Below are 112224 nucleotides of genomic sequence, written 5' to 3' on the forward strand. Positions count from 1 at the left end.
CAGGCGAACCACCAGGCTGCGACGACGGCCCATGACCACGTCGGCGCCGCTGACGGTGCCTTCGATCACCGCATCCTGCCCCGGGCGCAAATGGCCGATGGGCACCACGCGGGTGCGGTCCTGGTAACGCAGCGGCAAGTGAAACAGCACGTCCTGGAGGTTTTCCAGGCCGACCTTGGCCAGTTTCTCGGCCATGGCTTCACCGACACCCTTGAGTGCCGTGACCGGCACTTTCGACAGCTCAGTCATGACTGCGGCTTACTTGCCAGCGGGCGGCTTGGCCACGGAGCACAGGCGGATCGAGTCGGCGAGGATCTCGATGGCCTTGGGCCGCGGGAAACTGGCGCGCCAGGCGATGGCGACGGTGCGGAACGGCACGGGTGGCGTCAGTGGGCGGACTTCGATCACGCCTGGGGAGTAATGATGGCTGTCCACCGCCGACAGCGGCAGGATCGAAATACCCAGGCCCGACGCGACCATATGGCGGATGGTTTCCAGGGAGCTGGACTCCACCGTGGTGTGCTTGGCGCCTTCGCTGCCCTTGGTCAGGGTCGGGCAGGCTTCGAGCACCTGGTCACGGAAGCAGTGGCCTTCGCCAAGCAACAGCAGGCTCTTGTCGTTGAGCAGGGCGGTGTCGATGGTTTTTTTCTGGGTCCAGGGGTGCTGGGCCGGCATCAGGACGTAGAACGGTTCGTCGTAGAGCGGCAGGGTCAGGACGTCGGCTTCGTTGAACGGCAGGGCGATGATGATCGCGTCCAGCTCGCCGTTGCGCAGCTTGTCGCGCAGCACATGGGTGAAGTTTTCTTCGATGTACAACGGCATCTGCGGGGCGACCCGGTGCAGTTGCGGAATCAGGTGCGGGAACAGGTACGGGCCGACGGTGTAGATCGCGCCGACTTTCAGCGGGGCGGTCAGTTGGTTCTTGCCGGCCTGGGCCAGTTCGCGAATGCCCTGGGCCTGTTCCAGGACCTTTTGTGCCTGGGCCACGATGCCTTCGCCCACGGGGGTCAGACGCACGGCGCTTTTACTGCGCTCGAAAATCAGCACACCGAGTTCGTCTTCAAGCTTTTTCACGCCCACCGACAGCGTCGGCTGGCTGACGTGGCAGCGCTCGGCCGCATGGCCGAAATGCTGCTCTTGGGCGAGGGTCACGATGTAGCGTAATTCTGTGAGGGTCATGGCGAGCGTCCGTGAAGTTGCGAGCCAAGCATACCGGCTGCAATCGATAGACGCACGTTATCAGACTGGGGGGGCGGTGTGACACTGTCCAATGTCTGTCGGGTCGTTGCCGGATATGAAAAAGGCATCTTTCGATGCCTTTCTGCCGGTTGTACTCATTGTGGCGAGGGAGCTTGCTCCCGCTGGGCTTGTGTAGGAGCTGCCGAAGGCTGCGATCTTTTGATCTTTCCCCTGACGCTTGAGACTCAAGCGCCAGGGGAAAGATCGCAGCCTCGCTCCGCTCGGCAGCTCCTACAGGCCCAGCGGGAGCAAGATTCACCATGCCATCGAGGTGCCAGGTCTGGATCAACGCCGGCGCTTGTCGATGGAGTACACGAACGGTGCCGTCAGTTCGATGGTGCCGTTGGTCAGCAGCTCCGCCGGCGGCTTGGGCAGCGGTTGGGCGCGGCGGATCATTTCCAGGGTGGCCTTGTCCAGCGACTCCGTGCCGGAGCGGCCCACCAGTTCGAATGACAGCACGTTGCCTTCGGCATCCACCACGAAACGCAGGCGGTTGGTGCCTTCCTTGTTCATCTGCTGGGCCCTGCGCGGGTATTTCTTGTACTTGCCCAGGTGCGCCAGCAGCGTGCCCTGCCAATTGGCTTTGGCAGCCGATTGCGCAGGCGACGGGCCAGGAGCCGGTTGCGCGGACTTCTCGGCCACTGACTGGGTTGGCGGGGTGTCGCTGGGCTTCTGCTCCGACGGTTTTTCCTTCGGTGGCTCGGGCTTTTTCTCCACCGGTTTGGGCTTGGGCGGTTGAGGCTTTGGCTTTGGCTTTGGCTTTGGCACGGAGATCTCCGGCTTCGGCGCTTCGGCAAGCTTGGGCAGCGGCAATTCTTCGACCGGCTCGGGAGGTTGCGGCGGTGTGACGACTTTTGGCGGTGCCGGTGGCGGCGGGGCTGGTACCGGCGCCAGCTCGACCATCATTGCCTGGGGAGGCAATTCGATGGGCGGGCGCGATGTCCAGTTCAGCGCCAGGGCGATGGCGAGCGCATGCACGCCCAGCACCACCACCAGGCTACCGCTGTAACGCGTCAGCTTTTGGCGCGTCGTGATCATTTCTGCCGCGCCGTCTCGAGTCCGACCAGGCCGACCTTCAGGTAGCCGGCGCCCCGCAGCGCGTCCATCACGCTCATCAGGTCGCCGTAGTCCACGCCTTTGTCGGCCTGGAAGAAGATCGTCGTGTCTTTCTTGCCCTGGGTCTTGGCGTCGAGGGTCACGCCGAGGTTCTCGGCCTTGACCTCGTCTTCGCCCAGGAACAGGCGCTGGTCGGCCTTGACGCTGAGGAACACCGGTTTCTCCGGCCGTGGCGAGGGCTTGGCCGTTGACGCCGGCAGGTCAACCTTGATGTCCACGGTGGCGAGCGGGGCGGCCACCATGAAGATGATCAACAGCACCAGCATCACGTCGATGAACGGCGTGACGTTGATTTCGTGGTTCTCGGCCAGATCGTCGTCTGCGCCTTCTTTCAAATGCAGGCCCATGGCCGATTACCCCACTTTCACCATGTGCGGTTGCGAGCCACGCTCGGGCGGCAGGTGGTCGAGGTCGCGGCTGACCAGCAGCAGGACTTCGGCCGAAGCGTCGGAGACCTGGGCCTTGTAGCCGGCAATGGAGCGGGCGAAGACGTTGTAGATCACGACGGCCGGGATTGCTGCGACCAGGCCCAAGGCCGTTGCCAGCAGGGCTTCGGCGATGCCAGGTGCGACGACGGCGAGGTTGGTTGTCTGAGTCTTGGCGATGCCGATGAAGCTGTTCATGATGCCCCACACGGTGCCGAACAGGCCGACGAACGGTGCGGTCGAACCGATGGTGGCGAGCACGCCGGTGCCGCTGCTCATGCTGCGACCGCAGGCGGCGACCAGGCGCTCGAGGCGGAAGCTCACGCGCTCCTTGATGCCTTCTTTCTCGCGGCTGTTGGCCGACAGGCGCATCTCTTCGAGTGCGTCATGCACCAGCAGGTTGGCGAGGGTGCCTGCCTTCGCGGCGCTGGCGCTGGCTTCTTTGAGGGTGGTGGCTTTTTTCAGGGCGGCGATTTCACCGCGCAAGCGACGCTTGGCGCCCAGCAGCTCGAAGCCTTTGGCAATCCAGATGGTCCAGGTGATGATCGAGGCGATGGCTAGGCCGATCATCACGATTTTCACGATGATGTCGGCGTTCTTGTACATGCCCCATGGCGACAGGTCGTGGGCCATGCCCAGGGAGTTGTCGGCTTCGAGCACTTCTGGTGCGTCGGCCTCGATGGCTTGGGCCGGGTCGGTGGCGATGGGCGTTGCAACGGGAACGGCCGGGTCGGCCGGTGCCTGGGCAGCAGCCGGTGCGGTGGCCGGGGGCGTGGCGGGCGTCTGTGCATCAGCGAATGCGGCGGCAGGTGCCAGCAGCAGGCTGAACAGCAGGGCGGCTACCGTGCTCCAGGCACGAGGTCGATTGGTTGGCGAAGCGGGGGATAGAGAGCGTTTCATGCTGGCCGGACCTGAGAGAAAAAAGAAGGTTGATGTTCTTCCGGGCCTCGTGGGCCGAGAACAAAAGTGGCGGGCATTATTGCAATTAATTCTTGTTAACAAAAGTAATACAGTAACTTTTTTCTCACATGGCTAGCCGCTCGTCCCCCACGAAGGCTAGTCTGCGGCTTTGCCAGAGGAGTTCTTGATGTCCGCGCCTTCTGTTTTGATCGCCGGCTGCGGTGATATTGGTGGCCGCCTGGCCAGCCAGTTAGTGGCCGAGCATTGGCAAGTCTATGGCCTGCGGCGCACGGTTTCGAACCTGCCGGCGGGCGTCATTGGGGTCGCGGGGGATTTGTTCAGTGAGCAATGCCCGGCCGACTGGCCCACCGGGTCGCTGGATTACCTGGTGTACAGCGCTGCCGCTACCGACCATGACGAGGCGGGCTATCGCACGGCTTATGTCGAAGGGTTGCAGCATGTGTTGAGCTGGTTGAAGCAGCATGGCCAGCGACCCAAGCGCCTGCTTTTTGTGTCCAGCAGCAGTGTTTATGGGCAGCAGCAGGGCGAATGGGTGGATGAAACCTCGCCAGCCGTGGCCGGCGGCTATTCCGGTCGGCTGATGCTTGAAGCCGAACAAGTGGCCTTGGACAGTGGCATTGCGGCCAGTCGCGTGCGCCTGACCGGCATCTATGGGCCGGGTCGGGAGTGGCTGCTGAGCCAGGTGCGCCAAGGTTATCGCGTGGTGATAGACCCGCCGCTGTACGCCAATCGCATTCACGCCGACGATGCGGCCGGCTTGCTGGCGTTCCTGCTGGAAGCTGATCGTCAGGGGCAGGTGCTGGACGATTGCTACATTGGCGTCGACGACGCGCCTGCGCCGCTGGCCGAAGTGGTGGGCTGGTTGCGGGAGTACATGGGCGTTACCGAGTGGGCCGAAGATGCCAGCGTGCGCCGTGCCGGCAGCAAGCGCTGCAGCAATGCCCGGGCGAAGGCCTTGGGCTGGACGCCGCGGTATCCTAGTTTTCGCGAGGGCTATGCGGCGATCCTGGAAGGGCGCTGCTGATTCGCCTGACACCCCAAAACAAACTGTGGGAGCAAGCTTTGCTCCCACAGGCTCCCTCCCACGGGGATCCGCGTTACTGCTTTTCTAGCACCCACTTCCGATCACCCGGCGTGAGCGAAGGTATTTCATCGGCCAGCGACGCGTTGATCGTCTGGAAAATTTCCAGCCTCTTACCGTCTCGGGCAAAGATCCAGGTGTTGCCCAGCCCGTTCTGTTGCAGCCAGATGTTGTCGTAGCCGTCACTCATGGACGCGCAACTGCCCGCCAGGCACAAGGCGTACCGATCGACGCCGGGCAGGCCGCTGATCTGGCCGTCGGGCTGGAATTGCACGGTGGCGCCCTGGCCGGGGCCGCTGGCGATGTTCCAGGTGCCGCCAAGGTAGGCGGCATACAGCGCGCGCTCGAAACTGGCGCCGATGGGCGCGCCTTCCGGGACTTGGACTTGCGCGCGGTCGAACACCTGCTGTGGTTCGTTCTCGGTGGCGGCCTGGCTCAACTGGTCGCCGTCGCGCTGCAGTTCACTGGCGGAGCTGCCGTAAAAATCGACTTTCCACGCACCGTCTTCTTCGCCCAGCAATTTGCCTTCGACGTTTTCATAGCCGTTGGTGTAGCGCGCCTGACCGGCCCGGGTGTTGACGTCCCATTCCAGGTTCGGGCCATAGCCCTGCAGCGCTTCGCGAAGCGGGCCGCCCCTGGCGGCAGCGTCGATGGCCGCCTGGTTGATCCAGGTGCCGCTGATGTCACGGTCGGCAGGGTCGCTGGCGCAGCCGCCCAGAAGCAGGGCTGCCAGCGAGAGAGCAAGCGCTTTGCGCATGGTGGAATCCTTTCAAGACGAAAACGGCGCAGCGGGGGAGGCTGCGCCGACCTTATTACTCGATGACCAGGATGGCATCCATCTCAACCTGCGAGCCCTTTGGCAGGGCTGCCACGCCAATGGCGGCGCGGGCTGGGTAAGGCTGGTCGAAGTACTTGCCCATGATCTCGTTGACCTTGGCGAAGTGGCTCAGGTCGGTGAGGAAGATGTTCAGCTTGACGATGTCCTTGAACGAACCACCGGCGGCCTCGGCCACGGCCTTGAGGTTTTCGAACACCTGCACGGTCTGGGCTTCGAAGCCTTCCACTAGCTCCATGGTCTTGGGGTCCAGTGGAATCTGGCCCGACATGTACACGGTATTGCCGGCCTTGATCGCTTGGGAATAAGTACCGATGGCGGCCGGGGCCTTGTCGCTGGTGATAACAGTCTTAGTCATTGAAGACTCCTGATAATGAGGTGGCTATTTGAGGCGCTATGCGCGCATCCGGGTGATGCGGATAACGCCGGTCAGGGCGCGCAGTTTCTTGATCACGCGGGCCAGGTGCACACGGTCGTGCACGCTGACCACCAATTGAACGACGCTGATGCGGCCATCGCGTTCGTCCATGCTGATTTTTTCGATATTGCCGTCGGCGGCATTGACGCTGCTGGCCAGCAGGGCGATCAGGCCGCGCTGGTGTTCCAGTTCGACCCGCAGCTCGACGTTGAATTCGCCGGTGACATCCTTGGCCCATGAGAGCTGGATGCATTTTTCCGGGTTATGCCGGATCTCGCTGATGTTGCGGCAGTTGTCCAGGTGCACCACCATCCCTTTGCCGGCGGACAGATGGCCGACAATCGGGTCGCCCGGGATCGGCGTACAGCACTTGGCATAGCTGAGCACCAGGCCTTCGGTGCCGCGAATCGCCAGTGGGCCTTCGGGACTTGGCAGCTGTTCGCCTTCGCCGAGCAGGCGGCGGGCGACGACGTAGGCCATGCGATTGCCCAGGCCGATGTCTTCGAGCAGGTCTTCGATCAATTCGAGACGGTATTCGTTGAGCATCAACTGCACGCGCTCGGCCGGGATCTTGTCCAGTGAGCTGTCGAAACCGTTCAGCACCTTGTTCAGCAAGCGTTCGCCGAGGCTGATGGATTCGGAGCGGCGTTGCAGCTTCAGGGCGTGACGGATATGGGTGCGGGCCTTGCCGGTGACCACGAAATTGAGCCATGCCGGGTTGGGGCGTGCGCCCGGGGCGCTGACGATTTCCACCGTGGAACCGCTTTGCAGTGGTTCGGACAACGGTGCCAGGCGGCGGTTGATCCGGCACGCGATGCAACTGTTGCCGACATCGGTGTGCACCGCATAGGCAAAGTCCACGGCCGTGGAGCCCTTGGGCAGCTCCATGATCCGGCCCTTGGGCGTGAAGACGTAAACCTCGTCCGGGAACAGGTCGATCTTGACGCTCTCGATGAATTCCAGGGAGTTGCCGGCACGCTGCTGCATTTCCAGCACACCCTTGACCCATTGTCGGGCGCGGGCGTGGGTGCTCTTGGGCTGTTCGTCACCGCTGGATTTGTACAGCCAGTGGGCGGCGATGCCGTTGTTGGCCATCTCTTCCATTTCGCGGGTGCGGATCTGGATCTCGATCGGTACGCCGTGCATGCCGAACAGCGTGGTGTGCAGCGACTGATAGCCGTTGGCCTTGGGGATCGCGATGTAATCCTTGAAGCGCCCTGGCAACGGTTTGTACAAATTATGTACAGCGCCCAGCACGCGGTAGCAGGTATCGACCTTGTCGACGATGATCCGGAACGCGTAGACGTCCATGATTTCGTTGAAGGCGCGACGCTTGCCGCGCATTTTCTTGTAGATGCCGTAGAGGTGTTTCTGCCGCCCGCTGACTTCGCCTTCGATGCCGTCGATGACCAGGCAGTGGCTCAGGGACTCTTCGATCTTGTTGACGATTTCCTTGCGGTTGCCCCGGGCGCGCTTGACGGCCTGGTTGATCCGCGCTGAACGCATCGGGTGCATGGCCTTGAAGCCGAGGTCTTCGAACTCGATGCGGATCGCGTGCATGCCCAGGCGATTGGCGATGGGCGCGTAGATTTCCAGGGTTTCCTTGGCGATGCGCCGGCGTTTTTCGCCGGACAGCACTTCAAGGGTGCGCATGTTGTGCAGGCGGTCGGCGAGCTTGACCAGGATCACGCGAATGTCGCGGGCCATGGCCATGGCCATTTTCTGGAAGTTTTCGGCCTGGGCCTCGGCCTTGGTCTCGAAGTTCATCTGGGTCAGTTTGCTGACCCCGTCGACCAGTTCGGCCACGGTTTCGCCGAACTGCGCTTGCAGCGCTTCCTTGGCAATGCCGGTGTCTTCGATCACGTCATGCAGCATCGCCGCCATCAGGCTCTGATGGTCCATGTGCATGTCGGCAAGAATATTCGCCACCGCAAGTGGATGCGTGACGTACGCCTCGCCGCTGCGCCGGCGTTGGCCGTCGTGGGCTTGTTCAGCGTAGAAATAGGCTCGGCGGACCAGGTTGACCTGGTCCGTGCCGAGGTAGGCCGATAAGCGATCGGCGAGGGCGTCTATGCTCGGCATGATGATGACTCCTGCCGTTTGCTGTGACCCCGCGCCGTGCTACGTCGACCAGGCATAGGCTTAGACCGCCTCGTTGGACTCGTCCTCGAACGCTGCGAACAGCGGTTCGTCTTCGACGATTTCAGCGTTGGCGATGAACTCGTAGCTCATCAGGCCTTCGGCGATTTCACGCAGCGCTACTACGGTAGGCTTGTCGTTTTCCCACTGGACCAACGGCTCTTTGCCTCCGGTGGCCAGTTGACGGGCACGCTTGGTAGAGAGCATGACCAGCTCAAAGCGGTTTTCCACGTGTTCTAGGCAGTCTTCAACGGTTACGCGGGCCATGGTATTCCTCGGAGCGAATGCAATATGCGCGCTGCCCGGTTGGGCGAGCGGACTCGACAGTTTAAAAAAACACCAGCGTTTAGGGAAGCGCTGATTTTTTAACCAAACCCCTCGGCGCGCTGCGACTACCAATGTAAAGCCGTCACAGCGGTTTTGGGAAGAGCTGTTCAGCCCAACAATTCGGCCAATAATTTGCCGAAACGTTGCTGCTGGCGTTTTTGCTGCAGCTGGCTGGCGCGGAAAATCGCCTTCAGGTCGTCCAGCGCGTGGGCGAAATCGTCGTTGATGATCAGGTAGTCATAGTCGACGTAGTGGCTCATCTCGCTGACCGCTTCGCGCATCCGGCCCTCGATGATTTCGTCACTGTCCTGGCCACGGTTGGTCAGGCGCTGGCGCAGGGCCTGCTGGCTCGGCGGCAGGATAAAGATCGAACGGGCCTGGGGCATCAGCTTGCGCACTTGCTCGGCACCTTGCCAGTCGATTTCCAGGATCAGGTCGTGGCCTTCATCGAGGGTCTGCTGCAGATAACTTTGCGAAGTGCCGTAGAGGTTGCCGAAAACTTCGGCGCGCTCCAGGAAGTCGCCGTGCTCAGCCATCTTCACGAACTCTTCGCGGTCGACGAAGTGATAGTTCACGCCGTTCACTTCGCCCGGGCGCATGGCGCGGGTGGTGTGCGAGACCGAGACGCGGATCTGCGGCTCGGCGTCGATCAGGGCCTTGACCAAGCTGGTCTTGCCGGCGCCCGAGGGCGCGGAAATGATGTAGAGAGTGCCGGTGCTGTGGGTCATGTCGGGTTAGCCTTACTCAATGTTCTGCACTTGTTCGCGCATTTGCTCGATCAACACCTTGAGGTTGACCGCCGCCTGGGTGCTGCGCGGGTCGAAGGCCTTGGAGCCCAGTGTGTTGGCTTCGCGGTTGAGTTCCTGCATCAGGAAGTCCAGGCGGCGACCGGCCGCACCACCGGAATTGAGCACCCGGCGAACTTCAATGATGTGGGTGCTCAGGCGATCCAGTTCTTCGGCCACGTCGCTCTTTTGCGCGAGCATGACCATTTCCTGCTCCAGGCGTTGCGGGTCCAGCTCGACCTTCATATCGGTGAAACGGTCGAGGACTCTCTGGCGCTGGGTGGCGAGCATCTGCGGGACCAGTTCACGCAGGGTGCTGACGTCTTCTTCAATGGAGGTCAGGCGCTCGTTGATCAGTCGGGCCAACTCCGCGCCTTCGCGCTCGCGGCCGGCCTTGAGTTCCTTCAAGCCTTGGTTGAACAACGCCAGCGCCTCGGCGTTCAGCGCCTGTGGGTCGCTCGCGTCGCCCACCAGCACGCCGGGCCAGGCCAGGACCTCCAGTGGATTCAGGGCCGCGGGGTTCTTGATCAGGCTGGCAACGGTTTCGGCTGCGGCGACCAATTGCGCGGCGCGCTCGCGGTCCACTTGCAAGGTTTTGCCGGTGCTTTCTTCGGTGAAACGCAGGGTGCATTCCAGCTTGCCCCGGGACAGGCCCTGGCGCAGTGCTTCGCGCACGCCCCCTTCCAGCTCGCGGAAAGACTCGGGCAGGCGCAGGTGCGGCTCCAGGTAGCGGCTGTTGACCGAGCGCAGTTCCCAGCTCAGCGTGCCTTGGGCCCCGGCTTTTTCGACGCGGGCGAAGGCGGTCATGCTGTGCACCATGGAGGTTCCTCGCAATGCAGGCCGGCACGACGGTGGTCGTGGGCCTGGAATCTGTAAATTAAAAGCCCAAGGGCAGCAAAGGCGCAGGATTGTAGCGCAGTGAAGCGCATGCCCCCAACCGCGCTTGCGACAAAGCGCAGCAACCCGTCGGGCGGGTCTTTGCGAGGCTTCGCTTGCGCCGGCTTTTTAGAACTGCGCTACGTTTAACTGCCCTATGACGGTTCACGGCTCTATAATGCTCGGCAGTTTTCCGTCCTCTGTACAGGTATTCCCTATGAAACGTCCAAGTGGTCGCGCTGCCGATCAGCTTCGCTCGATCCGCATTACCCGCAACTACACCAAACACGCCGAGGGATCTGTACTGGTCGAATTCGGTGATACCAAGGTCATCTGCACCGTCAGTGTCGAAAACGGCGTGCCACGGTTCCTCAAGGGTCAGGGTCAAGGCTGGCTGACAGCCGAGTACGGCATGCTGCCGCGCGCCACCGGTGAGCGGAACCAGCGTGAGGCCAGCCGTGGCAAGCAGGGCGGCCGTACCCTGGAAATCCAACGCTTGATCGGCCGCTCGCTGCGTGCTGCGCTGGACATGTCCAAGCTGGGCGACGTGACGCTGTATGTCGATTGCGACGTGATCCAGGCCGACGGCGGCACGCGTACTGCGTCCATTACCGGGGCCATGGTCGCCCTGGTCGATGCTTTGAAAGTGATCAAGAAGCGCGGCGGCCTCAAGGGCGGCGACCCGCTCAAGCAAATGATCGCCGCTGTATCCGTGGGCATGTACCAGGGCGAGCCGGTGCTGGACCTGGATTACCTGGAAGACTCCGCCGCCGAGACTGACCTGAACGTGGTCATGACCAGTGCCGGCGGTTTCATCGAAGTCCAGGGCACTGCCGAGGGCGCGCCGTTCCAGCCGGAAGAATTGAACGCTATGCTGGAGTTGGCGAAGAAAGGCATGAACGAGATATTCGAACTGCAAAAGGCCGCCTTGGCTGACTGATCGATCCCCGATTCAAGACAAGGAGAGCGTCATGAGTGATGAGCCAATCCTACTGCCCCAGCCGAGTAAAGAGGCGCGTCAATGGGCAATGTTTTGTCACCTGTCCGCCTTGTTGGGGATCTGGATCCCGTTCGGCACGCTGATCGGGCCGCTGGTGCTCTGGCAGCTCAAACGTGAATCCGACCCGTTCATCGATGCCCAGGGCAAGGAAGCGCTGAACTTCCAGATCACCGTGGCGATTGCCTCGGCGATCTGCCTGCTGCTGATGGTCGTGGTGATCGGCTTCTTCTTGTTCGGGCTGGTGGCCATTGGCGCGTTGGTGTTGACCATCATCGGTGGCGTGAAGGCCAATGAAGGGCAGCCGTATCGGTATCCGTTTACTTGGCGGTTGGTCAAATAACGATCAGTGCTGCGATTCAGGAACAATGCCCCGGCTTATCGGGGCATTGTCTTTTTTGAAGTCATAATTGTTTCTCTTTATGTGCGGTGCTCCGTTGCGTAGAGCGTTATCGTGCGCATATATCGCTCATACACTTCTAGTCACAACTGCACGCTTTCAGTGTGGCCTCTAAGCTTGGCAACAAGACATCTCGATTGATAAAGTTGCGCCAAGTTATATTCCCTCAGAAATATTTCGATATATTCAGACCATTGAAGGTCCTTGAAATCAAAGATAATCAGTGTTGAGGCTATCAACCTGTTCAAGAGGCGTGTCCAGGTAAAAAGTTCGCCTCTGAATATATATTCAAAGAATAAACACTCATGTTTCAGCTCGATTTCTATGGAACACTTGTCGCGGCCTCTCTAGTGCTTTTGCTGGGGCGCGGACTTGTTACACGTGTTGGTTTTCTACGCACCTACAATATCCCTGAGCCTGTGGCGGGCGGGCTGGTAGTTGCCCTGGTTCTCCTGGTTTTACGGGGGCTTGAAGTTGAAGTTCTATTTGATACTTCACTGCAAACACCGTTAATGCTGGCATTTTTTGCCACGATTGGCCTGAGCGCAGACTTCGCCAGCCTGAAGAAAGGCGGTCGCGTCGTTGGGATTTTCCTGCTGGCGGTCGTCGGCCTGTTGGTGGTCCAGAATGCCATGGGTATTGGGCTCGCAAAAGCGCTGGGGCTCGATCCGTTGATGGGGTTGCTGACGGGCTCGATCACCTTGGCGGGCGGTCACGGCACGGGCGCGGCGTGGGGGACAGTGTTCGGTGAGAAGTTCGGTCTGGCTTCCGCCTCCGAACTTGCAATGGCTTCCGCGACGTTTGGCTTGGTGTTGGGTGGCTTGATCGGAGGACCGGTTGCGCGCCTGCTCATCAAGCGTGTCCAGTCACCCGCTGGCCTTGAGTCAGAAAAGCCCCGGGTGCCCAAGGGTTTCGAACAGCCGAACAAAGAGCGCTCGATTACGCCGTTTTCGTTTATCGAAACGCTCGCCCTGATCGCGGTCAGCCTGTTGGCTGGTACGCTCTTGAACGGGCAGCTCCACGACACCGCATTCGAGTTGCCGACGTTTGTTTGCGTCTTGTTCGTGGGGGTGGTCCTGCGCAATGGGCTTTCGGCGCTTGGCTTGTATCAAGTATTTGAGCGAGAAGTGTCCGTACTCGGCAATGTCAGTCTGTCACTGTTTCTGGCGATCGCCTTGATGTCACTCAAATTGTGGGATTTGGCGTCGTTGGCCTTGCCGATCTTCATCATTCTGGCGGCTCAGACATTGGTCATGGCGCTATTTGCGATTTTTGTGACGTTCAGAATCATGGGCAGTCATTACGATGCAGCCGTCTTGGCGGCAGGGCATTGCGGTTTTGGGTTGGGTGCCACGCCGACGGCCATTGCCAATATGCAGGCAGTGACGCAGCGTTATGGGCCTTCACAGATAGCGTTTCTGGTGGTGCCAATGGTGGGGGCGTTCTTCATCGATATCATTAACGTCATCGTCATCAAGCTGTACCTTGCTCTGCCGTTTTTTGCCGTGGCTTGATATTCCGAGCGGTGGCGCGCGCCATAAAAAATGCCCGTATCTTGCGATGCGGGCATTTTCTTTGGTCGGTCGACCTGGGGATGTCGTCGATACGCTTAGATGGTCAGCGTCCAGTCGTAATCCACGATCAGCGGCGCATGCTGCGAGAACCGTGGCTGGCGCGGCAGGCGGGCGCTGCGTACGAAGCGGCGCAACCCAGGTGTCAGCAACTGGTAGTCGAAGCGCCAGCCGAGGTTGAGCATCTCGGCCTGTTCGTTGTCCGGCCACCAACTGTACTGGTCGCCTTCACGGCTGACTTCACGCAGTGCGTCGACATAACCCATGTTGCCAATGATCTCGTCCATCCAGGCCCGTTCCGGCGCCAGGAAGCCAGGAGATTGTTGGCTGTCGCGCCAGTTCTTGATATCCAGCTTCTGTTGCGCCACGTACAGCGAGCCACAATAGATGTACTCGCGACGTTTGCGTCGCTGTTTATCCAGATAACGGGCGAAGTCGTCCATCAACTTGAATTTCTGATTCAAATCTTCATCGCCGTTCTGCCCTGAAGGGAGCAGTAAGGTCGCGATGCTGACCTTGTCGAAATCGGCTTGCAGGTAGCGCCCGTAGCGGTCCGCCGTCTCGAAACCGAGACCGTTGATGACAGCCTTCGGTTGCAGCCGCGAGTACAAAGCCACGCCACCCTGGGCGGGGACTTCGGCATCGCAGGCATAAAGGAAGTAACCATCCAGTTGGAAGGCTGCATCGTCCAGTTCAAAGGCGGAGGCGCGGGTGTCCTGCAGGCAGATGACGTCGGCATTCTGTGCTTGCAGCCAACTGAGCAAACCTCGCTCCACTGCAGCCTGAATACCATTGACGTTCACACTGATGATCCGCATAAATGGCCCCAAAAATCACGTGCGTGTATGATACACGCCGTCTACCTATTTAGCTAAATCCGCGGTATTTGAGGCTTTTTTCATGCAGGCGTATCAGCGCGATTTCATTCGCTTTGCCATCGATCGCGGCGTTTTGCGCTTCGGTGAGTTCACCCTCAAGTCCGGGCGCACCAGCCCGTACTTCTTCAATGCCGGCCTGTTCAACAGCGGTTCCGCCCTGGCGCAACTGGGGCGTTTCTATGCGGCAGCCATCGTCGAGAGCGGTATCCCGTTCGACGTGCTGTTCGGCCCGGCCTACAAAGGCATCCCGCTGGCCGCCACCACTGCCGTCGCCCTGGCCGAACACCACGGTCGCGACTTGCCTTGGTGCTTCAACCGCAAGGAAGCCAAGGCCCATGGCGAAGGCGGTAGCCTGGTGGGTGCGCCGCTGACTGGCGACGTGTTGATCATCGACGACGTCATCACTGCCGGTACGGCCATTCGTGAAGTGATGCAGATCATCGGTTCCCAGGAAGGCGCCAAGGCCGCTGGCGTGCTGATCGCTCTGAACCGCCAGGAACGCGGCAACGGTGAGCTGTCGGCGATCCAGGAAGTGGAGCGTGACTTTGGCATTCCGGTGATCAGCATTGTTTCACTGAGCCAGGTGCTGGAGTTTTTGGCCGACGATCCGCAGCTCAAGCAGCACCTGCCGGCGGTTGAGGCTTATCGGGCGCAGTTCGGCGTCTGAAAACCAGGGCCCTGGAAACAGGGCCTTGGTTTTTCAGTGGATCTTCACTCCCATAAATGAAAGGCGCGCAGTACGGCATCCACTTGCCCGAAAACCCAGATATTTTCTTGCCCGCAAAAAAATCGCGAGCCCTGTCAGCGCAAAGTGGACTTCATGTTTCGAATCCACTTGAAACTGTCAAAGATCGCGATTTTGGTGCTTCAGCTATCAGGGACGCTTGCGATTGCTGATTAACGTACCCACACCGGTGTCGGTGAAAATCTCCAGCAGGATCGCATTCGGTACCCGACCGTCGATGATCAGCGAGCTGCCGACGCCGCCCTGTACCGCTTCTAGCGCGCAACGAATTTTCGGCAGCATGCCGCCGTAGATGGTGCCGTCGGCGATCAGGTCATCGACCTGCTGGGTCGACAGCCCGGTCAGGACTTTGCCCGACTTGTCCATCAGGCCGGCGATGTTGGTCAGCAGCATCAGCTTTTCAGCTTTCAGTGCCTCGGCCACCTTGCCCGCCACCAAGTCGGCGTTGATGTTGTACGACTCACCGTTGGCGCCCACGCCGATGGGGGCGATGACCGGAATGAAGTCGCTCTTGACCAGCAGGTTCAGCAGGTCGGTGTTGATGCCGACCACTTCGCCCACATGACCGATGTCGATGATTTCCGGCTGGGTCATCTCCGGTGTCTGGCGGGTGACGGTGAGTTTCTTCGCCCGGATCAGCTCGGCGTCCTTGCCTGTCAGGCCGATGGCGCTGCCGCCATGACGGTTGATCAGGTTGACGATGTCCTTGTTGACCTGGCCGCCCAGGACCATTTCCACCACGTCCATGGTCTGCGCGTCGGTCACGCGCATGCCATCGATGAAGTGGCTTTCGATCGACAGGCGCTTGAGCAGGTCACCGATTTGCGGGCCACCACCGTGTACGACCACCGGGTTGATGCCCACGGCCTTCATCAGCACGATGTCGCGGGCGAAGCCGGTCTTGAGCTCCTCGCTTTCCATCGCGTTGCCGCCGTATTTGATCACCAGGGTCTTGCCGACGTAGCGTCGGATATAAGGCAACGCTTCGGACAGGACCTTGGCGGTGTTGGCGGCGGCTTCGCGTTCGAGGGTCATTCAGGGCTCCGGTAGTGCTTGAAAAAATCAAAACGGTAGTTGGAGATCAGGTGCAACACGTTTGAGTTGGGTGTGGAACACATCCTTGATGCGCTGCAGTTCGGCCTCGTTGTCGGCCTCGAAACGCAGTACCAGCACCGGTGTGGTGTTGGATGCGCGAACCAGGCCCCAGCCGTGGGGATAGTCGACCCGCACACCATCGATGGTGGTCAGTTCGGCGCCGTCGCCCCATTGAGCGTCGTGCAGTGCATCAATGATGCTGAATTTGCTCTCTTCGGTCACATGGATATTGATTTCTGGCGTAGAAATATCGTTCGGGAAGGTTGCAAACAGCTCTTCGGCGGTGGATTTCTCCTTGCTGAGGATTTCCAGCAGGCGCGCGGCGCTGTAGATGCCGTCGTCAAAACCGAACCAGCGTTCCTTGAAGAAGATGTGGCCGCTCATTTCGCCGGCCAGCAGGGCGCCGCTTTGTTTCATTTTTTTCTTGATCAACGAATGACCGGTTTTCCACATCAGCGGGCGACCGCCATATTCCTTGATCAGCGGCACCAGGCGACGGGTGCACTTGACGTCAAAAATGATCTCGGCATCCGGGTTGCGCGCCACCACATCCTTGGCGAACAGCATCAGCAGGCGGTCCGGGAACACCACGCTGCCGGTGTTGGTCACCACGCCCACGCGGTCGCCGTCGCCATCGAAGGCCAGGCCCAGGTCGGCGTTGGTTTCCTTGACCTTGGCGATCAGGTCTTCGAGGTTTTCCAGCTTGCCCGGGTCCGGGTGGTGGTTGGGGAAGTTGCCGTCCACGTCGCAGAACAGCGGGATGACTTCGCAGTTCAGGGCTTCGATCAGTTGCGGGGCGATCACGCCAGCCGCGCCGTTGCCGCAATCGACCACCACTTTCAGGCGACGTTCGAGTTTCACGTCCTTGACGATCTCGTCGTTGTAGCGCTCGAGGATATCGACCTTGGTCACGCTGCCCTGGCCGCTGCTCAGGTCGTTGGTCTTGAGGCGGGTGTGCAGGGCCTGGATCTGCTCGTTGGCGAGGGTATCGCCGGCGATGACGATCTTGAAGCCGTTGTAGTTCGACGGGTTGTGGCTGCCGGTGAGCATTACCCCGGATTTGCCGGCCAGCACGTTGGCGGCGTAGTACAGCGCCGGGGTCGGCACCAGGCCCACGTCGCTGACGTGGCAGCCACTGTCGGCAACGCCTTTGATCAACTGTGCGACCAGCTCAGGACCCGACAAGCGGCCATCACGGCCGACGCACACATTCGGTTCGCCCTGGGCCAGGCTTTGGGAGCCGATGGCGCGGCCGATCCAGTAGGCGGTTTCGGCGGTGAGGGTTTCCGGTACCACGCCACGGATGTCGTAGGCGCGGAAGATGCTGTCAGGGAAGATCGGGGCGATTGCGGCTGGGGTGTTCATGGGCGGGGCGCTCTATCAGGAAAGTGACTGGACAGGCCGACGGTTAGCATCGGCGGGCTCAAGCTGAAGGGTATGACGGCGTTTTTGACAGAGAGTTCGTGGTGGGAAAGTGCCATGAGACAGCGTTACCCCGGCCGCGCTCGCCTAATACACTGATTCCGGGTGGGAAACCTAGCAGAAAGCCATCGCGCATTTTTTGTCCTGAAACACACGCTTCACAAACAGGCCGGGCAGCGCGCCCGGCCCGAAAACCACCGGTCAATGGCTGCCGGAATGCCCGAAACCACCCGCGCCGCGCTGGCTTTCGTCGAACGTTTCGACCAGTTCGAAGTGGGCCTGGACCACCGGCACCAGCACCAACTGCGCGATGCGGTCGCCCACGGCAATTTTGAAGGCCGTTTGGCTGCGGTTCCAGCACGACACCATCAGTTCGCCCTGGTAGTCGGAGTCGATCAGGCCCACCAGGTTGCCCAGCACGATGCCGTGCTTGTGACCCAGGCCCGAGCGCGGCAGGATCAGCGCCGCCAGGCCCGGATCGCCGATGTACACCGACAGACCGGTAGGAATCAGCAGGGTCTGGCACGGCTCCAGGATTGTGTCCTGCTTGAGCATTGCCCGCAGGTCGAGGCCGGCGGAGCCCGTTGTGGCGTATTGCGGCAGCGGAAATTCGTTACCGATGCGTGGATCGAGGATCTTGGCTTGTAGGGCGTGCATGACATTAAACCTGGTTCAGACGTTCGGCGATAAAAGTGATCAGCTGGCGGGCAATCTTGCTCTTGCTGGTCTGGGCAAAAAGTGTGGCGTGCAACTGGCGGTCGATCACACTGCAGGCGTTTTCTTCGCTGTTGAAGCCGATGCTCGGGTTGGCCACGTCGTTGGCGACGATCAAGTCGAGGTTTTTGTCCTTGAGCTTGCGCGCGGCGTAATCGAGCAGGTGTTCGGTCTCGGCGGCAAAGCCGACACTGAACGGGCGGTCGGGACGGGTGGCAATGCTGGCCAGGATGTCCGGGTTGCGCACCATTTGCAGTAGCAGGCCGTCGCCGCTTGTAGGGTCTTTCTTCAATTTTTGCGGGGCGACGACTTCGGGGCGGTAGTCCGCCACCGCCGCCGAGGCGATGAACAGGTCGCAGGGGATCGCCGCTTCGCAGGCTGCGAGCATGTCCCGGGCGCTGACCACGTCGATGCGCGTGACCCTGTCCGGTGTCGGCAAGTGCACGGGACCGGTGATCAGCGTCACCCGGGCGCCGGCTTCCACGGCGGCTTCGGCCAGGGCGAAGCCCATTTTCCCGGAGCTGTGGTTGGTGATGTAGCGCACCGGGTCGATGTTTTCCTGGGTCGGTCCGGCGGTGATCAGCACGTGCTTGCCGGTCAGGGCTTGGCGCTGGAAGCAGTCGGCGGCGCACTGGGCCAGGTCGGTTGCTTCGAGCATGCGGCCCATGCCGACATCGCCGCAGGCCTGGCTGCCGGAGGCCGGGCCGAAGACTTTCAGGGCGCGGCTCTCCAGCAATTGCAGGTTGGCCTGGGTGGCCGGGTCGCGCCACATGGCCTGGTTCATGGCTGGCGCCACGGCGACCACCGCGTCGGTGGCGAGCACCAGGGTGGTCAGCAGGTCGTCGGCGATGCCTTGGGCCAAGCGGGCGATCAAGTCGGCAGTGGCTGGGGCGATCAGCACCAGATCGGCCCACTTGGCCAGTTCGATATGGCCCATCGCGGCTTCGGCCGCCGGGTCGAGCAAATCCAGGTGGACCGGGTGTCCGGACAGGGCTTGCATGGTCAGCGGGGTAATGAACTCGCTGCCACCGCGGGTCATGACGACCCGTACTTCCGCGCCCTGGTCGATAAGCCTGCGAACCAGCTCGGCGCTCTTGTAGGCGGCAATGCCGCCGCCGACGCCCAGAACGATGCGTTTCCGATACAGCCGCTGCATAGGCCTGCCTTTCGATTTCAGTGGTCAGTGCAGGGCGAACCCCTTGGCAGCAGCCTGCCAGGGTGCAAATCGCCTGCAAAAAAGATGGGCTACGATATCACAGCGACCGCTACGGAACAGCGGCGCCCACAATCAGGGAGATGTCATGAGTATTCGCGATTGGCCCGCGGCCGAGCGGCCACGGGAGCGGTTATTGGCGCTAGGGGCGGGGAGTCTATCGGACGCCGAGCTGCTGGCGATTTTTTTACGAACCGGCGTGTCGGGCAAAAGCGCGGTGGATCTGGCGCGACAACTATTGATGCAATTTGGCAGCCTGCGCGCGCTGCTTGAAGCTGATCAGATCACATTCAGTAATCATATGGGGCTCGGGCCGGCGAAGTTTGCCCAGTTGCAAGCGGTTCAGGAAATGAGCCGTCGGCACTTGGCTGAACGGGCACGGGAAAAACCCGCGCTGGAAAACCCGCTGGCGGTTCGTGAGTACCTGAAATCGATGCTGCGTCACGAGCCCCACGAGGTGTTCGGTTGCCTGTTTCTCAATTCCAAGCACCAGGTACTGACCTTCGAGGCGCTGTTTCGCGGCTCCATCGACAGCGCCAGTGTTCATCCCCGGCAGGTGGTCAAAAGGGCCTTGGCCCACAACGCCGCCGCGCTGATCCTGTGCCACAACCACCCCTCCGGCAACACCGAGCCCAGCCAGGCCGACCGGGTGCTCACTGAGCGGCTTCAGGAGGCGCTGGAGTTGATCGATGTGCGGGTGCTCGATCATTTCATCGTTGGCGATGGGGAGCCGTTGTCGATGGCGGAGCGTGGGTGGATGTAGGCAAAGTCAGGCTGAAATAATTCTGCGGGAGCAAACGTTGCTCCCGCAGGGGAGGCTCTGTGGGGCTGGGGTTATTTGAGGCTGACTTTGGAGTAATCCTGGCGCCCAAACGGGCTGACCGAGTAACCCTGCACCTCCTTGCGGGTCAGGGCGAACGCGGTCGGGTGGGCCAGGGGCAGCCACAGGGCCTGTTGCTGGATCTGGGCCTGGGCCTGTTCATAGAGCTTGGTACGCACACCTTGTTCGCCAGTGGTCTTGCCGGCGGTGATCAGTTTGTCCAGGTCGGGGCTGCAGTAGCGGGCGAAGTTGGTGCCGGACTTGACCGCCGCGCAGGAAAACTGTGGCGTGAGGAAGTTGTCCGGGTCGCCGTTGTCGCCGGCCCAGCCCATGAACAGCAAATCATGTTCGCCGGCCTTGGCGCGACGGATCAGTTCGCCCCATTCGATCACCCGGATCTCGGCCTGGATGCCGAGTTGCGCCAGGTCGGACTGCAGCAGTTGTGCGCCGAGGCTGGGGTTGGGGTTCAGCAGGCTGCCGGAGGGGCGGGTCCAGATGGTGGTCTGGAAGCCTTCCTTCAAGCCGGCCTTGGCCAGCAGGTCGCGGGCTTTGGCCAAGTCATGGGCGTAGCCGGGCAGACTTTTGGCGTAGCTCCAGGTGTTGGGCGGGTAGGGGCCATTGGCGGCTTCGGCGGTGCCTTCGAAGACAGCCTTCAGGTAGCTGGCCTTGTCGAAGGCCAGGTTGATGGCTTGGCGCACCTCAGGCTTGTCCAGCGGCGGATGCTGGCTGTTGATCGCCACGAACGCGGTCATGAAGGCGTCGGTCTGCTCGACCTTCAACCTAGGTTCTTGCTTGGCGGCTTGTACGTCCTGCGGCTTGGGCGACAGGGCGATCTGGCATTCGTTGCGACGCAGCTTCTGCAGGCGCACGTTGGCGTCCGGCGTGATGGCGAAGATCAAGGGATCCACTTGGGGCTTGCCGTCAAAATAATCAGCGTTGGCCTTGTAGCGAATCGAAGCATCTTTCTGGAATCTGTTGAAAATGAACGGACCGGTGCCGATTGGCAGGCTGTTGAGTTTTCCCGGCGTGCCGGCCTTGAGCAACTGATCGGCGTATTCGGCCGAATAAATGGAGGCAAAGCCCATGCTCAACGTCGCCAGGAAGGTCGAGTCGGCGTGATCGAGGGTGAAACGCACGGTCAGCGGGTCCAGCGCGTCGATTTTTTTGATCAGCGCTGGCAATTGCATGGATTGGGCGTGGGGAAAGCCGCTTTGTGCAACCTTGTGCCATGGGTTCGCGGGGTCGAGCATGCGTTCGAAGCTGAACTTCACGTCCTCGGCAGTCAGGTCGCGGCGCGGCGTGAAGTAGTCGGTGTGGTGAAACTTGACCTGTGGCCGCAGTTTGAACACGTAGGCCAGGCCATCGGTGGAGACTTCCCAGTGCTCGGCCAGGCTGGGCACCACTTTGCCGCTGGTGGTGTTGAAGTCCACCAGGCGGTTCATCAGCACGTCGGCGGAGGCGTTGGTGGTCGTCAGGGAGTTGTATTGGACGACATCGAACCCTTCCGGGCTGGCTTCGGTACAGACGCTCAGAGCGGCGGCCAAGGCCTGTGGGGTGATCAGCAGAGGGGCGAGCAACAATGGTAGGGCAGCGAGGCGCATGGTCGGTTTCCTGTGCAAGTCGAAGGCCCATCTGCGAGTGCAGTCTGGAAAAGGCCTACCCTAGTGGGCTCGCCGCTAAATGACTATCCCCTTTTTGCATTTTCCGGCACTCTGCGACGGCGCGTGGATGGGCTAAAAGTCGCCGCGGGCAAAAAAAAACTGCGTGCAGCGACGAGCGGTAAGGGGCTGTGCCAGCCTTTGCGCCCGCCGTCCGGGGCGGCTGGTCGGTGATTCGCCCTGAAGGCAAATCACATCTGCTGTTGTTGCACTGTGGTCTTTCTGGTATAAAGCAGCGCTCTTTTCTAGGGGCCCGGTTCCTTCACTGTAGGTGTAGCCGGTAAGACCCTTAAAGAAACGCGGCGCCTAGCGCCAAATGACTGAGAGATTAAGCGGCCAACCCATGCCGGGTTGGGCATGTGGTTTTAGAGGGCTGAGGCATGTCGAGAGTCTGTCAAGTTACCGGTAAGGGTCCGGTGACTGGGAATAACATTTCCCACGCAAACAACAAAACCCGTCGTCGTTTCCTGCCGAACCTGCAGCATCACCGCTTCTGGGTTGAAGAAGAGAAACGTTTTGTGCGTCTGCGCGTATCTGCCAAGGGCATGCGTATCATCGACAAGCGTGGCATCAGTGTCGTGCTGGCCGAACTTCGTCGCGATGGCAAGGTTTAAGGGAGCTAATCATGCGTGAATTGATTCGTTTGATCTCGAGCGCCGGTACTGGTCACTTCTACACTACCGACAAGAACAAGCGTACTACCCCGGACAAAATCGAGATCAAGAAATATGATCCGGTTGTTCGCAAGCACGTGATCTACAAGGAAGGCAAAATCAAGTAATTGATTTTCCCTCTTACAAAAAAGGGCCCGTATCGTGAGATACGGGCCCTTTTTTGTTTGCGTTTGTCTTGTGGATCAACCGCATTTAACGCCGACGATAATTCCATTGTCATCGGTTAGAAGGTTGATGCGTCGCGGGCGCAGGTCGTAGGTTGTAGGGTGTTTTGGGCCTGCGGCGCGAACCTGGGCCCCGTTGGCCAGGGCGCGAACTTCTTCACGCAGCTCGGGGGTGTATTTTTGGCCAATGGTGTACTGGGCGACAGCGATGTCGCATTGATCGTGTGGCGTGGGCACGACAACGGTGTTGTTTTGGTTCGGCATTTTTAGCCTCCTTGCTGATATCTATTGAAGTTCAGGCACTCACCGGTCGGGTTGGTCGCGCATCCTGCGCGTGCCGCGGCGACGATAAATTGCGTGGTGCCTGTGAAGCGTTTTAATCGTTGCCGCAGCCGTTGACCAACGATTAAGTGTCACTGTCTTTTACGGTGCAGCTCAGGCTCGCGCTTCAAACACCACGTAAATCTTGCGGCACGGCTCCAGCACTTCCCAGGTGCCCTGGAACCCGGCCGGGATCACAAAGCGGTCGCCGGTCCGCAGGGTCTTGGCATTGCCATCGTTGTCCCGCAGCACGGAAACGCCCTGAACGATCTCGCAGTATTCATGCTCGGTGTAGTTGACCGTCCACTGGCCGACGGCGCCTTCCCATACGCCAGCATTCATTTGCCCGCAGGGGCTGCTGTAGTGGTTGAACACAGTTTGTTCGGGGTCGCCCTTGAACACCTTGGCCGGGTCCGGGCGATAGCGTTCGGCGGTGGTGTTGGTCTGGCTGAAATCGACAATGTCCTGAATGCTCATGCGGGTGATCCCCAGTAATCGCTTGGAAGGTTTCGAGTCTATGTTTATTAAAACGAACATCGCAAGGCCGTTTGCCGGCGTTGTGTCAAATATATTGAAACTTGCCCGGCCGCTGGTTTAGGGTGGCGGGTGCCCGTGTCGAAAATAGCGTCGCAAACAGACTGGCCGGGCAGAATTCTTTTGAGCGCTGCGCATTGCGCGGCGCTCGTACTCAATAAGAGGAGGACACACGCATGACCACCCTGACTCGTGCTGACTGGGAACAACGCGCCCGCGACCTGAAGATCGAAGGCCGCGCCTTCATCAACGGCGAGTACACCGATGCGGTGTCCGGCGAAACCTTCGATTGCCTCAGTCCGGTCGATGGCCGCCTGCTGGGCAAGGTCGCCAGCTGTGACGTCGCCGACGCCCAGCGTGCGGTCGAAAACGCTCGCGCCATCTTCAATTCTGGCGTTTGGTCACGCCTGGCACCCAGCAAGCGCAAAGCCACCATGATTCGTTTTGCCGGCCTGCTCAAGGAGCACGCCGAAGAACTGGCCCTGCTTGAAACCCTGGACATGGGCAAGCCGATCAGTGATTCCCTGAACATTGACGTTCCCGGCGCGGCCCAAGCCTTGAGCTGGAGCGGCGAAGCCATCGACAAACTCTACGACGAAGTGGCGGCCACCCCCCACGACCAGTTGGGCCTGGTGACCCGCGAGCCGGTGGGTGTCGTGGGCGCTATCGTGCCCTGGAACTTCCCGTTGATGATGGCCTGCTGGAAGCTCGGCCCGGCGCTGTCCACCGGTAACTCGGTGGTGCTCAAGCCGTCGGAAAAATCTCCGCTGACGGCCATCCGTATCGCCGCACTGGCGATCGAGGCTGGCATTCCCAAAGGCGTGCTGAACGTGCTGCCAGGCTACGGCCACACTGTCGGCAAGGCCCTGGCCCTGCATATGGACGTCGATACGCTGGTGTTCACCGGTTCTACCAAAATCGCCAAGCAACTGATGATTTACTCCGGCGAATCCAACATGAAGCGTATCTGGCTGGAAGCTGGCGGCAAGAGCCCGAACATCGTGTTCGCCGATGCCCCGGACCTGCAAGCCGCCGCCGAATCCGCCGCCAGCGCCATTGCCTTCAACCAAGGCGAAGTCTGCACCGCCGGCTCGCGGTTGTTGGTGGAGCGCTCTATCAAGGACACGTTCCTGCCACTGGTGATCGAAGCCCTAAAGGGTTGGAAACCTGGCAACCCCCTGGACCCGGCCAGCAATGTCGGCGCTCTGGTCGATACCCAGCAGATGAACACCGTGCTGTCCTACATCGAGGCCGGGCACAGCGACGGCGCCAAACTGGTGGCCGGCGGCAAGCGCATCCTTGAGGAAACAGGCGGTACGTACGTCGAGCCGACGATTTTCGATGGCGTGAGCAACGCGATGAAAATTGCCCAGGAAGAGATTTTCGGCCCGGTGTTATCAGTCATCGCTTTCGACACTGCCGAGCAGGCTATCGAGATCGCCAATGACACACCGTACGGCCTGGCTGCAGCGGTATGGACCAAGGACATCTCCAAGGCCCACCTGACCGCCAAGGCGCTACGTGCCGGCAGCGTATGGGTCAACCAGTACGACGGCGGCGACATGACCGCGCCGTTCGGTGGCTTCAAGCAATCGGGCAATGGTCGCGACAAGTCGTTGCATGCGTTCGACAAATACACCGAGCTGAAGTCGACCTGGATCAAGCTCTGATCCCTTTTGTGGGAGCGGGCTTGCTCGCGAAGGCGGTTAACATTCAACGGCTAGGTTGACTGACACTCCGCTTTCGCGAGCAAGTTCGCTCCCACAGTGTTTTGTGGGATGGCTGAGATTGATAGCCCTCCACAGGAGCGTGGAAATGCGTTGGGCGACCTATTTCGCCGTGTTGGCGTCTGTCCTGAGTGTCGGCCTGGCCTTGGGCGTGAGTATGCCGCTGGTGTCGCTGCGCCTGGAGGGTTGGGGCTATGGCTCGTTCGCCATTGGCGTGATGGCCGCCATGCCGGCCGTGGGGGTGTTGCTCGGAGCCAAGGTGTCGAGCCGGTTGGCGGCGCGGTTCGGCACGGCGGCGTTGATGCGCCTGTGCCTGTGGGGTGGCGCAGTGTCCATCGGGTTGCTGGCGCTGTTGCCCAGCTATCCTGTCTGGTTGCTGCTGCGCCTGGTCATTGGTGTGGTCCTGACCTTGGTGTTCATTCTCGGTGAAAGCTGGATCAATCAGTTGGTCATTGAGAAATGGCGTGGCCGACTGGTGGCGCTGTACGGCAGCAGTTACGCCCTGAGCCAGTTGTCCGGCCCGCTGCTGCTGGGCGCGCTGGGGACTGATCATGACTATGGATTCTGGGTCGGCGTCGGCCTGCTGCTGATCGCACCCCTGCTGTTGCTGGGCCGTAGCGGTGCGCCGAGCAGCGAGGCCGGCAGCGTCACGTTCGGCGATTTGTGGACGTTTTGCCGAGGTTTGCCGGCGATTGCCTGGGCGGTTTCGTTGTTCGCCGCGTTTGAGGCCATGATTCTCACGCTGCTGCCGGTGTATTGCCTGCGTCAGGGTTTCACTGCCGACATAGCGCTGGCGATGGTCAGCACCGTGGTGGTCGGTGATGCCTTGTTGCAGTTGCCCATCGGCGCTCTGGCTGATCGCGTGTCTCGCCGGGCGCTGTTGACGGGCTGTGCGGTGGCGCTGATGTTATCGAGCCTGGCGGTTGCGCTGTTGATCGATACCCTGTTGATCTGGCCGCTGTGGGTGCTGTTCGGTGCCAGTGCCGGCGGTTTGTTCACGTTGTCGTTGATCCTGATCGGCGAGCGTTACCGCGACGATGCGCTGGTGCGGGCCAACGCCCATGTCGCGCAACTGTGGGGCCTTGGTTGCCTGATCGGCCCGCTGGCGGCGGGAGCGGGCAGCCAGTGGATCAGCGGGCATGCGTTGCCTTTGTTCATGGCCGCAGGGGCGTTTGGTCTAGTGATCCTGCTGTTGCGCCAAGGGGCGTTCGGAGCGACACAAACAGCCTGAGCCCGCGACGGTTTGTGCAGGCTTACAACATTTGCTCCAGCCCGATCATCGTGCTGAACCAGGCATTGAACCGGCGCCACCAACTGCCCGGCTCGCGGTCTAGATCGTGCGTCTGCCCGTTGTCTTCGGTGGTCCATACAAGCGTTCCATCCTCCAGTCTGGCCTGATAGCTCAGGGCCGGCGCCATACCCTGTAAGGCCAGTTCGCGCACTTGGCTGGCGAGTTCGGGGCTGTCCACCAGCACGCCGACTTCGGTGTTCCACAGCACCGAGCGTGGGTCGAAATTGAACGAGCCGATGAACGATTTCTGCTGGTCGAAGATGATCGCCTTGCTGTGCAGGCTGGAGTCCGATTCGCCGTAGGACTTACTGTAGAACAGGTGAGGGCTGCTGCCGGTGTCGCCCGGTTGTCGGCGAAGTTCGAACAGCCGTACACCATGTTGCAGCAGGGCCTTGCGGTACGGCGCATAGCCGCCATGCACGGCGGGCACGTCGGTGGCTTCCAGGGAGTTGGTCAGCAGGCTCACCGACACACCGGCATCGGCGCGACTGGTCAGGTACACCAAACCTGGTTGGCCGGGGACGAAGTAGGCGGAAATCATGATCAGCTCTTTGCTGACGCCCGTCAGCTCGGGGGCCAGTTGTGTAGTCAGCAACAGCTGCGGGTCCGGCTCATCCTTGGCCAGGACTTTGCTGGGCGCGTCCCACAGCGCCTTGTTCCAGGCCCAGATCAACTGATCGCGCCAAGTGTCCAGGCGCGGTTGGGTCTTGTAGGTGGTCAACTGCTGGTAGAGCGCGTGATTCTCCTTTTGGGTCTGCTCCAGGGACTCTTGCAGGCGCTGGCGGTTGTTGGCCAGGTCCTTGGGTGTGGGGCGATGGGACAGGAACTGTTCGATGGGTTTGCTCAGAGCGCTGTTCCAATATTGGTCGAAGCTGTGCCCCAATTGTTCGGCCACCGGGCCGACACCGAGCAGGTCGATGTCGGTGAAGTTCAGGTTGGGTTCGGCGTCGAAATACTCGTCGCCCAGGTTACGGCCGCCGACGATGGCCATGCTGTTGTCCGCCAGCCACAACTTGTTGTGCATCCGGCGGTGTTGCTGTGACAGGTTGAGCAGGCGCCCGAGGCTGCGGGTCACGCCAGTGGCGCGTCCCAGGTGCAGCGGGTTGAACAGGCGAATCTGGATCTGCGGATGAGCGGCGAGGGTCGCGATGATCTGATCCTGGCCATCGCTGGTGGTGTCGTCCAGCAGGATGCGCACGCGCACGCCCCGGTCGGCGGCCTTGAGCAATTCATCCACCAGCATCCGCGTGCTGATGCCGTCGTGGACGATGTAGTACTGCAAGTCCAGGCTGCCTTGGGCGTGGCGGATCAACTCGGCCCGGGCAATGAACGCGTCGGTGCTGTCCGACAGCAGCCGAAAGCCCGAGCGCCCTTCATGGGCGGCAGCTTGAGCCTGGACCGAGCGGCCGAACGAAGATTCGGCGGCCGGTAAGGCTTGGGAGGGCTCGCGAGTGACATCAAGACTGGCGCAGCCGCTCAGCAGTGAGATGACTAACAGCAGCGCAGGCAGGATCGGTCTGGATCTCACGTAGAATCGTTCCGCTTGTTCACGTTGATCGGCTGTTGGGTGCTGCTTCCCTGGGTAAAGTTCAGACGACGTCGCGCTGGGTTTCGTTCAACAATGCCATAGCGGCGGTTCCGACCTTGCGTACGGCCTCTTCGATCTGGGGCGTTGGCTTGGCAGCGTAGTTCATTCGCAGGCAGTTGCGGTACTTGCCCGATGCCGAAAAGATGCTGCCAACGGCGACCTGCACGCCTTGGTCGAGCAGGGCCCGATTGAGCTTCAGCGTGTCGAAGCCTTCTGGCAACTCGACCCACAACATGAAGCTGCCCCGCGGGCGACTGGCTCGGGTGCCCGGCGGAAAATAGCGGCTGACCCAATCAATCATTACGTCGCGATTGCGCTGGTATTGCGTACGCATCCGGCGCAAATGGGGTTCGAAATGCCCGCCCTTGAGAAATTCGGCAATGGCGATCTGTGGTTGTGGCGCGGTGGAGCCGGTGCTGATGTATTTCATGTGCAGCACCCGCTCCAGATACCGGCCTGGCGCGACCCAGCCAATGCGCAGGCCGGGAGCCAGGGTCTTGGAAAATGAACTGCAGAGCAGGACACGGCCGTCTTCATCGAAGGACTTGATGGTGCGCGGGCGAGGGTACGTGTAGGCCAACTCGCCATACACATCATCTTCGATGATCGCCACGTCGAAGCGTTGTGCCAGGTTCAGCAGGGCGCGTTTATTGGCGTCGGGCATGATGTAGCCCAGCGGGTTATTGCAGCTGGGGGTCAGCTGTATGGCCTTGATGGGCCATTGCTCCAGCGCCAGTTCCAGTGCATCCAGACTGATGCCGGTGAGCGGGTCGGTGGGGATTTCCAACGCCTTCATGCCCAGGCCCTTGAGGGTTTGCATGGCCCCGTGAAAACTGGGTGAGTCCACCGCGACGATATCGCCTTGTTCGCAGGTGGCGCGGATGCTGACCGAGAGGGCCTCGTGACAGCCGGTGGTGACGATCAAATCGTTGGAGCCCAGTTGACAGCCGGAGTCCAGCGACAGCCGGGCGATCTGCTCACGCAGCGCGAGGTTGCCGTAGATGTTGTCGTAATACAGACCGGGCATGTCTTGTCGGCGGCTGATCTGCGCCAGGCTGCGCAGTAGCGGTTTCATGGTCGGCGAATGGATATCGGGCATGCCGCGTCCCAGTTGCACCACGTCCGGGCGCGGTACCGCGCGGATCAGCTCCAGCACCTGGTCCCACTGGGAAATATCCACTGGGCGCTGGGCCGGACGGCCTACCACCGGCAGGTCGGGCAATGCTCGGCTCACGGGTACGAAATAGCCGGACTTGGGTCTCGGCATCGCCAGCCCGCTGTCTTCCAGCACGCGATAGGCCTGCTGCACCGTACTCAGGCTGACCCCATGTTCCGTGCTCAATGCCCGCACTGATGGCAGCCGGTCGCCGGGGCGGTAGAAGCCCTGTTCGATGCGGGTGCCGAGCAATTCGGCGAGGTTCACGTAGAGGGTCATGGTGCGCTCCCGATGAGATGGACCACTGCAACCGATACAGTTGGGGTGGAAAATGACGATTCAGTCGCGGAAATACCGAATCTGTATGCTTATAAAATGAATTAGTTGAATCTGTATTGCTTTTGGCCGTCCGCGCATCATGAAACCTCTGGCTACCCAAGTAAACAGGAGCGATCAAAATGAACGGCTTGAGCGATGTGCGGCTGACGTTACACAGTCAGGAACTGGCGGCAGGGCAGGAGAAGGGGCTGCGCAGCGCGATGTTGCGCAATCCGCCATCCGGCCTGAGCCGTTGGGCCCTGTTCTGGCTTCGTCTGCATACACGCCAAGCCTTGTTGGACCTTACACCCGAACAGTTGCGTGATATTGGGCTGAGTCGGGAGCAGGCGCGGGAGGAGGGGCTCAAGCCGTTCTGGCGGCTTTGAAACGGTGTGGTTCCTGAGGCTGCGGTTGCGGGCAAGCCTTGCTCCCACAGATTGAAGGTGACCTGTGGGAGCAAGGCTTGCCCGCGATCGTGTTGTCAGTGGTGTTGAAGCTCTTTAGACCAACTCTTTCAAGCGATGCCACAACATTCCCAGCGCCAATAGCGGCGAGCGCAGGTGCTTGCCGCCAGGGAACGTCATGTGCGGAACCTGGGCGAACAGATCGAAACCGCTGCTGTGCTGCCCGCTGATCGCTTCGGCCAACAATTTGCCGGCCAGGTGCGTGGCGTTCACCCCATGGCCGGAATAGGCTTGGGCGTAATAGACGTTGGGCTGATCCTTGAGCCGGCCGATCTGCGGCAAACGGTTGGCGCCAATGCCAATCATCCCGCCCCACTGATAATCGATTTTCACATCCGCCAACTGCGGGAAGACCTTGAGCATCTTTGGACGCATGTAGGCGCCGATGTCCTGTGGGTCACGGCCGGAATAGTGACAGGCCCCGCCAAACAGCAAGCGTCGATCCGCCGAAAGCCGGTAGTAATCCAGGGCCACGCGTTGATCGCAGACCGCCATGTTCTGCGGCAACAGCGCCTGTGCCTGGGCCTGGCTCAAAGGTTCGGTGGCGATGATGTAGCTGCCGGCGGGCAACACTTTGCCGCCCAGTTGCGGATTGAGTCCATTGAGGTAGGCGTTGCAGCCCAGCACCAGCGTCTTGGCACGGACCGAGCCCTGTTGGGTGTGCACCTTCACTTCAGGACCGTAGTCGATACGTGTGACCGCCGATTGCTCGAATAGCCTGACCCCCAGTTGCTGCGCGGCGGCAGCTTCGCCCACGGCCAGGTTCAGTGGATGCAGATGGCCCGAGCCCATGTCGATCAACCCACCGACGTAACGGTCCGAACCCACGACGCTGTGCATTTCGTTGGCTTGCAGCAGTCGGGTCGGGTGGCGATAACCCAGGCTGCGCAGTTCTTCGGCGTCTTCGGCGAAGCCTTCCAGGTCGCTGGGCTTGTTGGCGAGGTCGCAGTAACCCCAGGTGAGGTCGCACGGGATCTGAAAGCGTTCGACGCGCTGTCGGACGATTTCCACGGCCTCGAGGCCCATGAGCTTCATCTGGCGCACGCCGTCGGCGCCGATGATCGGTGCAAACTGGTCGAGGCCATGACCGACGCCACGAATCAATTGGCCGCCGTTGCGGCCGCTTGCGCCCCAGCCGATCCGGTGCGCTTCCAGCAGCACCACACTCATGCCGCGCTCGGCCAGTTCGATCGCCGTGTTCAACCCGGAGAACCCGCCGCCGACCACGCAGACATCCGCCAGCAATTCACCCTGCAGCAGCGGATGGTCCGGTTGCGGCAGGCTGCTGGCGGCGTAATAAGAGGCGGCGTGCGCGTGGCTCGGGACAGGTTGCTGAACACGGGCGTTCATGTGCGTAATCCTGATTCTTGTGTTTGAGAAATCTTACGGAGCATAAGCCGGGGATTCCCCGCTGGGCAACACCGGTCGGCGAGTGCTGTCTGGTGCGCGGCTTTTAAGGCAGAATCCTGGGCCGTCTCCTTCGGTAATCGCCCCAATGAGTTGCAACAGTCAAACAATCCGCACGCTACGCCAGCAGATTCCCTCGTTCGAGTGCGTGCCGGGCTGCCATGACTGCTGCGGTCCGGTGACCACCTCGCCCGAGGAAATGGCCCGCTTGCCCCGCAAGACCCGCGCCGAACAGGACGCGGCCATGGACGCGCTCGACTGCGTGCACCTGGGGCCCAACGGTTGCACCGTCTACGACGAGCGCCCGCTGATCTGCCGGCTGTTCGGCACCACCGCGACGTTACCGTGTCCCAATGGACGGCGGCCGGTGGAACTGATTCATCCGCGGGTCGAGAAGCAGATTCATGAGTACATGGCCAGCACTCGGCAGGTGTTGGTCTAGCAGATAGGGATACCGAGTCGCGGCCTTCGCGAGCAAGCTCGCGCACAATGGATCTCTGCTTGTTCAAGGAAGGTGGATCCAGGCTCAGTCTGGAATCGGCAGGTTCAAGCTCTCCTTCACCTCTTCCATCACGATATAGCTCTTGGATTCGCGCACATGGGGCAGTTTGAGCAGGATGTCCCCCAGCAGCTTGCGGTATGACGCCATCTCGGAAATCCGTGCTTTCACCAGGTAGTCGAAGTCCCCTGACACCAGGTGACATTCCAACACGTGAGGCAGTTTCAGCACGGCGCGTCGGAACTCTTCGAATGTGTCGCCGGATTTGTAGTCGAGGCTGATCTCGACAAACACCAGCAGGCTCCCCTTCAGGTGCTGCGGATTGAGCCGGGCGTTGTAGCCCATGATGATGCCCTCGCGCTCCAGGCGCCGCACCCGCTCGGTGCAGGGCGTCGTGGAGAGTCCAACCTTTTCCCCCAGTTCCGTGAAGGAAATCCGCCCATCCGCTTGGAGAATGCGCAGGATGTTGCGGTCGATCTTGTCCAGCTCACGTTTGGTCTGAGTGTTGGTACGCACAGGTGATGCGCCTCCGTGAAAAGGGTTTTTGCCGAGAATTCTCGCCAAATATAGGTGTTTATATAGTGAAAAGCACTGGCTAATCTTTTTTACACTGCCCCCATCAAAGCTATGTACAACAAACGTCAGCGGTTATCCGCGATGAGGGCAACAACATGCGCGTTCTGGTCTTGGGTAGCGGCGTCATCGGTACCGTCAGTGCTTATTATCTGGCCCGTGCCGGGTTTGAAGTGGTGGTGGTCGACCGTCAGCCGGCGCCTGCCATGGAAACCAGTTTCGCCAACGCCGGCCAGGTGTCGCCGGGTTATGCCTCGCCGTGGGCGGCACCGGGCGTACCGCTCAAGGCCATCAAGTGGCTGCTGCAGCGGCATGCGCCGCTGGCGATCAAGGCCACTGCCGACATTGACCAATACCTGTGGATGGCACAGATGCTGCGCAACTGCACCGCCAGCCGCTATGCCATCAACAAGGAGCGCATGGTGCGCCTGTCCGAGTACAGCCGTGACTGCCTCGACGAGCTGCGCGCCGAAACCGGCATTGCCTACGAGGGCCGTAGCCTGGGGACCACCCAACTGTTCCGCACCCAGGCCCAGCTCGATGGCGCGGCAAAAGACATCGCGGTGTTGAAAGAGTCGGGTGTGCCGTTCGAAGTGCTCGACCGCGAGGGCATTGCCCGGGTTGAACCAGCCTTGGCCAATGTCACCGACATTCTGGCTGGCGCCTTGCGCCTGCCCAACGACCAGACTGGTGACTGCCAGATGTTTACCACGCGCCTGGCGGAAATGGCCGAGAAGCTCGGTGTGCAATTCCGCTTCGGCCAGGATATCCAGCGCCTGGACTTCGCCGGTGACCGCATCAACGGTGTCTGGATCGACGGTAAGCTGGAAACCGCCGACCGCTACGTCCTCGCCCTGGGCAGCTATTCGCCGCAACTGCTCAAGCCCCTCGGGATTCGTGCACCGGTGTATCCGCTCAAGGGCTACTCCCTGACCGTGCCGATCACCAACCCGGCGATGGCGCCGACTTCGACCATTCTCGACGAAACCTACAAGGTCGCGATCACCCGGTTCGACAACCGCATTCGGGTGGGCGGCATGGCGGAAATCGCCGGTTTTGACCTGTCCCTCAATCCGCGTCGGCGCGAAACCCTGGAGATGATCGTCAACGACCTTTATCCTCAGGGCGGCGACCTGGCCCAGGCCAGCTTCTGGACCGGCTTGCGCCCGACCACCCCGGACGGCACGCCAATCGTGGGGGCCACGCCCTTCAAGAATCTGTTCCTGAACACCGGCCACGGCACCCTCGGATGGACCATGGCTTGTGGTTCCGGTCGCCTGTTGGCCGATCTGATGGCGAAGAAAAAACCCCAGATCAGCGCCGAAGGCCTCGATATTTCCCGTTATGGCAGCAAACACCAGGAGTCCGCAAAACATGTCAATCCAGCGCCAGCTCACCAATGACCGCATGAGCCAGGTTGTCGTGCACAACGGCACCGTTTACTTGGCCGGGCAGGTCGGCGACGACATGACCGCCGGCATTGAGCAGCAGACCCGCGAAAGCCTGGTCAATATCGAGCGATTGCTGGACATGGCCGGAACCGACAAGAATCGTTTGCTGTCGGTGACGATCTACCTGAAGGACATCGAGGCCCACTTCGAAGGCATGAACGCTGTCTGGGACAACTGGTTGCCCATGGGCGTCGCCCCGGCCCGTGCCACAGTGCAAGCCAAGCTGTGCGAGCCGGAGATCCTGGTGGAGCTGTCCGTCGTGGCCGCGCTGCCTTAAATATCGGCCCAAACGATCCCTCTCCCGGTGCTGTTGGTGGTTCATGCTGTCAGCCAGCACCGGTTTTTTATTCATGACCGCCTAGAAGTCCGCCGCCATGCGTCCTGCCCGTGCCCTGATCGATCTCCAAGCCCTGCGTCACAACTACCAATTGGCCCGCGAAGTCACGGGGGCCAAGGCCCTTGCGGTGATCAAGGCCGACGCCTATGGGCACGGCGCAGTGCGTTGCGCCGAGGCGCTGCAGGACGCGGCGGACGGGTTCGCCGTTGCCTGCATCGAAGAGGCCTTGGAACTGCGGGCCGCCGGGATCCGTGGGCCGATCCTGCTGCTGGAGGGTTTTTTCGAGGTCAGTGAGCTGCCGTTGATCGTCGAGCATGATTTCTGGTGCGTGGTGCATTCGTTGTGGCAGCTCGAAGCGATTGAAAAAGCCGCGCTGAGCCAGCCGATCACTGTCTGGCTCAAGCTCGATTCCGGCATGCACCGGGTCGGCCTGCATCCGGCGGATTACCAGGCGGCCTACCGTCGCCTGCTTGCCAGCGGCAAGGTGGCGAAGATCGTCTTGATGAGCCACTTCGCCCGTGCCGATGAACTGCACGATCCCAGCAGCACTGAGCAACTGGCGATATTCGACAAGGCCCGCCAGGGCCTGGTGGCGCAGATCAGCCTGCGCAACTCACCCGCCGTGCTGGGGTGGCCGCAGATACCCAGCGACTGGGTACGCCCTGGCATCATGCTCTACGGGGCCACGCCCTTTGATGAGCCCAACGCCGCCGCCTCGCGCCTGCAAGCGGTGATGACCCTGGAGTCGAAGATCATCAGCGTGCGCGAATTGCCCGCCGGCGAACCGGTGGGCTACGGTGCCCGTTTTATGACCACGCAACCGACCCGGGTCGGCGTGGTCGCCATGGGGTATGCCGACGGCTACCCACGCCAGGCGCCCACCGGTACACCGGTGCTGGTGGATGGGCAGCGCAGCCAACTGGTCGGACGCGTGTCGATGGACATGCTGTGTGTCGACTTGACCGATGTCCCCCAGGCCGGGCTCGGCTCGACCGTTGAGTTGTGGGGCAAGCACATCCTTGCCAGCGACGTTGCCAAGGCCGCCGACACGATCCCCTATCAGATTTTCTGCAACCTGCGGCGGGTGCCACGGCTCTATTCCGGGCATTGATGCACGGCGCCAACGACCGAAAGTCGCTTCACCGCACAGGATTCGGGTCAAAGTGTTGTAAATACTGAACGCTGTCGCCATGATAACGGTCACTTTCCTCACAACCTGATTCCCTGGAGGCTCCAGCATTGGACGTCGGTGAACGACTGCAATCCATTCGTAAACTCAAAGGCCTTTCCCAGCGTGAACTCGCCAAGCGCGCGGGCGTCACCAACAGCACTATTTCGATGATCGAGAAGAACAGCGTCAGCCCCTCGATCAGCTCGCTGCGCAAGGTCCTTGGCGGGATTCCCATGTCCATGGTCGAGTTTTTCTCCGAGGAAATTCTTCAGGAGAAACCGACCCAGATCGTCTACAAAGCCAACGAACTGATCGACATCTCCGACGGTGCCGTGACCATGAAGCTGGTGGGCCGGGCGCATCCGAGCCGGGCGATCGCCTTCCTCAACGAGATCTATCCGCCGGGTGCCGATACCGGTGAAGAGATGCTCACCCATGAGGGCGAGGAAACCGGAATCCTGGTGGAAGGGCGGCTGGAATTGGTAGTTGGCGTCGAAACCTTCGTGCTCGAGGCTGGCGACAGCTACTATTTCGAAAGCACCAAGCCCCACCGTTTCCGTAATCCGTTCGACGTGCCGGCGCGACTGATCAGCGCAGCCACACCGGCCAATTTCTAGAAAAAACGGCGCCGGCCCCGCACGGCAAAGGCGCCCAGGGAATGCGTTGTCACTGCAAACAAGACCCTTGCGACTTTGGGGTTGTTTCAGTGTGACGGGCTTACCGCTATACTTGCGCCCGCCTGCAAACCGTGGCCGCAGGCGTGACTAGCCACCATTGAGGGTGTACGCGTGAACCTAATTATGAAAATGCTGGCTGCACCAGCAACCGTATTGGCCCTATGGGCAGTCAGTGCCCAAGCGGCGACCACCGACGAAATCGCCAAGCGCCTCGAACCCGTTGGCCAGGTCTGCGTCCAGGGGAAAGAATGCAAAGGTATGGAGGTTGCCACTGCCGCGGGCGGCGCTGGCGGTGCCAAGGCGCCGAAAGATATCATTGCCAAACATTGCAATGCTTGCCACGCTACCGGCCTGCTGGGTGCGCCGAAAATCGGTGACACGGCAGCCTGGAAAGAGCGCGCCGATCACCAGGGCGGCCTCGACGGCATCCTGGCCAAGGCCATTACCGGCATCAACGCCATGCCGCCAAAAGGCACCTGCGCCGATTGCTCGGATGAAGAGCTCAAGGGCGCCATCAAAGAGATGTCCGGCCTGTAATACGCCGATATCCCGCGCAAGAAAGCCGCTTACGAGCGGCTTTTTTGTGCCTGGGGTTTTTCCGGGGCTGTTCATCGCAACCAAGACCCGGCAAGCTCGGTCCAACCCACATTCATGGAATGTCCAGGAGGGTGCGATGGTGCAGTTGTGTTCAATCGAACAAGCGGTGGATGACGTGCTCGAGCGCTTGCCCGCGCATATTCATCTGGGCATGCCTCTGGGGCTGGGCAAACCCAACCTGTTCGCCAACGCGCTGTACCGGCGCATCGCACAACTGCCCGAGCGACAGTTGACCATCTACACGGCCCTGAGCCTGGGCCGGCCGAAACTGGGCGATGGCCTGCAGAAGCGCTTCCTCGAGCCCTTTATCGAACGAGTCTTCGGCGACTATCCCGAACTGGATTACCTGGCCGACCTGCATCAGGACAGCCTGCCACCCAACATACGGGTCGAGCAGTTCTTCATGCAGCCCGGCAGCCTGTTGCACAGCGCGTCGGCCCAGCAGAACTATGTCAGCAGCAACTACAGCCACGCGGCCCGGGATATCAACGCTGCCGGCTTGAACCTGGTGGCGCAATTGGTGGCGAGCGAGCCACAGCATCCGGATCGCCTGAGCCTGAGCTGCAACCCGGACATCACCCTCGACCTGCTGCCGATGATCGCCAAGCGCCGGGCCGCCGGAGAAACCATCCTCCTGGTCGGCCAGGTGCACAACGATTTGCCGTACATGCCGGGCGACGCGGAAGTCGGCATCGACACTTTCGACCTGTTGATCGACGAGAAGGACAGCCACACGTTGTTTTCCACGCCGAACATGCCGGTGGGCTTGCAGGACCATCTGATCGGCCTGCACGCCAGTACCCTGGTGCGCGATGGCGGGACGCTGCAGATCGGCATCGGCGCCATGGGCGATGCATTGACGGCGGCGCTGCTGGCGCGTCAGGCTGATAACGCCGGTTACCAGGCGTTGCTGGCGGACCTGAACCTTAGCCAGTGGGCGCAACTGATCGAGCGCGAGGGTGGGGTCGAGCCGTTTGCCAAAGGGCTGTACGGTTGCAGTGAAATGTTCGTCAACGGTTTGCTGGTGCTGGCCGAGGCCGGGATCATCCGGCGCAAGGTCTACCCCGACGAGCCGACCCAGGAACGGGCCAACGCCGGGACCCTCGACGAGGCGGCGCAACCCGATGGCATCTGCGTACACGGCGGATTCTTCCTCGGCCCGCGCAGTTTTTACGAGCGCCTGCGCGAGTTGCCGCAAAGCCGCCTCCGCGAATTCAACATGACCCGCATCAGTTACATCAACGAGCTGCACGGCCAGGAGCAACTCAAGCGCCTGCAGCGCCTCGATGCCCGTTTCATCAACACGGTCTTCACCATGACCCTGATGGGGGCCGGAGTGTCCGATCAGTTGGAAGACGGGCGGGTGCTCAGCGGCGTGGGCGGGCAGTACAACTTCGTTGCCCAGGGCCATGCGCTGGAGGGCGCGCGTTCGATCCTGCTGCTGCGCAGTTGGCGTGAGGCCGGGGGCGAGATCAGCTCGAACATCGTCTGGGAGTACGGCCATTGCACGATTCCGCGGCACTTGCGCGATATCGTGGTGACCGAATACGGCATCGCCGACCTGCGAGGCAAGACCGACGCCGATGTGATCGAGGCGTTGCTGAATATCAGCGATTCACGCTTCCAGCCCGGGCTGATCGAGCAGGCGCAAAGCGCCGGCAAGCTGCCGAAGAACTTCCGTCTCGATCCGCGGTTCGCCGACAACACATCGGAACGCTTGCAGGCGATCCAGGCGCGGCATCCGGCTCTGTTTCCCGAATACCCGCTGGGGTGTGATTTCGATGAGGTCGAGCGGGACCTGCTGCGGGCACTGAACTGGCTCAAGAGCAAGTTCAAGCTCACCGAGATCCTGGAACTGGGCAAGGCCGCCCTGGATGCGCCGGAGCCCTGGGAGTTTGCCGGGCACCTGGAGCGGATGCAGCTGGCCAGCCCTGAGGGGCTGAAGGAGGAGTTGGGCCAGCGGTTGCTGCTGGCGGGGCTCAAGGCGACTGCGCCATAACGGCGTGCACATTCCACTGTGGGAGCGAGCCTGCTCGCGATAGCGGAGTGTCTGTTACGCCAATGTGTCTGACAGACCGCTATCGCGAGCAGGCTCGCTCCCACAGGGTTGAATGAGTGATCAGTCGATGAAGGTCACAACCCCACCGGCCAGCGACTGCACCCGCGCCAACGATTCAACCCGGTAGCCCTGGGCATCGAGTTCCGCGCGACCGCCCTGGAATGACTTCTCAATCACGATCCCCAGCCCGGCGACGGTCGCGCCGGCCTGCTTGATGATGGAGATCAGCGCCTGGGAGGCTTTGCCGTTGGCCAGGAAGTCATCGATGATCAGCACCCGGTCGCTGCTGGTCAGGTGCCGCGGGCTGATGGCGACGGTGCTTTCGGTTTTCTTGGTGAACGAATACACGGTGGCCGACAGCAGGTTTTCCGTCAGGGTCAGGGACTGTTGCTTGCGGGCGAATATCACCGGTACGCCCAGGTTCAGCCCGGTCATGATCGCCGGGGCAATCCCTGAGGCTTCGATGGTGACGATCTTGGTGATGCCCGAGTCCTTGAACAACGCGGCAAATTCGTCGCCGATCAGCTTCATCAACTGCGGGTCGATCTGATGGTTCAGGAACGCGTCGACTTTCAGGACCTGATCGGAAAGCACGATGCCTTGCTCGCGGATTTTCTGGTACAGGGCTTCCATGAAGCCTCCTCTGGTGACGCCTTCGGCGTCTGGATTGGGTAAAAAGCGTGGTGAAAAGGAGTCGATTCTAACGCTTCAACATCGCGCGTATATCGGCCAGGGCACTGTTGCCGCGAACGACTTTGACTTCTGTCGGCGTGTCGTCGTTGCCTTCCCAGGCCAGGTCGTCCGGCGGCAGTTCATCGAGAAAGCGGCTGGGGGCGCAGTCGATCACTTCGCCGTATTGCTTGCGCTTGGCGGCGAAGGTGAAGGCCAGCGTCTGACGGGCTCGGGTAATCCCGACATAGGCCAGGCGCCGTTCTTCCTCGATGGTGTCGGCCTCGATGCTGGAGCGGTGCGGCAGGATTTCTTCTTCCATGCCCATGATGAATACATAGGGGAATTCCAGGCCCTTGGAGGCGTGCAGCGTCATCATCTGCACACCTTCGGCACCGTCCTCCTCTTCCTGCTGGCGCTCGAGCATGTCGCGCAGTACGAGTTTGCCGATGGCATCCTCGACCGTCATGTCGCCGTCTTCGTCTTTTTCCAGGGTGTTCTTCAACGCCTCGATCAGGAACCAGACGTTGCTCATGCGGTAGTCGGCAGCCTTGTCGCTGGAACTGTTGGTGCGCAGCCAGTTCTCGTAGTCGATGTCCATTACCATGCTGCGCAGCGCAGAAATCGGATCTTCCCCGGCGCACTGTTCGCGGACCTTATCCATGAAGCGCTTGAAGCGCGCCAGCCGGTCGGTGAAGCGGCTGTCCAGGTGCTCGCCCAGGCCGATTTCGTCGGTGGCGGCGTACATCGAGATTTTGCGTTCGGTGGCGTAGTTGCCGAGTTTTTCCAGGGTGGTCGAACCGATTTCCCGGCGCGGCACATTGATCACCCGCAGGAAGGCGTTGTCATCGTCCGGGTTCACGATCAGGCGGAAGTAGGCCATCAGGTCCTTCACTTCCTGGCGTCCGAAAAAGCTGTTGCCCCCCGACAGGCGATAAGGGATCTGGTGATGCTGCAGTTTCAGCTCGATCAGCTTGGCCTGGTAGTTGCCGCGGTACAGGATGGCAAAATCGCTGTACGGCCGGTCGGTGCGCAGGTGCAAGCTGAGGATTTCCATGGCCACGCGCTCGGCTTCGGCATCCTCGTTGCGGCAACGGATCACGCGGATCTCGTCGCCGTGACCCATCTCGCTCCACAGTTGCTTTTCGAACTCGTGGGGGTTGTTGGAGATCAACACGTTGGCGCAGCGCAGGATGCGGCTGGTGGAGCGGTAGTTCTGCTCCAGCATCACCACTTTGAGCGACGGATAGTCTTCCTTGAGCAACATCAGGTTTTCCGGCCGCGCGCCGCGCCAGGCATAGATCGACTGGTCGTCGTCGCCGACCACGGTGAACTGGTTGCGCGTACCGATCAGCAGCTTCACCAGCAAATACTGGCTGGCGTTGGTGTCCTGGTATTCGTCGACGAGCAGGTAGCGGACCTTGTTCTGCCATTTCTCGAGAATGTCGGCGTGGTCCTGGAACAGCTTGACCGGCAACAGGATCAGGTCGTCGAAGTCCACCGCGTTGAACGCCTTGAGCGTGCGCTGGTAGTGGGTGTAGACGATGGCGGCGGTCTGTTCCTTGGGGTTGCGGGCGTTTTCCAGGGCTTGTGGCGGCAGGATCAGGTCGTTTTTCCAGGCGCCGATCATGTTCTTGATCTCATCCACGCCGTCGTCGCCCGAGTACTCCTTCTGCATGATGTCAGTCATCAGGGCCTTGACGTCGGTCTCGTCGAAAATCGAGAAGCCCGGTTTGTAGCCCAGCCGCGCGTGTTCCTTGCGGATGATGTTCAGGCCCAGGTTGTGGAAGGTGCAGACCGTCAGGCCGCGGCCTTCGCCGGCGCGCAGCAGGCCGCCGACCCGTTCTTTCATTTCCCGGGCGGCCTTGTTGGTGAAGGTCATGGCGACGATGTACTGGGCGCGGATGCCACAATTCTGGATCAGGTGCGCGATCTTTCGGGTGATTACGCTGGTCTTGCCGGAGCCTGCACCGGCGAGCACCAAAAGAGGGCCGCCGACATAGTTCACGGCTTCTTGCTGCCGGGGATTGAGTCGGGACATGACAGAGTCAGGGAGTCGTTTGCGAAATGGGCCGGCATTTTAACAGGCTCTGAGAATTGTGCTGCTCTGTCCGACTTGTGACGCACAGTGCATTGTCATTTGCCGCTTCCGTTACTTTCACGCAGGATGTGGGGCCGATTGCGTCCTGCGCGGGATTTGGAGTGGAAAAAAACCACTGAAACCGCGTGTTTGAGAACCATTGGCATTGGTCATTGCTCATTGGCACGTCATAATGCCCGGCGCCACCACCTTGCAGAGTCTAGGGAGTCAGCTTGTCAACGCCTGTCGAACCCTTGCGTTTGCTGTTATTGGCCCAAGAGCCTGCGTGGTCAGCAATATTGCGCGAGTGCCTGGCGCCCTTGGGGCCCTCGGTCGTGTTGATCAGCGCCCCGAGCTGGGAGTCAGTCAGCAGCCTGTTCGAAGATAATCGCAACGCGGTGTTACTGACCATTGCGGCGTTGCAGCCGGCACCGGGCCGTTGCAGCCTGCCGACGATCCTGTTGCTTGAGCACGAGCCGGCGGTTGCCCCCGACGGCGTGAGCGACTGGTTGGTGCGTGATGTCCTCGACAGTGCGACCCTGCGTCGTTGCCTGCGCCATGTGCGCGAACGCGGCGTGCTGGAAAACACCTTGCAGCGCCTCGCCGAACAGGACCCATTGACGGGCATCGCCAATCGCCAGGGTTTCCAGACGCTGTTGGCGGCGCGCCTGGCGGAAAACGACGGCCGTGGCCTGGCGCTCGGTCACCTGGACCTGGACAACTTCCGTCACGCCAACGACGCCCTCGGCCACCAGGCCGGTGACCGCTTGATCCTGCAAGTGGTGTCACGGCTCAAAAGCTCGCTCGAGGCCGGCGATCAATTGGCGCGGTTGGGCAGCGATGAATTCGCCCTGCTGATCGACACCCGCCGCGCGCCACAGCGGGCCGAGTGGATGGCCGAGCGTATTACCGAAGCCTTGGCCGAACCCTATTGGGTGGACGGTGAAAGCCTGCTGATTGGCTGCAGCCTGGGCGTTGCCCACGCTCGCGCCCAGGCCGGCGCCGATCCGCTGATGTGGCACGCCCACATCGCCATGCAGCAGGCCAAGAGTACCCAGGGTTGTACCTTTCATATCTTCAACGAGCGCATCAATCGCAACGCCCGCAGCCTCGCCGACCTGGAAAGCGAACTGCGCCGGGCATTGCGCCGCGACGAGCTGGAGCTGCATTACCAGCCACGGCTGAACCTCGATGGCGGCCACATTGTTGGCCTCGAAGCGCTGGTACGCTGGCGTCACGGCGAACGTGGCTTACTGCCGCCGAGTGAGTTCGTGCCGCTGGCCGAACAGAGCGGCCTGATCGTGCCGCTGGGCTACTGGGTGATTTCCCGGGCACTGCGGGACATGCAGGCCCTGCGCGAGCGGGGGCTGGCGCCGTTGCACATGGCGGTCAACCTGTCGTTCCGACAGTTCCAGGACAGCCAGTTATTGCCGACCTTGAGCCGGCTGATTGCCGAGCGGGGTGTCGAGGCGCAATGGCTGGAGTTTGAACTCACCGAAACCGCCGTCATGCGCCGTAGCGAAATGGTCAAGCAGACCATGGATGCCCTGGGTCGCCTGGGGGTGCGCTTCTCCCTGGACGACTTCGGCACCGGGTTCTCTTCGTTCGTGCACCTCAATAGCCTGCCGATCGCCTTGCTCAAGATCGACAAGAGCTTCGTCGGCGGCATGGAACGGCGCGAAGAGAACCGAAAACTGGTGCACGCCATGATCAACCTGGCGCACAACCTCAATCTGGAAGTGGTGGCCGAAGGTGTGGAAACCCGGGAGCAACTGGACCTGCTACGCGGTTTCGGTTGCGACCAGGTGCAGGGTTTCCTGATCAGCAAGCCGTTGCCGTTGCCGGAGTTGGTTGAGTACTTGACGTTCGAGGGTGATCAGCAGTCGATGCTGGAAATCAGCTGACTCAAAACCCTGTGGGAGCGGGCTTGCTCGCGAAGGCGGTGGGTCAGTCGATATATTTCTGGCTGATACACCGCCTTCGCGAGCAAGCCCCACACATAGGGAAGCTCAGTCGGCTTGGATGCTTTCCAAACGCTTCAGCCCAGGTTCACTGCGAATCATCCGCGTCATCTTCCATTCAAACGCCAGCGTCAGGCTCACGGCCGCGCAGGCCAGCCCCAGGGCGAGGCCCCACCAGACGCCGGTCGGCCCCCAGTTCAGATGGAAGGCCATCCACCACGCCGCCGGCGCGCCGACCAGCCAATAGCAACCCAGGCCGACCAGAAAGGTGGTCTTGGCGTCCTTGAGGCCGCGAATGCAGCCCATGGCGATGGTTTGCGTGCCATCGAACAGTTCGAACCACGCCGCCACCGCGAGCAGGCTGACGGCCAGGTTGATGACCTCGCGAAACGCCGGGTCGTCGTGGTCCAGGAACAAGCCGATCAATTGATCGGGCAGCAACCAGAACACCATGGCGAACGTCAGCATGACGGCCGCGCCAAAGCCAATTCCAACCCGACCGGCCAGGCGCGCCATCAGCAGTTGCCCGGCACCATAGTGCTGGCCGATGCGCATGGTGATGGCGTAGGACATACCGGCCGGCACCATGAACGCCACCGAGACGATTTGCAGCGCGATCTGGTGGGCAGCCAACGGCGTGCTGCCCATGGTGCCGATGCACAGCGCGGCGAACGTAAACAGCCCGACCTCCACCGCGTAGGTGCCGCCAATCGGCAGGCCCAGGCGCCACAGTTCCTTGAGGTATTGGCGATTGGGCCGCGACAGGCCGTCGAGCAATGGATAGGCGCGGTAGGCCGGGTGCCGATGAATATGCCAGGCCAGCGCCAGGGCCATGCAGTTGGCGACGATGGCCGTGACCAGGCCGATCCCCATCAAGCCGAGTTTCGGCAGGCCGAACATACCGGTGATGAGCGCGTAGTTGAGCAGGAAGTTGGCCACCGTGCCGCCGAGACTGATCACCATGACCGGTGTGGCCCGGCCGATGGCGCTGGTGAAACCGCGCAGGGCCATGAAGCTCAAGTAGCCGGGCAGGGCGAATGGCAGCGCCAGCAGGAACTGTCCGGCGGACAGCACGTTGGTTTCGGTCTGGCCAAACATCAGCAGCACCGGCTTGAGGTTCCACAGCAGCAACCCGGCCATCAACGCCATCAACCAAGCCAGCCATAACCCGGCTTGGGTCAACCGGGTGGCGCCTTCGACATCGCCTGCGCCCTGGCGGATCGCGACCAGGGTGCCGACTGCGGCGATCACGCCGATGCAGAAGATCGACACGAACGAGTAGGTGGCCGCCCCGAGCCCGCCGCCGGCCAGGGCTTCGGGGCTCAGGCGCGCCATCATGAGGGTGTCGGTGAGCACCATCAGCATGTGCGCCAACTGCGAGGCAATCAACGGCCCCGCCAGCCGCAGGATGGCCCAGAGTTCGGTACGCACCGGATGCCGCATGATCATCACGCTCCATGTTCAAACAAGGCAGTAAAGCAGCGATTCTCGGCGCTCTCGGCGGATTGCACAAAGGGATAAAAAAGATCGCTGGCATGATTAAAACTCATGCTGAACGTGTTTCTGGTAGGGTTTGCAAATAACGCCATGGAGCTTTTGCGATGCCCCGTCGTCTTCCTCCTCTTTATGCGCTGCGGGCATTCGAAGCCGCGGCGCGCTACAGCTCGTTCACCCGGGCCGCTGAAGAGCTGTCGATCACCCAGAGCGCCGTCAGCCGGCACATTCGCACGCTGGAAGATCACTTTGCCTGTCGGCTGTTCCTGCGCAGCGGCCGCAACCTGCAATTGACCGAGGCGGCGCGCTTGCTGTTGCCGGGCGTACGTGAGGGCTTCATGGCGCTGGAGCGGGCCTGCCACACCTTGTGTGGCGAGGATGGCATTCTGCGCATGAAAGCGCCTTCCACGCTGACCATGCGCTGGTTGTTGGCGCGCTTGAGTCGCTTCCGGCATTTGCAGCCCGGCAACGAGGTGCAACTGACCAGTGCCTGGATGGACATCGACTCGGTGGACTTCAACGTCGAGCCTTTCGATTGCGCCGTATTGCTGGGCAGCGGGCATTTTCCGGCGGACTGGGAAGCCAGTTTGCTGTTTTCCGAGGAGTTGATTCCGGTGGGCGCGCCGAATCTGTTGAATGATCAGCCTTGGGATGTGGCGCGGTTGGCCAGCACCGAACTGCTGCACCCCACGCCCGATCGCCGGGACTGGCGTAATTGGCTGCAACGCATGGGGCTGTCCGACAAGGTCTCGCTCAAGGGAGGGCAGGTGTTCGATACCCTGGAGCTGGGCATGATCGCGGCGGCACGTGGCTATGGGATCTCCATGGGCGACCTGTTGATGGTGGCCGAGGATGTCGCCCAGGGACGCCTGAGCCTACCATGGCCGACGGCTGTCGCCAGCGGTGAACACTATTACCTGGTCTGGCCGAAAACCCGGCCGGGAGGTGAACGTTTGCGCCGGCTCAGCGACTTCCTCCAAGGTGAGGTGAAGGCCATGCAATTACCCGACGTGCAGCGTCTGGGCTGAAACGTTGCAGTTGGAATGATGGCTAATTAACATTAATCCTTCCAGGCCGCTCAAGTATTTGGCTTTGCCGCCGAAGCCGTGAAGATGGAACCTTCGTTCAGAAAGGCTAACTTACCTCACCGAATAAGATGCCGAGTGTGCGAGCGTGATCAGGATGATCCAGTCTCTCGGCCAGGAGCCGTCATGTCTCAACCCCGTGCCCGGATCGCCTCACAACTAGGCCTTGCCCTCGCTGTGATATTGGCGGTCGTGATCTCCGGCAGTACCGTCTTCGCCCTACGTTCGCTGGACGCTGCCAACCTCATCACCCGCGAAGAGCACCTGGCCAGCGAAGCGCGCCTGATGGCCGATCAGCTCAATACCTTCCACAGCACCCTGCGTGAGAGCACCCAGCGGTTGGCCGGACTGTTCGAACAGCGCTTCAGCGCTGGCCTGAACGTGCATCCAGACCAGCCCGTGACGGTGGCGGGTGTACAAACCCCAGGCTTGAGCCTGGGCAGTGAAGTGTTGAACAACAACTTCAAGGAAGTTGATGAGTTCAAGCACATGACCGCCGGGGTGGCGACGGTCTTCGTGCGTAACGGCGACGACTTTATCCGCGTCAGCACGTCATTGGCCAAGCAGGACGGTACGCGGGCCATTGGTACCGTGCTCGACCGCGCCGGGCCTGCCTACGGTCCGGTGATCAGCGGGCAGAGCTACATTGGCCGAGCCTTGCTTTTCGGACGCTTCTACATGTCGCAGTACACGCCCGTACGCGACAGCAGCGGCAAGATCATTGCCGTGCTGTACGTAGGCTTCGACTACACCGATGCGCAGAACGCGCAGTTCGAGAACCTCAAGCGCTTCCGCATTGGCCAGACCGGTTCGTTGGCCCTGCTGGACGAACAAAACAAGTGGCTGGTGCCGCCGGCCGGCGTGCAGGCACTGGACCAGGCGAGCGCGACCATCGTTGGCCTGGTCAAGAAACCGGGCAAGGGCGCCTTCTGGAGCGATACCGCCGAAGATTTCTACAGCGTTGCCGTACCGTTCGAAGATGGGCCGTGGGCGGTGGTGGCGAGCATGCCGAAAACCGAGATTCGCGCCGTGACCTGGAGCGTCGGTACGCAATTGGCCATTGGCAGCCTGCTGGCGATGTTGTTGGCGGTCGGCTCGGCAATGTGGTTGCTGCGCAGCAAACTGGCGCCGCTTGGGGACCTGGTACGCCAGGCCGAAGCCTTGGGCGCCGGCGACCTGAGCGTGCGCCTGAATGTGTCGAGCCATGATGAGATCGGTCAGTTGGCCCGTGCTTTCAACCAGATGAGCCAGGCCTTGTCGACCATGGTCGAGCACATCCGCAAGGCCTCCCAGGAGGTCAACAGCCGTGCCCAGGCGCTGTCCGGGTTGTCCGGCGGGGCGTATGAAGGCATGGAGCAGCAATCCGGCGAAATCACCAGCATGGCCGGCGCAGTGGAGGAGTTCAGCGCAACCTCGTTGAACATTGCCGACAACATGGGCAACACCGAACGCCTGGCCCAGGAAAACGCCCAGCAAACCCGCATTGGCCGGACCTCGATGGACGAAGCATCGTCGTCCCTGGAGCAAATTGCCGGCGCGCTGAACAGCACCGCCACGGTCATCAATACCTTGGGTCAGCGTTCCCAGGAGATCGGCGGCATCGTGGGGGTCATTACCTCGATCGCCGAGCAGACCAACCTGCTAGCCTTGAACGCCGCCATCGAAGCTGCCCGCGCAGGCGAGCAGGGCCGTGGTTTCGCCGTGGTGGCCGATGAAGTCCGCAGTCTGGCTTCCCGCACCCGCCAGGCCACTGACGAAATTTCCAGCATGATCAACAGCATCCAGCAGGAAACCGGCAATGCCGTCAGCACGATGGAGCAGGGCAACCTGTTAATGCAGGAAGGCCTGTCGCGCAACGCCAACGTGGCCACGGCCCTGGCGCGCATCGACGAGCAAAGCCGCTCGGCGGGCCAGCAGTTTGCGGCGATCACCACCGCCACCCAGGAACAAAGCAGCACCGCGACCCTGCTCAGCAGCAACCTGCAAAGCATCGCCATGGCCAACAGCGAACAGCGCCAAGTAGTCTCGAACCTGGCACTCACCGCCAAGGAACTGGAAAAACTGGCCCAGGACCTGCGCCAAGAGGTTGATCGGTTCCGCTGAGGCTTCTGTGACCTGCGCGTGCAAGCTCCCCCCCCCGAGATTAGGGTGGTGGGCTTGCTCGCGAAGGCTGCTTTCCAGCCACGTCTCTGCCCACTGACCCACCGCTTTCGCGAGCAAGCCCGCTCCCATAGAAGCTGCCACTCTGGAGTCACTCCCTTTTTAGGGAATTTGCTGTTTTTAAGCTTGCTGAAACGTTTCTTCAAGTCTATAAAAACCGCACAACTCCAATAAAGGTCGTGACCATGACTCCGCTCAAACTCCTCATCACCCTTGGCGCCTTGGGCGCTGCCTCCCAGGCGATGGCTTGGGATTACGTCCTGCTGGATACGGACAAAGCCGCCCAACCCTGGCAAATCACCAGCCAGCAACTCGGCGTGAAGACCGACAAGCCCTTTTCCGTGACGATGCGCACCCTGCACGGCGGTCGGCAGGAAGGCGTCAGTGTGGTCGACATCGACAACGGCACCCTGAAGCTTTCGGTCGTCCCGACCCGTGGCATGAATGTGCTGCAGGCGTCAGTCGGTGATGTGCGCATGGGTTGGGATTCTCCGGTCAAGGAAGTGGTCAACCCGGCGTTCATCGAGCTCAACGGCCGAGGCGGCTTGGGTTGGCTCGAAGGCTTCAACGAGCTGGTCACCCGCTGCGGCTACGAATGGGTCGGCCATCCCGGCATGGACAATGGCGAGCTGCTGACCCTGCATGGTCGCGCTGCCAACATTCCTGCCAACAAAGTCACTTTGCACATCGATGAAAAACCACCCTACGCCATCACCCTGCGGGGCGAGTTGAAGGAGCAGGCGTTCAAGAAGGTCGATTTCTCGGTGCAGACCGAACTGGTCACCGAGCCCGGCAGCGTAACGTTCGCGCTCAGCGATACGCTGACCAACAACGGCGATTATCCGAAGGAATACCAAGCGCTCTACCACAGCAACTTCAGTACACCGTTCCTGGAGCAGGGCGCTCGTTTCGCGGCACCGGTCAAGCAGATCTCGCCGTTCAACGACAAGGCCAAGGGTGATTTGTCCGATTGGCAAACCTACCGGGGCCCCACCAAGGATTACGACGAAACCGTCTATAACGTCGTGCCATACGCTGACGCCAAGGGCGACACCCTCACCGTGCTGCACAACAAGGCCGGTAGCCTCGGTGTGTCGGTGGGCTTCAACACCAGCACGCTTCCGGTGTTCTCCCTGTGGAAAAACACCGACACCCAAGGCCAGGGCTACGTGACCGGGTTGGAGCCAGGCACCAGTTTTTCCTATAACCGCCGGTATCAGCGCCCCCTGGGACTGGTCCCCACCATTGCGCCGAAAGAGCACAAGCAGTTCCAGATCCACTACAGCCTGTTGGCGGACAAGGGCGCTGTGGATAAGGCGCTCAAGCGCATCGACGCCATTCAGAACGGTCAGAAAACCGAAGTCCGGGAAACACCGTTGGTGGACCTGAGCAAACCATAAGGCGGTTCAGGGGCTAGTCGGCCGATACTGCAATGCTTCGGCCAGATGCTCGCGGCGGATGCACCCCGCTTGCTCCAGGTCTGCCAGTGTCCGGGCGACCTTGAGCAAGCGGTGGGCGGCGCGCAACGACAGGGTCAGCCGTTCGCAGGCGGTTTCCAGCCAGGATTCATCGGTTGTGGATAACTTGCAATGCTGACGCAACCCCGGCAGATCGAGGAAGGCGTTGGCGCAGCCCTGGCGCTTGTGCTGGCGCTCCCGGGCCTCGGCCACCTGCTCGGCGACCGTGGCGGTATCGTCCCCGGTTTCGCGCTTGGGGTTCAACGCCGTGGCTTCCCGGGCGACGGTCAGGTGCAGATCGATGCGGTCCAGCAGCGGGCCGGAGAGTTTGTTGCGGTAGCGCTGCACCATGTCCGGTGTACAGCAGCAACGGCCGCTGGGTTCGCCAAGATATCCACAGGGGCAGGGATTCATCGCTGCCACTAACTGGAAACGAGCCGGAAAACGCACCCGGTCACGGGCGCGAGAAACCACGATGTGCCCAGACTCCAGCGGCTCTCTCAAGACCTCCAGTACCCTACGGTCGAATTCCGGCAGTTCATCCAGAAACAGCACGCCATGGTGGGCGAGGGTGATCTCCCCCGGTTGCGGTTTTGACCCGCCACCCACCAGCGCCGGGCCGGACGCCGAGTGGTGCGGCTGGCGAAACGGACGCTGCGGCCAATGGCTCAACGGCACGCAACTGGCCACCGACTGAATGGCCGCGACCTCCAGGGCCTCACTCTCGGCCAGGGGTGGCAACAGCCCCGGCAGGCGGCTCGCCAGCAGTGTCTTGCCGGTGCCCGGTGGGCCACTGAACAACAGGTTATGAGCCCCCGCGGCGGCAATCAGCAAGGCCCGCTTGGCCCCGGCCTGGCCTTGTACTTCGTTCAAGTCGGGATAGGGCTTGCTGGCCGAAAGCAGCCCATTGGAAACGAAAGGCTCGACCGGCGTGTGCCCATTGAAGTGCGCCACCGCTTCGAGCAGGTGGTCCACGGCAATCACCTTCAGCCCCGAGGCCAGGCAGGCCTCCTCGGCATTGGCCCGCGGCACCACCAGCATGCGCCCGGCCTTGCGCGCCGCCAGCGCCGCGGGCAATACCCCGCGCACCGGTCGTACCGCGCCGGACAATGCCAGTTCACCGAGGCATTCCACGTTGTCCAGGGTCAGGGTTGGCACCTGCACGCTGGCCGACAGGATCCCCAAGGCGATGGCCAGGTCGAAGCGTCCGCCGTCCTTTGGCAGGTCCGCTGGCGCCAGGTTTAGGGTGATGCGCCGAGCCGGGAAGTTCAGCCCCGAATTGATGATCGCGCTGCGCACTCGATCCTTGCTTTCCTTCACCGCCGCCTCCGGCAGACCAACCATCGTCAGCGACGGCAAGCCATTGGCCAGGTGGACTTCAACGGTAACGGCAGGAGCCTCGACCCCTACTTGGGCGCGGCTGTGGACGATGGCAAGCGACATGAATCATTCCTTGAGTGAATAGGGCGCCGCATCCTGCGGCTCTGGAAGGTTAGTCGTGGGGATGAACTTGGGCGCGGCAATTGAAGGGAGAAGTTTTTGGCAGGATGTTTCGACAATGGGTGGCAGCCGAGGGGGGCCAAGCGCGATGCGGTAGCGGATATCGCCGCCTCACCTGACCACCCAAAATGCCCGGGAAGGACCCTCTGCTAGACTGCGATTTGCCCAGTCGGCACTTGGCGGTATCAACGGCACAACGAGGAAGTGGCCATGAACGATCTGCTGGCTCTGTTAACCGACAAGCGCTTCATGCCCCATGGACATTGCTACATGTGGCGCCCGGATCTGCTGTGGACCAACGTGATCGCCGACAGCTTGATCGCCCTGTCCTATGTCACCATCCCCTTCACGCTCCTGTACTTTATCCACAAGCGCAAGGACGTGCCGTTTGACTGGATGCTGGCGGCTTTTGGTGTGTTTATCCTGGCCTGCGGGACCAGCCATGTGATGGAAATCCTGACCATCTGGCAGCCTTATTACTGGCTGATGGCGCTGGTCAAGGTGATCACTGCGATTGCCTCGGTGATTACCGCCATCCTGCTGGTCCGGTTGGTGCCGACGGCCCTGAGAATTCCCAGCCCGCAACAGTTGGCCAAGGTCAACGACGAGTTGCGCGAGGCGCAAGCCGAACTGGTCACCACCGCGCGCCGCGCCGGCATGGCGGAGATTGCCACCAATGTGCTGCACAACGTGGGCAATGTGCTCAACAGCGTCAATGTGTCAGCCCAGGTCCTGTACGAGAAGGTGCACACCTCCAAGGGGCCAGCGGTGGCCAAGGTCGCCCAGTTGATGAAGGAGCATCCCGATGACCTCGGTGACTTCATCAGCAGCGACCCGAAAGGTCGCGCGCTACCCGACTATCTCGACAAGCTGGCCGACGCGTTGGCCGTCGAGCAGCAGGGCATGATCGCCGAGTTGGCGCAGTTGACCCGCAGAATCGACCACATCAAGGAAATCGTCGCCACCCAGCAATCCTATGCCGGCAACGCCAGCGTGTTGGAGCTGGGCTCGTTGCGAGAGCTGCTCGAGGATGTCGTGCGCATTTGCGATGTGTCCCTGGCCCGTCACCACATCACGCTGATCAAGGCGTTCAGCGATATCCCGCAAATGCCGCTGGACAAGCACCGAGTGCTACAGATCCTGGTCAATCTGATCAACAACGCCAAGCAGGCGCTGGACGCGGGTGCGAACCGACCGCCGCAGATCATTCTGCGCCTGAAGGCCGTTAATGACAGGCGCGTGCGGGTTGAGGTCGAGGACAATGGCGAGGGGATATCGCAGGACAATCTTGCGCGGGTGTTCGAGCATGGCTTCACCACGCGCCCCGAAGGCCATGGTTTTGGCCTGCACAGTTGCATTCTGGCTGCGCACGAGATGGGCGGCGATCTGACCGTGCAGAGCGCCGGGCCGGGCAGGGGCGCGCTGTTTATCCTGGAGCTGCCGCTCGTACTGACCCCGGACCCCTCTCGGCGGGTGGCGGATGGTTGAGCGGCCTGCCTTGGCTTTATCGCGTGAGCCCCATGACGTGGGGCTCAGGCTGCCAGGTTGAGGCTATTCCTGGGGCGGAGCCAGTCGCGCTTCCAACTCCGCAACCTTGGCCTCCAGGCTTTCGAGTCGTGCCCGGGTCCGGGCCAGCACTACCATCTGGCTGTCGAATTCTTCCCGGCTGACCAGGTCCAGTTTGCTGAAGCCGCTTTGCAGCAGGGCCTTGAACTGGTTTTCGATTTCGCTTTTGGGCAGCGGCGTGTCGCCACTCAAGATGCGGGAGGCGTGGCCGCTCAGGGCGTCGAGGAGATCTTTGGGCGCGAGCATGTGCAGGTGTCCTGAAAACAATGGCGGGCAGTGTATCACGCAGTGTCTATAGTCAATTCGCAAGCAAGGGATGCACGCTTTTCGCGCATGGGGGCGGGCGCCGCTGCACTGTTGTTGTGCGTATCGCAGCGGTTCATGGCGCAATGCACGTTGAGCAGGTGGCCAAGAGACTGATATCAGAGGGTTTGGGTGCAGATGGCAAGGTTTCTGCTTAGAGGCTGATGACCCATGCACTGATGCAGTCGCTGTGACGAATGCAGTGCAGCAGGCGGAACGGGGAGTTTCGTCAGGATCGGTTAACTGGCACCTGTCGGGCAACTTGGGCCGACGACGCGTTACAAAGCCAGGCACTGCGCTTAGACTTGAGTCGGGTTTGTTTTCCTGGGGCAAGTCCACCAATTCGGGAGAAAGTTTCATGAAGCTAGTCACTGCCATCATCAAGCCGTTCAAGTTGGACGACGTGCGCGAGTCGTTGTCCGAGATCGGCGTGCAGGGCATTACCGTTACTGAGGTCAAAGGCTTCGGTCGGCAGAAAGGTCACACCGAGCTGTATCGCGGCGCGGAATACGTGGTCGATTTCCTGCCCAAGGTGAAGATCGATGTCGCCATTGACGACAAGGATCTTGATCGGGTGATCGAGGCAATCACCAAGGCCGCCAACACCGGCAAGATCGGTGACGGGAAGATCTTTGTGGTCAATCTGGAACAGGCTATCCGCATCCGTACCGGCGAAACCGATACCGACGCCATCTAAGCCGCCAAACCCAACGCCCCAGGAGAAAACAATATGACTCTGCGTAAATTCGCAGGGCTAGGAGCCCTGTTGTCCTTCGCAATGCCTGGCTTGGCCATGGCAGAAGAAGCGGCAGCCCCAGTCCTGAACTCCGGCGATACCGCCTGGATGCTCACGGCCACGATTCTTGTACTGTTCATGACTATTCCTGGCCTGGCGCTGTTCTACGGCGGCATGGTTCGGTCGAAAAACCTTCTTTCCGTGATGATGCAATGCTTCGCCATTACCGGTCTGATCAGCGTTCTGTGGGTCATTTATGGCTACAGCATCGCGTTCGACACCACGGGCATGGAGCAGGGCGTCGTCAACTTCAACTCTTTTGTCGGTGGCCTGGGCAAGGCGTTCCTGGCGGGCGTTACGCCGGACAGCCTGACCGGCCCGGCGGCGCTGTTCCCTGAAGCGGTGTTCATCACCTTCCAGATGACCTTCGCGATCATTACCCCGGCCCTGATCGTCGGTGCCTTTGCCGAGCGGATGAAATTTTCCGCCATGCTGATCTTCATGGGCGTGTGGTTCACCCTGGTGTACGCACCGATTGCCCACATGGTCTGGTCCGGTGATGGCGGCCTGCTGTGGGACTGGGGCGTGCTGGACTTCGCCGGCGGCACCGTAGTGCACATCAACGCCGGTATCGCAGGCCTGGTGGCGTGCCTGGTACTGGGCAAGCGCAAAGGCTTCCCGACCACGCCGATGGCGCCGCATAACCTGGGTTACACCCTGATGGGCGCGGCCATGCTGTGGGTCGGCTGGTTCGGCTTCAACGCCGGCTCTGCTGTCGCCGCCAACGGCACCGCCGGCATGGCGATGCTGGTGACCCAGATCGCGACCGCTGCGGCGGCGCTGGGCTGGATGTTTGCCGAGTGGATCACCCATGGCAAGCCAAGCGCACTGGGCATCGCCTCGGGCGTGGTGGCGGGTCTGGTTGCTATCACCCCGGCTGCTGGCACCGTGGGCCCGATGGGCGCCCTGGTCATCGGCCTAGCAGCGGGCGTGGTGTGCTTCTTCTGCGCCACTACCCTCAAGCGCAAACTCGGCTATGACGACTCCTTGGACGCCTTTGGCGTGCACGGCATCGGCGGTATCCTCGGCGCGATCCTGACCGGGGTGTTTGCAGCACCAGCCCTGGGGGGCTTCGGTACCGTGACCGATATCGGCGCGCAAGTGTGGATTCAATTCAAGGGTGTGGCTTTCACGGTGGTCTATACCGCGATCGTCACCTTCGTCATCCTCAAGGTCCTGGACGCCGTCATGGGGCTGCGTGTCTCCGAGGAAGAAGAAGCCGTGGGCCTGGACCTGGCCCAGCACAACGAACGTGGCTACAACCTGTAAGCGCACGCGATAAAAAATGCCCGGTTCGCCGGGCATTTTTTTGTCTGGAATTTGTCATTGCTCACAAGGTGCAGCGGTTTTCCGACGCCTTTTGTTGTGGATGCGACATGGGTTTTTATACCGCCAAAGGCTTACACCGAAGCAAGAATATTAGGCCCTTTGTTTTTTCCCAGAGCGCGCTAGAATGCGCGCCGAACGTGCGGAGATCTGTATGTGGCAACAGACGCTGATAACCCTGCGGGCAAGGCCTCGGGGCTTTCATCTGGTGACGGACGAGTTGCTTGCCGGCCTGCCTGAACTCCAGGCGTGTCGTGTCGGTCTGTTGCATCTGTGGCTGCAGCATACCTCGGCTTCGTTGACCATCAACGAGAACGCCGATCCGGCGGTACGTCGAGACTTCGAACGATTTTTCAATCGGCTGATCCCACAAGGAGCCGCCGACTATGAGCACAACGACGAAGGCCTGGACGACCTTCCGGCGCACTTCAAGACCAGTGTGCTCGGCTGTCAGATCAGCCTGCCGGTCACGGCAGGACGGCTGGCATTGGGTACCTGGCAAGGTGTTTATCTGGGCGAGCATCGCGACCATGGCGGTGCTCGTAAAGTCCTCGCCACCTTGTACGGTGAAGGGGCATAACCGCTGATTGCCGGCGGATGTTGAATTTTTTCTGGCAGCCTTCGAACAGATGGCGAAGCTGGGCTATAACTAATCTGCTTTTCGCAAGTCATGAGGTAGAACATGAGCGACGATGATCTGGAAAACGACGACCTCGAAGTAGGTGACGAAGACGAGACCGAGGAAGGCCTTGATGCGGCGGCGGAAGACGTTGCCGACGACGATGGTGCCGATGTTCCGGCACCTGCCGCCAAAGGCAAGGCCAAGGCGGCCGTGTCGGTCGACGAGTTGCCGAGCGTAGAGGCCAAGAACAAGGAGCGTGATGCGCTTGCCAAGGCCATGGAGGAATTCCTGGCCAGGGGCGGTAAGGTGCAGGAAGTGGAGGCCAACGTGGTTGCGGATCCGCCCAAGAAGCCGGATAACAAGTACGGCAGCCGCCCTATCTGAGTTTCTGCTTCTTGCTTGCTGAAAAAGCCCGCCGTCGCTGCGGGCTTTTTCATGGGGGCGATTCCATCCCCTGGTCGGGGCCCGCTCCCAAAGGGTTTTGTGCCTGGCGCTGAACCACGCGACACAGCAGATCCAGGGCTGTAGTGGCTGCTGGGCAGGGGATCAGCGCTGGCGATGCCACCCTGCCAATAAGCCGGGCAGTTCGGTCAGGCTGCGGATTTCTGCATCCGGCGCGTGGTCGGCATTCCAGGGTTTGCCTGCCGGGTTGAACCACACCGCGCGCAGGCCGGCCTGTTGGGCGCCGGCGATGTCGTCGCCTGGATGATCGCCAATGTGCACGGCGGTTTTCGCCGTGGTGCCGCCGCGTTGCAGGGCTTCGTGGAACAGTCGGGCGTCAGGCTTGGCGATGCCGATGTCTTCAGCGCACAAGGCGAACTTGAAATAGTCCGCCAATCCCAGGCGCCGCACATCGGCGTTGCCATTGGTGACCACTCCGAGGGCGAAATGATTGGCCAGGATCTCCAGGGTGGGCTGCACCTCGGGAAAAATCTCCAGTTGATGGCGGGCGTGCAGGAACGTCTCGAAGGCTTGGTCCGCCAGCTCAGAGGCTTGCCACTGGTCGTAGCCGGCTTCCTGCAAGGCACGGAACAACACGCGCCGGCGCAGCGCGCTGATGCGGTGCTTCAGCCCAGGCTCCTCGCGCAGCACTTGTTCGCGAATCGAAAAAAGGTGCTCCACCGGCAGGCCGCCCAGGTTCGGTGCGTTGTCGGTCAGCCATTGGCGGAGTATGGCTTCGGCGCTGGCGATCACCGGGGCGGTGTCCCACAGGGTGTCGTCCAGGTCGAAAGTGATCAGCTCGATGGTCATGCTTCGTCGCCCTTGATGCGTTTGGCCCTGGGGTGGGCACTGTCATAGACCGTCGCCAGGTGCTGGAAATCCAGGTGGGTGTAGATCTGGGTGGTCTTGATGTCCGAGTGCCCCAGCAGCTCTTGAACGGCGCGCAGGTCCTGAGAGGACTCCAGCAGATGGCTGGCGAAGGAGTGCCGGAGCATGTGCGGGTGCAGGTTCTGTCCCAGCTCTCGTTCGCCGGCAGCCTTGACCCGCAATTGAATCGCTCGCGGGCCGAGGCGCCGCCCCTGTTGGCTGACGAAGACCGCGTCGTCGGCGGGGTTGGTCAGCGCCCGCAGCGCCAGCCATTGTTCCAGGGCTTCACGGGCCTTGCGGCCGACGGGCAGCAGGCGTGTCTTGCTGCCCTTGCCGAGCACCTGGACCATGCCATCGGCCAGGTCCAGTTGATCCAGGTTAAGCCCCGTCAGCTCTGAAAGGCGCAGGCCGGAAGAATAGAACAGCTCAAGAATCGCCTGGTCGCGCCGGGCCAGGAAGTCATCCTCGACGGCGCCTTCGAGCAGTTGCAGGGCGCGGTCGGTGTCGAGGGTTTTCGGTAATCGGCGTTCGCCCTTGGGCGGTGCCAGGCCGGCGGCCGGGTCGTGATCGCACAGGCCTTCGCGATTGAGGTAGTGATACAGGCCGCGTACTGCCGACAACAGGCGCGCCAGACTGCGGGAGGATTGCCCCTGTTGATGCAGGCGGGCGATCAGGCTGCGCAAGCGCTGGATGTCCAAGGTCGACCAACTGCCGATGCCCTGCTTTTGGCACCAGCCCAGTACTTTTGCCAGGTCGCGGCGATAGGCCGATAACGTGTGGGGCGACACCTGGCGCTCACTGCGCAGGTGTTCGCAGTAGGCGTCCAGTTGTCGTTCCATCCTCAGCGTACCGAGCGCAGCGAACCGGCGACCCGTGGCAACACCCGACCGGTGACTTCGGCGATGTAGCTCAAAAACAGCGTGCCCACCGAGCTCTTGTAGTGCTGCGGATCGCGGCTGGCGATGGCCAGCACGCCGTGCACGCCCTGGTGGGCGATGGCAACGACGGCGGTGGAGCCGATCTGCTTGCGCTGTTCTTCGCCGAACAGGAAGTCCAGCTCATGCTCGCGCAGGCTGCCGCTGACGCTTTTGTCTTCCGTGAGCAGGCCGCCGATGGCCGTCTGCGCTTCGGCGTGGGTCACCCAGCGACCCACCGGCATGGCGTTGTCACCGAACAGGATCAGGCTGACAAAGGGCACCTGGAAATCCTGACGCAGGCTGTCTTCGACGCTCATGACCAGGTCTTCGAGGGTGCTGGCGTCCATCAGGGCGAGGATCAGCCGACGGGTCTTGTCGAACAGTCGGTCGTTGTCCCGGGCCACGTCCATCAGGTGCGAAAGACGATGGCGCATTTCGATGTTGCGCTCGCGCAGGATTTTCATCTGGTGTTCCACCAGCGACACGGTATCGCCACGCCGGTGGGGGATGCGCATCGTCGCAAGCAGTTCTTCATGCTCGACGAAAAAGTCCGGATGCGCCTCCAGATAAGCCGCCACGGCTGCGGCTTCTGGCAGGCTGGAGGATTCGTCGGGCTGTGGGGCTGGAACCTGTGGCTGGTCGGTCATGGGTTTGGCTCACTCAAAGACGAACTTGTCCTTCGTATACGCGCACTGCCGGGCCGGTCATCATCACCGGTTGGCCAGGGCCTGCCCATTCGATGGACAGACGCCCGCCGGGCAGGTCGATCAACAACGGCGAATCCATCCACCCCTGGCTGATCGCAGCGACTGCAGCCGCACAGGCGCCGGTACCGCAGGCCTGGGTTTCCCCAGCGCCGCGTTCCCAGACGCGCAATTGTGCGCGGTGGCGGTCGATGACTTGCAGAAAACCGACGTTCACCCGTGCCGGGAAGCGCGGATGGTGTTCGATTTTCGGCCCCAATTCATGCACCGGCGCGCTGTTGACGTCGGTGACCCGCAGCACGGCATGGGGGTTGCCCATGGACACCGCTGCCAGTTCTACCGTATTGCCATCGACTTCCAACGGATAGCTCAGGGCCTGGGCCGGCGCTTCGAACGGAATGTCCGCCGGTACCAGGCGCGGAGCGCCCATATTGACACCGATCTGGCCGTCGCTGCGCACATCCAGCTCGATAATGCCGCTCTTGGTCTCGACGCGAATCTGCCGCTTGGCGGTCAGGCGCTTGTCCAGCACGAAGCGGGCGAAGCAGCGCGCGCCATTTCCGCATTGCTCAACTTCCGAACCGTCGGCGTTGAAGATCCGATAACGGAAATCCACGTCCGGATTGTTGGGCGCCTCGACGATCAGCAATTGGTCAAAACCGATACCGGTGTGCCGATCCCCCCATTGCTTGGCATGCTTGGGCAGGATGTGCGCGTGCTGGCTGACCAGGTCGAGGACCATGAAATCATTGCCCAGGCCGTGCATCTTGGTAAAACGCAGCAGCATGGTTTTACTCCGGCAGCAGGCTTTCGCCGGCAAACAACTCGGCTACCGTCTCGCGGCGACGCACTTCGAATGCCTGATCACCATCCACCAGCACCTCGGCGCAACGGCCGCGGGTGTTGTAGTTGGAACTCATGACAAATCCGTAGGCACCGGCCGAATGCACGGCCAGCAGATCGCCTTCTGCCAGCGCCAGCTCCCGACCCTTGGCCAGGAAGTCACCGGTTTCGCAGATCGGCCCGACGATGTCGTAGTCGCGGGCCGCAGTGTCGCGAGGGCGTACGGCGGTAACGTCCATCCACGCCTGGTACAGCGCCGGGCGGATCAGGTCGTTCATCGCCGCGTCGACGATGGCGAAATCCTTGTGCTCGGTGTGCTTGAGGTACTCGACCTGGGTCAGCAGCACGCCGGCGTTGGCGACGATGTAGCGGCCCGGTTCGAACATCAGTGCCAGGTCACGGCCGTCGAGGCGCTCGCGCACGGCCTTGATGTAGTCGGCCACCAGTGGCGGCTCTTCATCGCGATAGCGCACGCCGACACCGCCACCGAGGTCGATGTGGTGCAGGTAGATGCCGCAATCGCCGAGGCGATCGACCAGTGCCAGCAGGCGGTCGAGGGCATCGATGAACGGTTCCAGGGTGGTCAGTTGCGAGCCGATGTGGCAATCGACGCCCAGCACTTCCAGGTTCGGTAACTGGGCGGCGCGCACGTACACGTCTTCGGCGTCGGCAATGGCGATGCCGAACTTGTTTTCCTTCAGGCCGGTGGAAATGTACGGGTGGGTGCCAGCATCGACGTCCGGGTTCACGCGCAGGGAGATCGGCGCGCGGACACCGAGCTCGGCGGCGACGATTTGCAGGCGTTCCAGCTCGTCGGTGGATTCGATGTTGAAGCAGTGCACGCCAACTTCCAGTGCGCGGCGCATGTCTTCACGGGTCTTGCCGACGCCGGAGAAGACGATCTTGTCGGCGCTGCCGCCAGCGGCCAGCACACGTTCGAGCTCGCCACCGGAGACGATGTCGAAACCGGCGCCCAGGCGCGCCAGGACGTTGAGTACGCCCAGGTTGGAGTTGGCCTTGACGGCGAAACACACCAGGTGCGGCATGCCTTCGAGGGCATCGGCGAACGTCCGGTACTGGGCTTCGATGTGGGCGCGGGAATAGACGTAGGTCGGCGTGCCGAAACGTTCGGCGATCGCGGACAGGGCAACCCCTTCCGCGAACAGCTCCCCGCCACGGTAGTTAAAAGCGTCCATGGCGTTCCCTTAGTAAGTGGTGGTGGGGGTGTCGTGCGAGTGGGATTTGGCTTGCGACGACTTGGCCTGTTCTTCAGGGGACTTGCTGTCATCAGGCAGGTACAGCGGACCTTTTTGACCACAGGCTGTCACGAGGCAGGCAACCGCGACGAGCGCAGCAAGGGAAGAGATCAGGCGCTTCATGGCGAAATCCTTGAAAATGCTTTAATTGCGCCGGAGTATACCGGCCACCCGTCAGCTTGCCTATGCAACGGGGCGCCCGTCCGGCGGCGCTGGTGGTCGTCACTGGGTATATCCTTTGCAATCGCCGGGAAGCGTCCGTATCTTGCGGCGCTTGAGCATGAGTAGACATTTTCGAGGTTGCCGCAATGAGTTTGACTGAAGCCCGTTTCCACGATCTGGTCGATGCGACCCAGCAAACGCTGGAGGATGTGTTCGATGACAGTGGCCTGGACATTGACCTGGAAATCTCCGCCGGTGTACTCACCGTCAAGTTCGAAAATGCCAGCCAGTTGATTTTCAGTCGCCAGGAGCCGTTGCGGCAATTGTGGCTGGCGGCGGTCTCCGGTGGCTTTCACTTCGACTACGACGTAGAAAGCGAACGTTGGATGTGCGACAAGAGCGAAGAGCAACTGGGCGAAATGCTCGAGCGCATCGTCAAGCAGCAGGCTGGCGTGGAACTCGATTTCGAAGGCCTGTGACGGCGTGAGCCAGACCGCCGCGCAACGGCCACCCAAGCCGCTCTACAGCAACGTCAGCCCGGCCGTGCCGTCGCCGTGTACCGGCGTGTGCAAGCTGGATGAACAGAAGGTCTGCCTCGGATGTTTGCGCCACGTGGAAGATATCCGCGAATGGCGCTCGGCCGACGACGAGCGTCGGCGGGTCATCTGCGCCCAGGCGCTAAAGCGCAGATCCCTGTAGGCGCTGCCAAAGGCTGCGATCTTTTGATCTTGATCTTGGGGCTTTCGCTTAAGACCCAATTGCCCGAGTCAAGATCGCAGCCTCGCTGCGCTCGTCAGCTCCTACAGCCCGGGGCAAGATCGCAGCCTCGTTGCACTCGTCAGCTCCTACTGATAGTGTCTGGTTACGCCTCAATCCATCGAGGCCCGTGAAAACCCCGCCTTTTTGTGGCGGGGTTTTGCTTTTTTGTGCAGAAGAAAGGAGTCTGCCAGGATCATGACCGCACCTTCCATCACCCTTACCCGTCTGGACGTACAGCGTCTGGAGCGCTTGATCGACAGCATTGATGAAACGCTGCCGGGCGTGATTGCGCTGCAAACCGAACTGGATCGCGCCGAGAACGTGGTGGGCCACGAAGAAGTGCCTGCCGATGTCGTGACCATGAACTCGCGCGTGCACTGTCGCGAAGAAAGCAGCGGCAAGGACTATCACCTGACGCTGGTTTATCCACAGGACGCAAATGCCGACGAAGGCCGGATCTCGATCCTGGCCCCAGTGGGCAGTGCGTTGCTGGGTCTGAAGGTTGGCCAGCACATCGACTGGCCGGCCCCGGGTGGCAAGACGCTGAAGCTGACGTTGCTGGCTGTCGAATACCAGCCTGAAGCGGGCGGTGATTTCCACCTCTGAGTGTCTGGGGCTTCAGGCCAGGGCCAGTGCCTCGTTCAGGGCGCGTTCCAGGTCGGCCTTGTAGCGCAGGTACAAATTGCTTGAACAGGCGCCGTCGCCCACCAGGCCCGAGAGGTCCAGGTCGGTGATGTAGCAGCGATAGCGCTGGGCTCCGCGGCGCTGTTCGACGATTTCCCTGGCGACCACGCGGAACAGTTGGTCGCCATGTTCCAGTTCGGAAAACTCCTGCTGATCGCAGTACAGGGTAACGTGCACCTGCCCGTGTGCCGCTTTGCCGATGATCGCCTGCACGTCATAGAACGGCTTGTTGACCAGCGTCTGCGGGGCTTGCCGTGCTTCGATCCGTCGCGCTCGGCCGCTGCCTGAGGGCAATAACTGGTAGTACAGGGTTTCCAGGGGCAGCGGCTGGGCGGCGTCCAGCGGCAGCAGGGCGTCGCGACGGTACAGCACCGATTGCAAAAAGCGTTGCAGCGGCACCAGCAAGCTTTGTTCGTCGTGATAAGGCACATGTTGTTGCCACAGTGCGTTGAACTCATCGAGCACGTACAGATCGGCCTCGTCTTCGTCGACGCGATAGAACACCTGGATGCACTCGGGCTGGCCCATGGGCAGGATCAGCGCCAGGTCTTGCTCCTCCAGGGCCATTGGGTCCAGGTGCAAGGGGCTGTAGGCCTTCAGTTCCTCGCCCAGGTAATCCATCAGCGCCGACAGGCTGCCCAGCGCCACGTGGTTGACCTGGCCGGGCACCAGCTCCAGAACGTGATAGTGCTGCTGGACCTGAAGCAGGTAGCGGTGGTTGAGCCTGCTCAGCAGCAGGGTCTGCGCCGTTTCGATGACTTCTTCGACGCGCCGCGCAATGAATTGGGCGCGGTTGTGGCAGAAGCAGCGCACCTGCAAGCGCGGCTGGCGCTGGGTGACTGGCAAGTCGTTGAGGTAATCGCGCAGACAGTCGAGCAGGGCGTGTTCGCCGTCAAAACGGTTGACCAGCACCTCATTCCAACTGTTGAGCGTGACCTGGTCGAGGGTCAGCACCAGGTTCTCCCGGACCCCGGCATAGCTCAGGGAGTCGGTGCGCTCGGTGGTCATCAGGATATTCAGGTCGCGGTGGTGCTTGAGCGGGTCGACGCCGACGTTCACCAGGATCAGTACTTCGCTGGGCACGCTGGCGCGCAGCAACTGTGCTTCATCCACCGTGGTCAAGGGCAGGGCGATGGACTGTTGCAGGCTGCCCAGCAGGTTGAACAGTTCGAACTCGCTCAGATCGCTGCTACCTGGGTGCAGTGCCAGGCGCGTGCTACTGTCGATCACGCCGTTGCGATGGCACCAGGTCAGCAGTTCCAGCAACTCGCGGCAGCGCTTGACCGGCGCGAAGTTCTCCCACTCCAGGGCTTTGAGGCTACCGTTGTACAGCCCCCACTGGTGCTGCCCCGGTTCTTTCTTGTTGGGTGACTGGACCAGCGTCAAGGTGTCTTCGGCCAGGTCCGGCGCAATGCCAGGGTTGATGAACTCGACCTTGTCAGCCTTGCGCTCGAAGGCTGCGTACAACCGCCGGCCAAGCACGTTGAGATCGCGCTTGTTGATCAAGCTGACGGTTTTCTCGGTGCGGGCGAACTGAGTCAGGAAGCGGTAGCTATGGGTGAGTTCGTTGACCAGGGCCCGCCGCTCGTGGCTGACCTGGCGGACTTTCCATTGGCTACGGCTGTCCAGCAACACCAGTTGACGCGGGTCCCAGCCCCATTCCTGGGCCAGTCGCTCGAGCAGTACCCGTTGCCAGCCGCTGCTACGCGCCTGGCCGGTGAGCTTGCGATTGACCTTCAGGTATAGCGCGCGGCGGATTAACTCCAGGCGTTCGGATTCGCCGCGGGCATTGAGGTATTCCTCGATGCGGCGGTAGACCAGCATGTATGGGTCCAGCTCTTCGAGGTCCAAGCGATTGGCAAACACGGCCTGTTTGAAGCGCAGGCTCAGGCAGCGGACATTCGGGTGTTCGCTGGCATAGACCTCGGTCAGCAGCAGCTTGAGCACGGACTTGTAGGGTGACTCGATACCTTTGAACAGCTGCCAGAGCCCGGCACCGACGAATTCGCCCGGCGGAATATAAGCCAGGTGCCCCAGGTTCAGGGTTTCATCGGCGCGAATGAAGCGCTTGGAGATCAGCGTATGGGTGTACTGCTCATAGTTCTCTTCTTCATAGACCGGCACCAGCCACCAGATCGGCGTGCGTCCGGCCAGCCAGATCGCGGTGCGGTAGAACTCGTCCAGCAACAGGTAATGCTGGGTCGTACCGCAGTCGTCGGAACTGAGCTGGTTGTCCCGGTCTCCCCGTACGAAACGTGCCGGGTCGATCAGGAAGAAGTGGGCTTCGGCGCCCTGGGTCGCGGCCCAGATCTCCAGCAACTGGCACTTTTTGCGGAGCTCGGCCAGTTCATCGTCGCTCAGGTCCGGCCCGTGGCACACCCAAACGTCCATATCGCTCTGGTCGGCCTGGGCCAGGGTGCCGAGGCTGCCCATCAGGAACAGACCAAGGATCGGTCGTGGTGGATTGCTGCCGTGCCGGGGTTTGTAGGAAAACGAACGGGTCAGTCGTTGGGCTTCGGCAAGGATATTGGCGTCAGGCTCGTAGTTCGACAGCCCGGCAGGCGTGCTGCCGGAAACGTAGCCGGGCAGCAGCGGATGGTTGACGTGGAAAAACAGCGGCAACAACGTCAGCACACCTTGCTGGCGCGGTGACAGGCCTTCGAGGGCGCGCTCCATTCGCACGGTGTTGAGCTTGAGAAAACGTGCGCGCAACTGGCTCAAGACCTTGCGGTCGATTCCCTCGTCCAGATCGGGGCGTATTTCGTGATTGCGGGTCATGTCAGCTCAAACCGGCTCGCAGCGTCGAACGTGGGGTGATGGCAGGTTAGCGCCCGATCTTGGGAATACTTAAGCTGAAAGCAGGATTCGGATGCCGGTTTTTTACGCAGGGCACCCATACGCCTGCGGAAATCCCGTAAAGAAGATTTCCGTGGGCGACAGGGGGATCAGGCGGCTTCTTGCACGCTGAGTATCGTCAGGACGGTTTGTACGTTTTGGGCAGCATCTCGCCCCAGGCTTGTCAGGTAACCACCGTCGGGCTGGGTGATCAGTTCTTTTTCGAACAGGCGTTGGGCAGCGGCAATCGCTTTAGGGGCAGCGGTCTGATGGATTTTCAGGCCTTCCTGGGAACTGTCCAGGTTGAAGAGTGCGAGGATTTCCAGTTCGGCAACCAGCTCAGGGGTAAGCGACATAAGGACTCCAGACTTTCTAGGAATTTGGTCGACAGCGTCACTAAGGTGAGCGCACTCGGTCGAGCTGTCCAGTCTCACTGTCATGCTTTTTTTGTTTAAAGCGATTTTCTGTGGCCCCGCAGAAGCAGCGTAGGAGCTGACGAGTGCAACGAGGCTGCGATCTTGTCCCAGACAATTGAGTCGAGAGCGAAAGATCAAGATCAAGATCAAAAGATCGCAGCCTTCGGCAGCTCCTACAGGGCGCAGCCGGGCGGGAGCAAGAGCGGTTCAGTTCTTTTCCGGCGGCAACTCAGGCAAGGCGCGCAAGGCGGCTTCGTACCACTCGGTGTTGAACGGGCGATCTTCTTCGAGGATCGCGTCGATTTCCACCGCTAGCACATGGGCCATCAGGTTGAGAATCTCTTCGCGCTCATAACCCACCAGGGTCAACTTATTGAAAGTGGCCTTGGCTGCGGGCGGATTGTCACTTTCGATCTGGTTTTCGATGGCCTGGATCAGCGTGTTCTCGACGAATTCTTCTTCGTCGTTGTCGATGTCGGTTGGCTCGCTCATGGCAGGCTCCTGGGAGAAAGGCTGTCAGTTTACCTGCATTCAGCGACGTGATGCGCCTGGCAAGAAATGCCCTGACGGTCTATAAAGCAAGGCTGCCAACCCCCCACGGCCTGGAGGCTTTGTAATGCTCGAGCTTTATGGTTTCCCCGTCAGTAACTATTACAACATGGTCAAACTGGCGCTGTTGGAGAAGGGCCTGCCCTTCGAAGAAGTGCCGTTCTACCCCAATCAGACCCCCGAGGCGTGGGCCGTCAGTCCTCGCGGGAAGGTGCCGGTGTTGAAAACCGAGCAGGGGTTCGTCAACGAAACCAGCGTGATCCTCGAGTACATCGAGCAAACCCAACCAGGCAAAGCCCTGCTGCCCAGTGATCCGTTCGATCGGGCCCAGGTAATGGCCTTGTGCAGGGAGATTGAGTTGTACATCGAACTGCCGGCAAGGGCTTGCTTTGCCGAGGCATTTTTTGGCATGTCGGTGCCTGATGCCATCAAGGAAAAGAGCAAAGATGAGTTGCAGCAGGGGTTCGCCTCGCTCGGCCGGCACAGCAAATTTGCGCCCTTCGTGGCGGGCGAGAGTCTGACCATTGCTGATCTGTATTTCTTCTACAGCGTCTCGCCGGCCTGCCAAGTGGGCAGGAAGTTGTTCGATATCGACCTGCTGGCAGACCTGCCGGCGGCCAAAGCGCTGATGGAGCGCTTGGAGCAGAATCCGCATGTGCAGCGGATTGCGGTGGATAGAGAGGCGGCGATGCCAGCGTTTTTGGCGATGATCGCTGCCAAGAAGTGAATTTTCTGGCGCCTTGAAGGACGCCTTCGCGAGCAGGTTCGCTCCCACATTGGATCTCCATACTCACAAGATTTGAGTTCACTGAAGATCTACTGTGGGAGCGAGCTTGCTCGCGATGCTTTTAGCGGCTGGCGAGCAACGCTTGGCCGCGTACCACCGCTGCCTTGACCTGCGCCGGTGCGGTGCCGCCGATGTGGTCGCGGGCATTGACCGAGCCTTCGAGGGTCAGCACGGCAAACACGTCCTGTTCGATCTGGTCGCTGAACTGGCGCAGTTCGTCCAGGCTCATTTCCGCCAGGTCTTTGCCACTGTCCACGCCGTACTTCACGGCATGGCCGACGATCTCATGGCAGTCGCGGAACGGTAGACCACGGCGCACCAGATAATCGGCCAGGTCCGTGGCGGTGGAGAAACCGCGCAGGGCCGCTTCGCGCATCACTGCGTGCTTGGGCTTGATGGCCGGGATCATGTCGGCGAAGGCCCGTAGCGAGTCGCGCAGGGTATCGGCAGCGTCGAACAGCGGCTCCTTGTCTTCCTGGTTGTCCTTGTTGTAGGCCAGCGGCTGGCCTTTCATCAGGGTCAGCAGGCCCATCAATGCGCCGAACACTCGGCCACTCTTGCCCCGTACCAGTTCCGGCACGTCAGGGTTTTTCTTTTGCGGCATGATCGAGCTGCCGGTGCAGAAGCGGTCCGGCAGGTCAATGAACTGGAATTGCGCACTGGTCCACAGCACCAGCTCTTCGGAGAAGCGCGACAGGTGCATCATCGCGATGCTTGCGGCGGCACAGAATTCGATGGCGAAATCGCGGTCCGAGACGTTGTCCAGCGAGTTGCCGCCCACGGCGTCGAAGCCCAGCAGCTGCGCGGTATATTCACGATCGATCGGGTACGTGGTGCCGGCCAGCGCGGCGCTGCCCAAGGGCATGCGGTTGGTGCGCTTGCGGCAGTCCACCAGGCGCTCGTAGTCGCGGCTGAGCATTTCGAACCAGGCCAGCATGTGATGCCCAAACGTTACAGGTTGGGCGGTTTGCAGGTGCGTGAAGCCCGGCATGATGCTCTCGGCCTCGCGCTCGGCTTGCTCTAGCAGGCCTTTTTGCAGGCGCGTGATTTCGGCCAGGATCAGGTCGATCTCATCGCGCAGCCACAGGCGGATGTCGGTGGCGACCTGGTCGTTGCGGCTGCGGCCGGTGTGCAGTTTCTTGCCGGTCACGCCGATGCGGTCGGTCAGGCGCGCTTCGATGTTCATGTGCACGTCTTCAAGATCGACGCGCCAGTCGAACTGGCCGGCCTCGATTTCAGCCTGGATGGTCTTCAGGCCGTCGATGATGCTGTCGCGCTCGGCATCGGTCAGCACGCCGACCTTGGCCAGCATGGTGGCGTGGGCGATCGAGCCCATGATGTCGTGGCGATACAGGCGCTGGTCAAAGTTGACGGAGGCGGTGAAGCGGGCGACGAAGGCGTCGACGGGTTCACTGAAGCGGCCGCCCCAGGACTGATTGGTCTTGTCAGTGCTCATGAATTCGCTCGTGATCGGCTGTGGAAAAATTAGCGGTTAAAGGCTGCGGCGGATGATAGCAGGGTTGCCGGGACTGGCGCTGGCACTGGTCGGTAGGTTTTTCGATGCAAGCCTGGGATCCAACTGGGTTTTCCCGCAACGATATTTTCCGATTGAGCAATATCGTCGCGGCAACCGTCTACAGTGGACTGTAGGACTTTTGCTTTTTCCACCCATGGCGCAGCGGATATGGATAAGAAGGGGGGCTCATATTGGTCAGATCGACAGTTAACAATCCCTACGGCGACGCCGTGCGACAACGGGCCTCGGGCATCGGTCGGCAAGCGCTGGTAAAGATAGGCAACCGCCTCGCGGCACTTTTTGGCCCTCGAATGAGTCTTAGCGTGGATCGCGGTGACGGATGTCACTTCCCCTGTCTACGCTATCCTTGTGCGAGACTCACGCAGGAATCCAGCGCAATATGAATGTCCTGATCGTTGATGACGAACCACTGGCCCGCGAGCGCCTGAGCCGAATGGTTGGCGAGCTCGAGGGTTACAGTGTCCTGGAGCCGAGCGCCACCAATGGCGAAGAGGCATTGGCCCTTATTGACAGCCACAAGCCGGATATCGTGCTGCTCGACATTCGCATGCCTGGCTTGGACGGCCTGCAGGTCGCGGCGAAGTTGTGCGAACGAGAGTCGCCACCTGCCGTGGTGTTCTGTACTGCCCGGGACGACTTCCCCCCCGAGGTGTTGCAGGCCGGTGCCGTGGGCTACCTGGTCAAGCCAGTGGCGGCCGAGGCGTTGCTTGAAGCCTTGCGCAAGGCCGAGCGGCCCAACCGCGTGCAACTGGCAGCGCTGACCCGGCCGGCCGCCGAAAGTGGTAGCGGCCCGCGCAGCCATATCAGTGCGCGCACCCGCAAAGGCATTGAGCTGATCCCGTTGAACCAGGTGGTCTATTTCATTGCCGACCACAAATACGTGACCTTGCGTCATGAGAGTGGCGAGGTGTTGTTGGATGAGCCGCTCAAGGCCCTCGAAGACGAGTTCGGCGAACGTTTCGTACGCATCCACCGCAACGCCCTTGTGGCCCGCGAGCGTATCGAGCGTTTGCAACGCACCCCTCTTGGGCATTTCCAACTGTTCCTCAAAGGGCTCAATGGCGACGCGCTGATTGTCAGCCGACGGCACGTAGCCGGCGTGCGCAAGATGATGCAGCAGCTTTAATGCGGCGGTTCAAGGCGCTCGATGCGTTTCACTTCGCGGATTTGGCGGCCAGGGAGGCCTTGGGGTCGTGATTCAAATCAAAGCGGTTTTGGCTGAGCTGTTATTATCTGCCGTATCTTTTAAGTACGGATTGATCCATGTCCCCTCGCGAGATCCGCATTGCCACCCGTAAAAGTGCCTTGGCCCTCTGGCAGGCCGAATACGTTAAAGCCCGCCTGGAAGCGGCCCATCCCGGCCTGATCGTGACCCTGGTGCCCATGGTCAGTCGCGGTGACAAGCTGCTGGATTCGCCGCTGTCGAAGATCGGCGGCAAGGGCCTGTTCGTCAAGGAGCTGGAAACCGCGTTGCTGGACAACGAAGCTGACATCGCCGTGCATTCGATGAAAGACGTGCCCATGGACTTCCCCGAAGGCCTGGGCCTGTTTTGCATCTGCGAGCGGGAAGACCCACGCGATGCGTTCGTCTCCAACACGTTTTCCAGTCTTGAAGCACTGCCGGCCGGGAGCGTGGTTGGCACTTCCAGCCTGCGTCGCCAGGCACAGTTGCTGACTCGCCGCCCGGACCTGCAAATCCGTTTCCTGCGCGGTAACGTCAATACGCGCCTGGCCAAGCTCGATGCCGGTGAGTACGACGCGATCATCCTCGCCGCCGCCGGCCTGATCCGCCTGGGTTTTGAAGATCGCATCACCTCGGCCATCAGCGTCGACGACAGCCTGCCGGCTGGTGGACAAGGTGCGGTGGGCATCGAGTGCCGCAGTGCCGACAGCGAAATCCACGCCTTGCTCGCGTCGCTGCACCATGACGACACCGCTACGCGGGTATCCGCCGAGCGCGCCCTCAATAAACATCTCAATGGTGGTTGCCAGGTGCCAATCGCCTGTTACGCCGTGCTGGAAGGCGAACAGGTCTGGTTACGCGGCCTGGTGGGGGATCCCGGCGGTGGCCGGCTGCTCAGCGCCGAAGCCCGGGCGCCGCGCCACGATGCCGAGGCGTTGGGCGTGCGGGTGGCCGAAGACCTGCTGAGCCAGGGCGCCGCGGACATCCTCAAGGCGGTCTACGGCGAGGCCGGCCACACGTGACGGGCTGGCGGCTGCTGCTCACCCGGCCGGCGGAAGAGTCCTCGGCGCTGGCGGCTGTCCTGGCCGAAGCGGGGGTCTACAGCAGCAGCCTGCCCTTGCTGGCTATCGAGCCGGTCCCGCTGTCCGATGCCGGGCGGGCGATATTCCAGGCGCTGGACCAATACTCTGCCGTGATCGTTGTCAGCAAACCTGCCGCACGCCTGTGTGTCGAGCTGCTGCACCAATACTGGCCCGAACCTCCAGACCAACCATGGTTCAGCGTGGGCGCGGCCACCGGGCAAATTCTCGTCGATGCCGGCCTCACGGTGTTCTATCCCGATAACGGCGATGACAGCGAAGCCTTGCTGGAACACGTGGTCTTGCGCCAGGCTGTTGCGCGACCCGACCCCAGGGTGTTGATCGTGCGGGGCGAAGGCGGGCGTGGCTTGCTGGCAGAGCGTTTGCGCGAGCAAGGTGCTAGTGTCGATTATCTGGAATTGTACCGCCGCCACTTGCCCCATTACGGCGAAGGGGTGTTACCGGCGAAGGTCGAAGCGGAACGCTTGAACGCACTGGTGGTCAGCAGTGGGCAGGGCTTCGAGCATCTGCAGCGGCTGGCCGGCGATGCGTGGCCGGCCCTGGCGCGGTTACCGTTGTTTGTTCCAAGCCCAAGGGTTGCCGAGATGGCGCGTGCCGCCGGGGCCCGAACAGTTGTGGATTGTCGTGGCGCCAATGCCGCGGCTTTGCTGGCGGCGTTACGGGAACACTCCGAGCCGTTTTCTAATGCAAAGGATGGATACGTGAGCGAAACAGCCTTGCCAAAAGAAGATCTAGACCAGCCAGCGATCGATGCGCCGGTTGAAACTCCGCCCCCGATGGCGCCGCGTCGCGGCAACGGGTTGGCCATTGTTGCGTTGCTGCTCGGGGCCGCTGGCGTGGCGGTGGGCGGTTGGGGCGTGTGGCAGGTGCGCCACCTGCAAACCAACAACCAGCAGCAGTTCGCCCAGGTCCAGGCGCTGAATGACCAGGCCCAGGCTCTCAAGCTCAACGAGCAACGCCTGAGCGAGCGCCTGACGCAATTACCCCCGGCCGAAGAGTTGGAGGAACGGCGACGCCTGGTGGCCCAGTTGCAAAGTGACCAGCAGCATCTGAACCAGCGCCTGGAAACCGTGCTCGGTGCCAGCCGCAAGGATTGGCGCCTGGCGGAGGCCGAGCACTTGTTGCGCCTGGCCAGCCTGCGTCTTTCCGCCCTGCAAGACATCAACAGTGCCCAGGCACTGGTCCAGGGGGCTGACGAAATCCTGCGCGAGCAGAACGACCCTGGCTCGTTCGCCGCCCGCGAGCAATTGGCCAAGACCCTCGCCGCGTTGCGCAGCACCGAGCAACCGGATCGCACCGGGCTGTTCCTGCAACTGGGGGCCTTGCGTGACCAGGTCCTGGAGCTGACCGAACTGGCGCCCGAGTACAAAGACCGTGGAGAGTCGCTGCTGGGCCTGACCGCCGACGGCGATGGCGCCAGTCGTTGGGCGCAGTGGTGGGATCAGATCTCGCGCTATATCCGTATCGACTTCAATGCGGATGAAAATGTTCGTCCGCTGCTGGCCGGGCAAAGCCTTGTGCAAGTGCGCCTGGCCTTGAGCCTGGCGCTGGAGCAGGCGCAATGGGCCGCGCTCAATGGTCAGGCGCCGGTGTACACCCAGGCGCTGACCGAGGCTCGGGACGTGTTGAAGAACAACTTCAACCAGGACAACCCGCAAAGCAAGATCATGCTCGAACGCGTGGGTGAGCTGTCCAAGCAACCGGTGACGGTGGTCACCCCGGACCTGACGGGCACGCTGAGCAGCGTCCAGGCTTACCTTGAGCGCCGCAATCTCAATGCCCAGGAATCGGTCAAGCCGCTGCCTGCGTCCGGTGCGCAGGAGGCCACGCCATGAAGCGTCTCTACGTGATTCTGTTCGTGGTCATCGCTGCCGCCGCTTCGCTGGGCGTGGCGATTGCCGAGCATTCGGGTTACGTGCTGGTGGCGTACAAGAACTTCCGTTATGAAGCTGGCCTGTGGGTCACCCTGGCGCTGGTGGCGGTGCTCTGGCTGTTGTGGCGAGGCCTGAGGGCGCTGATCGGGCTGGTGACTACGTCCAGCGGCGTGGTCAACCCATGGTCGCGGCGCAACCGCAGCCGTCGCGTGCAAGTGGCGATCGAGCACGGCCAGTTGGACCTGGCGGAAGGTCGCTGGGCCAGTGCCCAACGACACCTGCATCGTGCCGCCGAAGCCGAGCGCCAGCCGCTGCTGTATTACCTCGGTGCCGCCCGTGCGGCCAATGAACAAGGTCTTTACGAACAGAGCGACAGTTTGCTGGAACGCGCCCTGGAGCGTCAGCCCCAAGCGGAACTGGCCATTGCCCTGACGCACGCACAACTGCAGACAGACCGAGGTGACACGGACGGCGCATTGACCACGCTGCAGGCCATGCATGAGCGTCACCCCCATAACGTCCAGGTCCTGCGCCAACTGCAACGACTGCATCAGCAGCGCGGCGACTGGTCAGCGGTGATCCGGCTGTTGCCGGAGCTGCGCAAGGACAAGGTCCTGCCGCCGGCTGAACTGGCTGAACTGGAACGTCGCGCCTGGGGCGAAAACCTCACCCTGGCAGCTCACCGTGAGGAGGACGGCAGCGTCGGTTTGCAGTCGCTCAATCGCGCCTGGCAACAACTGACCTCTGCGCAACGTCAGGAGTCGGCGCTGGTGCTGGCCTATGCCGAGCAGTTGCGCCAGTTGGGGGCCCAGGTCGAGGCCGAAGAGGTACTGCGAGGTGCGCTCAAACGTCACTATGACAGCCATCTGGCGCGCCTGTACGGGTTGGTTTGTGGCCATGATCCGATCCGCCAGTTGCAAATGGCCGAAGGCTGGCTCAAGGGCCACCCGGCCGATCCAAGCCTGCTGCTGACCCTGGGGCGCCTATGCCTGCAGAACAGTTTGTGGGGCAAGGCGCGGGATTATCTGGAAAGCAGTTTGCGCGTCCAGCGCAATCCCGAAGCCTGTGCTGAACTGGCGCGATTGCTGGCGCAACTGGGGGATGCCGAGCGCAGCAACCAGTTGTTCCAGGAAGGGTTGGGGTTGTTGGATGAGCGCTTGCTGGCCGCGCCGTTGCCGACCCCGGCTCAGGTGTTGTCCACCTGAGAGGGGCATAATTGTGGAGAGGGCGCTTGCTCCCGCTCGGCTGATGCCCTGTAGGAGCTGCCGAAGGCTGCGGTCTTTTGGTCTTTTGATCTTTCGCTTGAGATTCAAGTGTCTGGGGAAAGATCGCAGCCTCGTTGCACTCGACAGCTCCTACGCAGCTCCTGCGTGGCGCTTACGCAGCGCCAACATGCAGCTCAGCGGAGCGGGGTTAAGCACCCTCGGCAGGGTTGGTGAGCCTTAAAGGCGCGGTTGCGAATACCGCCCCGTTTTTGGGGCTTTGGCAATGGCGTCAGTAAAGTCCTACAGCCCATCGCGCTGAATCCTCTTTGGCTTGTCGGGAATTCCCTACATCCCTGGTGAAGTGTCTGCGTGGGCCTGCCTTGAAAGGCTCGAGGGCTTTCCTCTACCGTAACTGCTTGTCTCTTCTGTTACGGAACCGCCATGTCTTTGGCCAGCTCACGCTTCTTGTTTTTCATGGCTTCCATCGCCGCAGCCCTGGCTTTGGGCATCGCCACTTATCTGGAATATTCGGTCGGCCTGACGCCTTGCAGCCTGTGTGTCTTGCAGCGGTTGTGCCTGATGCTGTTCCTGGTGAACAGCCTCGTGGCATGCGTGCACGGTCCAGGGCAAAGAGGCAGTCTCTTGTATGGGGCGATAGGGTTGGTTTTTGCGGCGGGTGGGATGACCCTGGCTTGGCGTCAGGTGCTGATACAAAGCCGTTCGTTCGAGCCGTTGCCTGATTGTATTGCGCAGCTCAAGCACGCGGATTCCTGGTGGTGTGCGTTGCATCGCGTCCTCGACGGTGCCGTCGATTGCGCGAATATCACCTGGACGCTGTTTGACCTGAGTATCCCCGAATGGGGCCTGTTGTTTTTTCTCGCGGTGTCCAGCGCGATGACCTATCTGCTGCTGCGCCTTGCTTGGAGTGCTCTGGTACGACCGCTCAGCGGCGATACGTCGCAACTGGTCCGGGTCGTGGATTAAACACTTGTATGAACATTATCTCCTGCGTACCTTGAAGCCATTGTCGTGCGGGCATAATCTGGCTCGCACGTGTTATTGGAATTGTGCCGCTCGATCATGTTGTGTCTGGCTTGTCCCTGTTTATCAGGCTTGGCACAGGCTGCGAGGGGCATGACCCACAAGGGAAAAATCACCATGCTCGAAAGTTGTCAGAATGCTCAGGAACGCTGGGGTGGGGTGCATCTGCTGATCGATCGCTGGTTGCAGGAGCGTCACGAACTGGTTCGGGCCTATGATGCCCTCGGCGATAAACCTGAAGCGCTGAGCGAAAGCCGCAAACCCTTGCAGGAGTTTTGCGGTGTGCTGGTCGACTATGTGTCTGCCGGTCATTTCGAGATCTACGAACAATTGACGGGCGAGGCCAAGGCCTTCAACGACAAGCGCGGCCTGGAGCTCGCCGAGACGATCTACCCGCGCATCGACGTCATCACCGAAAAGCTGCTGGCGTTCAACGACCTGTGCGATGAAGGCAAGTGTGTGGTGGAAAAATTCAAAGAGCTGGGCGGCTTGTTGCATGAACGTTTCGAACTGGAAGACTGCCTGATCGAAGTGCTGCACAACGCTCACAAGGAAGAAGCCGAGGTCCAGGCCTGAGGGTTTCGCAGTCAATAAAAAACGGTGCGCATTGCGCACCGTTTTTTATTGGGCCGGCGTCAGGTCGTCGCGCCCAGCAACTCGATTTCAAACACCAGTGGCGTGAACGGCGGGATCACATCTCCCGCCCCTTCGGCGCCATAGGCCTGGGGTGACGGAATCACCAGCCGCCATTTTGCGCCTACCGGCATTTGCGGCAATGCACTGCGCCAGCCGTCAATCACGCTGTCGAGGTTGAACCACTGCGCCTGGCGGTTTGAGTCGAATACGGTGCCGTCGGGCAAGCGACCGGTATACAGCACCTGGACCTTGCCGTGAGGGCCTGCCTTCGCGCCGTGGCCTGGCTTGATTTCGGTCAGCAGGATGCCGTCTGCGAGTTGCTGGACGCCGGACCGGTTCTTTTCTTCGTTGAGAAATTTCTGCTCCGTGATCAGCGCGGCTTCGATCTGCGGTGTTGTCGACTGCCAATTCAGTTGTGCCTGGTGCTCGGCCAGGATCTGTTCGATGCGTTCATCCTTGAGGGCCAGCGGCTTGCCCAGGTAGGCCCGTTGCAAGCCTTCGACCAGGGCTTTGATCTGCAGGTCCGGCACGTCCTGGCGCAGGCGTTCGCCGAGGCTGGCGCCCAGGCTGTAAGCCAAATCGTGGGCATCGTTTGCGCTGGTCTTTTCAACGGCCTGGACCGTAGAGCAAACCATGCACAGGAATAAAAACAAGTGACGCGACATGTGTGCTCTCCGGCCTCGAATCGAGGAATTATGCCAGTGTCGATATCTGTAGAGGTGGATTGCCAAGGCACTGGCGCAGAAGATTTTTCGTCCCTTGCAACGCAACGTCTTGTGTACTGTCAACATGCCCTAGCGGCGGTTGCAGCAGAGGTCTAGTATGAGCCGCACTCACGTCAGTCAGGAGGTAAACCATGTCGGCCACCAAGAAGCCAGTAAACACTCCGTTGCACTTGCTCCAACAACTCTCGGGCAGCCTGCTCGAACATCTGGAAAATGCCTGCTCCCAAGCCCTGGCTGATGCTGAAAAACTGCTCGCCAAACTTGAAAAACAACGCGGTAAAGCGCAGGAAAAACTGCACAAGTCGCGCACCAAATTGCAAGACGCAGCCACCGCTGGCAAGGCCAAGGCACAAGCCAAGGCCAAAGGTGTCGTGAAAGAACTCGAAGACCTGCTCGATGCCTTGAAGGATCGTCAGTCCGAGACCCGCACCTACATTCTGCAACTCAAACGTGATGCCCAGGAAAGCCTGAAACTGGCCCAGGGTGTCGGTCGCGTGCAGGAAGCCGCAGGCAAGGCGCTGACGCTTCGTGCTGCCAAGCCTGCCGCTGTATCGGCCAAGAAGCCGACGGCTAAACCCGTTGCGGCAAAAGCACCGGCCAAAGTCGCTGCCAAGCCTGCGGCAAAAGCACCGGCCAAAGCTGCCCGCAAGCCAGCTGCCAAATCGGTCGCTGCCAGTGCTGCCAAGCCTGCGGTAAAAAAACCAGTCGTCAAAGCTGCGGCCAAGCCCGCCGCAAAAACGTCGGCCGCTAAACCTGCTGTAAAAGCTGCCGTTAAAACCACCGCTGCAAAACCTGCCGCGACGAAAACCGCTGCCGCTAAACCTGCTGCCAAAGCGGCGGTAAAATCCACTGCAAAATCTGCCGCTGCCAAGCCTGCGGCAACCAAAACGGCGGCGGCCAAGCCTGCTGCGAAAACGGCTGCCAAGCCAGTCGCTGCCAAAGCACCCGCCAAAGTTGCGGCCAAACCCGCTGCCAAACCGGCTGCCGCGAAGCCGGCCGCAGCAAAACCTGTCGCTAAGCCTGCCGTGAAAAAGCCAGCCGCTGCAAAACCTTCGACTGCGCCAGCAGCCAAGCCAGCGACGCCGGCTCCAACCGCCAGCACTCCGGTTGCGGCGACCAGCCCATCTGCCGCCGCTGCGCCAAGCACCAGCAGCACCCCAACCAGCGCTTCCTAAGTGCCGGACACCGCGACGCGCAGCTGATGCAACGCGTCGCGGCTCGCTGCCCCGGCATTCGCCGCCAGCCCCTGCAGCCATTGCGCTGAATCGTTCTGTTGTGCCCCGGGCCAATCCTTGGTCAGCGCTTCCAATCGCTCCAGCAATTGCCGTTCGGCTGCCAACTCCAGTTGCTTGACTTGCTCGCGCAGGCTATTGAGTGCCGTGTCCTGGAGGGCACTGGTTTTCCATTGGCGGCGAAGCGTGCGCAGTGGCCGTACCACCTCGACATCCCATGGCTCGGCCAATCGTCGAAGCTGCTGCAGCCTGTGTTCATTGCAGGCCACGCCGCGCTGCGCCAGCCACAGGCCACACAGCAGCAGGCAGACGTTGGCGCCGGCGTCTTGTGACGCCAGGCAGGCAGGCTCTACGCCAGGCTTGGCATAGAGCTCGAGGGAAAAATTCCACAGGTCAGGGGGCATCGTGCTACTCGCGCCAGTTGTGAGCGAAGCTGGTAGACTCCGCCGCCATTATGATCCGACTTCAGAACCTGACTTTACAGCGTGGCCCGCAACGTCTGCTAGAAGACGCCGAGCTGACCCTGCACGCCGGCCACAAAGCTGGCCTCATCGGTGCCAACGGCGCCGGCAAATCGAGCCTGTTCGCCTTGCTGCGAGGCGAGCTGCACCCGGACTCGGGTGATTGCCTGTTGCCGGCCGATTGGCGCATCGCCCACATGCGCCAGGAGGTCGACACCCTCGAGCGCCTGGCGGTGGACTACGTGCTCGATGGCGACCTGCGCCTGCGCCAGGTGCAACGTGACCTGGCTGCGGCCGAAGCGGCCCACGACGGCGCCGCACAGGCCCGCCTGCACGCGGAACTCGACAGTGCCGATGGCTACACCGCCGATGCCCGTGCGCGCAAATTGCTCGCCGGCCTGGGCTTTACCAATGAGCAGATGGATCGCCAGGTCGGGGACTTCTCCGGTGGCTGGCGGATGCGCCTGAACTTGGCCCAGGCCTTGATGTGTCCTTCGGATCTGCTGTTGCTCGATGAACCGACCAACCACTTGGACCTCGACGCCATCATCTGGCTCGAAGACTGGCTCAAGAGTTACCCGGGCACGCTGCTGCTGATTTCCCACGACCGTGATTTCCTCGACGCGGTGGTGGATCACGTGGCCCACGTCGATCAGCGCAAGCTCACCTTGTACCGCGGCGGCTATAGCGCCTTCGAGCGCGCGCGTGCCGAACGCCTGGCCCAGCAGCAGCAGGCCTACGAGAAGCAACAGGCGCAACGTGCGCACATGGAAAGCTACATCGCCCGCTTCAAGGCCCAGGCCACCAAGGCCCGTCAGGCCCAGAGCCGGATCAAGGCGCTGGAGCGGATGGAAGAGTTGTCGGCGGCCCACGTCGATTCACCGTTCGATTTTGTCTTCCGCGAATCGACCAAGATTTCCAGCCCTTTGATCGACCTGTCCGACGCGCGCCTGGGTTACGGCGACAAGACCGTGCTGGAGAAGGTCAAGCTGCAACTGACCCCGGGTGCGCGGATCGGTCTGCTGGGGCCCAACGGTGCCGGTAAGTCGACCCTGATCAAGAACCTGTCCGGTGAACTCGAGCCTCTGGCTGGGCGCCTGACCCGGGGCGAGAACACGGTGGTCGGCTACTTCGCCCAGCATCAGCTCGATTCCCTGGATTCCAAGGCCAGCCCGCTGTTGCACCTGCAACGCCTGGCTCCGACCGAGCGTGAGCAGGTCTTGCGCGATTTCCTCGGCGGTTTCGATTTCCGCGGGGCGCGCATCGACGAACCGGTGCTGAATTTCTCCGGTGGCGAAAAGGCGCGCCTGGCGCTGGCGTTGATCGCCTGGGGCCGGCCGAACTTGTTGCTGCTCGACGAACCGACCAACCACCTGGACCTGGAGATGCGCCTGGCCCTGACCATGGCTTTGCAGGAATTCAGTGGTGCGGTGCTGGTGGTGTCCCACGATCGGCATTTGCTCAAGAGCACCACGGATAATTTCTTCCTGGTGGCCGACGGCAAGGTCGAGGAGTTCGACGGCGACCTGGAAGACTACGCCCGTTGGCTGGTGGAATACCGTCAGCGCAACGCGCCGGTCAGCAACACGCCGGTCAACCCGGACAAGACCGACAAGAAAGCCCAGCGCCAGGCCGCCGCGGCATTGCGCCAGCAACTGGCACCGCACAAGCGTGAGTCCGACAAGCTCGAAGTCGAGTTGGGCAAGCTGCATGCAAAGCTGCAAACGATCGAAACCAGCCTTGGCGACAGTGGTCTCTACGAGGCCGCGCGCAAAGATGAGTTGCGCGACCTGCTGGCCGAGCAGGCCAAGCTGAAGGTTCGGGAAGCGGAGCTCGAGGAGGCGTGGATGCAAGCGCTGGAACTGCTGGAAAACCTGCAAGCGGAGCTGGAGGCATTGTCCTGATGGACGCGTTGGCGTTGCCTGTACCCATCATGTGGATCGAGCCGATCTGGCTGGGTGTGCAAATCCTGCTGATCCTGCTGGCCGGTTATGTCGCGCAGCGTGTCGTGGCGCGGACCCTTACAGGTCTGGGTGAGCGTTACCCGTTTCCACCCCAACTGGTCATTATCCTGCGGGGAGTGTTGCGCTGGCTGATCATGGGCGCTGCGGTGCTGGTGGTGCTCGAACGCTTGGGCGTCTCGGCCACGGTGCTGTGGACGGCACTGTCGGGCTTCGTTGCGGTGGCCGCGGTGGCGTTCTTTGCCATCTGGAGCGTGCTGTCGAACCTGTTTTGCGCCGTTTTGATCTACACCGTCGGACCGTTTCGCCTGGGCGATGTGGTCGAGTTGGTGGACACCACCGACAAGCCCGGCATCAAGGGGCGTGTCGTGGCGATCAACCTGCTGTACACCACGTTGATCGAGCCCGAGGAAATCGGCACCGGCAGCGCCATGGTGCAAGTGCCCAACAGCCTGTTCTTCCAGCGTTCGGTGCGGCGCTGGCGCGGCAGCGAGGCGTTTCCGGTGGGTGGTTTCGTCGAGTAATACGAGGGCTGCTACGCGGCCCAGCGGGAGCGAGCGCCCTCGCCATGGTGCTTTTAAGTGAATACCGCAGGCGTGTGCAAAAAAACGGTGGTCAACGACCTGACGGCGCATTAGCTTAGTCGTTTCGACAAATTCGAGCCGGGGAGTGCAATGGTGCTGGAAACATGGCTGGCGTTTTTCGCTGCGTGCTGGTTGATCAGTCTTTCGCCGGGTGCCGGCGCTATTGCATCGATGTCCAGCGGGCTGCGGTACGGCTTCTGGCGTGGTTACTGGAATGCCTTGGGCCTGCAGTTGGGCCTGGCGTTGCAAATCGTGATCGTCGCCGCCGGTGTTGGCGCGATTCTTACGGCGTCGGCCACGGCGTTCTATGCAATCAAATGGTTCGGCGTGGGCTACCTGGTCTATCTGGGTGTCAAACAGTGGCGAGCCATCCCCAGTGAAATGACTGACGATGCGGGCCCGCGGCCCATCGGCAAGCCCCTGGCACTGGTGTTTCGCGGCTTCCTGGTCAACATCAGCAACCCCAAGGCGTTGGTGTTCATGCTGGCGGTGTTGCCGCAGTTCATCAATCCCCATGCACCGTTGATCCAGCAATACCTGATCCTTGGGGTCACCATGATCGTTGTCGACCTCATCGTCATGGCAGGGTACACCGGACTGGCATCCAAAGTCCTGCGCCTGTTGCATACCCCGAAACAGCAGCGGCGGATGAACCGTGCCTTCGCGGGTATGTTCATTGGTGCGGCGGGTTTGCTCGCGACGATTCGCAAGGCTGCGGTGTAAAACCGAGCGTGAGTGGAGCAGGGTAAGCACTACGTAGGCGCTGCCGAGCGAAGCGAGGCTGCGATCTTTCCCCTGACACTTGAATCTCAAGCGAAAGATGAAAAGATCGCAGCCTCGCTTCGCTCGGCAGCGCCTACGAGGTCAGCGCAGGATCACCGGCGCCGTATCCCGTGGCAGATTGTTGCGCTGCATCGGCTCGCCCGGTTGTTGATAGCTCGGGCCGCCGAGCTGTTCGCTCAGTTGCCGCGCCACATCTTCCCCCAGGGCCTTGGACACTTCGCGCACCACCCGTGGACGGTTGAGGCTGATGTGGACGTCCCGGTGGTTCAACAGCTTGGTGTCCTGGCCTTCGCCCATGGCCGTAAAGGCCGAGGTGATTTCGTAGGTCTTGGTGTTGATCAAGCTGAAGTCTGCCACCAGGGTCAGCGCCAGCACGGCCGAGTAGCTGGCGGTATTGGCCAGCTCGTTGATGTCGCGGGTGAAGTCGATGTCCGACACCGTGCCGAACAGCACGTAATCGGCACCTTTGAAGTTCCCGGCCTTGATGCGTTTGATCACGTCATAGATGTCGCCCTTGGACGCCGCCGTGTAGGGTGTGCCCTGGGTCAGCTGGAACATCCCGCTGCGCAGAATCTCGCCCTTGATGTCGCCGGTGAACTTGCGCAGTTCGCCCTGCTCGATGTAGCTGCTGGTGGCTTCCATCTCGTCGTAGCTCGAGGAAGCGCTGGCGCTGTAAGGGTTCGCCTGGAAGTTGCTCTGCGCTGAAACGGTGTGGATGTATTCCTCCACCCGTTCCTGGTACGCAAGGTCGGTCACCGCAACTTTTGGGGCCGCCTGCGCACCAAATGCGCAGGCCAGGGCCATGATGCCTATCCATGTGCGCATGGCTTAACGCTCCGTGGTCTTGCGGATTTCTTTTTCGTCCATCCACTCGGCCAGACCGCTTTCGACGTCGATCAATTGCAGGCTGAATTTGTAGAAGACGTCCTTGTAGTCGCTGCTGCGCTTGACGATCGAGCTGATGGAGCCTTCAAGACGGTACTTGGCAGCGATCATGTTGCCGGTCTTGGCCACGGTGCTTTTCTTGTACAGGCCGCTTTGGTTCTGCAGCTTGAGCTGATCAACCTGGCTGCCCATGGCGGTATTGTCGCTGGCGAAACGGGCCGCGCCGGTCTTCATCAGCTGAGTCTTGATGCTGGTGGTGATTTCGCGGGTGTCGATGTATTCGCTGGTCTTGTTCTTCACGTCATAGACCTGGACTACCGGGCGACCTTGCAGGATGCCGGACTGGGCCAGGGAGCGGGTCATGGACTCGGCGATCATTTGCAGGTCGGTGGAGCCGAACTCGTTGGTCACGGTTTCCACGGCCTTGGTATCGCCGTAGCTGATGTTCTTGTTACCCAGGACCGGCGAGTTGTTGGCACAGCCGCTGACCAGCAAGGCGGCGAGGGCGAGGGAGGAAATGCGTACGAACATGTGGGTGCTCTCAATAACTGTATAAAAGGTTTTGTGGCGAGGAGATTTGGCGAAACGCCTCACCGCCCCGCTGGCTGCGCACTGTAGGAGCGGCCAAAGGCTGCGATCTTTTGATCTTTCGCTTGAGACTCAAGTGTCTGGGGAAAGATCGCAGCCTCGTTGCACTCGTCAGCTCCTACGCAGCGCTTATGACACGGGCTCAAGGGGTATTGATTTCCAAACGGAAATCCACCGCCTTGGGTGTCGGTGCGATGGCCGGCAGGAAACTGGTCTGTTCGCCGTACAGCGTCAGGCTTTTCCAGGTTTCTTCCTCGGCGATCGGAAAGCCTTCCGGCCCCAGCCAGGCAAATCGGTAATACATCGTCTTGTTGTTGTAGCTGGTGTTGCTCAACTGGACATTGACGGTCATGTAACCGTTTTCCCGGGCTACGCGCATGGCGCCGACCACGATGTTCTTGGTCTTGCCCATCGACACGACCTTGCTGGCGGCGCTGCCCGGTTCCGGTGGCGGCGGGGTGGCGCAACCGGCCAGCAAGGCCAGGGCGCCGACGGCGATCAGTTTTAAACGCATGTGAGCAAGACTCCGTTCTTAAGGTTGCTTGAGGGCGATGGCGCTCGGGTTGGCGTTTGGTATCACCTGGGCAGCCAGGCCACCGGCGTACACCTGGTTACCCACCGCCCGCAGGCTGATGACCTGGTAGCGTTGGTCGACGGTGACCTGGACCACCGAGCCGCCCACCGAGCTTGGCAAGGTGACCTGGTGCTCGCCTTTCTTCAGGCGCAGGCGCACCACTTGGGTGTAGTCAGGCAGGGTGCGCCAGGTCCGGGTGTCGGCGCCTTCGAGTACGGCCGAGGTGAGGCCGACGGCGAGGCCGGCCAGTGGGTTGGTGTCGTTGATCTGCTTTTGCGCCACGCCACGGGTGATGGCGCGCACGGTGGTGCGCAGGATGATGCCTGGCATGTCGTCGCGCAGGGCGCGGCGGGACATGGCGGTGGTGCTGTTGAGTTGGGTCAGCTCCAACTGACGGCCGTCGACACCGATTTGGCTGAAGGTGGCCGTGGAGGTGTCAGGCTTGATCAGCGGGAACGACAACGGCGTGATGACCAGGTTGCCGCTGATCGGCAAGGGCAGGGGAATACGGATCGAGTCCCGGGACGGTGCCAGGCCACTCTGCACCACGATCAGGATGTCGCTGTCATCGTTCTTGGCGGCAGGCTTGTCGAGGTTGAGCAGGGCCTGTTCCAGCAGCGGCGTGTTGGGGCGCAGTTCGGCGGCCTTGCGGTAGCCCGGTGCGGCCAGGTCTTTTTCACCCAGGGCTTCGTAGACGAAGCCGGCCAGGTAATGGCTGAACGCGCTCTGATAACTGTTTTTCAGGCTGACCACTTCCGGGGCGTCGAGGCTGGCCACCGGATAACCCTTGAGGTCCTTGTATTCGGTCTTGACCCCTTGCTTCTCGGCGTCTTCCTCGCGCTTGAGGTATTCCTTGTCCCGCAGGTCGGCGATCACCGCTTCGCGTTCGTGGGTCTTCTTGATCTGGGTTCGCGCGCCATCGAAGTCATTCACCGCCAGCAGGTTCAGGGCCATCTGCGTGGTCAGCATGACCTTTTCGTAATCGTAGCCTTCGTAGCGGCGGACTTTATCGTTGACCAGGAAGCTGCCGAACTGGGCCAGGTACTTGGCCGTGTCGAGTTTGACCGCGTCTTCCCATTGACCAACCTGTTGGTCGGCGCTGGTCCAGGCCGTCTGGCTGCCGGACAAATCACCCTTGGCGCGCAGCAACTCACCTTTCTCGAAGTAGTACAGCAGGTCCTTGTCCTGGCTGGTGTTGTTCTTTTCCAGCAGTGTCAATGCGGCGTCGACGTTGCCGGAAGCCAGTTGCTGGTTGGTCTGGGCCAATTCACTGTCGTAGTTGCGAAGGGCCGAACAGCCGGACAACAAGGTGATCGCACCGAGGGCGACCGGAAAAGCGACACGGGATGCCATGAACATTTCTTCCCTGAGTAACAGCCGAGTTTGCGGGTCGGGCTGGATCGATCCCACGGACAAGCGTCGAGACGCTGCCGGTTCCTCATAAAAAGAGGAGCTTTTATGCCATCCAACAATAAGAAGGCGGCGCGATTATAAACATGGCGCTTGGCTATGTAATGGCTTTTCGATCTCGAAATGCCTTTTTTGTGACATCACCTTCAAAGTACGAATATCCGATGAAAATGTGCCGCCAAAGCACATCGGCTCTTGAGCCAAAGTCATTGGAAGTGAACAATGTGTTACTTCTTATTACCAACCGAGAGTCATTCATGACTGCGCCGTTCCGTTTCCTGGCCTGGCTTGTACTGCCATTGCTTGCGCTGTGCAGCCCCCCGCTGCTGGCCGACACCGTCGAGGGCGCCCCCCAGGCGCTGCATTTGCTGGATTACATCGGCGCGGATTACCCAGCGACGGTCGAGGCAGGCAAGGTCATCGAGGAGGGGGAATACCGCGAGCAGCTGGAATTCACCCAGGTGTTGGAAGGGTTGATCGCCGGGCTGCCGGCCAAGCCGGAAAAGACTGAGCTGGTCCACGGCATCGACACCCTGCGCAATGCAATCACCCAGCGCCAGGACGGCGGCGATGTCGCCCGCCTGACGCGGCAACTGGGGGCTCGGTTGGCAGTGGCGTATGAAGTCAGCCAGGCGCCGGTCATCACCCCCGATCCTTCCCGCGGCGCACCGCTGTATGCCCAGAATTGCTCGGTGTGCCACGGTGCCAACGGTGCTGGCGACGGTCCTGCCGGTGTCGGCCTGGAACCGCCGCCCGCCAACATGCGGGACGCCCAGCGGCTGGATCGCCTGAGTCTTTATGCGATCTACAACACCGTCGGCATGGGCATCGACGGCACCGACATGCCGGCCTTCGCCGATCAGCTCGACGACCGTCAGCGCTGGGACCTGGCGACCTACATCGCCAGTTTCAGCGCCGACCCGGCGGCCGCCAAAAGTGAACAGGTCTTCAACCTCGCTGACCTGGCGCGCCAGACCCCGGCCGAAGTCCTCGCCGCGCAAGGCACGGCAGTGGCGGCGACGTTCCGTGCCCAGCGTGCCCAGCCGCCGCAGGTGCAACGTGGCCCGGCGCAGTTGCTCGACTACACGGCGGCCACCCTGGATAAAAGCATCGCGGCGTATCGTGCCGGTGACCACGACCAGGCCTACGATCTGTCGGTAGCCGCTTACCTGGAAGGTTTCGAGCTGGTAGAAAGCTCGCTGGATAACGTCGACGCCAACGTGCGCAAGGACACCGAAAAGTCCCTGATGGCCTACCGTCAGTCTTTGCAGGACGGTTTGCCGATCGAGCAGACGGTACAGCGCCTGGACGCGGCCAAGGCCAAGTTGAAGGCGTCAGCCGACCTGCTGGGCGGCGATGGCTTGAGCTGGTCGCTGAGCTACATCTCCGGGTTGCTGATTCTGCTGCGCGAAGGGCTGGAGGCGATCCTGGTGCTGGCGGCGATCCTGGCGTTCCTGCGCAACACCGGTCAGCAGTCGGCCGTGCGCAGCGTTAACGTCGGTTGGGGCCTGGCACTGTTGGCCGGCCTGGCGACCTGGGGGGTGGCGGCGTATGTGATTGACGTCAGCGGTGCCCAGCGTGAGTTGCTCGAAGGCGCGACGGCCTTGTTCGCCAGTGTGATGGTGCTGTGGCTGGGGGTCTGGATGCACGACCGTCGCCACGCAGCGGCCTGGCAGGACTACATCAAGAGCAGCCTGGTGGGCGGCGGTGGTCGTTTTGGTTTTGCGATCCTGGCGTTCTTCTCGGTCTATCGCGAACTGTTCGAGGTGATCCTGTTCTACGAAACCCTGTGGTTGCAAGCGGGCCCCGCCGGGCACAACGCAGTACTGGCCGGTGGCGTGACGGCGCTGGTGTTGTTGATGGGGCTGGCCTGGGTGATCCTGCGCGGCTCGGCGAAACTGCCGCTGGCGTTGTTCTTCAGCATCAACGCTGGGTTACTGTGCGCGCTGTCGGTGGTATTCGCCGGTCACGGCGTGAAGGCATTGCAGGAAGCCGGGATCTTCGGCACCCATCCGGTGGCGTTCTTCGACTTTGACTGGCTGGGCATTCATGCCGATGCCTATTCGCTGGCCGCTCAAGTGGTGGCGATCCTGGCGATCGTGGTGCTGTATGGGCGCAGTTGGGTGGTGGAGAAACGTAGGGTCCAGGTTTCCTGAAAAGCATTCGCTGCGCTCATAATCACGGGCAAGCCTTGCTCCCACAGTCAACACTCCCCTGTTGGGGCAAGGCTTGTGTGGGAGCAAGCTTGCCCGCGATGCTTTTAACCTAGAGGAAACCACTCAATGCGCGTATGGATCGACGCCGATGCCTGCCCCAAGGCGGCGAAAGAACTGGTGGTCAAGTTCGCCTTGAAGCGCCGGTTCGAGGTGGTGATGGTGGCCGGTCAGCCGCAGATCAAGCCTGCCCTGGCTTGTGTGAAGCTGATCGTGGTGCCCAGTGGCCCTGACGCGGCGGACGATTACCTGGTGGCGTACGCCGAGCCGGGTGAGCTGGTGATCTGCAGCGACGTGCCCTTGGCCGACCGGTTGGTGAAGAAGGGCGTTGCCGCCCTGGATCCACGAGGCAAGGAGTTCGATGCCCAGAACATGGGCGATCGGCTGGCGGTGCGCAACCTGTTCACCGATTTACGTGAACAGGGCCACATGGGCGGCGGCCCGGCGGCGTATAGCGAGCGGGACAAGCAGGGGTTTGCCAATGCGCTGGATCGGATCCTGACGCGCCTGACCCGAATTTCCTGAGCCTTGCCTCAATCCCCTTGTGGGAGCGGGCTTGCTCGCGAAGGCGCCGGTTCAGTTGGCCCATCGAGTGGCTGACACACCGCTTTCGCGAGCAAGCCCGCTCCCACAGGAGGGAATTCGGCGGTGTCAGGCGTCGTTTTCGTGTGTCAACTCCAACACCCGGTCCACCAGCTTGTGGATGCCAGAAGCCGCTTCGCTGATGTTCTGCGCCAGCATGTAGGCCGGGGTGCTGACCAGTTTGCGCGCGCGGTCTTCGACGATATCGGTGACGGTGCACTCTTCGTGAGTGCCCCCCATTTTGGTCACCGCGGCGGCCGTGTCGACGTCGTTGCCGATGGTGCAGACCACTCCCGGGCCGTAGATTTTCGCCGCCATGGCCGGGGAGATGCAGATCAGCCCGACTGGTTTGCCGGCCTCGGCAAAGGCCTCGGCCAATGCCAGGACCTCTGGCTGGACCGTGCAGCCGGCGCCTTCGACGGCGAAGTTGGACAGGTTTTTCGCCGAGCCAAAACCGCCGGGGACGATCAGGGCGTCGAAGTCCTCGACCCTGGCTTCACGCAGGTCTTTCACGTTGCCCCGGGCGATCCGTGCCGATTCCACCAACACGTTGCGGCTCTCGGGCATTTCCTCGCCGGTCAGGTGATTGATCACATGCAACTGGGCAATGTTGGGGGCGAAGCACTGGACGTGAGCTCCACGCTGATCGAGACGCAGCAAGGTGATCACGCTTTCGTGGATCTCGGCGCCGTCATACACGCCACAGCCGGAAAGGATCACCGCAATTTTTTTGCTCATGGTTTTTTCTCCATATTCATGGCGTTAAATGTCTACTAATTTGTCACTCGTTGCCATAGGGGGATGGGGCAGCTACACCTAATCTGCCGACTATCTCCCTGCCTTGCATGCCCGGGTTGCGTCATGAACTTCATCCTGTATGCCGTGCCGTTCTTCTTCGTGCTGATCGCCGTCGAGTTGCTGGCTGATCGCTGGCGGGGCGTGAGCCACTACCGTGTGGCAGACGCGATCAACAGCTTGAGCACCGGCGTACTGTCGACCACGACGGGCCTTTTGACTAAAGGCATGGGGCTGGTGACCTACGCCTTTGCGTTGAAACACCTGGCTGTCATCGGGCTGCCTGCCGACCGCGCCTGGACTTGGGTGTTTGCCTTTGTGCTCTACGACTTCTGCTATTACTGGCTGCACCGCATGGGCCATGAACGCAACATCCTCTGGGCCGCTCATTCGGTGCACCACCAGAGCGAGGACTACAACCTTTGCACCGCATTGCGCCAGACCAGCACCGGGTTCCTGCTGAGCTGGATCTTCTACGTCCCGCTCGCCGTAGTGGGCGTGCCGCTGGAGGTGTTCGTCAGCGTCGCGGCGTTGAATCTGCTGTATCAGTTCTGGGTCCACACCCAGCACATCCCCAAGCTCGGCTGGCTGGAGTGGTGCCTCGTTACGCCGTCCAATCATCGTGCCCACCATGCACAGAACCCTCTCTACATGGATCGCAACTACGGCGGGGTGTTCATTATTTGGGACCGTCTGTTTGGCACCTTCCAGGAAGAAGATGCCAACGAACCGGTGATTTTCGGCGTGACCACGCCGCTGGCCAGTTGGAATCCGGTGTGGGCCAACCTGCAGTTCTATGCGCAGCTAGGGGCCGATGCTCGTCGGGCCGGGCGTTGGTGGGACAAGCTGCGGATCTGGTTCATGCCCACCGGTTGGCGTCCGGCGGATGTCGCGGCCAGGTACCCGCTGAACAAGCCGGACTTGAGCCAGTTCCGCAAATTCGAAGTGCCGTTGGAGGCTCGCCAGCAGTGGTACGTGGGGCTGCAGTTCTGCGCCTACATTGCCCTGGGCAGTTATCTGATGAACCTTGAAGCCAGCCTGCCGGTCGCCGCCCTGGTGCTGGGTTGGGGCGCGGTGGCGTTCGGCCTGTTCGTGTTGGGCGTGGCCCTGGAGAATCGCCCGTGGGCGTTGAGGCTGGAGCTGTTGCGGCTGGCCTCGAACCTGCCGCTGGTATGGCTGGCGCCCCTGGCCGGGTTGTGGCCGGCCAGCGCTGTGATGAGCCATGGGGCCTGGGTCGTGCTGCTCAGCTACAGCCTGCTCAGCGGCATCGGGCTGTATTGCTCTCGTACCCGGTTTACTCGGTTGGCGTCGTAGGTTCGCCGGACCGGGCTTGTTCCAGGCGCTCGGCTTCGAGGATTTTTCTGGCCAGGCGCGCATTCTTGATACGTCGGCGCAGCCACAAGACTAGGCCCAGCACCAGCAGCGCGCCGAGGACCCACAACTCATACTTCTTGATGCTGCCCAGTATGCCTTCGAGCACCGCGCCAAAGTGGTACGCGGCCGCGGCCAACGCCGTGGCCCAGATCGCCGCCCCGATGCCGTTGAGCAACAGGTAGCGACCCGGCGGATAGCCTGACAGGCCGATCGCCACCGGCATCACCGTGCGCAGGCCATAGACGAAGCGGAAGCTCAGGACCCAGATGTCCGGATGCCGGCGAATATGCTCCAGCGCCCGATCCCCCATCAACTGCCAGCGTGGCTTGCGGGCCAGGAGCTTGCGACCGTGCTTGCGTCCCAGGAAATACCACAGCTGATCGCCCGCGTAGCTGCCGCAGAACGCCACGACGACGACTAGGTTGATGTCCATGTAGCCACGGAACGCCAGGAAACCTGCGAGCACGAGGATGGTTTCGCCTTCGAAGAACGTGCCGATAAACAGGGCCAAGTAGCCGAAGTCATGCAGAAATTGTTGGAGCATTGTCTGGGTGCTGGCGAAATGAACGCGCAGCCTAACCCTTCAGGCACATTCAGGAAAGTATCGAAATGTGTCTCGACGTGAACAATTCCTACAATGACAATAACTGCGACGACAGGACGCAGGCACACATAAACTGTAATGTCTTCGTCATAATGGGCGCTTATAACTGTCACGCTCGCCCGCCAGCACGGGCTCAGGAGTCTGCCGTGAGCTTTACCCCCGCCAATCGTCTGTTCCCTGCTACCCGCCTGCGTCGCAACCGTCGTGATGAGTTCTCTCGTCGGCTAGTGCGTGAAAACGTGCTGACCACCAATGACCTGATCCTGCCGGTATTCGTTCTGGACGGTGAGAGCCGTCGCGAAGCGGTGGCGTCGATGCCCGGGGTGGAGCGCCTGACGATCGACCTGCTGCTTGAGGAAGCCACTCACTGGGTCGAGTTGGGTATTCCGGCATTGGCGCTGTTCCCGGTCACGCCGCCGACACTCAAGTCTCTGGACGCCGCCGAAGCCTGGAACCCGGAGGGCATCGCCCAGCGTGCGACCCGCGCTCTGCGCGCGCGCTTCCCGGAGCTGGGGGTGATCACCGACGTGGCACTGGACCCGTTCACCACCCACGGGCAGGACGGTATTCTCGATGAAGAAGGTTACGTGCAGAACGACATTACGGTCGATGCACTGGTCCGGCAGGCCCTGTCCCACGCCGAGGCCGGGGCGCAGGTAGTGGCGCCGTCGGACATGATGGACGGGCGTATCCAGGCGATCCGCGAAGCCCTCGAGGTGGCCGGTCACGTCAACGTGCGAATCATGGCCTACTCGGCCAAATACGCGAGCGCCTATTACGGCCCGTTCCGCGACGCGGTCGGCTCGGCCCTGAACCTGGGCAAGGCCAACAAGGCTTCTTATCAGATGGACCCGGCCAACAGTCAGGAAGCCTTGCACGAAGTGGCGGCTGACTTGTCAGAAGGGGCAGATATGGTCATGGTCAAGCCTGGCATGCCCTACCTCGACATTCTTTGCCGGGTCAAAGACGAATTCAAAGTGCCGACCTTTGTTTATCAGGTCAGCGGCGAGTACGCCATGCACATGGCCGCGATCCAGAACGGCTGGTTGGGCGAAGGGGTAATCCTGGAGTCCTTGACCGCTTTCAAACGCGCAGGCGCTGATGGCATCCTGACTTACTTTGCCGTGCGCGCCGCCCAATTGTTACGAGAGCAGAAATAGCCTCCCAGGAACTTGCGATGAATACCGAAGGACTCTCCGAAGTTGCCGTAAAAGACGCTCAACCCGTGGTCGAGCAGGTTGCCGAGACACCGCCAGCGATGGAGCCCGCAGCCCCAGTTGTCGTCGAGCCCGCACCGGCCCCGGCGATTGTGATTCCCAGCCTGGATGACAGCAGTCTGTACATCCATCGCGAGCTGTCGCAACTGCAGTTCAACATCCGCGTGCTGGAGCAGGCGCTGGACGAGTCCTACCCGCTGCTGGAACGGCTGAAATTCCTGCTGATCTTTTCCAGCAACCTGGATGAGTTTTTCGAGATCCGCGTCGCCGGCCTGAAGAAGCAGATCACCTTTGCCCGTGAACAGGCCGGCGCCGACGGCTTGCAACCGCACCAGGCCCTGGCGCGCATCAGCGAGCTGGTCCACGGTCACGTTGACCGCCAGTACGCGATCCTTAACGACATCCTGTTGCCGGAACTGGAAAAGCACCAGGTGCGCTTCATCCGTCGCCGCAACTGGAACACTAAGATCAAGACTTGGGTGCGCCGCTATTTCCGTGACGAGATCGCGCCGATCATTACGCCGATCGGCCTCGATCCGACGCACCCGTTCCCGCTGCTGGTCAACAAGAGCCTGAACTTCATCGTTGAACTGGAAGGCATCGACGCCTTCGGCCGCGATTCCGGCCTGGCGATCATTCCGGCGCCACGCCTGCTGCCGCGCATCATCCGCGTACCGGAAGACGTCGGCGGTCCCGGCGACAATTATGTGTTCCTGTCGTCGATGATCCACGCCCACGCCGATGACCTGTTCCAGGGTATGAAGGTGAAGGGTTGCTACCAGTTCCGCCTGACGCGCAACGCCGATCTGTCGGTGGACACCGAGGACGTCGAAGACCTGGCCCGCGCCCTGCGCGGCGAGCTGTTCTCCCGTCGCTACGGTGATGCGGTGCGCCTGGAAGTGGCCGATACCTGCCCGAAACACCTGTCCGATTACCTACTCAAGCAGTTCAACCTGCATGAGACCGAGCTGTATCAGGTCAACGGCCCGGTCAACCTGACCCGACTGTTCAGCATCACCGGCCTGGACAGCCATCCGGAGCTGCAATACCTGCCGTTCACGCCACAGATCCCGAAACTGCTGCAAAACAGCGAGAACATTTTCAGCGTGATCAGCAAGCAGGACATCCTGCTGTTGCACCCGTTCGAATCGTTTACGCCGGTGGTCGATCTGCTGCGCCAGGCCGCCAAGGACCCCCACGTCCTGGCGGTGCGCCAGACCCTGTACCGCAGCGGCGCCAACTCGGAAATCGTCGATGCCCTGGTGGACGCGGCGCGAAACGGCAAGGAAGTCACGGCGGTGATCGAATTGCGCGCGCGCTTCGACGAAGAATCCAACCTGCAACTGGCCAGCCGCCTGCAAGCGGCCGGTGCGGTGGTGATTTATGGCGTGGTCGGCTTCAAGACTCACGCCAAGATGATGCTCATCCTGCGCCGTGAAGCCGGTGAGATCGTGCGTTACGCCCACTTGGGCACCGGCAACTACCACGCCGCCAACGCCCGGCTGTACACCGACTACAGCCTGCTGACCTCTGACGACGCCTTGTGCGAAGACGTCGGTAAGCTGTTCAGCCAGTTGATCGGCATGGGCAAGACCCTGCGCATGAAAAAACTGCTGCACGCGCCGTTCACCCTGAAAAAGGGCATGCTCGACATGATCGCCCGGGAGACGCAGTTCGCCCTGGAGGGCAAGCCGGCCCACATCATTGCCAAGTTCAACTCGCTGACCGACCCGAAGATCATTCGTGCGTTGTACAAGGCCAGCCAGTCGGGTGTGCGCATCGACCTGGTGGTGCGTGGCATGTGCTGCCTGCGGCCGGGCATTGCGGGGGTGTCCCATAACATCCACGTACGCTCGATCATCGGGCGCTTCCTGGAACATACGCGGGTGTTCTACTTCCTCAACGGCGGTGAGGAGCAGATGTTCCTGTCCAGCGCCGACTGGATGGAGCGCAACCTCGACAAGCGGGTCGAGACCTGCTTCCCGGTGGAGGGCAAGAAGTTGATCCTGCGGGTCAAGAAAGAGCTGGAAAGCTACCTCACCGACAACACCCACAGCTGGAGCTTGCAGTCGGATGGCCGTTACATCCGCAACACGCCGACCGGTAATCAGAACCCGCGCAGCGCCCAGGCGACTTTGCTGGAGCGCTTGAGTAGCCCGGTGTTGGCGGTTCGTTAAGGTCTGCGGCGGGGGAGTTTGTTCCTGCGGGCTGTACTGTAGGAGCTGCCGAAGGCGGCGATCTTTTGATCTTTCGCTTGAGACTCAAGTGTCTGGGGAAAGATCGCAGCCTCGTTGCACTCGACAGCTCCTACAGGCCCAGCGGGAGCCGGCGGGATTGTAGAGCCACCGGCAAGCGATCAGTGAATGTTCAGCACAATCCCGACCCGGGTCAACCAGTCGGCTTCCTGGGCGAAGTCGGCCTGGGTCAGTTGATTCTCTTCCAGCCAACCTTCGGGAAACAGCACATCCAACTGATCGCCATTGGCGTGCAGGACCACCTGGGGCATTTCCTGGGTGCCACGGATGTGATGGAACAGGATCGCAAAGCGCAGCAGCACGCACAAACGAATCAGCTTGCTGCCGTTATCGCCGAACTCGGCAAATTTATCCTTGGGAATGTTGCGCCGATGGCCGCGGACCAACAGCGCGAGCATTTGCTGGTCTTCCCGGGAAAACCCCGCCAGGTCCGAATGCTCGATCAGGTAGGCGCCATGCTTGTGGTAGTGATAGTGGGCAATGTCCAGGCCCACTTCATGGACCTTGGCGGCCCAGCCCAGCAGCTCGCGCCAGACGCCGTCGTTAAGGTCCCAATCGTCGGCCACCTGGTCGAAGGCGTGCAGCGCCTTGCGTTCGACCCGTGCGGCTTGTTCTTGGTCAACGTGATAACGCTCCATGAGCGAGCCCAGGGTACGCTCCCGGACGTCTTCGTGATGATGACGCCCCAATAGGTCATACAGCACACCTTCGCGCAGGGCGCCGTCACAGTGGTCCATGCGTTGCAGTTCGAGGGCGTCGAAAATCGCCTCGAGGATGGCCAGGCCTGCAGGGAAAATTGCCCGGCGATCGGGCTTGATGCCGTCGAAATCGATCTTGTCCGCGTCGCCGAGCTTGAACACCCTGCGCTTGAGCCAGGCCAGCCCTTCGGCGTTGACCTCGCCAGTGCCGTGGCCGCCAGCCTTGAGGGCCAGGCCGATGGCCCGAATGGTCCCTGAGGAACCGATGGCTTCGTCCCAGGCCAGGCGGTGCAGGGCGTGTTCGATACTCATGATTTCCAAGCGCGCCGCGGTGTAGGCCTGGGCATAGCGGGCCGGGGTGATCTTGCCGTCGCGGAAATAACGTTGGGTGTAGCTGACGCAACCCATCTGCAGGCTTTCGCGCAGCAGCGGTTCGAAGCGCTGTCCGATGATGAATTCGGTACTGCCGCCGCCGATGTCCGCCACCAGGCGCTTGCCCGGGGTGTCGGCCAAGGTGTGGGAAACGCCCAGATAAATCAGGCGGGCTTCTTCACGGCCGGAGATGACTTCCACCGGATGTCCGAGGATTTCTTCGGCGCGGCGGATGAACTCGCCCCGGTTGCGCGCCTCGCGCAGGGCGTTGGTGCCCACGATCCGCACCGCACCCAGGGGCATGCCGTTGATCAGTTGGGCAAACCGCTTGAGGCAATCGAGCCCGCGCTGGATGGATTCCTCGCTCAGCTTTCGTGCTTCGTCGATACCGGCGGCCAGTTGGACCTTCTCGCCGAGCCGCTCAAGAATGCGGATTTCCCCGTTCTGCGCCTTGGCGACGACCATGTGGAAGCTGTTGGAGCCCAGGTCGATGGCAGCGATCAGGGACAGATTCTTGGCTTGGGATGGCGGCATGGTCAAAAAGTCTCGGTCGATAACCACGTCATCCTGCCACGATCAACCGCTTACGCCAACGCGCCTGAACCAAACCCTTGAGCCAGAGCAGCCTGCAGGGTGCCTTTGTGGCGAGGGAGCTTGCTCCCGCTGGGCCTGTAGGAGCTGTCGAGTGCAACGAGGCTGCGATCTTTCCGCTGCCCATTGAGTCATAAGTGAAAGATCAAAGATCAAAAGATCGCAGGCTTCGCCAGCTCCTACAGAACCGAGCGGGAGCAAGCTCGCTCGCCACAGACTGTTCTTTGGCAGCAAAGATCAGGCTGGCTCGACCATCCCGATGAAGTTCGCCAGTTCGGCTGTCTGCGGATCGGCGAACAACACCTTGGGATCGCCCACCTCATGCACCTTGCCCTGGTGCATGAACACCAGTTTGTCGCCGACTTCCCGGGCAAAACGCATTTCATGGGTGACCATGATCAACGTCATGCCTTCCTTGGCCAACTGCCGCACCACGCTGAGCACTTCGTTGACCAGCTCCGGGTCCAGGGCCGAGGTGATTTCATCGCACAGCAGCACTTTCGGCGACATCGCCAGCGCCCGGGCAATCGCGACCCGTTGCTGCTGGCCACCGGACAAGCGGTCCGGGAAGGCATCGAATTTCTCGCCGAGCCCGACCCGTTCCAGCATCTGCCGTGCCAGCTCGGCCGCCTTGGTCTTGGGTACTTTTTGAACAACCTGCGGCGCCAGCATCACGTTCTCGCCGACCGTCAGGTGCGGGAACAGGTTGAATTGCTGGAACACCATCCCGACTTTCTGCCGCAGGCTGCGCAGGTCGGCGCGAGCCGCATCGAGGTATTCGCCGTCGACTTCGATCACACCGTCGTTGATCGATTCCAGGCCATTGAGGGTGCGCAGCAAGGTGGATTTGCCCGAGCCGCTGCGGCCGATGATCGCCACCACCTGGCCTTCCTCGACACTCAGGTCGATGCCTTTGAGCACGTGGTGATCGCCGTAGTATTTGTGCAGGGCGGTAATTCTAAGCAGAGGCATGCAGTCTCCTTTCCAGGTAGCGCGCACTGAGGGACAAGGGGTAGCAGAGCAGGAAATAACCGAAGGCGACCAGGCCATAGACCATGAACGGCTCGAACGTGGCGTTGGCGAGCATGCCGCCGGTCTTGGTCAGTTCGGTAAAGCCAATGATCGAGGTCACGGCCGTGCCCTTGACCACTTGCACCGAAAAGCCCACGGTCGGCGCCACGGCGATGCGCAGGGCCTGGGGCAGGATCACATAGCGCAACTGCTCCAGCGGGTTGAGGGCCAGGCTCGCCGAGGCTTCCCACTGGCCGTGGGAAATCGAGTCGACACAACCGCGCCAGATCTCCGCCAGGTAGGCGCTGGTAAACAGCGTCAAGGCAATCGCCGCCGCCATCCAGGGGGAAATCTCCACCCCGGCCAGGGCCACGCCGAAGAACACCAGGAACAGTTGCATCAACAGCGGTGTGCCTTGGAACAGCTCAATGTAGGTACGGGCGATGTTGCGGGGCAGGGCGCTCTTGGAGATGCGCAACACCATGATCAGCAAGCCGATCACGCCGCCACCGATAAACGCCACCAGCGACAGCGCCAGGGTCCATTGCAGGCCGGTGAGCAGGTTGCGCACCACGTCCCAGAAAGTGAAATCGCTCATCGGCCGCTCCCGTTGCTGCTCTTGTAGAGGCAGCGGCGACCCACCCAGTTCAGGAGCTGGCGGATCAACAGCGCCATGCACAAGTAAATGAGCGTGGTCAGCGCATAGGTTTCGAACGCGCGGAAGTTACGTGACTGGATGAAGTTGGCGGCAAAGCTCAACTCTTCGGTGGCGATCTGCGAACAGACCGCCGAGCCGAGCATCACGATGATGATCTGGCTACTCAGGGCCGGCCAGACTTTGCCCAGCGCCGGCAGCAGCACCACATGGCGCAAGGCCTCGAAGCGGGTCATCGCCAGGGCCGCGGCGGCTTCCAGTTGTCCCCGCGGGATCGCCTGGATGCCGGCACGGATGATCTCAGTGGAATAAGCGCCGAGGTTGATCACCATCGCCAGCACTGCGGCTTGCCATTCGCAAATCTGCAGGCCCAGGGACGGCAAGCCGAAGAAGATGAAAAACAGCTGCACCAGGAACGGCGTGTTGCGGATCAACTCCACGTACACACCGAAGATTGCCGCGAACGGACGAATGTTCCACGCCCGCACCACGGCCCCGACGATGCCCAGGCCGACTCCGAGCAACGTGCCGATGGCCGTCAGCTCCAGGGTGAACAGCGCGCCACGCAACAGCAGCTCGGTGTTTTGCACCACCGGCAGAAAATCGAACTGATAAGCCATGCTCAGCCTCTCAAGCGTCGGTCAGAGATCGGCCGGCAACGGCTGCTTGAGCCAGGTCTGGGAATTTTTCTCCAGGCTGCCATCGGTCTTGGCGGTGGCGAGAATCTGGTTGACCTTGTCCAACAGCGCCGGCTCGTTTTTGTTCACGCCCACGTACACCGGCGAATCCTTGAGTTTTACCTTCAGCGCCGGAACACGCTTGGGGTTACGTTCGCTGATGGCGACCATCACCACGTTGCCGCTGGCGATCAGGTCGACCTGACCGGCCAGGTAGGCGGCGATGGTCGAGTTGTTGTCTTCGAAGCGCTTGATGATGGTGCCTTCGGGGGCAACCGTACTCAGCTCGATGTCTTCGATGGCGCCACGGGTGACGCTGATGGTCTTACCCTTGAGGTCGTCCAGGTTGTTGATGGCAGCGTCAGGCGGGCCGAACACGGCCAGGTAGAACGGCGCATAGGCATTGGAAAAGTCGATGACTTTTTCCCGCTCCGGGTTCTTGCCCAGGCTGGAAATCACCAGGTCGACCTTGCCGGTGGTCAGGAAGGGGATGCGGTTGGTGCTGTTGACCGGCGTCAGCTCAAGCTTGACCTTGAGCTGGTCGGCCAGCAGTTTCGCGGTGTCGATGTCCAGGCCACGGGGCTTCATGTCCGGGCCCACCGAGCCGAATGGCGGGAAGTCCTGAGGCACGGCGACCTTGAGGGTGCCACGCTTGACCACGTCTTCCAGGCCATCGGCGTGGGCGGGTAGCTGACAGAGCATCAGGCTGGCAAACAGGGCTGTGAGCAGGGCGCTGCAACGCTGAATCATGGCGAATCTCCGCAATCGGTGATGTGATTTCTGCGTTCGGACAGAGCACAGGCCATGCCAAGGCGACATTTCACCGGCCCAAGCCACGGTTTTGCTGGTGGGAGGCGGTCTTACTGGTCTGAACAGTTACGGTGTTTTTTGCACCGTTATCGGGCGTCGTTATTTGTCGCCGAACCCCGCTGGGGCACGACTTGCCGGGCGCGGCGAATAGCTTTACAACTAGTCGCTCACTGGCCCGGTTCGTCTTAAAAATCATGAATTCCATCGCTCGCGCCGTTCCTGAAGTGGCCCTGCAAGCCATCCGCAAACTGATCGTCGATGAAGGCTTCGGCCCGGGCGATGCGTTGCCGTCGCAACGGGACCTGGCGCTGCAATTGGGGGTGAGTCGGGCCTCGCTGCGCGAAGCGCTGTCATCTCTCAGTGCCCTGGGCATGATCAGCGTGCAGCCGGGCAAGGGGGTATTCGTGCAGGCACCGGTAGAGGCTCCACGCAGCGAGTCGACGCCGGGCTGGCCGTTCGCGGCCCAGGCCTCGCCAGTGGATATCTTCCAATTGCGCTACGCCCTGGAGGGTTTCGCGGCGGGGTTGGCGGCGGTGACGCTCAGCGCCGATGAGCTGGACAGGCTGCAAGACAATGTCGAAGCCATGCGCCGGGAATTGAAGATCAGCGATTTCGACGCCGCCGCGCGGTTGGATTTCGAATTCCATCGGCGCATCTTGTTGGCCAGCGGCAACCAGGCGATGCTGAGCATCCTCACCGCCAGCGCCGACATCTTCCTGGAAAGCCAGAAACTACCGTTCATCCGGGCGGAGCGGGCGATGGAAACCTGGCAGGAACATCGCAAGATCCTTCGCGCCCTGGCCCGGCGCGCTTCGGGCGCCGCGCAAAAAGCCATGCAGGAACATGTACGTAACGCGGCCCTGCGTACCGGGATTTCCTTCGTCGCGCCCGCTGCTTCGTGAGGCCAGCCATACCCAAAGCCATCGATCGTCATAGCGAGACTCAATCAACTGCGGCTTCCTGAACCCGGGAAGGGTCGCTATGATGGGCCACGTTTTTTTGCTGACAAACCCGGAGACTTCCATGAGCAGCGATCTGATCAAACACGTTAGCGACGCTAGCTTCGACGCCGACGTACTCAAGGCCGAAGGCCCGGTACTGGTCGACTATTGGGCAGAGTGGTGCGGTCCCTGCAAGATGATCGCCCCGGTCCTGGACGAAATCGCTACCTCCTACGCCGGCAAGCTGACCGTTGCCAAGTTGAACATCGACGAAAACCAGGAGACTCCGGCCAAGCACGGCGTACGTGGTATCCCGACCCTGATGCTGTTCAAGAACGGCAACGTCGAAGCCACCAAAGTGGGTGCGCTGTCGAAGTCGCAACTGGCTGCTTTCCTCGACGCCAACATCTAAGCGCCGAATGCCACTGAAAAAGCCCCGCGAATCGCGGGGCTTTTTCGTTATTCAGGGCTAGACGCTCGCAAACCCAGGTGGTACATTCGGCCCCGCACTGGTTTCTCCATTGCCCCCTGCAAGCCGTCGCCGACGCTCTCCTTTCGAACAAGTACGCGATCCTGTCGCCTTCTCCGCGGCGCGGCCTCATTAAGCCAAAAGCTTAATTTCCCCCCTCCATAAATGATTACGTCATTCCTATATGAATCTGACTGAACTCAAGCAAAAGCCGATTACCGAACTGCTCGAATTGGCCGAACAGATGGGCATAGAAAATATGGCCCGTTCGCGCAAGCAGGACGTGATTTTCTCCCTGCTCAAGAAGCACGCGAAAAGCGGCGAGGAAATCTCCGGTGATGGCGTGCTGGAGATTCTCCAGGACGGCTTCGGCTTTCTCCGCTCTGCAGACGCTTCCTATCTCGCCGGCCCAGACGATATCTACGTCTCGCCGAGCCAGATCCGTCGCTTCAACTTGCGCACCGGTGACACCATCGTTGGCAAGATCCGTCCTCCGAAGGAGGGCGAGCGTTATTTCGCGCTGCTCAAGGTCGACACGATCAACTTCGATCGTCCGGAAAACGCCAAGAACAAGATTCTCTTCGAGAACCTGACCCCGCTGTTCCCGACCGTGCGCATGAAGATGGAAGCCGGTAACGGTTCCACCGAAGACCTCACCGGTCGTGTCATCGACCTGTGCGCACCCATCGGCAAAGGTCAGCGTGGCCTGATCGTGGCGCCGCCGAAAGCGGGCAAGACGATCATGTTGCAGAACATCGCGGCCAACATCGCCCGTAACAACCCTGAAGTTCACCTGATCGTGCTGCTGATCGACGAACGTCCGGAAGAAGTGACCGAGATGCAGCGCACCGTGCGCGGCGAAGTGGTCGCCTCGACGTTCGACGAGCCGCCGACCCGCCACGTGCAGGTTGCCGAAATGGTGATCGAGAAGGCCAAGCGCCTGGTCGAGCACAAGAAGGACGTGGTGATCCTGCTGGACTCCATCACCCGTCTGGCCCGTGCCTACAACACCGTGATCCCGAGCTCCGGCAAGGTGCTGACCGGTGGTGTCGATGCCCATGCGCTGGAAAAACCGAAACGTTTCTTCGGTGCTGCGCGGAACATCGAGGAAGGCGGTTCGCTGACCATCATCGCCACCGCGCTGGTTGAAACCGGTTCGAAGATGGACGAAGTGATCTACGAGGAATTCAAGGGCACTGGCAACATGGAGCTGCCCCTGGATCGCCGTATCGCCGAGAAACGTGTGTTCCCGGCCATCAACATCAACCGTTCCGGCACGCGCCGCGAAGAGTTGCTGACCGCCGATGATGAGTTGCAGCGCATGTGGATCCTGCGCAAGTTGCTGCATCCGATGGATGAAGTCGCCGCCATCGAGTTCCTGGTCGACAAGCTGAAGACGACCAAGACCAACGATGAGTTCTTCCTGTCGATGAAACGCAAGTAACACGAAGCCATGCTTCAAAAAAGAGTGCCCTGAACAGGGGCGCTCTTTTTTTTGCTGAAATTTGTATCAAAATAGACACTTTTGAAGGCCGGCAGTGTCGTTCCGGTTGGCATTGTATATTTCAAGACAAGGAGCGTTATGCACACATTTGGCAATCGACGTGATATCGACGGTTTGAGGGCCTTGGCCGTTATCCCGGTGGTGTTGTTTCATTTCGGCTTCAGCACGTTCAGCGGCGGCTTTGTCGGGGTCGATGTCTTCTTTGTCATTTCCGGGTTCCTGATAACCAGCATCCTGTTCCGAGAGATCAGCGCGCAGCGTTTCAGCTTCGTCGATTTCTGGGCCCGGCGTGCGCGACGCATCCTTCCGGCCCTGAGTCTGGTGCTGCTGGTAACGTTGGCCCTGGGCTGGTTGCTGCTGACGGCCAAGGACTTTTCGGAACTTGGCCGGACGGTTCGTTATCAGTCGTTGTTCATTTCAAACATCTTGTTCATGCGTGAGGACGGCTACTTTGAGCCGGCGTCAGACCTCAAGCCGCTGCTTCATACCTGGTCGTTGGCTGTCGAGGAGCAGTACTACATTTTCTTTCCGTTGCTGATGGTGTTGTTGATGCGTCATGTGCGTCATTGGCGCTGGATGCTGTTTGCCGTCTTGCTGGTTTCCTTCGGGCTGAACATCGCTTACATCGACAGCAAGCCTGACGTCGCTTTCTTTTCGTTGCCGACACGCGCCTGGGAGCTGTTGTGTGGTGCGATGCTCGCGGTATTGCCCGCGTCCATGCATGGCATGAGACCGTGGCTCTATCAATCGGCGGGCGTGGCCGGCTTGGCTGCAGTGCTGGTGGCTGTTCTCACCTTTGACAGGACCACGACGTTCCCGGGCTGGGCTGCTTTGCTGCCTGTTCTCGGCGCCACCGCGCTGATTTGGTCCGGGGCGCAGGGTTCGACCTGGGTCGCTCAACTGCTCGGTACCAAGGTGCTCGTCTGGATTGGTTTGATTTCCTATTCCCTTTATCTGTGGCATTGGCCTGTCTACGTTTATGCCAATGCTGTTTCCATCGACGGTATCGAGCATTTGGAGGCAGTGGGCTGGATGCTGTTGGCGTTGAGTCTTGCCTGGCTGAGTTGGCGCTTCGTCGAGCTTCCGTTTCGTGATAAGCGCGTGCTGCCAGGGCGCAAACCAGTGCTGGTGGGAGGTTTGCTGGCCATGGTTGCCCTGGCGGTGACAGGTTCGGTGGTTCGTTTGGCGGAGGGTTTTCCCCAGCGCCTTACCGGCAAGGCGTTGGAGTATGCACAGGCGCGGGATTGGAATGCCGGGCAGATGAAATGCATGCTGGTGACTTCGGACAAGCATCTGGACAAGGCGTGCCTGATTGGCGAGAACAAAGAGGCCCAGGCGACTCAACTGTTCTGGGGCGACAGCCATGCCGCGGCGTTGTTGCCGGCGATCGAAAGCAATGCCACCCGCGAGGGGCGTCCGGTATGGCTTTACAGCATGAGCGCTTGTCCGCCTGTGCTGAGCGACGACCTGCGCCAGCGTTGCAAGGACTTCAACGAAAGGACCATGGAGCAGGTTCGCCGCCTGCAGATCACGGATGTGGTCTTGGCCTCCAACTGGAGCCTTTACGTCTACGGTCGTGAGGACGGCGACAACAAAGTGTTGCTCCATCCCCGTGACAATAGGGCCGAGGCCGAGGCGCGTATGACTGCGGCACTCAAGGCTCGGGTGGCGATGTTAAGGGCGGCGGGCGTGCAAGTGTGGTTGTTCAAAGAGGTGCCGCTGCAGCGCAAAGGCGCTATCAATCGATTGACGAGCCTGGCCCGGGTTGGACGTTCGGCAGAAGGATTGGGGCGCCCGCTTCAGGAACACTTGGCCCGCCAGCATTTTCTCAGCGCTTTGTTCGACTCGATGAGTGCTGTCGATCCAGGCGTACATGTCATTGATCCGACCCCACTGATGTGTGCGGGACAGATCTGCAGCATCGAGGTCAATGGTCACTCACAGTACAAGGATGAGGATCATCTGTCTGATATAGGCAGTACCCGACTGAGCCCTCTGTTTGCTCCAGTGCTGTTGGGCGCAACCGAAAATTGATCGTGCCGCGTATGCTCGGGCTGCTGTTTGGACGTGAGAGCAGGTAGGATGTACGCCTATTTTCGGGGTGGCATCTCAATGAAATTCAAGGATCTTCGGGATTTCGTGCAGCAGCTTGAGCAGCGCGGCGAGTTGAAGCGCATCCAGGTTCCCATCTCTCCGGTGTTGGAGATGACGGAAGTCTGTGACCGCACACTTCGGGCCAAAGGCCCGGCGTTATTGTTCGAAAACCCGACGGGCTACGACATTCCGGTCTTGGGCAACCTGTTCGGCACGCCGGAACGCGTGGCCCTGGGCATGGGCGCCGAAGCCGTCAGTGAGCTGCGCGAAATCGGCAAGCTGCTGGCGTTTCTCAAGGAGCCCGAACCGCCGAAAGGTCTCAAGGACGCTTGGTCCAAGCTGCCGATTTTCCGCAAGATCATTGCCATGGCGCCGAAAGTCGTCAAGGACGCGATCTGCCAGGAAGTGGTGATCGAGGGCGACGATGTCGACCTGGCCATGCTCCCGGTGCAGACCTGCTGGCCGGGCGACGTAGGGCCACTGATCACCTGGGGCCTGACTGTCACCAAAGGCCCGAACAAGGACCGTCAGAACCTGGGCATCTATCGTCAGCAGGTGATTGGCCGCAACAAGGTCATCATGCGCTGGCTGAGCCATCGGGGCGGTGCGCTGGATTACCGTGAGTGGTGTGAAAAATACCCCGGCCAGCCCTTCCCGGTGTCGGTGGCCCTGGGTGCGGACCCGGCGACCATCCTTGGTGCTGTCACGCCTGTGCCCGACAGCCTCTCCGAATATGCGTTCGCCGGCCTGTTGCGGGGTAACCGCACCGAGTTGGTGAAATGCCGCGGCAATGACCTGCAAGTGCCGGCCACCGCAGAGATCATCCTTGAAGGCGTGATCCATCCTGGCGAAATGGCCGATGAAGGTCCGTATGGCGACCATACCGGCTACTACAACGAAGTCGACAGCTTCCCGGTGTTCACCGTCGAGCGCATCACCCATCGGATCAAGCCGATTTACCACAGCACCTACACTGGTCGTCCGCCCGATGAGCCGGCCATTCTCGGCGTGGCGCTGAACGAAGTGTTCGTGCCTATCCTGCAGAAGCAATTTCCGGAAATCACCGATTTCTATTTACCGCCGGAAGGCTGTTCGTATCGCATGGCCGTGGTGACCATGAAGAAGTCGTATCCAGGGCACGCCAAGCGGGTGATGCTCGGGGTCTGGTCGTTTTTGCGACAGTTCATGTACACCAAGTTCGTTATCGTCACCGACGACGATATCAACGCACGGGACTGGAACGACGTGATCTGGGCCATCACCACGCGCATGGACCCCAAGCGCGACACGGTGATGATCGATAATACGCCGATCGACTACCTTGATTTCGCCTCGCCGGTGTCTGGCCTGGGGTCGAAGATGGGGCTCGATGCCACGCATAAATGGCCCGGTGAAACCACTCGTGAGTGGGGCCGGGTTATCGTCAAGGATGAGGCCGTTACCCAACGGATCGATGCCATTTGGAATCAGTTAGGAATAGATTGATGCGTGTAACCTTGCAGCCTTCCGGGGCGGTGCTGGAGATCCGGCCCGCCGAGCGGATTCTTGATGGCGCGCGGCGCCTGGGCTATGAATGCCCGCAAAGCTGCCGCAACGGCAACTGCCATGTCTGTGGCGCGTTGTTGGTGGAAGGCCGCGTGGAGCAGGCGGGCGAGGTGCGTGATCACGGTGAGATATTTACCTGCATCGCCGAGCCGCTGGAGGATTGCATAGTGTTATGGGATGGCGTGCTGTCGCCGGGTGAGCTACCGGTACGCAACCTGGCGTGCCAGGTGATCGAGTGCGCCGACGTGGGGGGCGATGTCTGGCGAGTGCGCCTGCGTGCGCCGGCCGGCAAGCCGCCGCGCTATCACGCCGGGCAGTACCTGATGATCGAGCGGGAGAACGGCGAAAAATCGGCGTTCTCCCTGGCCTCGGCACCGCATTCGGGGCGCGAGCTGCAATTGCACGTATTGGTGCGCGAAAGCAGTGCACAGGCGCTGCTGGGGCAACTGCGACGCAACCCCAGCGTGCGTATCGAGATGCCTTTTGGAGACACGCATTTATCCGAACTGCCGGACGGACCGTTGGTGTTGATCGCCGCCGGAACCGGCATGGCGCAGATGCACAGCCTGATCGAGCATTGCCGGGCGGCGGGTTTCAAACACCCGGTGCACCTGTATTGGGGCGTGCGGCGGCCGGAAGACTTCTATGAAGTCGAGCATTGGGAGGAATGGAAGAAACTGCCGAACCTGTTCCTGCATAAAGTCGTCAGCGACTTGTGTGGCTGGGAAGGGCGCTGCGGGATGCTCCATGAAGCCGTGTGCGAGGACATCAGCGATCTTTCTGGCGTGCACGTTTACGCCAGCGGCTCGCCGGCCATGATCTACGCCACGCTCGATGCGCTGGTGGAAGCCGGAATGGATGCCCATCAAATGCGCGCCGACGTGTTTGCGTATGCGCCGCGGCCCTGAGCCACTCTTGAAGCTTGATTGAGGTCTGTTTTTTGTAACGAGGGAGTTTCCGCTTTGTGGGAGCAAAACTTGCTCGTGAAACAGGCACCTCGATCTTGGAAGGCCGCATCGCTCTTATCGCGGGCAAGCCTTGCTCCCCACAGGGTTATATACCTGGCATATATCGATTCGATATTTAGCCCATGCACTGGATGTCGGTAAGGTATATACCGGAGTTCCAGGCATTCATGGCATCCAACTTGCCTTGATTCTGATCAGCGTCAGTGTCATGACGACGCTATCCATCTTCTGACCCGCGAGGAGCCAACCGCTACCGGCCATGACCGCTATCGAATCCGCCATGACCTGTGCCTTGTACCCACCACGACTCGAGCTGGGGCCGCAACTGACCCGTGAGCAATTGCTCGCCTCGATGCAATTGACCATGAGTCTCCACCAGGGCGGTCCGGTCTGGCTGTTCGCGTACGGTTCATTGATCTGGCGGCCGGAATGCACGGCCGTGGAGCGGATGCGCGGCCGGGTCCATGGTTATCATCGCGGTTTGTACCTATGGTCCCATGAACATCGTGGTACGCCGGAGTTGCCGGGGCTGGTGTTTGGGCTGGATCGCGGCGGCTCCTGCAGCGGTTTCGCCTATCGGTTGCCGCAGGACAATCTCGAAGACTCGCTGTTTGCCCTGTGGCAGCGCGAGATGCCGGTCCCGTCCTATCGCCCGCACTGGCTCAGTTGCCGTCTCGAGGATGGCAGCCGGGTGCAAGCCTTGGGGTTTGTACTGGAGCGACACCTGCCCAGCTATGCCGGCAACCTGCCGGACCATGTGCTGAGCCAGGTGTTCGAAAGCGCCTGTGGGCGTTACGGCACCACTCGCGATTACGTCGAGCAGACCATCCACGCCCTACGCAGCCACGCCATGCCAGACCGGAATCTGGAGGCGCGGCTCAAGCGCTGCAAATCAGCGCTGGATCAGGCGACCGCTTCGCGGCTCTGACTGGCGATTTGCTTGTGCCACAGGGTTGGCGCGAGGAAGGCCATCGCCAGCAGGCAGGCACCGACCAACAGCACAAAACCACCGTCCCAGCCAAAATGGTCCACGGTGTAGCCCATGACCGCACTGGCCGCGACCGAGCCACCCAGGTAACCAAACAAACCGGTAAAGCCGGCGGCGGTACCGGCGGCTTTCTTCGGCGCCAGTTCCAGTGCCTGCAAACCGATCAGCATCACCGGACCGTAGATCAGGAAGCCGATGGAAACCAGGGCGATCATGTCGACGGTCGGGTTGCCGGCCGGGTTCAGCCAGTACACCAGCGTTGCCACGGTCACCAAGGCCATGAACACCATGCCGGTCAGGCCACGGTTGCCACGGAAGATCTTGTCCGACATCCAGCCACACAGCAGCGTGCCGGGGATGCCCGCCCACTCGTAGAAGAAATAGGCCCAGGAACTCTTGTCCACCGTGAAGCCCTTGGCTTCCTTGAGGTAGGTCGGCGCCCAGTCCAGCACGCCGTAGCGCAGTAGATAAACAAACACGTTGGCCATGGCGATGTACCAGAGCATTTTGTTGCGCAGCACGTATTTGACGAAGATTTCCTTGGCGCTGAATTCGCTCTCGTGGCTGTCGTCGTAGCCTTCCGGGTAGTCGTTCTTGTATTTCTCGATCGGCGGCAGGCCCACCGATTGCGGGGTATCGCGCATGGTCACGAAGGCAAACACCGCAATGACGAGTGCTAGAGCAGCGGGCACATAGAATGCCGCATGCCAGTCATTGAACCAGCCCATCCCCAATAGGAACAACGGGCCGATCAGGCCACCGCCGACGTTGTGCGCCACGTTCCACACCGACACCACGCCGCCGCGCTCTTTCTGCGACCACCAATGCACCATGGTCCGTCCGCTGGGCGGCCAGCCCATGCCCTGGGCCCAGCCGTTGATAAACAGCAGGATGAACATCATGGTCACGCTGGACGTTGCCCAAGGCGCGAAACCGAACACAAACATCACCCCCGCCGAGACCAGCAAGCCAAAGGGCAGGAAGTAGCGCGGGTTGGAACGGTCGGACACCAGGCCCATCAGGAACTTCGACAGCCCATAGGCGATGGCGATGGCCGACATGGCCAGGCCCAGCTGACCACGGGTGTAACCCTCGTCGATCAGATATGGCATGGCCAGGGAGAAGTTCTTGCGCAGCAGGTAATAGCCGGCGTAGCCAATGAAGATCCCGGCGAAGATCTGCCAGCGAAGGCGTCGGTAGGTGCTGTCTATTTTTTCTTCAGGCAGGGCTGCCTGGTGTGTGGCAGGTCGAAAGAAAGCAAACATTCAAGTGCTCCTGGTTCTTGTTATGACTGCGGATACGAATGTTACAGTTTCGTTACCGAAAATAGCATCGCTCGTTGTCGCATAAATAGCAGAAATTTCGATTGATCATGTTCTTAAGTGAACATGTCGTTCAGGCGTAAGAGAAGGGCGTCGTAGGAAATGTCCTCGCAAAGCCTTTTCATGGGCTGTATTGGTGAGTACGGGGCAAAACGGTGGGAAACATCCTTCGCCCGAATGGGAAGTCTCGCTATAGGGCCCATGAGCCATGGCCTTTACCCTTTACGTTTCTGCCAGGTCTGGCATTGAGCTAAGGGGTAGGGGTATGAGGTGGTCCGTGGTGATGCTGTTGCTGTGCTTGTCTGGTACGAGCGGGGCAGCGGATGTGTTGTTGGTGCCCGAACACAATCCCAACCCGGATTACCCGACGACTCTGGTCGGGAAGGGCATCGCGGGTGTGGCCCGGGTCGGCTTCACGGTGCATGCCGATGGTCGTGTCGATGAAGTCGCGATCCTGCACAGCGATCATCCGGAATTCGCCAAGGCCGCACGGGAGGCTGTGAGTCAATGGCGTTTCAAGTCGTGGACGGTGGATCACGAACACCCAGCGCAGACGCACGTTATAGTGCCCTTCGAGTTCCGCCTGGATGGCTTACCACTGGATGCCAATAAATGGATCAAGACTTGGAAGTGCTCGGACATCAACGCACACGCCAAGGGCCAGCTATGGGTGCAGGACTTGCTCCCGTTCCACTACACACGCCTCTATTTATCCAATGTATTTCTCGTCAAACAGCTACCGGAAACCGAGCGCCTGGCCTTGATCGCCCGGTTCAACAGGCTCCTGCCCTCGATCGTGCAGCGTTGCGGGAGTTTTCCGGCGGCGCGGTATGTGCGGATGCTGCCGAAGGAGGTTCGAGAGTTGCTTTAGTCTTGGTAGTGAGGGGCGTCATCGCCGAGGGTGATGACGCCTATTGTTTACTCTGGCTTGAAACCGGGTTTTCCGTTTTTTTCTCGCCAGAATTCAATGCTATTAAGTATTCCCTGAGGCGTATCTTCAACACCCTCGCTAGGGTAGAAAATAATATCGGTTCCATCTGGATGTTCTGAGGTGTCTACAATTTGATGCACTAATGCATCGAGTTCAGCTTCGGATGAGTATTCTTTGTTAAATAAACGCTCAATGAGGTGGAGGAACTCTTTGCGAGTATATTGGTCGTATTGTTTTGTAATCATTTTCGCTCACCGTCCCATATGAAGGGCGTAGAGGCGTTGGTTCTTTTTGAGCTTCTACTGGTCCCCCTATGAGGCCCCTCATGCAAACCCCAAGCGCCTGAGAAATGTCCCCCAGTTCTGAAATCTGGTGATCTTTCACCTTCGATCGATAAAGGACCTATTTCGTATGAGCCGGGACCCAATTGTTTATGAGGTCCTAAATATGTATTTGCATCGCACATATGACTTATCCATGTCGGCTTGTCCGTTACTGAATGGCTCCACGCTGCTGCGAGGGGTTGTTGTGTGCGAAGAAGGTTTGCGTTTTTTTTCGGCGGGGGTGCGGTATATATCTACCGCCAAATCAGTTTTTATTTATGGCTGCTGAACAATCCAACACAGGCTAATTGGAATAAAAAAGGCCAGAACCACCTCATCAGCGGTTCTGGCCTTTTTGTCCGCCTGGTTTCAACGCACCTGAACCACCACCTTCCCCACCGCCTTGCGCTGCCCCAGGTCATTGATCGCCTGGGCAGCATTGCTCAGCGGGTACACCTGCGACACCAGCGGCTTGAGCTTGCCCTCGGCGAACCAGTCGAACAATTGCCGGAAGTTGGCGGCGTTGTCCTGGGGCTGGCGCTGGGCGAAAGAGCCCCAGAATACCCCCACTACGGCGGCGCCCTTGAGCAGGGCCAGGTTCACCGGCAGTTCGGGGATGCGTCCGCTGGCAAAGCCGACCACCAGCAACCGGCCGTTCCAGGCGATGGCGCGGACGGCCTGGTCGAACAGGTCGCCACCTACCGGGTCGTAGATCACATCGGCACCCTGGCCGTCGGTGAGGCGCTTGATTTCATCCTTCAGGCTGGTTTCGTTGTAGTTGATCAATTCGTCGGCGCCGGCCGCCTTGGCCACGGCGAGTTTCTCCGCGCTGCTGGCAGCGGCGATCACCCGGGCGCCCATGGCCTTGCCGATCTCCACCGCCGCCAGGCCGACACCTCCGGAGGCGCCGAGCACCAGCAGGGTTTCGCCGGGTTGCAGGTTGGCCCGTTGCTTGAGGGCATGCATCGAGGTGCCATACGTCATGCTGAAGGCGGCGGCGGTGTTGAAGTCCATGGACGCAGGGATCGGCAGCACGTTGTAGCCAGGTACCGCCACCTGTTCGGCAAAGCTGCCCCAGCCGGTCAGCGCCATCACCCGGTCGCCGACCTTCAAGTGGCTGACTTTCTCTCCCACTTCGCTAACGACGCCCGCCGCTTCGCCGCCGGGGGAAAACGGGAAGGGGGGTTTGAATTGGTATTTGCCCTCGATGATCAGCGTGTCAGGGAAGTTCACCCCGGCGGCATGCACGTCCAGCAGCACTTCGTTCTTCTTGGCGACGGGGCTGGCGACGTCTTCCAGCACCAGCGATTCGGCGGGGCCGAATTCTTTGCACAGCACGGCTTTCATCAGGGCTATTCCTTTGGGAGTGATGGCCGATAAGTGTAGGTGTGAGAGACAGCGGGTCAACGAGCATGCCCCGCCCTGATAGCCGGCCATAAGCTTGTGCTTGAACGGCGGGTCGGTATGCTGGGCCGCAAACCGGATGAGGAGTCGATTGTGAAAGCGTGGATCATGTTAATGCTGGCCCTGTCGTTGCCTGTGGCAGCAATGGCCGAAGAGGGCAAGGAAGCGAAGGAAGGCGAGGCGCCGAAAGTCAGCTACATCACCCTCAGCCCACCCTTTGTCGGCAACTACGGGCTCGACGGCTCGGCGAAGCTGCGGGTCTACAAGGCCGATGTGGCCCTGCGCGTGAGCGGAGATGCCGCTGCCGCGGCGGTCAAGGCCAATGAGCCGTTGATTCGCAACCAGTTGGTGGCGTTGTTCGCCCAGCAGACCACCGAGGCCATGAATAACCTGGAAGCCAAGGAGAAGTTGCGCCAGGAAGCGTTGAAACAGACCCAGCAGGTGATGAACGACGAAACCGGCAAGCCGATGGTCGATGACCTGTTGTTCAATAACCTGATCATTCAGTAAGCCGGCTCGATCGCAGCCTTTGGCAGTGCCTGGTTCTCCTGGCGCTGCCAAAGGCTGCTTTTTATCGTCAAGACGCCAGGCTTTTCCGAAACCTGGCCAGGGCGATTGCAAAGAACAACAACCCAATGGCCGCCAGCGCCAACAGGTCCGGCCAGATCACGCCAGGGCCGGTATCTCGGAACAGGATCGCCGCGCTGAGGCTGACGAAATGCGTCGAGGGCGAGCCCTGCATCACCCATTGCAACCATTGCGGCATGCTATCCAGCGGTGTACTGCCGCCCGACAACAGCAGCATCGGGATGATGACCGGGATCGCCAGCAAGCCGAATTGCGGCGTCGAACGGGCGAGGGTGGCAAGGAAGATGCCCAGTGAGGTGCTGGCGAACAGGTAGAGTGCGGTCACCAGCAGGAAGAGCAGCATGGAGCCGGCAAGCGGTACGCCCAGGGCGAACTTGACGATGATTTCCAGCGACGCCCAGGTGCACAGCACCACCACCAGCAAGTTGCTCCAGATTTTCGCCAGCATGATTTCCAATGCCGTCAGCGGCAGCACCAGCAAGTGGTCGAGGGTGCCGTGTTCGCGCTCGCGCAGCAGCGCGGTTCCCGTCAGGATGATCGCCAGGATCGTGATGTTGTTGACGATCTGGATCACCGCCAGGAACCAGCCACC

109 protein-coding genes and 3 pseudogenes (2 of these 112 running past the window's edge) are annotated in these 112224 nt (G+C 61.1%); 57 read left to right on the plus strand and 55 right to left on the minus strand.

Features of this window, described 5'->3' with window-relative positions:
- The 5 genes from recG to exbB all read right to left on the minus strand — a co-directional run.
- A protein-coding gene (recG, locus tag AACY31_RS07975) for an ATP-dependent DNA helicase RecG (protein ID WP_339504309.1) crosses the window boundary here: on the minus strand, positions 1-249 show its beginning. The gene continues 1827 nt to the left of window position 1, outside the view; only the first 249 of its 2076 coding nucleotides appear in the window; its start codon is at positions 247-249; its stop codon lies off the left edge, out of view.
- A 9-nt stretch (positions 250-258) separates the two neighbouring features.
- A complete protein-coding gene (locus AACY31_RS07980; RefSeq protein WP_339479669.1) occupies positions 259-1179 on the minus strand; it encodes a hydrogen peroxide-inducible genes activator in 921 nt (306 codons plus the stop codon).
- A 345-nt stretch (positions 1180-1524) separates the two neighbouring features.
- Positions 1525-2277 carry an energy transducer TonB gene (locus tag AACY31_RS07985; RefSeq protein ID WP_339479668.1) on the minus strand — a complete coding sequence of 251 codons (753 nt, stop codon included), beginning with the start codon at positions 2275-2277 and terminating at the stop codon, positions 1525-1527.
- Positions 2274-2702 carry a TonB system transport protein ExbD gene (exbD, locus tag AACY31_RS07990; RefSeq protein WP_339479666.1) on the minus strand — a complete coding sequence of 143 codons (429 nt, stop codon included), beginning with the start codon at positions 2700-2702 and terminating at the stop codon, positions 2274-2276. Before exbD ends, AACY31_RS07985 begins: the two co-directional genes overlap by 4 nt.
- Before the next feature lie 6 nt (positions 2703-2708).
- Positions 2709-3680, minus strand: coding sequence for a tonB-system energizer ExbB (exbB, locus tag AACY31_RS07995; protein WP_339479664.1), 972 nt, complete (start codon positions 3678-3680; stop codon positions 2709-2711).
- A gap of 187 nt (positions 3681-3867) precedes the next feature.
- On the opposite strand from exbB, the gene AACY31_RS08000 reads away from it, so the two are divergent.
- Complete coding sequence (locus AACY31_RS08000; RefSeq protein WP_339479662.1) at positions 3868-4725, plus strand: SDR family oxidoreductase; 858 nt, start codon at positions 3868-3870, stop codon at positions 4723-4725.
- A gap of 73 nt (positions 4726-4798) precedes the next feature.
- On the opposite strand, the gene AACY31_RS08005 is transcribed toward AACY31_RS08000, so the two are convergent.
- The 6 genes from AACY31_RS08005 to AACY31_RS08030 all read right to left on the minus strand — a co-directional run bounded on the left by AACY31_RS08005 (position 4799) and on the right by AACY31_RS08030 (position 10105).
- Complete coding sequence (locus AACY31_RS08005; protein ID WP_339491572.1) at positions 4799-5539, minus strand: hypothetical protein; 741 nt, start codon at positions 5537-5539, stop codon at positions 4799-4801.
- 55 nt (positions 5540-5594) lie between these two features.
- A complete protein-coding gene (locus AACY31_RS08010; RefSeq protein WP_003229509.1) occupies positions 5595-5975 on the minus strand; it encodes a RidA family protein in 381 nt (126 codons plus the stop codon).
- A 36-nt stretch (positions 5976-6011) separates the two neighbouring features.
- The gene (gene spoT / locus AACY31_RS08015; RefSeq protein WP_339479657.1) at positions 6012-8117 is read right to left on the minus strand and encodes a bifunctional GTP diphosphokinase/guanosine-3',5'-bis pyrophosphate 3'-pyrophosphohydrolase; all 2106 of its coding nucleotides are present in this window, start codon (positions 8115-8117) and stop codon (positions 6012-6014) included.
- Between the two features lie 60 nt (positions 8118-8177).
- Positions 8178-8441, minus strand: coding sequence for a DNA-directed RNA polymerase subunit omega (rpoZ, locus tag AACY31_RS08020; protein ID WP_003177259.1), 264 nt, complete (start codon positions 8439-8441; stop codon positions 8178-8180).
- Positions 8442-8608: 167 nt separating this feature from the next.
- Positions 8609-9229: a guanylate kinase gene (gmk, locus tag AACY31_RS08025; RefSeq protein WP_053126561.1), complete on the minus strand. Its 621-nt coding sequence runs from the start codon at positions 9227-9229 to the stop codon at positions 8609-8611.
- A gap of 12 nt (positions 9230-9241) precedes the next feature.
- Complete coding sequence (locus AACY31_RS08030; RefSeq protein WP_339479654.1) at positions 9242-10105, minus strand: YicC/YloC family endoribonuclease; 864 nt, start codon at positions 10103-10105, stop codon at positions 9242-9244.
- A 274-nt stretch (positions 10106-10379) separates the two neighbouring features.
- Between AACY31_RS08030 and rph the strand changes: the two genes are divergently transcribed.
- The 3 genes from rph to gltS all read left to right on the plus strand — a co-directional run bounded on the left by rph (position 10380) and on the right by gltS (position 13073).
- On the plus strand, positions 10380-11102 hold the full coding sequence (gene rph / locus AACY31_RS08035; RefSeq protein WP_003177262.1) for a ribonuclease PH: 723 nt from the start codon (positions 10380-10382) through the stop codon (positions 11100-11102).
- A gap of 31 nt (positions 11103-11133) precedes the next feature.
- Positions 11134-11502 carry a DUF4870 domain-containing protein gene (locus tag AACY31_RS08040; RefSeq protein ID WP_339479653.1) on the plus strand — a complete coding sequence of 123 codons (369 nt, stop codon included), beginning with the start codon at positions 11134-11136 and terminating at the stop codon, positions 11500-11502.
- A gap of 362 nt (positions 11503-11864) precedes the next feature.
- Complete coding sequence (gene gltS / locus AACY31_RS08045) at positions 11865-13073, plus strand: sodium/glutamate symporter (RefSeq protein WP_339504310.1); 1209 nt, start codon at positions 11865-11867, stop codon at positions 13071-13073.
- Between the two features lie 95 nt (positions 13074-13168).
- Here the strand turns inward: gltS and AACY31_RS08050 are convergent, their stop codons facing one another.
- Positions 13169-13948: an exodeoxyribonuclease III gene (locus AACY31_RS08050; protein ID WP_013694557.1), complete on the minus strand. Its 780-nt coding sequence runs from the start codon at positions 13946-13948 to the stop codon at positions 13169-13171.
- An 82-nt stretch (positions 13949-14030) separates the two neighbouring features.
- On the opposite strand from AACY31_RS08050, the gene pyrE reads away from it, so the two are divergent.
- Positions 14031-14675, plus strand: a complete 645-nt coding sequence (gene pyrE / locus AACY31_RS08055; protein ID WP_339479650.1) for an orotate phosphoribosyltransferase — start codon at positions 14031-14033, stop codon at positions 14673-14675.
- Positions 14676-14882: 207 nt separating this feature from the next.
- On the opposite strand, the gene argB is transcribed toward pyrE, so the two are convergent.
- From argB to coaBC, 4 genes and pseudogenes are all read right to left on the minus strand, one after another.
- Positions 14883-15788 carry an acetylglutamate kinase gene (gene argB, locus AACY31_RS08060; protein WP_339479648.1) on the minus strand — a complete coding sequence of 302 codons (906 nt, stop codon included), beginning with the start codon at positions 15786-15788 and terminating at the stop codon, positions 14883-14885.
- 27 nt (positions 15789-15815) lie between these two features.
- Positions 15816-17219 (minus strand): annotated as a pseudogene (locus AACY31_RS08065) (phosphomannomutase/phosphoglucomutase); the annotation flags it as partial.
- A 252-nt stretch (positions 17220-17471) separates the two neighbouring features.
- Complete coding sequence (dut, locus tag AACY31_RS08070) at positions 17472-17927, minus strand: dUTP diphosphatase (protein ID WP_339479646.1); 456 nt, start codon at positions 17925-17927, stop codon at positions 17472-17474.
- A 4-nt stretch (positions 17928-17931) separates the two neighbouring features.
- Positions 17932-19140: a bifunctional phosphopantothenoylcysteine decarboxylase/phosphopantothenate--cysteine ligase CoaBC gene (gene coaBC, locus AACY31_RS08075; RefSeq protein WP_003206865.1), complete on the minus strand. Its 1209-nt coding sequence runs from the start codon at positions 19138-19140 to the stop codon at positions 17932-17934.
- Positions 19141-19285: 145 nt separating this feature from the next.
- Between coaBC and radC the strand changes: the two genes are divergently transcribed.
- Positions 19286-19960: a RadC family protein gene (gene radC / locus AACY31_RS08080; RefSeq protein ID WP_339479645.1), complete on the plus strand. Its 675-nt coding sequence runs from the start codon at positions 19286-19288 to the stop codon at positions 19958-19960.
- A gap of 71 nt (positions 19961-20031) precedes the next feature.
- On the opposite strand, the gene AACY31_RS08085 is transcribed toward radC, so the two are convergent.
- A complete protein-coding gene (locus AACY31_RS08085) occupies positions 20032-21618 on the minus strand; it encodes an ABC transporter substrate-binding protein (RefSeq protein WP_339479643.1) in 1587 nt (528 codons plus the stop codon).
- A 437-nt stretch (positions 21619-22055) separates the two neighbouring features.
- On the opposite strand from AACY31_RS08085, the gene rpmB reads away from it, so the two are divergent.
- On the plus strand, positions 22056-22289 hold the full coding sequence (gene rpmB / locus AACY31_RS08090) for a 50S ribosomal protein L28 (protein WP_003177273.1): 234 nt from the start codon (positions 22056-22058) through the stop codon (positions 22287-22289).
- Between the two features lie 11 nt (positions 22290-22300).
- A complete protein-coding gene (rpmG, locus tag AACY31_RS08095) occupies positions 22301-22456 on the plus strand; it encodes a 50S ribosomal protein L33 (protein WP_003177274.1) in 156 nt (51 codons plus the stop codon).
- A gap of 75 nt (positions 22457-22531) precedes the next feature.
- Here the strand turns inward: rpmG and AACY31_RS08100 are convergent, their stop codons facing one another.
- Positions 22532-22777 (minus strand): I78 family peptidase inhibitor, encoded by a 246-nt coding sequence (locus AACY31_RS08100; RefSeq protein WP_339479640.1) that lies wholly within the window; start codon positions 22775-22777, stop codon positions 22532-22534.
- A 171-nt stretch (positions 22778-22948) separates the two neighbouring features.
- Positions 22949-23311 (minus strand): cupin domain-containing protein, encoded by a 363-nt coding sequence (locus tag AACY31_RS08105; protein ID WP_339479638.1) that lies wholly within the window; start codon positions 23309-23311, stop codon positions 22949-22951.
- Between the two features lie 233 nt (positions 23312-23544).
- Here AACY31_RS08105 and AACY31_RS08110 point away from each other — a divergent pair, with 233 nt between their 5' ends.
- Positions 23545-25038, plus strand: a complete 1494-nt coding sequence (locus AACY31_RS08110; RefSeq protein ID WP_339479636.1) for an aldehyde dehydrogenase — start codon at positions 23545-23547, stop codon at positions 25036-25038.
- Between the two features lie 145 nt (positions 25039-25183).
- On the plus strand, positions 25184-26326 hold the full coding sequence (locus AACY31_RS08115; RefSeq protein ID WP_339479634.1) for an MFS transporter: 1143 nt from the start codon (positions 25184-25186) through the stop codon (positions 26324-26326).
- Between the two features lie 22 nt (positions 26327-26348).
- Here the strand turns inward: AACY31_RS08115 and AACY31_RS08120 are convergent, their stop codons facing one another.
- Both AACY31_RS08120 and AACY31_RS08125 read right to left on the minus strand, forming a co-directional pair.
- Positions 26349-27914: a phospholipase D family protein gene (locus tag AACY31_RS08120; RefSeq protein ID WP_339491576.1), complete on the minus strand. Its 1566-nt coding sequence runs from the start codon at positions 27912-27914 to the stop codon at positions 26349-26351.
- A 61-nt stretch (positions 27915-27975) separates the two neighbouring features.
- Entirely contained in the window at positions 27976-29409 is a 1434-nt protein-coding gene (locus AACY31_RS08125) for an aminotransferase-like domain-containing protein (protein WP_339479631.1), read from the minus strand.
- Positions 29410-29588: 179 nt separating this feature from the next.
- On the opposite strand from AACY31_RS08125, the gene AACY31_RS08130 reads away from it, so the two are divergent.
- Positions 29589-29834, plus strand: coding sequence for a DUF1127 domain-containing protein (locus AACY31_RS08130; protein WP_339479630.1), 246 nt, complete (start codon positions 29589-29591; stop codon positions 29832-29834).
- 114 nt (positions 29835-29948) lie between these two features.
- Here AACY31_RS08130 and AACY31_RS08135 read toward each other — a convergent pair whose 3' ends face one another.
- Positions 29949-31262, minus strand: coding sequence for an NAD(P)/FAD-dependent oxidoreductase (locus AACY31_RS08135; protein WP_339479628.1), 1314 nt, complete (start codon positions 31260-31262; stop codon positions 29949-29951).
- Positions 31263-31407: 145 nt separating this feature from the next.
- Here AACY31_RS08135 and AACY31_RS08140 point away from each other — a divergent pair, with 145 nt between their 5' ends.
- On the plus strand, positions 31408-31761 hold the full coding sequence (locus AACY31_RS08140) for a YkgJ family cysteine cluster protein (protein ID WP_339479627.1): 354 nt from the start codon (positions 31408-31410) through the stop codon (positions 31759-31761).
- Between the two features lie 84 nt (positions 31762-31845).
- On the opposite strand, the gene AACY31_RS08145 is transcribed toward AACY31_RS08140, so the two are convergent.
- Positions 31846-32334, minus strand: coding sequence for an Lrp/AsnC ligand binding domain-containing protein (locus AACY31_RS08145; protein ID WP_003206849.1), 489 nt, complete (start codon positions 32332-32334; stop codon positions 31846-31848).
- Positions 32335-32489: 155 nt separating this feature from the next.
- Between AACY31_RS08145 and dadA the strand changes: the two genes are divergently transcribed.
- From dadA to AACY31_RS08175, 6 genes are all read left to right on the plus strand, one after another.
- Complete coding sequence (gene dadA / locus AACY31_RS08150) at positions 32490-33794, plus strand: D-amino acid dehydrogenase (protein ID WP_024618128.1); 1305 nt, start codon at positions 32490-32492, stop codon at positions 33792-33794.
- Entirely contained in the window at positions 33766-34119 is a 354-nt protein-coding gene (locus AACY31_RS08155) for a RidA family protein (protein WP_339479622.1), read from the plus strand. Before dadA ends, AACY31_RS08155 begins: the two co-directional genes overlap by 29 nt.
- Positions 34120-34216: 97 nt before the next feature.
- Positions 34217-35290 (plus strand): alanine racemase, encoded by a 1074-nt coding sequence (gene alr, locus AACY31_RS08160; protein ID WP_339504312.1) that lies wholly within the window; start codon positions 34217-34219, stop codon positions 35288-35290.
- Between the two features lie 128 nt (positions 35291-35418).
- Positions 35419-35967 carry a cupin domain-containing protein gene (locus tag AACY31_RS08165; protein ID WP_003206841.1) on the plus strand — a complete coding sequence of 183 codons (549 nt, stop codon included), beginning with the start codon at positions 35419-35421 and terminating at the stop codon, positions 35965-35967.
- A gap of 183 nt (positions 35968-36150) precedes the next feature.
- Entirely contained in the window at positions 36151-36564 is a 414-nt protein-coding gene (locus AACY31_RS08170; protein ID WP_339504346.1) for a c-type cytochrome, read from the plus strand.
- 136 nt (positions 36565-36700) lie between these two features.
- On the plus strand, positions 36701-38623 hold the full coding sequence (locus tag AACY31_RS08175) for an acetyl-CoA hydrolase/transferase C-terminal domain-containing protein (protein ID WP_339491580.1): 1923 nt from the start codon (positions 36701-36703) through the stop codon (positions 38621-38623).
- Between the two features lie 120 nt (positions 38624-38743).
- Here AACY31_RS08175 and AACY31_RS08180 read toward each other — a convergent pair whose 3' ends face one another.
- Both AACY31_RS08180 and rep read right to left on the minus strand, forming a co-directional pair.
- Complete coding sequence (locus tag AACY31_RS08180) at positions 38744-39316, minus strand: xanthine phosphoribosyltransferase (protein ID WP_339504313.1); 573 nt, start codon at positions 39314-39316, stop codon at positions 38744-38746.
- Between the two features lie 67 nt (positions 39317-39383).
- Positions 39384-41393, minus strand: a complete 2010-nt coding sequence (gene rep, locus AACY31_RS08185; protein ID WP_339479615.1) for a DNA helicase Rep — start codon at positions 41391-41393, stop codon at positions 39384-39386.
- Between the two features lie 272 nt (positions 41394-41665).
- Between rep and AACY31_RS08190 the strand changes: the two genes are divergently transcribed.
- Positions 41666-43336, plus strand: coding sequence for a putative bifunctional diguanylate cyclase/phosphodiesterase (locus tag AACY31_RS08190; RefSeq protein ID WP_339479614.1), 1671 nt, complete (start codon positions 41666-41668; stop codon positions 43334-43336).
- A gap of 105 nt (positions 43337-43441) precedes the next feature.
- On the opposite strand, the gene AACY31_RS08195 is transcribed toward AACY31_RS08190, so the two are convergent.
- Positions 43442-44836 carry a NorM family multidrug efflux MATE transporter gene (locus tag AACY31_RS08195; protein ID WP_339504348.1) on the minus strand — a complete coding sequence of 465 codons (1395 nt, stop codon included), beginning with the start codon at positions 44834-44836 and terminating at the stop codon, positions 43442-43444.
- A 158-nt stretch (positions 44837-44994) separates the two neighbouring features.
- On the opposite strand from AACY31_RS08195, the gene AACY31_RS08200 reads away from it, so the two are divergent.
- The 3 genes from AACY31_RS08200 to AACY31_RS08210 all read left to right on the plus strand — a co-directional run bounded on the left by AACY31_RS08200 (position 44995) and on the right by AACY31_RS08210 (position 49532).
- Positions 44995-45915 (plus strand): LysR substrate-binding domain-containing protein, encoded by a 921-nt coding sequence (locus AACY31_RS08200; protein WP_339479612.1) that lies wholly within the window; start codon positions 44995-44997, stop codon positions 45913-45915.
- Positions 45916-46098: 183 nt separating this feature from the next.
- Positions 46099-48075, plus strand: a complete 1977-nt coding sequence (locus AACY31_RS08205; RefSeq protein ID WP_339504314.1) for a methyl-accepting chemotaxis protein — start codon at positions 46099-46101, stop codon at positions 48073-48075.
- Positions 48076-48317: 242 nt separating this feature from the next.
- Positions 48318-49532, plus strand: coding sequence for an aldose 1-epimerase family protein (locus AACY31_RS08210; RefSeq protein WP_339479609.1), 1215 nt, complete (start codon positions 48318-48320; stop codon positions 49530-49532).
- A gap of 6 nt (positions 49533-49538) precedes the next feature.
- Here AACY31_RS08210 and AACY31_RS08215 read toward each other — a convergent pair whose 3' ends face one another.
- On the minus strand, positions 49539-51032 hold the full coding sequence (locus AACY31_RS08215) for a YifB family Mg chelatase-like AAA ATPase (protein WP_339491583.1): 1494 nt from the start codon (positions 51030-51032) through the stop codon (positions 49539-49541).
- Between the two features lie 267 nt (positions 51033-51299).
- Between AACY31_RS08215 and AACY31_RS08220 the strand changes: the two genes are divergently transcribed.
- Complete coding sequence (locus AACY31_RS08220; RefSeq protein ID WP_339479605.1) at positions 51300-52577, plus strand: sensor histidine kinase; 1278 nt, start codon at positions 51300-51302, stop codon at positions 52575-52577.
- A gap of 63 nt (positions 52578-52640) precedes the next feature.
- Here AACY31_RS08220 and AACY31_RS08225 read toward each other — a convergent pair whose 3' ends face one another.
- Complete coding sequence (locus tag AACY31_RS08225) at positions 52641-52901, minus strand: accessory factor UbiK family protein (protein WP_339479604.1); 261 nt, start codon at positions 52899-52901, stop codon at positions 52641-52643.
- A gap of 415 nt (positions 52902-53316) precedes the next feature.
- On the opposite strand from AACY31_RS08225, the gene glnK reads away from it, so the two are divergent.
- From glnK to sutA, 4 genes are all read left to right on the plus strand, one after another.
- A complete protein-coding gene (glnK, locus tag AACY31_RS08230; RefSeq protein WP_002555808.1) occupies positions 53317-53655 on the plus strand; it encodes a P-II family nitrogen regulator in 339 nt (112 codons plus the stop codon).
- 33 nt (positions 53656-53688) lie between these two features.
- The gene (locus AACY31_RS08235) at positions 53689-55023 is read left to right on the plus strand and encodes an ammonium transporter (RefSeq protein WP_339479601.1); all 1335 of its coding nucleotides are present in this window, start codon (positions 53689-53691) and stop codon (positions 55021-55023) included.
- Positions 55024-55234: 211 nt separating this feature from the next.
- Positions 55235-55660, plus strand: coding sequence for a secondary thiamine-phosphate synthase enzyme YjbQ (locus AACY31_RS08240; RefSeq protein WP_339504315.1), 426 nt, complete (start codon positions 55235-55237; stop codon positions 55658-55660).
- A gap of 102 nt (positions 55661-55762) precedes the next feature.
- Positions 55763-56086 (plus strand): transcriptional regulator SutA, encoded by a 324-nt coding sequence (gene sutA / locus AACY31_RS08245; RefSeq protein ID WP_339504316.1) that lies wholly within the window; start codon positions 55763-55765, stop codon positions 56084-56086.
- A 162-nt stretch (positions 56087-56248) separates the two neighbouring features.
- On the opposite strand, the gene AACY31_RS08250 is transcribed toward sutA, so the two are convergent.
- From AACY31_RS08250 to lptM, 6 genes are read right to left on the minus strand one after another with little or no spacing between them, the layout of a single operon-like run.
- Positions 56249-56953: an HAD family hydrolase gene (locus AACY31_RS08250; protein ID WP_339479597.1), complete on the minus strand. Its 705-nt coding sequence runs from the start codon at positions 56951-56953 to the stop codon at positions 56249-56251.
- Positions 56950-57849, minus strand: a complete 900-nt coding sequence (xerC, locus tag AACY31_RS08255) for a tyrosine recombinase XerC (RefSeq protein ID WP_339479595.1) — start codon at positions 57847-57849, stop codon at positions 56950-56952. Before xerC ends, AACY31_RS08250 begins: the two co-directional genes overlap by 4 nt.
- Before the next feature lie 2 nt (positions 57850-57851).
- Entirely contained in the window at positions 57852-58574 is a 723-nt protein-coding gene (locus AACY31_RS08260) for a DUF484 family protein (RefSeq protein WP_339479593.1), read from the minus strand.
- Positions 58575-58587: 13 nt separating this feature from the next.
- Complete coding sequence (gene dapF, locus AACY31_RS08265) at positions 58588-59418, minus strand: diaminopimelate epimerase (protein WP_339479591.1); 831 nt, start codon at positions 59416-59418, stop codon at positions 58588-58590.
- A 4-nt stretch (positions 59419-59422) separates the two neighbouring features.
- Positions 59423-60670, minus strand: coding sequence for a diaminopimelate decarboxylase (lysA, locus tag AACY31_RS08270; RefSeq protein ID WP_339479590.1), 1248 nt, complete (start codon positions 60668-60670; stop codon positions 59423-59425).
- A 9-nt stretch (positions 60671-60679) separates the two neighbouring features.
- The gene (gene lptM, locus AACY31_RS08275) at positions 60680-60853 is read right to left on the minus strand and encodes an LPS translocon maturation chaperone LptM (RefSeq protein WP_339479589.1); all 174 of its coding nucleotides are present in this window, start codon (positions 60851-60853) and stop codon (positions 60680-60682) included.
- A 185-nt stretch (positions 60854-61038) separates the two neighbouring features.
- On the opposite strand from lptM, the gene cyaY reads away from it, so the two are divergent.
- The 3 genes from cyaY (at position 61039) to rnk (ending at position 62257) form a co-directional block, all read left to right on the plus strand.
- Entirely contained in the window at positions 61039-61371 is a 333-nt protein-coding gene (cyaY, locus tag AACY31_RS08280) for an iron donor protein CyaY (RefSeq protein WP_339479588.1), read from the plus strand.
- 4 nt (positions 61372-61375) lie between these two features.
- A complete protein-coding gene (locus AACY31_RS08285) occupies positions 61376-61591 on the plus strand; it encodes a DUF1289 domain-containing protein (RefSeq protein ID WP_339479587.1) in 216 nt (71 codons plus the stop codon).
- A 255-nt stretch (positions 61592-61846) separates the two neighbouring features.
- Complete coding sequence (gene rnk, locus AACY31_RS08290) at positions 61847-62257, plus strand: nucleoside diphosphate kinase regulator (RefSeq protein WP_339479586.1); 411 nt, start codon at positions 61847-61849, stop codon at positions 62255-62257.
- A gap of 12 nt (positions 62258-62269) precedes the next feature.
- On the opposite strand, the gene AACY31_RS08295 is transcribed toward rnk, so the two are convergent.
- The 3 genes from AACY31_RS08295 to AACY31_RS08305 all read right to left on the minus strand — a co-directional run bounded on the left by AACY31_RS08295 (position 62270) and on the right by AACY31_RS08305 (position 66078).
- Positions 62270-65113, minus strand: a complete 2844-nt coding sequence (locus AACY31_RS08295) for a class I adenylate cyclase (protein WP_339479585.1) — start codon at positions 65111-65113, stop codon at positions 62270-62272.
- Positions 65114-65280: 167 nt separating this feature from the next.
- Entirely contained in the window at positions 65281-65526 is a 246-nt protein-coding gene (locus tag AACY31_RS08300) for a TIGR02647 family protein (protein WP_003206789.1), read from the minus strand.
- Positions 65527-65793: 267 nt separating this feature from the next.
- Positions 65794-66078, minus strand: a complete 285-nt coding sequence (locus tag AACY31_RS08305; protein WP_323154101.1) for a hypothetical protein — start codon at positions 66076-66078, stop codon at positions 65794-65796.
- A 124-nt stretch (positions 66079-66202) separates the two neighbouring features.
- Between AACY31_RS08305 and AACY31_RS08310 the strand changes: the two genes are divergently transcribed.
- Positions 66203-66862: a glutathione S-transferase family protein gene (locus tag AACY31_RS08310; protein WP_339479581.1), complete on the plus strand. Its 660-nt coding sequence runs from the start codon at positions 66203-66205 to the stop codon at positions 66860-66862.
- 121 nt (positions 66863-66983) lie between these two features.
- On the opposite strand, the gene argH is transcribed toward AACY31_RS08310, so the two are convergent.
- Complete coding sequence (gene argH / locus AACY31_RS08315; protein WP_134926354.1) at positions 66984-68378, minus strand: argininosuccinate lyase; 1395 nt, start codon at positions 68376-68378, stop codon at positions 66984-66986.
- A 314-nt stretch (positions 68379-68692) separates the two neighbouring features.
- On the opposite strand from argH, the pseudogene AACY31_RS28880 reads away from it, so the two are divergent.
- From AACY31_RS28880 to rsd, 8 genes and pseudogenes are all read left to right on the plus strand, one after another.
- A pseudogene (locus AACY31_RS28880) lies at positions 68693-68842 on the plus strand (sensor histidine kinase); the annotation flags it as partial.
- Positions 68839-69585, plus strand: coding sequence for a LytR/AlgR family response regulator transcription factor (locus AACY31_RS08320; RefSeq protein WP_339479579.1), 747 nt, complete (start codon positions 68839-68841; stop codon positions 69583-69585). The pseudogene AACY31_RS28880 and the gene AACY31_RS08320, both read left to right, overlap by 4 nt.
- A gap of 137 nt (positions 69586-69722) precedes the next feature.
- Entirely contained in the window at positions 69723-70664 is a 942-nt protein-coding gene (gene hemC, locus AACY31_RS08325; protein WP_339479577.1) for a hydroxymethylbilane synthase, read from the plus strand.
- A pseudogene (locus AACY31_RS08330) lies at positions 70661-71407 on the plus strand (uroporphyrinogen-III synthase); the annotation flags it as partial. The gene hemC and the pseudogene AACY31_RS08330, both read left to right, overlap by 4 nt.
- A 36-nt stretch (positions 71408-71443) precedes the next feature.
- Complete coding sequence (locus AACY31_RS08335; RefSeq protein ID WP_339479719.1) at positions 71444-72577, plus strand: uroporphyrinogen-III C-methyltransferase; 1134 nt, start codon at positions 71444-71446, stop codon at positions 72575-72577.
- Positions 72574-73821, plus strand: a complete 1248-nt coding sequence (locus AACY31_RS08340; protein WP_339479575.1) for a heme biosynthesis protein HemY — start codon at positions 72574-72576, stop codon at positions 73819-73821. Before AACY31_RS08335 ends, AACY31_RS08340 begins: the two co-directional genes overlap by 4 nt.
- 441 nt (positions 73822-74262) lie before the next feature.
- Positions 74263-74805, plus strand: a complete 543-nt coding sequence (locus AACY31_RS08345) for a disulfide bond formation protein B (protein WP_339479573.1) — start codon at positions 74263-74265, stop codon at positions 74803-74805.
- Between the two features lie 174 nt (positions 74806-74979).
- A complete protein-coding gene (gene rsd, locus AACY31_RS08350) occupies positions 74980-75438 on the plus strand; it encodes a sigma D regulator (protein WP_339479571.1) in 459 nt (152 codons plus the stop codon).
- Between the two features lie 59 nt (positions 75439-75497).
- Here the strand turns inward: rsd and AACY31_RS08355 are convergent, their stop codons facing one another.
- On the minus strand, positions 75498-76163 hold the full coding sequence (locus AACY31_RS08355; RefSeq protein WP_339479570.1) for an FKBP-type peptidyl-prolyl cis-trans isomerase: 666 nt from the start codon (positions 76161-76163) through the stop codon (positions 75498-75500).
- 191 nt (positions 76164-76354) lie between these two features.
- Between AACY31_RS08355 and AACY31_RS08360 the strand changes: the two genes are divergently transcribed.
- On the plus strand, positions 76355-77398 hold the full coding sequence (locus tag AACY31_RS08360; RefSeq protein WP_339504318.1) for an AlgP family protein: 1044 nt from the start codon (positions 76355-76357) through the stop codon (positions 77396-77398).
- Here the strand turns inward: AACY31_RS08360 and AACY31_RS08365 are convergent.
- The gene (locus AACY31_RS08365; protein ID WP_339479568.1) at positions 77395-77859 is read right to left on the minus strand and encodes a TIGR02444 family protein; all 465 of its coding nucleotides are present in this window, start codon (positions 77857-77859) and stop codon (positions 77395-77397) included. The two genes, AACY31_RS08360 and AACY31_RS08365, sit on opposite strands and share 4 nt — an antisense overlap.
- A 50-nt stretch (positions 77860-77909) precedes the next feature.
- Between AACY31_RS08365 and AACY31_RS08370 the strand changes: the two genes are divergently transcribed.
- The 3 genes from AACY31_RS08370 (at position 77910) to AACY31_RS08380 (ending at position 81184) form a co-directional block, all read left to right on the plus strand.
- Entirely contained in the window at positions 77910-79820 is a 1911-nt protein-coding gene (locus AACY31_RS08370) for an ATP-binding cassette domain-containing protein (RefSeq protein WP_339479566.1), read from the plus strand.
- Entirely contained in the window at positions 79820-80401 is a 582-nt protein-coding gene (locus AACY31_RS08375; RefSeq protein ID WP_339479564.1) for a mechanosensitive ion channel family protein, read from the plus strand. The genes AACY31_RS08370 and AACY31_RS08375 overlap by 1 nt, the downstream gene beginning before the upstream one ends.
- Positions 80402-80551: 150 nt before the next feature.
- Complete coding sequence (locus tag AACY31_RS08380; protein WP_339479562.1) at positions 80552-81184, plus strand: LysE family transporter; 633 nt, start codon at positions 80552-80554, stop codon at positions 81182-81184.
- A gap of 141 nt (positions 81185-81325) precedes the next feature.
- On the opposite strand, the gene AACY31_RS08385 is transcribed toward AACY31_RS08380, so the two are convergent.
- The 4 genes from AACY31_RS08385 to AACY31_RS08400 form a co-directional block, all read right to left on the minus strand.
- On the minus strand, positions 81326-82069 hold the full coding sequence (locus tag AACY31_RS08385) for a penicillin-binding protein activator LpoB (RefSeq protein WP_339504319.1): 744 nt from the start codon (positions 82067-82069) through the stop codon (positions 81326-81328).
- A gap of 3 nt (positions 82070-82072) precedes the next feature.
- Positions 82073-82660 carry a penicillin-binding protein activator LpoB gene (gene lpoB, locus AACY31_RS08390; protein WP_339479559.1) on the minus strand — a complete coding sequence of 196 codons (588 nt, stop codon included), beginning with the start codon at positions 82658-82660 and terminating at the stop codon, positions 82073-82075.
- A 199-nt stretch (positions 82661-82859) separates the two neighbouring features.
- Positions 82860-83231 (minus strand): YcfL family protein, encoded by a 372-nt coding sequence (locus tag AACY31_RS08395; RefSeq protein WP_339479557.1) that lies wholly within the window; start codon positions 83229-83231, stop codon positions 82860-82862.
- Positions 83232-83249: 18 nt separating this feature from the next.
- Positions 83250-84644 (minus strand): COG3014 family protein, encoded by a 1395-nt coding sequence (locus AACY31_RS08400; protein WP_339479556.1) that lies wholly within the window; start codon positions 84642-84644, stop codon positions 83250-83252.
- 314 nt (positions 84645-84958) lie between these two features.
- On the opposite strand from AACY31_RS08400, the gene AACY31_RS08405 reads away from it, so the two are divergent.
- Entirely contained in the window at positions 84959-86857 is a 1899-nt protein-coding gene (locus AACY31_RS08405) for a cytochrome c/FTR1 family iron permease (RefSeq protein ID WP_339479555.1), read from the plus strand.
- A 126-nt stretch (positions 86858-86983) separates the two neighbouring features.
- Positions 86984-87439 (plus strand): YaiI/YqxD family protein, encoded by a 456-nt coding sequence (locus tag AACY31_RS08410; protein WP_339491587.1) that lies wholly within the window; start codon positions 86984-86986, stop codon positions 87437-87439.
- 126 nt (positions 87440-87565) lie between these two features.
- Here AACY31_RS08410 and elbB read toward each other — a convergent pair whose 3' ends face one another.
- Positions 87566-88234, minus strand: coding sequence for an isoprenoid biosynthesis glyoxalase ElbB (gene elbB, locus AACY31_RS08415; protein WP_339479553.1), 669 nt, complete (start codon positions 88232-88234; stop codon positions 87566-87568).
- A 123-nt stretch (positions 88235-88357) separates the two neighbouring features.
- Here elbB and AACY31_RS08420 point away from each other — a divergent pair, with 123 nt between their 5' ends.
- Positions 88358-89605 (plus strand): sterol desaturase family protein, encoded by a 1248-nt coding sequence (locus AACY31_RS08420; RefSeq protein ID WP_339504320.1) that lies wholly within the window; start codon positions 88358-88360, stop codon positions 89603-89605.
- Here AACY31_RS08420 and AACY31_RS08425 read toward each other — a convergent pair.
- On the minus strand, positions 89586-90209 hold the full coding sequence (locus AACY31_RS08425) for a DedA family protein (RefSeq protein ID WP_339479549.1): 624 nt from the start codon (positions 90207-90209) through the stop codon (positions 89586-89588). The two genes, AACY31_RS08420 and AACY31_RS08425, sit on opposite strands and share 20 nt — an antisense overlap.
- A 206-nt stretch (positions 90210-90415) precedes the next feature.
- On the opposite strand from AACY31_RS08425, the gene hemB reads away from it, so the two are divergent.
- Both hemB and ppk1 read left to right on the plus strand, forming a co-directional pair.
- Entirely contained in the window at positions 90416-91429 is a 1014-nt protein-coding gene (gene hemB, locus AACY31_RS08430) for a porphobilinogen synthase (protein WP_339504321.1), read from the plus strand.
- A gap of 17 nt (positions 91430-91446) precedes the next feature.
- Positions 91447-93663, plus strand: coding sequence for a polyphosphate kinase 1 (gene ppk1, locus AACY31_RS08435; protein ID WP_339479546.1), 2217 nt, complete (start codon positions 91447-91449; stop codon positions 93661-93663).
- Positions 93664-93842: 179 nt separating this feature from the next.
- Here the strand turns inward: ppk1 and ppx are convergent, their stop codons facing one another.
- The 5 genes from ppx to AACY31_RS08460 all read right to left on the minus strand — a co-directional run bounded on the left by ppx (position 93843) and on the right by AACY31_RS08460 (position 98495).
- Positions 93843-95345: an exopolyphosphatase gene (ppx, locus tag AACY31_RS08440; protein ID WP_339479544.1), complete on the minus strand. Its 1503-nt coding sequence runs from the start codon at positions 95343-95345 to the stop codon at positions 93843-93845.
- Between the two features lie 294 nt (positions 95346-95639).
- Positions 95640-96374: an amino acid ABC transporter ATP-binding protein gene (locus tag AACY31_RS08445; protein ID WP_339479542.1), complete on the minus strand. Its 735-nt coding sequence runs from the start codon at positions 96372-96374 to the stop codon at positions 95640-95642.
- Positions 96361-97011: an amino acid ABC transporter permease gene (locus AACY31_RS08450; RefSeq protein WP_339479540.1), complete on the minus strand. Its 651-nt coding sequence runs from the start codon at positions 97009-97011 to the stop codon at positions 96361-96363. The genes AACY31_RS08445 and AACY31_RS08450 overlap by 14 nt, the downstream gene beginning before the upstream one ends.
- Complete coding sequence (locus tag AACY31_RS08455; RefSeq protein WP_339504322.1) at positions 97008-97688, minus strand: amino acid ABC transporter permease; 681 nt, start codon at positions 97686-97688, stop codon at positions 97008-97010. Before AACY31_RS08455 ends, AACY31_RS08450 begins: the two co-directional genes overlap by 4 nt.
- A 21-nt stretch (positions 97689-97709) precedes the next feature.
- Positions 97710-98495, minus strand: a complete 786-nt coding sequence (locus AACY31_RS08460) for a transporter substrate-binding domain-containing protein (RefSeq protein ID WP_339479536.1) — start codon at positions 98493-98495, stop codon at positions 97710-97712.
- 254 nt (positions 98496-98749) lie between these two features.
- Here AACY31_RS08460 and AACY31_RS08465 point away from each other — a divergent pair, with 254 nt between their 5' ends.
- The 7 genes from AACY31_RS08465 to AACY31_RS08495 all read left to right on the plus strand — a co-directional run bounded on the left by AACY31_RS08465 (position 98750) and on the right by AACY31_RS08495 (position 107004).
- Positions 98750-99457 (plus strand): FadR/GntR family transcriptional regulator, encoded by a 708-nt coding sequence (locus tag AACY31_RS08465; RefSeq protein WP_339479535.1) that lies wholly within the window; start codon positions 98750-98752, stop codon positions 99455-99457.
- Between the two features lie 121 nt (positions 99458-99578).
- Positions 99579-99908, plus strand: a complete 330-nt coding sequence (gene trxA / locus AACY31_RS08470) for a thioredoxin TrxA (RefSeq protein WP_339479534.1) — start codon at positions 99579-99581, stop codon at positions 99906-99908.
- 241 nt (positions 99909-100149) lie between these two features.
- Positions 100150-101409, plus strand: a complete 1260-nt coding sequence (rho, locus tag AACY31_RS08475) for a transcription termination factor Rho (protein ID WP_003206716.1) — start codon at positions 100150-100152, stop codon at positions 101407-101409.
- A gap of 138 nt (positions 101410-101547) precedes the next feature.
- Positions 101548-103503 (plus strand): acyltransferase family protein, encoded by a 1956-nt coding sequence (locus AACY31_RS08480; protein ID WP_339504323.1) that lies wholly within the window; start codon positions 101548-101550, stop codon positions 103501-103503.
- Between the two features lie 78 nt (positions 103504-103581).
- A complete protein-coding gene (gene ubiD / locus AACY31_RS08485) occupies positions 103582-105048 on the plus strand; it encodes a 4-hydroxy-3-polyprenylbenzoate decarboxylase (protein WP_339479531.1) in 1467 nt (488 codons plus the stop codon).
- A complete protein-coding gene (locus AACY31_RS08490; protein WP_339479530.1) occupies positions 105048-106016 on the plus strand; it encodes a CDP-6-deoxy-delta-3,4-glucoseen reductase in 969 nt (322 codons plus the stop codon). The genes ubiD and AACY31_RS08490 overlap by 1 nt, the downstream gene beginning before the upstream one ends.
- 319 nt (positions 106017-106335) lie before the next feature.
- Positions 106336-107004, plus strand: a complete 669-nt coding sequence (locus AACY31_RS08495) for a gamma-glutamylcyclotransferase (protein ID WP_339479529.1) — start codon at positions 106336-106338, stop codon at positions 107002-107004.
- On the opposite strand, the gene glpT is transcribed toward AACY31_RS08495, so the two are convergent.
- Positions 106980-108329 (minus strand): glycerol-3-phosphate transporter, encoded by a 1350-nt coding sequence (gene glpT / locus AACY31_RS08500; protein ID WP_339479528.1) that lies wholly within the window; start codon positions 108327-108329, stop codon positions 106980-106982. The genes AACY31_RS08495 and glpT overlap by 25 nt on opposite strands.
- A gap of 322 nt (positions 108330-108651) precedes the next feature.
- On the opposite strand from glpT, the gene AACY31_RS08505 reads away from it, so the two are divergent.
- Entirely contained in the window at positions 108652-109257 is a 606-nt protein-coding gene (locus AACY31_RS08505; protein WP_339504324.1) for an energy transducer TonB, read from the plus strand.
- A gap of 47 nt (positions 109258-109304) precedes the next feature.
- Here the strand turns inward: AACY31_RS08505 and AACY31_RS08510 are convergent, their stop codons facing one another.
- Entirely contained in the window at positions 109305-109562 is a 258-nt protein-coding gene (locus AACY31_RS08510) for a bacteriocin immunity protein (protein WP_339491590.1), read from the minus strand.
- 447 nt (positions 109563-110009) lie between these two features.
- Positions 110010-110987, minus strand: coding sequence for an NADPH:quinone oxidoreductase family protein (locus tag AACY31_RS08515; protein ID WP_339491591.1), 978 nt, complete (start codon positions 110985-110987; stop codon positions 110010-110012).
- Positions 110988-111137: 150 nt separating this feature from the next.
- Here AACY31_RS08515 and AACY31_RS08520 point away from each other — a divergent pair, with 150 nt between their 5' ends.
- The gene (locus AACY31_RS08520) at positions 111138-111554 is read left to right on the plus strand and encodes a flagellar basal body-associated protein FliL (protein WP_339479519.1); all 417 of its coding nucleotides are present in this window, start codon (positions 111138-111140) and stop codon (positions 111552-111554) included.
- Between the two features lie 67 nt (positions 111555-111621).
- Here the strand turns inward: AACY31_RS08520 and AACY31_RS08525 are convergent, their stop codons facing one another.
- On the minus strand, positions 111622-112224 hold the 3' portion of the coding sequence (locus AACY31_RS08525; RefSeq protein WP_339504326.1) for an ABC transporter permease. Its footprint extends 516 nt past the window's final position; the window shows 603 of its 1119 coding nt (coding positions 517-1119); its start codon lies beyond the right edge, outside the window; the stop codon is at positions 111622-111624.

Origin of the sequence: Pseudomonas sp. RL_105y_Pfl2_101, assembly GCF_963970585.1 — a bacterium.
Taxonomy (GTDB): Bacteria; Pseudomonadota; Gammaproteobacteria; order Pseudomonadales; family Pseudomonadaceae; genus Aquipseudomonas.

Bases quoted from the DNA above. Each gene is read 5' to 3' on its own strand.
- AACY31_RS07980 (WP_339479669.1), bottom strand. From the start codon at position 1,179: ATGACCCTCACAGAATTACGCTACATCGTGACCCTCGCCCAAGAGCAG.
- AACY31_RS07985 (WP_339479668.1), bottom strand. From the start codon at position 2,277: ATGATCACGACGCGCCAAAAGCTGACGCGTTACAGCGGTAGCCTGGTG.
- exbD (WP_339479666.1), bottom strand. From the start codon at position 2,702: ATGGGCCTGCATTTGAAAGAAGGCGCAGACGACGATCTGGCCGAGAAC.
- exbB (WP_339479664.1), bottom strand. From the start codon at position 3,680: ATGAAACGCTCTCTATCCCCCGCTTCGCCAACCAATCGACCTCGTGCC.
- AACY31_RS08000 (WP_339479662.1), top strand. From the start codon at position 3,868: ATGTCCGCGCCTTCTGTTTTGATCGCCGGCTGCGGTGATATTGGTGGC.
- AACY31_RS08005 (WP_339491572.1), bottom strand. From the start codon at position 5,539: ATGCGCAAAGCGCTTGCTCTCTCGCTGGCAGCCCTGCTTCTGGGCGGC.
- AACY31_RS08010 (WP_003229509.1), bottom strand. From the start codon at position 5,975: ATGACTAAGACTGTTATCACCAGCGACAAGGCCCCGGCCGCCATCGGT.
- spoT (WP_339479657.1), bottom strand. From the start codon at position 8,117: ATGCCGAGCATAGACGCCCTCGCCGATCGCTTATCGGCCTACCTCGGC.
- rpoZ (WP_003177259.1), bottom strand. From the start codon at position 8,441: ATGGCCCGCGTAACCGTTGAAGACTGCCTAGAACACGTGGAAAACCGC.
- gmk (WP_053126561.1), bottom strand. From the start codon at position 9,229: ATGACCCACAGCACCGGCACTCTCTACATCATTTCCGCGCCCTCGGGC.
- AACY31_RS08030 (WP_339479654.1), bottom strand. From the start codon at position 10,105: ATGGTGCACAGCATGACCGCCTTCGCCCGCGTCGAAAAAGCCGGGGCC.
- rph (WP_003177262.1), top strand. From the start codon at position 10,380: ATGAAACGTCCAAGTGGTCGCGCTGCCGATCAGCTTCGCTCGATCCGC.
- AACY31_RS08040 (WP_339479653.1), top strand. From the start codon at position 11,134: ATGAGTGATGAGCCAATCCTACTGCCCCAGCCGAGTAAAGAGGCGCGT.
- gltS (WP_339504310.1), top strand. From the start codon at position 11,865: ATGTTTCAGCTCGATTTCTATGGAACACTTGTCGCGGCCTCTCTAGTG.
- AACY31_RS08050 (WP_013694557.1), bottom strand. From the start codon at position 13,948: ATGCGGATCATCAGTGTGAACGTCAATGGTATTCAGGCTGCAGTGGAG.
- pyrE (WP_339479650.1), top strand. From the start codon at position 14,031: ATGCAGGCGTATCAGCGCGATTTCATTCGCTTTGCCATCGATCGCGGC.
- argB (WP_339479648.1), bottom strand. From the start codon at position 15,788: ATGACCCTCGAACGCGAAGCCGCCGCCAACACCGCCAAGGTCCTGTCC.
- dut (WP_339479646.1), bottom strand. From the start codon at position 17,927: ATGCACGCCCTACAAGCCAAGATCCTCGATCCACGCATCGGTAACGAA.
- coaBC (WP_003206865.1), bottom strand. From the start codon at position 19,140: ATGCAGCGGCTGTATCGGAAACGCATCGTTCTGGGCGTCGGCGGCGGC.
- radC (WP_339479645.1), top strand. From the start codon at position 19,286: ATGAGTATTCGCGATTGGCCCGCGGCCGAGCGGCCACGGGAGCGGTTA.
- AACY31_RS08085 (WP_339479643.1), bottom strand. From the start codon at position 21,618: ATGCGCCTCGCTGCCCTACCATTGTTGCTCGCCCCTCTGCTGATCACC.
- rpmB (WP_003177273.1), top strand. From the start codon at position 22,056: ATGTCGAGAGTCTGTCAAGTTACCGGTAAGGGTCCGGTGACTGGGAAT.
- rpmG (WP_003177274.1), top strand. From the start codon at position 22,301: ATGCGTGAATTGATTCGTTTGATCTCGAGCGCCGGTACTGGTCACTTC.
- AACY31_RS08100 (WP_339479640.1), bottom strand. From the start codon at position 22,777: ATGCCGAACCAAAACAACACCGTTGTCGTGCCCACGCCACACGATCAA.
- AACY31_RS08105 (WP_339479638.1), bottom strand. From the start codon at position 23,311: ATGAGCATTCAGGACATTGTCGATTTCAGCCAGACCAACACCACCGCC.
- AACY31_RS08110 (WP_339479636.1), top strand. From the start codon at position 23,545: ATGACCACCCTGACTCGTGCTGACTGGGAACAACGCGCCCGCGACCTG.
- AACY31_RS08115 (WP_339479634.1), top strand. From the start codon at position 25,184: ATGCGTTGGGCGACCTATTTCGCCGTGTTGGCGTCTGTCCTGAGTGTC.
- AACY31_RS08125 (WP_339479631.1), bottom strand. From the start codon at position 29,409: ATGACCCTCTACGTGAACCTCGCCGAATTGCTCGGCACCCGCATCGAA.
- AACY31_RS08130 (WP_339479630.1), top strand. From the start codon at position 29,589: ATGAACGGCTTGAGCGATGTGCGGCTGACGTTACACAGTCAGGAACTG.
- AACY31_RS08135 (WP_339479628.1), bottom strand. From the start codon at position 31,262: ATGAACGCCCGTGTTCAGCAACCTGTCCCGAGCCACGCGCACGCCGCC.
- AACY31_RS08140 (WP_339479627.1), top strand. From the start codon at position 31,408: ATGAGTTGCAACAGTCAAACAATCCGCACGCTACGCCAGCAGATTCCC.
- dadA (WP_024618128.1), top strand. From the start codon at position 32,490: ATGCGCGTTCTGGTCTTGGGTAGCGGCGTCATCGGTACCGTCAGTGCT.
- AACY31_RS08155 (WP_339479622.1), top strand. From the start codon at position 33,766: ATGTCAATCCAGCGCCAGCTCACCAATGACCGCATGAGCCAGGTTGTC.
- alr (WP_339504312.1), top strand. From the start codon at position 34,217: ATGCGTCCTGCCCGTGCCCTGATCGATCTCCAAGCCCTGCGTCACAAC.
- AACY31_RS08170 (WP_339504346.1), top strand. From the start codon at position 36,151: ATGAAAATGCTGGCTGCACCAGCAACCGTATTGGCCCTATGGGCAGTC.
- AACY31_RS08175 (WP_339491580.1), top strand. From the start codon at position 36,701: ATGGTGCAGTTGTGTTCAATCGAACAAGCGGTGGATGACGTGCTCGAG.
- AACY31_RS08180 (WP_339504313.1), bottom strand. From the start codon at position 39,316: ATGGAAGCCCTGTACCAGAAAATCCGCGAGCAAGGCATCGTGCTTTCC.
- rep (WP_339479615.1), bottom strand. From the start codon at position 41,393: ATGTCCCGACTCAATCCCCGGCAGCAAGAAGCCGTGAACTATGTCGGC.
- AACY31_RS08195 (WP_339504348.1), bottom strand. From the start codon at position 44,836: ATGCGGCATCCGGTGCGTACCGAACTCTGGGCCATCCTGCGGCTGGCG.
- AACY31_RS08200 (WP_339479612.1), top strand. From the start codon at position 44,995: ATGCCCCGTCGTCTTCCTCCTCTTTATGCGCTGCGGGCATTCGAAGCC.
- AACY31_RS08205 (WP_339504314.1), top strand. From the start codon at position 46,099: ATGTCTCAACCCCGTGCCCGGATCGCCTCACAACTAGGCCTTGCCCTC.
- AACY31_RS08210 (WP_339479609.1), top strand. From the start codon at position 48,318: ATGACTCCGCTCAAACTCCTCATCACCCTTGGCGCCTTGGGCGCTGCC.
- AACY31_RS08215 (WP_339491583.1), bottom strand. From the start codon at position 51,032: ATGTCGCTTGCCATCGTCCACAGCCGCGCCCAAGTAGGGGTCGAGGCT.
- AACY31_RS08220 (WP_339479605.1), top strand. From the start codon at position 51,300: ATGAACGATCTGCTGGCTCTGTTAACCGACAAGCGCTTCATGCCCCAT.
- AACY31_RS08225 (WP_339479604.1), bottom strand. From the start codon at position 52,901: ATGCTCGCGCCCAAAGATCTCCTCGACGCCCTGAGCGGCCACGCCTCC.
- glnK (WP_002555808.1), top strand. From the start codon at position 53,317: ATGAAGCTAGTCACTGCCATCATCAAGCCGTTCAAGTTGGACGACGTG.
- AACY31_RS08235 (WP_339479601.1), top strand. From the start codon at position 53,689: ATGACTCTGCGTAAATTCGCAGGGCTAGGAGCCCTGTTGTCCTTCGCA.
- AACY31_RS08240 (WP_339504315.1), top strand. From the start codon at position 55,235: ATGTGGCAACAGACGCTGATAACCCTGCGGGCAAGGCCTCGGGGCTTT.
- sutA (WP_339504316.1), top strand. From the start codon at position 55,763: ATGAGCGACGATGATCTGGAAAACGACGACCTCGAAGTAGGTGACGAA.
- AACY31_RS08250 (WP_339479597.1), bottom strand. From the start codon at position 56,953: ATGACCATCGAGCTGATCACTTTCGACCTGGACGACACCCTGTGGGAC.
- xerC (WP_339479595.1), bottom strand. From the start codon at position 57,849: ATGGAACGACAACTGGACGCCTACTGCGAACACCTGCGCAGTGAGCGC.
- AACY31_RS08260 (WP_339479593.1), bottom strand. From the start codon at position 58,574: ATGACCGACCAGCCACAGGTTCCAGCCCCACAGCCCGACGAATCCTCC.
- dapF (WP_339479591.1), bottom strand. From the start codon at position 59,418: ATGCTGCTGCGTTTTACCAAGATGCACGGCCTGGGCAATGATTTCATG.
- lysA (WP_339479590.1), bottom strand. From the start codon at position 60,670: ATGGACGCTTTTAACTACCGTGGCGGGGAGCTGTTCGCGGAAGGGGTT.
- lptM (WP_339479589.1), bottom strand. From the start codon at position 60,853: ATGAAGCGCCTGATCTCTTCCCTTGCTGCGCTCGTCGCGGTTGCCTGC.
- cyaY (WP_339479588.1), top strand. From the start codon at position 61,039: ATGAGTTTGACTGAAGCCCGTTTCCACGATCTGGTCGATGCGACCCAG.
- rnk (WP_339479586.1), top strand. From the start codon at position 61,847: ATGACCGCACCTTCCATCACCCTTACCCGTCTGGACGTACAGCGTCTG.
- AACY31_RS08295 (WP_339479585.1), bottom strand. From the start codon at position 65,113: ATGACCCGCAATCACGAAATACGCCCCGATCTGGACGAGGGAATCGAC.
- AACY31_RS08300 (WP_003206789.1), bottom strand. From the start codon at position 65,526: ATGTCGCTTACCCCTGAGCTGGTTGCCGAACTGGAAATCCTCGCACTC.
- AACY31_RS08305 (WP_323154101.1), bottom strand. From the start codon at position 66,078: ATGAGCGAGCCAACCGACATCGACAACGACGAAGAAGAATTCGTCGAG.
- AACY31_RS08310 (WP_339479581.1), top strand. From the start codon at position 66,203: ATGCTCGAGCTTTATGGTTTCCCCGTCAGTAACTATTACAACATGGTC.
- argH (WP_134926354.1), bottom strand. From the start codon at position 68,378: ATGAGCACTGACAAGACCAATCAGTCCTGGGGCGGCCGCTTCAGTGAA.
- AACY31_RS08320 (WP_339479579.1), top strand. From the start codon at position 68,839: ATGAATGTCCTGATCGTTGATGACGAACCACTGGCCCGCGAGCGCCTG.
- hemC (WP_339479577.1), top strand. From the start codon at position 69,723: ATGTCCCCTCGCGAGATCCGCATTGCCACCCGTAAAAGTGCCTTGGCC.
- AACY31_RS08340 (WP_339479575.1), top strand. From the start codon at position 72,574: ATGAAGCGTCTCTACGTGATTCTGTTCGTGGTCATCGCTGCCGCCGCT.
- AACY31_RS08345 (WP_339479573.1), top strand. From the start codon at position 74,263: ATGTCTTTGGCCAGCTCACGCTTCTTGTTTTTCATGGCTTCCATCGCC.
- rsd (WP_339479571.1), top strand. From the start codon at position 74,980: ATGCTCGAAAGTTGTCAGAATGCTCAGGAACGCTGGGGTGGGGTGCAT.
- AACY31_RS08355 (WP_339479570.1), bottom strand. From the start codon at position 76,163: ATGTCGCGTCACTTGTTTTTATTCCTGTGCATGGTTTGCTCTACGGTC.
- AACY31_RS08360 (WP_339504318.1), top strand. From the start codon at position 76,355: ATGTCGGCCACCAAGAAGCCAGTAAACACTCCGTTGCACTTGCTCCAA.
- AACY31_RS08365 (WP_339479568.1), bottom strand. From the start codon at position 77,859: ATGCCCCCTGACCTGTGGAATTTTTCCCTCGAGCTCTATGCCAAGCCT.
- AACY31_RS08370 (WP_339479566.1), top strand. From the start codon at position 77,910: ATGATCCGACTTCAGAACCTGACTTTACAGCGTGGCCCGCAACGTCTG.
- AACY31_RS08375 (WP_339479564.1), top strand. From the start codon at position 79,820: ATGGACGCGTTGGCGTTGCCTGTACCCATCATGTGGATCGAGCCGATC.
- AACY31_RS08380 (WP_339479562.1), top strand. From the start codon at position 80,552: ATGGTGCTGGAAACATGGCTGGCGTTTTTCGCTGCGTGCTGGTTGATC.
- AACY31_RS08385 (WP_339504319.1), bottom strand. From the start codon at position 82,069: ATGCGCACATGGATAGGCATCATGGCCCTGGCCTGCGCATTTGGTGCG.
- lpoB (WP_339479559.1), bottom strand. From the start codon at position 82,660: ATGTTCGTACGCATTTCCTCCCTCGCCCTCGCCGCCTTGCTGGTCAGC.
- AACY31_RS08395 (WP_339479557.1), bottom strand. From the start codon at position 83,231: ATGCGTTTAAAACTGATCGCCGTCGGCGCCCTGGCCTTGCTGGCCGGT.
- AACY31_RS08400 (WP_339479556.1), bottom strand. From the start codon at position 84,644: ATGGCATCCCGTGTCGCTTTTCCGGTCGCCCTCGGTGCGATCACCTTG.
- AACY31_RS08405 (WP_339479555.1), top strand. From the start codon at position 84,959: ATGACTGCGCCGTTCCGTTTCCTGGCCTGGCTTGTACTGCCATTGCTT.
- AACY31_RS08410 (WP_339491587.1), top strand. From the start codon at position 86,984: ATGCGCGTATGGATCGACGCCGATGCCTGCCCCAAGGCGGCGAAAGAA.
- elbB (WP_339479553.1), bottom strand. From the start codon at position 88,234: ATGAGCAAAAAAATTGCGGTGATCCTTTCCGGCTGTGGCGTGTATGAC.
- AACY31_RS08420 (WP_339504320.1), top strand. From the start codon at position 88,358: ATGAACTTCATCCTGTATGCCGTGCCGTTCTTCTTCGTGCTGATCGCC.
- AACY31_RS08425 (WP_339479549.1), bottom strand. From the start codon at position 90,209: ATGCTCCAACAATTTCTGCATGACTTCGGCTACTTGGCCCTGTTTATC.
- ppk1 (WP_339479546.1), top strand. From the start codon at position 91,447: ATGAATACCGAAGGACTCTCCGAAGTTGCCGTAAAAGACGCTCAACCC.
- ppx (WP_339479544.1), bottom strand. From the start codon at position 95,345: ATGCCGCCATCCCAAGCCAAGAATCTGTCCCTGATCGCTGCCATCGAC.
- AACY31_RS08445 (WP_339479542.1), bottom strand. From the start codon at position 96,374: ATGCCTCTGCTTAGAATTACCGCCCTGCACAAATACTACGGCGATCAC.
- AACY31_RS08450 (WP_339479540.1), bottom strand. From the start codon at position 97,011: ATGAGCGATTTCACTTTCTGGGACGTGGTGCGCAACCTGCTCACCGGC.
- AACY31_RS08455 (WP_339504322.1), bottom strand. From the start codon at position 97,688: ATGGCTTATCAGTTCGATTTTCTGCCGGTGGTGCAAAACACCGAGCTG.
- AACY31_RS08460 (WP_339479536.1), bottom strand. From the start codon at position 98,495: ATGATTCAGCGTTGCAGCGCCCTGCTCACAGCCCTGTTTGCCAGCCTG.
- AACY31_RS08465 (WP_339479535.1), top strand. From the start codon at position 98,750: ATGAATTCCATCGCTCGCGCCGTTCCTGAAGTGGCCCTGCAAGCCATC.
- trxA (WP_339479534.1), top strand. From the start codon at position 99,579: ATGAGCAGCGATCTGATCAAACACGTTAGCGACGCTAGCTTCGACGCC.
- rho (WP_003206716.1), top strand. From the start codon at position 100,150: ATGAATCTGACTGAACTCAAGCAAAAGCCGATTACCGAACTGCTCGAA.
- AACY31_RS08480 (WP_339504323.1), top strand. From the start codon at position 101,548: ATGCACACATTTGGCAATCGACGTGATATCGACGGTTTGAGGGCCTTG.
- ubiD (WP_339479531.1), top strand. From the start codon at position 103,582: ATGAAATTCAAGGATCTTCGGGATTTCGTGCAGCAGCTTGAGCAGCGC.
- AACY31_RS08490 (WP_339479530.1), top strand. From the start codon at position 105,048: ATGCGTGTAACCTTGCAGCCTTCCGGGGCGGTGCTGGAGATCCGGCCC.
- AACY31_RS08495 (WP_339479529.1), top strand. From the start codon at position 106,336: ATGACCGCTATCGAATCCGCCATGACCTGTGCCTTGTACCCACCACGA.
- glpT (WP_339479528.1), bottom strand. From the start codon at position 108,329: ATGTTTGCTTTCTTTCGACCTGCCACACACCAGGCAGCCCTGCCTGAA.
- AACY31_RS08505 (WP_339504324.1), top strand. From the start codon at position 108,652: ATGAGGTGGTCCGTGGTGATGCTGTTGCTGTGCTTGTCTGGTACGAGC.
- AACY31_RS08510 (WP_339491590.1), bottom strand. From the start codon at position 109,562: ATGATTACAAAACAATACGACCAATATACTCGCAAAGAGTTCCTCCAC.
- AACY31_RS08515 (WP_339491591.1), bottom strand. From the start codon at position 110,987: ATGAAAGCCGTGCTGTGCAAAGAATTCGGCCCCGCCGAATCGCTGGTG.